The sequence below is a fragment of the Nonomuraea sp. NPDC052116 genome (genome assembly GCF_040680035.1).
Lineage (GTDB): Bacteria > Actinomycetota > Actinomycetes > Streptosporangiales > Streptosporangiaceae > Nonomuraea > Nonomuraea angiospora_A.
Map to the genome: position 1 here is coordinate 508,493 of NZ_JBFAWA010000001.1, position 111,304 is coordinate 619,796.

The 111,304-nt window shown below is 70.3% G+C and carries 107 protein-coding genes and 2 pseudogenes (1 of these 109 only partly in view); 43 read left to right on the top strand and 66 right to left on the bottom strand.

What is annotated here, in order from left to right:
* The 4 genes from AB0L65_RS02350 to AB0L65_RS02365 form a co-directional block, all read right to left on the bottom strand.
* Positions 1–490, bottom strand: partial view of a sugar phosphate isomerase/epimerase gene (locus AB0L65_RS02350; protein WP_364239566.1) — the 5' portion only. The gene continues 284 nt to the left of window position 1, outside the view; only the first 490 of its 774 coding nucleotides appear in the window; the start codon lies at positions 488–490; its stop codon lies beyond the left edge, outside the window.
* Positions 487–1,479: a LacI family DNA-binding transcriptional regulator gene (locus AB0L65_RS02355; protein ID WP_350722770.1), complete on the bottom strand. Its 993-nt coding sequence runs from the start codon at positions 1,477–1,479 to the stop codon at positions 487–489. Before AB0L65_RS02355 ends, AB0L65_RS02350 begins: the two co-directional genes overlap by 4 nt.
* A 67-nt stretch (positions 1,480–1,546) precedes the next feature.
* Complete coding sequence (locus AB0L65_RS02360) at positions 1,547–2,734, bottom strand: hypothetical protein (protein WP_364239568.1); 1,188 nt, start codon at positions 2,732–2,734, stop codon at positions 1,547–1,549.
* 350 nt (positions 2,735–3,084) lie between these two features.
* A complete protein-coding gene (locus AB0L65_RS02365; RefSeq protein ID WP_364239570.1) occupies positions 3,085–4,566 on the bottom strand; it encodes an LCP family protein in 1,482 nt (493 codons plus the stop codon).
* 212 nt (positions 4,567–4,778) lie between these two features.
* Between AB0L65_RS02365 and AB0L65_RS02370 the strand changes: the two genes are divergently transcribed.
* From AB0L65_RS02370 to AB0L65_RS02385, 4 genes are all read left to right on the top strand, one after another.
* A complete protein-coding gene (locus tag AB0L65_RS02370; RefSeq protein WP_364239572.1) occupies positions 4,779–5,507 on the top strand; it encodes a hypothetical protein in 729 nt (242 codons plus the stop codon).
* Positions 5,508–5,543: 36 nt separating this feature from the next.
* Positions 5,544–6,728, top strand: a complete 1,185-nt coding sequence (locus tag AB0L65_RS02375; protein ID WP_364239574.1) for a thiolase family protein — start codon at positions 5,544–5,546, stop codon at positions 6,726–6,728.
* Positions 6,725–8,815, top strand: a complete 2,091-nt coding sequence (locus AB0L65_RS02380) for a 3-hydroxyacyl-CoA dehydrogenase NAD-binding domain-containing protein (protein ID WP_364239575.1) — start codon at positions 6,725–6,727, stop codon at positions 8,813–8,815. The genes AB0L65_RS02375 and AB0L65_RS02380 overlap by 4 nt, the downstream gene beginning before the upstream one ends.
* A gap of 94 nt (positions 8,816–8,909) precedes the next feature.
* Entirely contained in the window at positions 8,910–9,293 is a 384-nt protein-coding gene (locus AB0L65_RS02385; protein WP_364239577.1) for an SSI family serine proteinase inhibitor, read from the top strand.
* Between the two features lie 30 nt (positions 9,294–9,323).
* On the opposite strand, the gene AB0L65_RS02390 is transcribed toward AB0L65_RS02385, so the two are convergent.
* Positions 9,324–10,796, bottom strand: a complete 1,473-nt coding sequence (locus AB0L65_RS02390) for an amino acid permease (RefSeq protein ID WP_364239578.1) — start codon at positions 10,794–10,796, stop codon at positions 9,324–9,326.
* Positions 10,797–10,922: 126 nt separating this feature from the next.
* Positions 10,923–12,803: a 1-deoxy-D-xylulose-5-phosphate synthase gene (dxs, locus tag AB0L65_RS02395; protein ID WP_364239724.1), complete on the bottom strand. Its 1,881-nt coding sequence runs from the start codon at positions 12,801–12,803 to the stop codon at positions 10,923–10,925.
* A 132-nt stretch (positions 12,804–12,935) separates the two neighbouring features.
* Between dxs and AB0L65_RS02400 the strand changes: the two genes are divergently transcribed.
* From AB0L65_RS02400 to AB0L65_RS02410, 3 genes are all read left to right on the top strand, one after another.
* On the top strand, positions 12,936–13,826 hold the full coding sequence (locus AB0L65_RS02400; RefSeq protein WP_364239580.1) for a neutral zinc metallopeptidase: 891 nt from the start codon (positions 12,936–12,938) through the stop codon (positions 13,824–13,826).
* A 79-nt stretch (positions 13,827–13,905) separates the two neighbouring features.
* Positions 13,906–14,682 (top strand): neutral zinc metallopeptidase, encoded by a 777-nt coding sequence (locus AB0L65_RS02405; protein ID WP_364239582.1) that lies wholly within the window; start codon positions 13,906–13,908, stop codon positions 14,680–14,682.
* Positions 14,683–14,704: 22 nt separating this feature from the next.
* Entirely contained in the window at positions 14,705–15,460 is a 756-nt protein-coding gene (locus tag AB0L65_RS02410; protein ID WP_364239584.1) for a neutral zinc metallopeptidase, read from the top strand.
* Positions 15,461–15,466: 6 nt separating this feature from the next.
* On the opposite strand, the gene AB0L65_RS02415 is transcribed toward AB0L65_RS02410, so the two are convergent.
* From AB0L65_RS02415 to AB0L65_RS02440, 6 genes are all read right to left on the bottom strand, one after another.
* Complete coding sequence (locus tag AB0L65_RS02415) at positions 15,467–16,672, bottom strand: ROK family transcriptional regulator (protein WP_364239586.1); 1,206 nt, start codon at positions 16,670–16,672, stop codon at positions 15,467–15,469.
* Between the two features lie 35 nt (positions 16,673–16,707).
* Positions 16,708–17,970: an ABC transporter permease gene (locus tag AB0L65_RS02420; protein WP_364239588.1), complete on the bottom strand. Its 1,263-nt coding sequence runs from the start codon at positions 17,968–17,970 to the stop codon at positions 16,708–16,710.
* Positions 17,967–18,731, bottom strand: coding sequence for an ATP-binding cassette domain-containing protein (locus AB0L65_RS02425; protein ID WP_364239589.1), 765 nt, complete (start codon positions 18,729–18,731; stop codon positions 17,967–17,969). The genes AB0L65_RS02420 and AB0L65_RS02425 overlap by 4 nt, the downstream gene beginning before the upstream one ends.
* A 50-nt stretch (positions 18,732–18,781) precedes the next feature.
* A complete protein-coding gene (locus tag AB0L65_RS02430; RefSeq protein ID WP_364239590.1) occupies positions 18,782–19,903 on the bottom strand; it encodes a substrate-binding domain-containing protein in 1,122 nt (373 codons plus the stop codon).
* A 260-nt stretch (positions 19,904–20,163) separates the two neighbouring features.
* Positions 20,164–20,370 (bottom strand): 4-oxalocrotonate tautomerase family protein, encoded by a 207-nt coding sequence (locus AB0L65_RS02435; protein ID WP_364239591.1) that lies wholly within the window; start codon positions 20,368–20,370, stop codon positions 20,164–20,166.
* Between the two features lie 71 nt (positions 20,371–20,441).
* Entirely contained in the window at positions 20,442–21,176 is a 735-nt protein-coding gene (locus AB0L65_RS02440) for an SDR family oxidoreductase (protein ID WP_364239593.1), read from the bottom strand.
* Between the two features lie 102 nt (positions 21,177–21,278).
* Between AB0L65_RS02440 and AB0L65_RS02445 the strand changes: the two genes are divergently transcribed.
* Complete coding sequence (locus tag AB0L65_RS02445) at positions 21,279–21,977, top strand: TetR/AcrR family transcriptional regulator (protein WP_364239594.1); 699 nt, start codon at positions 21,279–21,281, stop codon at positions 21,975–21,977.
* A 30-nt stretch (positions 21,978–22,007) separates the two neighbouring features.
* Here AB0L65_RS02445 and AB0L65_RS02450 read toward each other — a convergent pair whose 3' ends face one another.
* The 3 genes and pseudogenes from AB0L65_RS02450 to AB0L65_RS02460 form a co-directional block, all read right to left on the bottom strand.
* Positions 22,008–22,415 (bottom strand): hypothetical protein, encoded by a 408-nt coding sequence (locus tag AB0L65_RS02450; RefSeq protein WP_364239596.1) that lies wholly within the window; start codon positions 22,413–22,415, stop codon positions 22,008–22,010.
* A gap of 54 nt (positions 22,416–22,469) precedes the next feature.
* A pseudogene (locus AB0L65_RS02455) lies at positions 22,470–22,616 on the bottom strand (TetR family transcriptional regulator); the annotation flags it as partial.
* 8 nt (positions 22,617–22,624) lie between these two features.
* Positions 22,625–23,287: a sulfite exporter TauE/SafE family protein gene (locus AB0L65_RS02460; RefSeq protein ID WP_364239598.1), complete on the bottom strand. Its 663-nt coding sequence runs from the start codon at positions 23,285–23,287 to the stop codon at positions 22,625–22,627.
* A gap of 269 nt (positions 23,288–23,556) precedes the next feature.
* On the opposite strand from AB0L65_RS02460, the gene AB0L65_RS02465 reads away from it, so the two are divergent.
* The 3 genes from AB0L65_RS02465 to AB0L65_RS02475 are packed head-to-tail and all read left to right on the top strand — an operon-like array spanning position 23,557 to position 24,927.
* A complete protein-coding gene (locus AB0L65_RS02465; protein WP_364239600.1) occupies positions 23,557–23,787 on the top strand; it encodes a hypothetical protein in 231 nt (76 codons plus the stop codon).
* A complete protein-coding gene (locus AB0L65_RS02470) occupies positions 23,768–24,103 on the top strand; it encodes a type II toxin-antitoxin system PemK/MazF family toxin (protein ID WP_364239602.1) in 336 nt (111 codons plus the stop codon). The genes AB0L65_RS02465 and AB0L65_RS02470 overlap by 20 nt, the downstream gene beginning before the upstream one ends.
* 59 nt (positions 24,104–24,162) lie before the next feature.
* Positions 24,163–24,927: a neutral zinc metallopeptidase gene (locus AB0L65_RS02475; RefSeq protein ID WP_364239603.1), complete on the top strand. Its 765-nt coding sequence runs from the start codon at positions 24,163–24,165 to the stop codon at positions 24,925–24,927.
* On the opposite strand, the gene AB0L65_RS02480 is transcribed toward AB0L65_RS02475, so the two are convergent.
* Positions 24,864–25,544 (bottom strand): TetR/AcrR family transcriptional regulator C-terminal domain-containing protein, encoded by a 681-nt coding sequence (locus tag AB0L65_RS02480; RefSeq protein ID WP_364239605.1) that lies wholly within the window; start codon positions 25,542–25,544, stop codon positions 24,864–24,866. The two genes, AB0L65_RS02475 and AB0L65_RS02480, sit on opposite strands and share 64 nt — an antisense overlap.
* A gap of 70 nt (positions 25,545–25,614) precedes the next feature.
* On the opposite strand from AB0L65_RS02480, the gene AB0L65_RS02485 reads away from it, so the two are divergent.
* The gene (locus AB0L65_RS02485; protein WP_364239606.1) at positions 25,615–26,532 is read left to right on the top strand and encodes an ATP-binding cassette domain-containing protein; all 918 of its coding nucleotides are present in this window, start codon (positions 25,615–25,617) and stop codon (positions 26,530–26,532) included.
* 15 nt (positions 26,533–26,547) lie between these two features.
* A complete protein-coding gene (locus AB0L65_RS02490; RefSeq protein ID WP_364239608.1) occupies positions 26,548–27,348 on the top strand; it encodes an ABC transporter permease in 801 nt (266 codons plus the stop codon).
* A 164-nt stretch (positions 27,349–27,512) separates the two neighbouring features.
* Here the strand turns inward: AB0L65_RS02490 and acnA are convergent, their stop codons facing one another.
* Positions 27,513–30,242, bottom strand: a complete 2,730-nt coding sequence (gene acnA, locus AB0L65_RS02495; RefSeq protein ID WP_364239610.1) for an aconitate hydratase AcnA — start codon at positions 30,240–30,242, stop codon at positions 27,513–27,515.
* A gap of 146 nt (positions 30,243–30,388) precedes the next feature.
* Positions 30,389–31,117 carry a metal-dependent hydrolase gene (locus tag AB0L65_RS02500; RefSeq protein WP_350722815.1) on the bottom strand — a complete coding sequence of 243 codons (729 nt, stop codon included), beginning with the start codon at positions 31,115–31,117 and terminating at the stop codon, positions 30,389–30,391.
* Between the two features lie 419 nt (positions 31,118–31,536).
* Here AB0L65_RS02500 and AB0L65_RS02505 point away from each other — a divergent pair, with 419 nt between their 5' ends.
* From AB0L65_RS02505 to AB0L65_RS02515, 3 genes are all read left to right on the top strand, one after another.
* A complete protein-coding gene (locus tag AB0L65_RS02505) occupies positions 31,537–32,265 on the top strand; it encodes a PadR family transcriptional regulator (RefSeq protein ID WP_364239612.1) in 729 nt (242 codons plus the stop codon).
* Positions 32,266–32,297: 32 nt separating this feature from the next.
* Positions 32,298–32,852: a DUF1707 domain-containing protein gene (locus tag AB0L65_RS02510; RefSeq protein WP_364239614.1), complete on the top strand. Its 555-nt coding sequence runs from the start codon at positions 32,298–32,300 to the stop codon at positions 32,850–32,852.
* 87 nt (positions 32,853–32,939) lie between these two features.
* Entirely contained in the window at positions 32,940–33,620 is a 681-nt protein-coding gene (locus tag AB0L65_RS02515) for a DUF6879 family protein (RefSeq protein ID WP_350722821.1), read from the top strand.
* A 9-nt stretch (positions 33,621–33,629) separates the two neighbouring features.
* On the opposite strand, the gene AB0L65_RS02520 is transcribed toward AB0L65_RS02515, so the two are convergent.
* The 5 genes from AB0L65_RS02520 to AB0L65_RS02540 form a co-directional block, all read right to left on the bottom strand.
* A complete protein-coding gene (locus AB0L65_RS02520) occupies positions 33,630–34,514 on the bottom strand; it encodes an ATP-binding cassette domain-containing protein (RefSeq protein WP_364239616.1) in 885 nt (294 codons plus the stop codon).
* The gene (locus AB0L65_RS02525) at positions 34,514–35,455 is read right to left on the bottom strand and encodes an ABC transporter ATP-binding protein (protein ID WP_364239618.1); all 942 of its coding nucleotides are present in this window, start codon (positions 35,453–35,455) and stop codon (positions 34,514–34,516) included. Before AB0L65_RS02525 ends, AB0L65_RS02520 begins: the two co-directional genes overlap by 1 nt.
* Entirely contained in the window at positions 35,452–36,336 is an 885-nt protein-coding gene (locus AB0L65_RS02530; RefSeq protein WP_364239619.1) for an ABC transporter permease, read from the bottom strand. Before AB0L65_RS02530 ends, AB0L65_RS02525 begins: the two co-directional genes overlap by 4 nt.
* Positions 36,333–37,328 (bottom strand): ABC transporter permease, encoded by a 996-nt coding sequence (locus AB0L65_RS02535; protein ID WP_355194426.1) that lies wholly within the window; start codon positions 37,326–37,328, stop codon positions 36,333–36,335. Before AB0L65_RS02535 ends, AB0L65_RS02530 begins: the two co-directional genes overlap by 4 nt.
* 64 nt (positions 37,329–37,392) lie before the next feature.
* Complete coding sequence (locus AB0L65_RS02540) at positions 37,393–39,150, bottom strand: ABC transporter substrate-binding protein (protein WP_364239621.1); 1,758 nt, start codon at positions 39,148–39,150, stop codon at positions 37,393–37,395.
* A 327-nt stretch (positions 39,151–39,477) separates the two neighbouring features.
* Between AB0L65_RS02540 and AB0L65_RS02545 the strand changes: the two genes are divergently transcribed.
* The gene (locus AB0L65_RS02545; protein WP_355194422.1) at positions 39,478–40,383 is read left to right on the top strand and encodes an LLM class flavin-dependent oxidoreductase; all 906 of its coding nucleotides are present in this window, start codon (positions 39,478–39,480) and stop codon (positions 40,381–40,383) included.
* A 15-nt stretch (positions 40,384–40,398) separates the two neighbouring features.
* On the opposite strand, the gene AB0L65_RS02550 is transcribed toward AB0L65_RS02545, so the two are convergent.
* The 4 genes from AB0L65_RS02550 to AB0L65_RS02565 are packed head-to-tail and all read right to left on the bottom strand — an operon-like array spanning position 40,399 to position 44,236.
* Positions 40,399–40,998, bottom strand: coding sequence for a response regulator transcription factor (locus AB0L65_RS02550; protein WP_192786541.1), 600 nt, complete (start codon positions 40,996–40,998; stop codon positions 40,399–40,401).
* Positions 40,995–42,086: a histidine kinase gene (locus AB0L65_RS02555; RefSeq protein WP_364239623.1), complete on the bottom strand. Its 1,092-nt coding sequence runs from the start codon at positions 42,084–42,086 to the stop codon at positions 40,995–40,997. Before AB0L65_RS02555 ends, AB0L65_RS02550 begins: the two co-directional genes overlap by 4 nt.
* Entirely contained in the window at positions 42,083–43,201 is a 1,119-nt protein-coding gene (locus AB0L65_RS02560) for a histidine kinase (RefSeq protein ID WP_364239625.1), read from the bottom strand. The genes AB0L65_RS02555 and AB0L65_RS02560 overlap by 4 nt, the downstream gene beginning before the upstream one ends.
* A 51-nt stretch (positions 43,202–43,252) precedes the next feature.
* Positions 43,253–44,236 (bottom strand): hypothetical protein, encoded by a 984-nt coding sequence (locus tag AB0L65_RS02565; protein ID WP_364239627.1) that lies wholly within the window; start codon positions 44,234–44,236, stop codon positions 43,253–43,255.
* A 145-nt stretch (positions 44,237–44,381) separates the two neighbouring features.
* On the opposite strand from AB0L65_RS02565, the gene AB0L65_RS02570 reads away from it, so the two are divergent.
* From AB0L65_RS02570 to mug, 5 genes are read left to right on the top strand one after another with little or no spacing between them, the layout of a single operon-like run.
* Positions 44,382–45,296 carry an LLM class F420-dependent oxidoreductase gene (locus AB0L65_RS02570; RefSeq protein WP_350722841.1) on the top strand — a complete coding sequence of 305 codons (915 nt, stop codon included), beginning with the start codon at positions 44,382–44,384 and terminating at the stop codon, positions 45,294–45,296.
* Positions 45,297–45,340: 44 nt separating this feature from the next.
* Positions 45,341–46,816, top strand: a complete 1,476-nt coding sequence (locus AB0L65_RS02575) for a 3' terminal RNA ribose 2'-O-methyltransferase Hen1 (RefSeq protein WP_364239629.1) — start codon at positions 45,341–45,343, stop codon at positions 46,814–46,816.
* On the top strand, positions 46,755–49,262 hold the full coding sequence (locus AB0L65_RS02580; RefSeq protein WP_364239631.1) for a polynucleotide kinase-phosphatase: 2,508 nt from the start codon (positions 46,755–46,757) through the stop codon (positions 49,260–49,262). The genes AB0L65_RS02575 and AB0L65_RS02580 overlap by 62 nt, the downstream gene beginning before the upstream one ends.
* Positions 49,263–49,311: 49 nt before the next feature.
* Entirely contained in the window at positions 49,312–50,712 is a 1,401-nt protein-coding gene (locus AB0L65_RS02585) for a sugar porter family MFS transporter (RefSeq protein WP_355194410.1), read from the top strand.
* A 10-nt stretch (positions 50,713–50,722) separates the two neighbouring features.
* Complete coding sequence (gene mug / locus AB0L65_RS02590; protein ID WP_364239633.1) at positions 50,723–51,220, top strand: G/U mismatch-specific DNA glycosylase; 498 nt, start codon at positions 50,723–50,725, stop codon at positions 51,218–51,220.
* Positions 51,221–51,297: 77 nt separating this feature from the next.
* Here the strand turns inward: mug and AB0L65_RS02595 are convergent, their stop codons facing one another.
* The 5 genes from AB0L65_RS02595 to AB0L65_RS02615 form a co-directional block, all read right to left on the bottom strand.
* Positions 51,298–52,164, bottom strand: a complete 867-nt coding sequence (locus AB0L65_RS02595) for a CAP domain-containing protein (RefSeq protein WP_364239635.1) — start codon at positions 52,162–52,164, stop codon at positions 51,298–51,300.
* 834 nt (positions 52,165–52,998) lie between these two features.
* Positions 52,999–53,463, bottom strand: coding sequence for an NUDIX domain-containing protein (locus AB0L65_RS02600; protein ID WP_364239637.1), 465 nt, complete (start codon positions 53,461–53,463; stop codon positions 52,999–53,001).
* Between the two features lie 88 nt (positions 53,464–53,551).
* The gene (locus AB0L65_RS02605; RefSeq protein WP_364239639.1) at positions 53,552–54,241 is read right to left on the bottom strand and encodes a deoxynucleoside kinase; all 690 of its coding nucleotides are present in this window, start codon (positions 54,239–54,241) and stop codon (positions 53,552–53,554) included.
* Positions 54,238–54,738 carry a hypothetical protein gene (locus AB0L65_RS02610; protein ID WP_364239641.1) on the bottom strand — a complete coding sequence of 167 codons (501 nt, stop codon included), beginning with the start codon at positions 54,736–54,738 and terminating at the stop codon, positions 54,238–54,240. Before AB0L65_RS02610 ends, AB0L65_RS02605 begins: the two co-directional genes overlap by 4 nt.
* Positions 54,735–55,256 (bottom strand): radical SAM protein, encoded by a 522-nt coding sequence (locus AB0L65_RS02615; RefSeq protein WP_364239642.1) that lies wholly within the window; start codon positions 55,254–55,256, stop codon positions 54,735–54,737. The genes AB0L65_RS02610 and AB0L65_RS02615 overlap by 4 nt, the downstream gene beginning before the upstream one ends.
* A gap of 63 nt (positions 55,257–55,319) precedes the next feature.
* Here AB0L65_RS02615 and AB0L65_RS02620 point away from each other — a divergent pair, with 63 nt between their 5' ends.
* The gene (locus AB0L65_RS02620; protein WP_364239643.1) at positions 55,320–56,069 is read left to right on the top strand and encodes a GntR family transcriptional regulator; all 750 of its coding nucleotides are present in this window, start codon (positions 55,320–55,322) and stop codon (positions 56,067–56,069) included.
* 57 nt (positions 56,070–56,126) lie between these two features.
* On the opposite strand, the gene AB0L65_RS02625 is transcribed toward AB0L65_RS02620, so the two are convergent.
* From AB0L65_RS02625 to AB0L65_RS02635, 3 genes are all read right to left on the bottom strand, one after another.
* Complete coding sequence (locus AB0L65_RS02625) at positions 56,127–56,507, bottom strand: hypothetical protein (RefSeq protein WP_364239644.1); 381 nt, start codon at positions 56,505–56,507, stop codon at positions 56,127–56,129.
* A 327-nt stretch (positions 56,508–56,834) separates the two neighbouring features.
* Positions 56,835–58,085, bottom strand: a complete 1,251-nt coding sequence (locus AB0L65_RS02630; RefSeq protein WP_364239645.1) for a class I SAM-dependent RNA methyltransferase — start codon at positions 58,083–58,085, stop codon at positions 56,835–56,837.
* Between the two features lie 9 nt (positions 58,086–58,094).
* Complete coding sequence (locus AB0L65_RS02635) at positions 58,095–60,137, bottom strand: APC family permease (protein ID WP_350722855.1); 2,043 nt, start codon at positions 60,135–60,137, stop codon at positions 58,095–58,097.
* Positions 60,138–60,239: 102 nt separating this feature from the next.
* Here AB0L65_RS02635 and AB0L65_RS02640 point away from each other — a divergent pair, with 102 nt between their 5' ends.
* Together AB0L65_RS02640 and AB0L65_RS02645 are read left to right on the top strand one after the other, a co-directional pair.
* Positions 60,240–60,905: a TrkA family potassium uptake protein gene (locus AB0L65_RS02640; RefSeq protein ID WP_350722857.1), complete on the top strand. Its 666-nt coding sequence runs from the start codon at positions 60,240–60,242 to the stop codon at positions 60,903–60,905.
* Positions 60,905–61,564 (top strand): TrkA family potassium uptake protein, encoded by a 660-nt coding sequence (locus AB0L65_RS02645; RefSeq protein ID WP_350722859.1) that lies wholly within the window; start codon positions 60,905–60,907, stop codon positions 61,562–61,564. The genes AB0L65_RS02640 and AB0L65_RS02645 overlap by 1 nt, the downstream gene beginning before the upstream one ends.
* 350 nt (positions 61,565–61,914) lie before the next feature.
* Here the strand turns inward: AB0L65_RS02645 and AB0L65_RS02650 are convergent, their stop codons facing one another.
* The 10 genes from AB0L65_RS02650 to AB0L65_RS02695 form a co-directional block, all read right to left on the bottom strand.
* On the bottom strand, positions 61,915–62,205 hold the full coding sequence (locus tag AB0L65_RS02650; protein WP_364239648.1) for a hypothetical protein: 291 nt from the start codon (positions 62,203–62,205) through the stop codon (positions 61,915–61,917).
* A gap of 29 nt (positions 62,206–62,234) precedes the next feature.
* Positions 62,235–62,828: a hypothetical protein gene (locus tag AB0L65_RS02655; protein ID WP_364239650.1), complete on the bottom strand. Its 594-nt coding sequence runs from the start codon at positions 62,826–62,828 to the stop codon at positions 62,235–62,237.
* A gap of 181 nt (positions 62,829–63,009) precedes the next feature.
* A complete protein-coding gene (locus tag AB0L65_RS02660) occupies positions 63,010–63,297 on the bottom strand; it encodes a hypothetical protein (RefSeq protein WP_364239651.1) in 288 nt (95 codons plus the stop codon).
* A gap of 623 nt (positions 63,298–63,920) precedes the next feature.
* Positions 63,921–64,142 carry a hypothetical protein gene (locus AB0L65_RS02665; protein ID WP_364239653.1) on the bottom strand — a complete coding sequence of 74 codons (222 nt, stop codon included), beginning with the start codon at positions 64,140–64,142 and terminating at the stop codon, positions 63,921–63,923.
* 103 nt (positions 64,143–64,245) lie between these two features.
* On the bottom strand, positions 64,246–64,917 hold the full coding sequence (locus AB0L65_RS02670; RefSeq protein WP_318786963.1) for a DUF3159 domain-containing protein: 672 nt from the start codon (positions 64,915–64,917) through the stop codon (positions 64,246–64,248).
* A 3-nt stretch (positions 64,918–64,920) separates the two neighbouring features.
* The gene (locus tag AB0L65_RS02675) at positions 64,921–65,307 is read right to left on the bottom strand and encodes an OB-fold nucleic acid binding domain-containing protein (protein WP_090929309.1); all 387 of its coding nucleotides are present in this window, start codon (positions 65,305–65,307) and stop codon (positions 64,921–64,923) included.
* 39 nt (positions 65,308–65,346) lie between these two features.
* Positions 65,347–65,985 carry a DUF3710 domain-containing protein gene (locus AB0L65_RS02680; protein WP_364239655.1) on the bottom strand — a complete coding sequence of 213 codons (639 nt, stop codon included), beginning with the start codon at positions 65,983–65,985 and terminating at the stop codon, positions 65,347–65,349.
* A gap of 46 nt (positions 65,986–66,031) precedes the next feature.
* On the bottom strand, positions 66,032–66,472 hold the full coding sequence (gene dut / locus AB0L65_RS02685) for a dUTP diphosphatase (protein ID WP_364239656.1): 441 nt from the start codon (positions 66,470–66,472) through the stop codon (positions 66,032–66,034).
* Positions 66,469–66,696 (bottom strand): hypothetical protein, encoded by a 228-nt coding sequence (locus tag AB0L65_RS02690; protein WP_363965934.1) that lies wholly within the window; start codon positions 66,694–66,696, stop codon positions 66,469–66,471. The genes dut and AB0L65_RS02690 overlap by 4 nt, the downstream gene beginning before the upstream one ends.
* Before the next feature lie 11 nt (positions 66,697–66,707).
* The gene (locus tag AB0L65_RS02695; protein WP_364239658.1) at positions 66,708–67,967 is read right to left on the bottom strand and encodes an AI-2E family transporter; all 1,260 of its coding nucleotides are present in this window, start codon (positions 67,965–67,967) and stop codon (positions 66,708–66,710) included.
* Positions 67,968–68,122: 155 nt separating this feature from the next.
* Between AB0L65_RS02695 and AB0L65_RS02700 the strand changes: the two genes are divergently transcribed.
* Positions 68,123–70,276, top strand: coding sequence for a DUF6351 family protein (locus AB0L65_RS02700; RefSeq protein ID WP_364239660.1), 2,154 nt, complete (start codon positions 68,123–68,125; stop codon positions 70,274–70,276).
* Here AB0L65_RS02700 and AB0L65_RS02705 read toward each other — a convergent pair.
* Positions 70,254–71,486, bottom strand: a complete 1,233-nt coding sequence (locus tag AB0L65_RS02705) for an MFS transporter (protein WP_364239662.1) — start codon at positions 71,484–71,486, stop codon at positions 70,254–70,256. The two genes, AB0L65_RS02700 and AB0L65_RS02705, sit on opposite strands and share 23 nt — an antisense overlap.
* A 57-nt stretch (positions 71,487–71,543) precedes the next feature.
* On the opposite strand from AB0L65_RS02705, the gene AB0L65_RS02710 reads away from it, so the two are divergent.
* Positions 71,544–72,062: a winged helix-turn-helix domain-containing protein gene (locus tag AB0L65_RS02710; RefSeq protein WP_364239664.1), complete on the top strand. Its 519-nt coding sequence runs from the start codon at positions 71,544–71,546 to the stop codon at positions 72,060–72,062.
* A gap of 68 nt (positions 72,063–72,130) precedes the next feature.
* Here the strand turns inward: AB0L65_RS02710 and valS are convergent, their stop codons facing one another.
* Complete coding sequence (valS, locus tag AB0L65_RS02715) at positions 72,131–74,620, bottom strand: valine--tRNA ligase (protein WP_364239666.1); 2,490 nt, start codon at positions 74,618–74,620, stop codon at positions 72,131–72,133.
* A 108-nt stretch (positions 74,621–74,728) separates the two neighbouring features.
* On the opposite strand from valS, the gene AB0L65_RS02720 reads away from it, so the two are divergent.
* Positions 74,729–75,013, top strand: coding sequence for a DUF4235 domain-containing protein (locus tag AB0L65_RS02720; protein ID WP_364239668.1), 285 nt, complete (start codon positions 74,729–74,731; stop codon positions 75,011–75,013).
* Here the strand turns inward: AB0L65_RS02720 and AB0L65_RS02725 are convergent.
* The 5 genes from AB0L65_RS02725 to AB0L65_RS02745 form a co-directional block, all read right to left on the bottom strand.
* The gene (locus AB0L65_RS02725) at positions 74,946–76,379 is read right to left on the bottom strand and encodes a trehalose-6-phosphate synthase (RefSeq protein WP_350722881.1); all 1,434 of its coding nucleotides are present in this window, start codon (positions 76,377–76,379) and stop codon (positions 74,946–74,948) included. The genes AB0L65_RS02720 and AB0L65_RS02725 overlap by 68 nt on opposite strands.
* Positions 76,380–76,389: 10 nt before the next feature.
* Entirely contained in the window at positions 76,390–77,925 is a 1,536-nt protein-coding gene (locus AB0L65_RS02730) for an FAD-dependent monooxygenase (protein WP_364239670.1), read from the bottom strand.
* A complete protein-coding gene (locus tag AB0L65_RS02735; RefSeq protein WP_364239671.1) occupies positions 77,922–78,869 on the bottom strand; it encodes an MBL fold metallo-hydrolase in 948 nt (315 codons plus the stop codon). Before AB0L65_RS02735 ends, AB0L65_RS02730 begins: the two co-directional genes overlap by 4 nt.
* A gap of 81 nt (positions 78,870–78,950) precedes the next feature.
* Positions 78,951–79,418, bottom strand: coding sequence for a hypothetical protein (locus tag AB0L65_RS02740; RefSeq protein WP_364239673.1), 468 nt, complete (start codon positions 79,416–79,418; stop codon positions 78,951–78,953).
* Positions 79,415–79,834, bottom strand: a complete 420-nt coding sequence (locus tag AB0L65_RS02745) for a hypothetical protein (protein WP_364239674.1) — start codon at positions 79,832–79,834, stop codon at positions 79,415–79,417. The genes AB0L65_RS02740 and AB0L65_RS02745 overlap by 4 nt, the downstream gene beginning before the upstream one ends.
* 99 nt (positions 79,835–79,933) lie before the next feature.
* On the opposite strand from AB0L65_RS02745, the gene paaI reads away from it, so the two are divergent.
* The 3 genes from paaI to AB0L65_RS02760 are packed head-to-tail and all read left to right on the top strand — an operon-like array spanning position 79,934 to position 82,209.
* The gene (gene paaI / locus AB0L65_RS02750) at positions 79,934–80,314 is read left to right on the top strand and encodes a hydroxyphenylacetyl-CoA thioesterase PaaI (protein ID WP_364239725.1); all 381 of its coding nucleotides are present in this window, start codon (positions 79,934–79,936) and stop codon (positions 80,312–80,314) included.
* The gene (paaK, locus tag AB0L65_RS02755) at positions 80,314–81,609 is read left to right on the top strand and encodes a phenylacetate--CoA ligase PaaK (protein ID WP_364239676.1); all 1,296 of its coding nucleotides are present in this window, start codon (positions 80,314–80,316) and stop codon (positions 81,607–81,609) included. Before paaI ends, paaK begins: the two co-directional genes overlap by 1 nt.
* A gap of 3 nt (positions 81,610–81,612) precedes the next feature.
* Entirely contained in the window at positions 81,613–82,209 is a 597-nt protein-coding gene (locus tag AB0L65_RS02760) for a TetR/AcrR family transcriptional regulator (RefSeq protein ID WP_364239678.1), read from the top strand.
* Here AB0L65_RS02760 and AB0L65_RS02765 read toward each other — a convergent pair.
* From AB0L65_RS02765 to AB0L65_RS02780, 4 genes are all read right to left on the bottom strand, one after another.
* Positions 82,198–83,019 (bottom strand): hypothetical protein, encoded by an 822-nt coding sequence (locus tag AB0L65_RS02765; RefSeq protein ID WP_364239680.1) that lies wholly within the window; start codon positions 83,017–83,019, stop codon positions 82,198–82,200. The two genes, AB0L65_RS02760 and AB0L65_RS02765, sit on opposite strands and share 12 nt — an antisense overlap.
* Positions 83,020–83,098: 79 nt before the next feature.
* On the bottom strand, positions 83,099–83,398 hold the full coding sequence (locus tag AB0L65_RS02770) for a DUF4193 domain-containing protein (protein WP_020542847.1): 300 nt from the start codon (positions 83,396–83,398) through the stop codon (positions 83,099–83,101).
* Between the two features lie 320 nt (positions 83,399–83,718).
* Positions 83,719–85,026, bottom strand: a complete 1,308-nt coding sequence (locus AB0L65_RS02775) for a HAMP domain-containing sensor histidine kinase (protein ID WP_364239726.1) — start codon at positions 85,024–85,026, stop codon at positions 83,719–83,721.
* A 52-nt stretch (positions 85,027–85,078) separates the two neighbouring features.
* On the bottom strand, positions 85,079–85,732 hold the full coding sequence (locus AB0L65_RS02780; protein WP_350722895.1) for a response regulator transcription factor: 654 nt from the start codon (positions 85,730–85,732) through the stop codon (positions 85,079–85,081).
* A gap of 235 nt (positions 85,733–85,967) precedes the next feature.
* Between AB0L65_RS02780 and AB0L65_RS02785 the strand changes: the two genes are divergently transcribed.
* The gene (locus AB0L65_RS02785) at positions 85,968–86,132 is read left to right on the top strand and encodes a hypothetical protein (protein WP_165959788.1); all 165 of its coding nucleotides are present in this window, start codon (positions 85,968–85,970) and stop codon (positions 86,130–86,132) included.
* Between the two features lie 46 nt (positions 86,133–86,178).
* Here AB0L65_RS02785 and AB0L65_RS02790 read toward each other — a convergent pair whose 3' ends face one another.
* Both AB0L65_RS02790 and AB0L65_RS02795 read right to left on the bottom strand, forming a co-directional pair.
* Positions 86,179–86,967, bottom strand: a complete 789-nt coding sequence (locus AB0L65_RS02790) for an inositol monophosphatase family protein (protein ID WP_364239682.1) — start codon at positions 86,965–86,967, stop codon at positions 86,179–86,181.
* A complete protein-coding gene (locus AB0L65_RS02795) occupies positions 86,967–88,943 on the bottom strand; it encodes a S9 family peptidase (RefSeq protein WP_364239683.1) in 1,977 nt (658 codons plus the stop codon). The genes AB0L65_RS02790 and AB0L65_RS02795 overlap by 1 nt, the downstream gene beginning before the upstream one ends.
* 114 nt (positions 88,944–89,057) lie before the next feature.
* Between AB0L65_RS02795 and AB0L65_RS02800 the strand changes: the two genes are divergently transcribed.
* The gene (locus AB0L65_RS02800; RefSeq protein ID WP_364239684.1) at positions 89,058–90,008 is read left to right on the top strand and encodes a ferrochelatase; all 951 of its coding nucleotides are present in this window, start codon (positions 89,058–89,060) and stop codon (positions 90,006–90,008) included.
* Here the strand turns inward: AB0L65_RS02800 and AB0L65_RS02805 are convergent.
* On the bottom strand, positions 89,999–91,168 hold the full coding sequence (locus tag AB0L65_RS02805) for a lytic transglycosylase domain-containing protein (RefSeq protein ID WP_350722903.1): 1,170 nt from the start codon (positions 91,166–91,168) through the stop codon (positions 89,999–90,001). The genes AB0L65_RS02800 and AB0L65_RS02805 overlap by 10 nt on opposite strands.
* Before the next feature lie 93 nt (positions 91,169–91,261).
* On the opposite strand from AB0L65_RS02805, the gene AB0L65_RS02810 reads away from it, so the two are divergent.
* The 5 genes from AB0L65_RS02810 to sepH all read left to right on the top strand — a co-directional run bounded on the left by AB0L65_RS02810 (position 91,262) and on the right by sepH (position 98,596).
* Positions 91,262–92,464: an MFS transporter gene (locus AB0L65_RS02810; RefSeq protein WP_364239686.1), complete on the top strand. Its 1,203-nt coding sequence runs from the start codon at positions 91,262–91,264 to the stop codon at positions 92,462–92,464.
* Positions 92,465–92,518: 54 nt separating this feature from the next.
* A complete protein-coding gene (locus AB0L65_RS02815; RefSeq protein WP_364239688.1) occupies positions 92,519–93,244 on the top strand; it encodes a polysaccharide deacetylase family protein in 726 nt (241 codons plus the stop codon).
* A gap of 43 nt (positions 93,245–93,287) precedes the next feature.
* A complete protein-coding gene (locus AB0L65_RS02820) occupies positions 93,288–94,565 on the top strand; it encodes a D-arabinono-1,4-lactone oxidase (RefSeq protein ID WP_364239689.1) in 1,278 nt (425 codons plus the stop codon).
* A 79-nt stretch (positions 94,566–94,644) separates the two neighbouring features.
* Complete coding sequence (locus tag AB0L65_RS02825) at positions 94,645–95,589, top strand: S8 family serine peptidase (protein ID WP_364239691.1); 945 nt, start codon at positions 94,645–94,647, stop codon at positions 95,587–95,589.
* Between the two features lie 160 nt (positions 95,590–95,749).
* A complete protein-coding gene (gene sepH / locus AB0L65_RS02830; RefSeq protein WP_364239693.1) occupies positions 95,750–98,596 on the top strand; it encodes a septation protein SepH in 2,847 nt (948 codons plus the stop codon).
* Positions 98,597–98,790: 194 nt separating this feature from the next.
* Here the strand turns inward: sepH and AB0L65_RS02835 are convergent, their stop codons facing one another.
* Together AB0L65_RS02835 and AB0L65_RS02840 are read right to left on the bottom strand one after the other, a co-directional pair.
* The gene (locus tag AB0L65_RS02835; protein WP_364239694.1) at positions 98,791–100,257 is read right to left on the bottom strand and encodes a PH domain-containing protein; all 1,467 of its coding nucleotides are present in this window, start codon (positions 100,255–100,257) and stop codon (positions 98,791–98,793) included.
* A gap of 218 nt (positions 100,258–100,475) precedes the next feature.
* Positions 100,476–100,997, bottom strand: coding sequence for a PH domain-containing protein (locus tag AB0L65_RS02840; RefSeq protein ID WP_364239695.1), 522 nt, complete (start codon positions 100,995–100,997; stop codon positions 100,476–100,478).
* Positions 100,998–101,706: 709 nt separating this feature from the next.
* Here AB0L65_RS02840 and AB0L65_RS02845 point away from each other — a divergent pair.
* The 4 genes from AB0L65_RS02845 (at position 101,707) to AB0L65_RS02860 (ending at position 107,909) form a co-directional block, all read left to right on the top strand.
* Positions 101,707–102,276, top strand: a complete 570-nt coding sequence (locus AB0L65_RS02845) for a YbhB/YbcL family Raf kinase inhibitor-like protein (RefSeq protein ID WP_364239697.1) — start codon at positions 101,707–101,709, stop codon at positions 102,274–102,276.
* 183 nt (positions 102,277–102,459) lie between these two features.
* Positions 102,460–103,869: a hypothetical protein gene (locus AB0L65_RS02850; protein WP_364239699.1), complete on the top strand. Its 1,410-nt coding sequence runs from the start codon at positions 102,460–102,462 to the stop codon at positions 103,867–103,869.
* A gap of 78 nt (positions 103,870–103,947) precedes the next feature.
* Positions 103,948–106,158: a bifunctional SulP family inorganic anion transporter/carbonic anhydrase gene (locus tag AB0L65_RS02855; RefSeq protein WP_364239701.1), complete on the top strand. Its 2,211-nt coding sequence runs from the start codon at positions 103,948–103,950 to the stop codon at positions 106,156–106,158.
* Positions 106,159–106,562: 404 nt separating this feature from the next.
* Complete coding sequence (locus AB0L65_RS02860) at positions 106,563–107,909, top strand: alpha/beta hydrolase (RefSeq protein ID WP_364239728.1); 1,347 nt, start codon at positions 106,563–106,565, stop codon at positions 107,907–107,909.
* Positions 107,910–107,913: 4 nt separating this feature from the next.
* Here the strand turns inward: AB0L65_RS02860 and AB0L65_RS02865 are convergent.
* A pseudogene (locus tag AB0L65_RS02865) lies at positions 107,914–108,171 on the bottom strand (WYL domain-containing protein); the annotation flags it as partial.
* A 92-nt stretch (positions 108,172–108,263) separates the two neighbouring features.
* Here AB0L65_RS02865 and AB0L65_RS02870 point away from each other — a divergent pair.
* Positions 108,264–108,665 carry a hypothetical protein gene (locus AB0L65_RS02870; RefSeq protein ID WP_364239703.1) on the top strand — a complete coding sequence of 134 codons (402 nt, stop codon included), beginning with the start codon at positions 108,264–108,266 and terminating at the stop codon, positions 108,663–108,665.
* 86 nt (positions 108,666–108,751) lie between these two features.
* On the opposite strand, the gene AB0L65_RS02875 is transcribed toward AB0L65_RS02870, so the two are convergent.
* The 4 genes from AB0L65_RS02875 to AB0L65_RS02890 form a co-directional block, all read right to left on the bottom strand.
* Positions 108,752–109,144 (bottom strand): MerR family transcriptional regulator, encoded by a 393-nt coding sequence (locus tag AB0L65_RS02875; protein WP_364239705.1) that lies wholly within the window; start codon positions 109,142–109,144, stop codon positions 108,752–108,754.
* Positions 109,145–109,186: 42 nt separating this feature from the next.
* Positions 109,187–110,218, bottom strand: a complete 1,032-nt coding sequence (locus tag AB0L65_RS02880; RefSeq protein ID WP_364239707.1) for an NADP-dependent oxidoreductase — start codon at positions 110,216–110,218, stop codon at positions 109,187–109,189.
* A 35-nt stretch (positions 110,219–110,253) separates the two neighbouring features.
* A complete protein-coding gene (locus tag AB0L65_RS02885; protein ID WP_364239709.1) occupies positions 110,254–110,385 on the bottom strand; it encodes a darcynin family protein in 132 nt (43 codons plus the stop codon).
* A gap of 296 nt (positions 110,386–110,681) precedes the next feature.
* Positions 110,682–111,304, bottom strand: a 623-nt coding sequence (locus AB0L65_RS02890) for a cytochrome P450 (RefSeq protein WP_364239710.1), incomplete at its 5' end; no start/stop codon positions are given.

A 111,304-nucleotide genomic window follows, 5' to 3' on the forward strand; every position in this document is an offset into this window, starting at 1 on the left:
GCAGGTCCCAGATCGCGCCGGTGGTCTCGGGGCAGCCCGCCTCGGCCAGCAGCCCGGCCACGGCGGCGCCGGTGGCCATGTGGTCGTGCGTCTCGACGAGGACGCGGACGCCGAGCGCGGAGGCCGTACCGGAGACCGCCTTGAGCCGGCGGGCGCCGACGGCGGGATCGTCGCCGCCCGGGAACACCCGCACCGCGGGAGCGCCCAGGTCGGCGGCGAGCCGGAGGTCGGCGAGGAGCGCCTCGATGATCGGTTCGTCCGGTTCGGGCGCACAAATCTTGACGTATCCGGCGAGTGCGGCGATCTCCAGGCCCGCCCGCTCGACCCGTTCCCGCACCGAGCGCCGCTCCGCGGCGTCGAGGCCGGCGTGGACTCCGGTGTCCGGATGCAGGCGCAGCTCGAGGCCCTGGCAACCGCCTCCGGCCGCGATCCCGATCGCCCTGTCCAGCCCCTCGCCGGGCATCCCCAGGGTGCTGACGGCCAGCTTCACGCCATCCTCCGTACGCTCTCTCGCAGCACGACCTCGCCCGCGACCTGCTCGACCACGACCTCGTCCGTCTCACCCAGCGCGAGCTCCAGCGCCCGCGCGCCCATGTCCGTCAGGGGCAGCCGCACGGTCGTCAGCGCGGGCACGTGGTCCCGCAGCGTCACGATGTCGTCGAACCCGGCCACCGAGACGTCCTCCGGCACCCGGACCCCGCGCTCCCTGTAGGCCGCCAGCGCCCCGACCGCCATCACGTCGTTGACCGCGAACACGCAGGTCGCGTCCTTGACCTGCTGGGCCGCCGCGTAGCCGCCATCGCGGTCGAACGGCCCGTGGATGACGTGCGGCGCGGGCAGCCCCAGCTCCTCCAGCGCCCCGGCGAACCCGGCGCACCGGTCGGCCGCCGTCACCAGGTGCGGCGGCCCGGCCAGCACCGCGAACCGCGTGTGCCCGAGCCCGGCCAGCGCGCGGGCCAGCTCGGCAGCGCCCGCTCTGTTGGCGGGCGCGACGGTGTCGACGCCGAGGAGGTCCTGGCCCACGCAGGCGGCGCGGCCGCCGCCCGACTGGTAGCGGGCGAGCTCGTCGCGCAGGCGCCCCGTGACGGCGTGGTCGGCGACGCGCGAGCCGACCAGCAGCACCGCCCGCACGCGCTGGGCGTTCAGCGTGGCCACGTAGGCGATCTCCTGCTCGGGGTCGCGATGCGTGGTGCCCACCATGACCAGCAGGCCCTCGGTGGCGGCCGCCCGCATCGCCCCGTCGGCCAGGGCCGCGAAGTAGGGGTCGGTCAGGTCGTGGACGACGATGCCGATGACGTTGCTGGCGCCGCGGGCGAGCGTCTGGGCGGCGATGTTGGCGCGGTAGCCCAGCTCGTCCGCGGCCTGCTCGACACGCGCCCGCAGAGTCGCGCCCACCTGGCGGGTGCTGCCGTTGAGCACCCGCGAGGCTGTCGCGAGCGAGACGCCCGCCTGCTTGGCGACGTCCTCAAGCGTGACCACGAGACCTCCCTGGAAAGCGGTTTCCAAGTCTGCCAGATCAGCACCTGGATCCGCATCCTCGCACGTCTCAGGCCCAGGGGAACAGGATGTCCAGAATTCCCTTGCTCTCCTTGGTGGGCGTGGGCGCGGGCACGGGCGCCTGGGTCTGCGGCGGCGCCTGCGTGGACGGAGCCTGGGTGGACCTCGACTCCGGCGCCTTGGTCGACACCGTGTTGTCCCTGCTGTCCGTGTCGTTCGTGGTGCCCGGGCGGTCGTCGTTGTCGTTCGTCTGGTTCTGCGGGGCGCGGGTGGGCCTGGTGCTCGCCTTCGTCGTCGGCTGGCCGATGCGCGTGTTCGTCGGACGGGCCGAGGGCTCGCGCGTGGGCCGGGCCGCCCGCGTGGGCGCGGTCGTCGTCGGGGTATCGGACTCGGACTCGGTCGGCTCCGGGGTGTCCGTATCCTCGGTCTCGGGAGACTCCTCCTCCGAGGTGGTGTCCTCGGGGGCCGCGCTCTCCGAGGGGCGCGTCACCTCGCCCGCGCTGGCGCACTGACCGCCCTTGCAGGGGTCGTCGGAGGAGTTGCCCGTGAGCATGAAGCCGGCGCCCACGCCGACCAGCACGACCGCGGCCGCGACCACCAGCAGCTTCCTGGTGCGCCGGCGCACCTCGCCGCCGTCGTCGCCGTTGCCGCCGCCGGAACGGCCGCCCGAGCGCCTGTCCTTCGGGCGCTTGTCGTCCGAGTCCTCCGTCCAGCCCGAGCCGAGGAAGCCGCGCTTGGGCTTGTCGTCGTCGTGGTCGTCGTCGATCCCGGCGTCGTAGCTGCGGTCGAGCGGGAGGTACGGGTTGTCGTCGTCGATGCGGTGGGAGCCGCTGGGTCCGCCCAGGTCGCTGTCGTCCAGGACGTGATGGGGACCGCTGGCCCCGCCGTACAGGTCGCGGTGGCTCCCGTCGAGCGGGTCGCCGGCCGCGTACATGTCGCGCTTGCTGCCGTCGAGCGGGTCGCCGGCCACGTACATGTCACGCTGGCCCCCCACGTCGAGCGGGTCGCCGTACACGTCGCGCCGGCCCGCGTCGAGCGGGTCGCTCTGGCCGCCAAGGACATCGTGCGGGCCGCTCTGACCGCCGAGGACATCGTGCGGGCCGTCGTCGAGCAGGTCACGGCCCCCGATGAGCTGGGGCTCGCTCTTGTCGAGGGGGAGGATGTAGGTCTCGTTGCCGACGACCTGGATGGCGGGCTGCTCGTCGGTGTCATCGGTGCTCCACCGTGGGGAAAGCACGTCGCCCGTCAGATCCGGGTTTAACGACCTCCCCTGCCCGTCCTCATAAGGCCTGTCGTTCTCGTCGCGCGCCACGATGAACCTCTCTAGTTCGAATTCGGACCGCGCCCTTCTTAACAGACCCGACCATCACTTGTCCGGAAATTTCACATGTTTCCCTAAAAACACTCTCTGTAACATTCGTCACTCTAAGAGATCACAGGCACGCTGTTGGTGAGCCGATCGGCCCTCCAGAACCCCCTTTGACCACGGAGTTCACCCGCGCGGGCACGCTCCGGCGTCACGGGGCACGGCGGACGAAAGGCCGCCCGGACCGGGTCCGGGCGGCCTGTCAAGAGCACAGTCAGGAGTCACAGGCAGGGGTTGGTGGTGGAGTCGACGACCTTGTCCTTGAGCGAGTCGGGGATCGCCGACACGACACGCACGCCGGGCCAGTCCGCCCCGATGACGACCTGGATGATCGGCCCGCCGGGAACCTCGACACCGGCCTTGGACTTGTACGGCTGCGTGGTGATCGGCTTGACCTTGCCGGCCACGGGCGTCTTCTTCTCCTTCGACAGCCGCGACGCCACCGCGTCCCCGTAGGCGGGCCCGTCGGCGTCCTTCTTGGCGTACCGGAGCGCGGTCTTCGGGGTGGCGGCGACGTTGCCGACCTCCGTGATCACGAAGCCCTGGGCGGCCAGCTCGTCGGCCACCTTGAGCGCCTTGCCCTGCTCCCCCGTGCCGTTGAGCACCTGGACGCGCACCTGCTTGTTCTCGATCTTGGGCCCGGCGGACTTACCTGGCGTGGGAGCCGCGGTGACCTCGACGTCGTTGCGCACGCTCTCGAAGAAGTCGCGCGCGGCCGGCTGGCTGAACTGGACCCGGTTCTTGTCCGCCGGGTAGGGCTCGGTGGGCACCGTAATGCCCTTGAGCTCCTTGGCCGTCAGGCCCTTGACGCTGAGGGCGATGTCCACCATGCGGTCGAGGGTGAGCTGGTCGTCCAGCGTGACGGCCTTGGTGGCGGCCAGCAGGAACGAGTTCAGCTTGACCGGGTCGGTGAGCAGGCCGCCGTCGGTGACCGCCTGCAGCACCTTGGTGAGGAAGACCTGCTGGCGCTGGATCCTGCTCAGGTCGCTGCCGTCGCCCAGCGAGTACCGGGCGCGCACGTACCCCAGCGCCTGCTCGCCGCTGACCACGTGCCGGCCCTCGCTGAGCACCAGCTTCGCCTTGGGGTCGTTGACGGCCTTGGGCAGGCAGATCTCGATGCCGCCGATGGCGTCGATGATGCCCTTGAAGCCGGTGAAGTCGACCTTCACGAAGTGGTCGATCCTGATGTTGGTGAGCGACTCGAGGGTCTTGATCGTGCAGTTGATGCCGCCGTCGTTGAAGGCGGCGTTGATCTGGCGCAGGCCGCCGGGGATCAGGGCGCCGGTACGGCTCTTGCACTCCGGGATCAGGACCATGGAGTCACGCGGGAAGCTGATCATGGTGGCCTTGTCCCGGTTCGGGGAGATGTGCAGCAGCATGATCGTGTCGGTGCGCTCGCCGATCTCCTTGAGGTGGGGGCCGTACCTCTTGTTGTCGCCCTCACGGGAGTCGGAGCCGACGAGCAGGACGTTGAGCGCGCCGGTGTCCGGCGGGCGGCTCTCGCCGACGGCGATGGGCTCGCGGGGGATCTCGCTCTCGATGTGCCGGTAGTACGCGTACGCCCCGACCGAGACGACCACCAGCACCAGCGTCATCCCGATGCCGACCCACCCCAGCACCGAGACCCGCCATCGCGGGCCCCGCTCGCGCCGTCTCCTGCGCCGCGGCGGAGCTTCCCCCACGTGTTCCGGACTCTGCCTCACGCGCCCCCCTTCACCCACCCCACAAGAGAAACGCGTACCGCCAGGTGGCGGCGCGTAGCTCACCGAGTTACCGATGATTCCAGGACTGTCGCGCCTTGCAGATAAAAGTGGCAATCCTCGGGGCTGCCACTGTTGCGTGCCGGGCGAGGAGCTCCATCCAAAGCACGGGAATCCGGGGCGTCACCACGCAGAGTGACGCCATGATGACATTCATGCTGTTGACCGAGATGGCGCCCCCTCCAGGCGCCCAGGAACTGGCCGGGCTGCGGACCAGAGCCAGAACCGCCCGCCGCCGGGCCTTCGTCGCGCTCTCCGCCTCGATCGCGCTGCTGGCCACCGCCCAGCTGCTCGCCGACCGGGCGCAGACGAGGGAGCAGACGCTGCCGCTGGCGGTGTTGTCGCTGGCAGTCTTCGCGGCCGCCGTGCCCGCGCAGGCGATCACCCAGTACGTCTGGGGCACCCACGCCCGGCACGTCCACCGCAAGGAGCGCGAGCTGTACGCCGCCCCCCGCACCGGACGCGTGCGCCCCCTCAGCAGGCTGGCCGTGGCCTGCTGCTGGGCGGTGACGCTGCTGCTCGGCTGGACGGCGCCGCGCCTGTTCCGGGAGGCCGCCCTGTACGGCTTCGCCGACTCCCTGGGCCGGGCCACCGAGGCGCTGGCGCTGATGAGTCTCGCGACGGGGGTGTTGTTCGTCCTCTGGTGGGCAGGCGACGCGTTGGGGACACTGGCGCGCGCCCTGCGGTCGGGCGGGTCACCTGGCGATCCGTGGGACCCCGGCCGAGGCGCGCGCCGGCGAGAGGGCGCGGCGCTCTGGACGGGCGCGGCCGTGGCGGTCGCGGCCCTGGTCGGGGCCCGCGCCCATCTCTGGGAGCCGGCCACGGCGGTCGTTTACACATTGCTGACCGCCGCCCTCGTCTGCGGAGTAGTTACTGACGAGTAGCATAGGCACGGAACCCTATCAACGAGGAGCGAATCCGTGCCTTCCTCTCGTGACGTCGTGTTCGTCGACGGCGTGCGCACGCCTTTCGGCAGGTCAGGACCGAAAGGGCTGTACGCGGAGACCCGCGCCGACGACCTGGTCGTCCGCGTCATCCGCGAGCTCGTCCGGCGCAATCCCAACCTGCCCCCCGAGCGAGTGGACGAGGTCGCCATCGCCGCGACCACGCAGATCGGCGACCAGGGCCTGACCATCGGCCGGGCGGCGGCGGTGCTGGCCGGGCTGCCCAAGAGCGTGCCCGGCTATGCCATCGACCGCATGTGCGCGGGCGCGATGACCGCGGTCACCACGGTCGCGGGCGGCATCGCGTTCGGCGCGTACGACGTGGCCATCGCCGGCGGCGTCGAGCACATGGGCCGCCACCCGATGGGCGAGGGCGTCGATCCCAACCCGCGCTTCCTGTCGGAGAAGCTGGTCGACCCGAGCGCGCTGGTCATGGGCATGACGGCGGAGAACCTGCACGACCGCTACCCGCACATCACCAAGGGCCGCGCGGACGCGTACGCGGTGCTGTCGCAGGAGCGGGCGGCCAAGGCGTACGCCGACGGCCGGATCCAGCCCGACCTGGTGCCGACCGCGATCAGGACGGCCGAGAAGGGCTGGGGCCTGGCGGTCGAGGACGAGGCGCCGCGGCCCGGCACCACGATGGACGGGCTGAGCACGCTCAAGACGCCCTTCCGGCCGCACGGCAACGTCACGGCGGGCAACTCCTCCGGCATCAACGACGGCGCCACCGGGTGCGTCGTGGCCGCCAAGGAGGTCGCGGACGAGCTGGGGCTGGGCGCGAAGATGCGGCTCGTCTCCTACGCGTTCGCGGGCGTGGACCCCGAGGTCATGGGCGTCGGACCGATCCCGTCCACCGAGCGGGCGCTCCGGCTGGCCGGACTTGACATCTCCGACATCGGGCTGTTCGAGATCAACGAGGCGTTCGCCGTCCAGGTGCTGGCGTTCCTCGACCACTTCGGGATCGCCGACGACGATCCCCGCGTGAACCAGTACGGCGGCGCGATCGCCTACGGGCACCCGCTCGCCTCCTCGGGCGTGCGGCTGATGACGCAGCTCGCGCGGCAGTTCGGCGAGCGTCCCGACGTGCGGTACGGCATCACCACCATGTGCGTCGGCATGGGCATGGGCGGCACTGTGATCTGGGAGAACCTCGCATGAGCAATGTCGAGAACTGGCGCGCGCTGCTGGGCGGGCGCAACACCGACGAAGTCGTCACCAAGGCGCTCGTGCGTGACGTCCAGCTCCCCTACGGCGCCGGCACGATGGCACTGATCACGCTGGACAACGGCTTCGACCACACCAAGCCCAACACGTTCGGCCCGAACGGCCTGTTCGCGCTCAACGGCGCGCTGTCGGAGATCGCCGAGCGCACCGACCTGGCCGCGGTGGGCGTGACGGGCAAACCGTTCATCTTCGCCGTCGGCGCCGACCTCAAGGGCGCGGCCGCGCTGTCCACGCGCGAGGAGGCCCTGGCCATCGGCGCGCTGGGCCACCACGTGTTCCGCAGGCTGGGCGAGCTGGCGATCCCGTCGTTCGCGTTCGTGAACGGCGCCGCGATGGGCGGCGGGCTCGAGGTGGCGCTGCACTGCACGTACCGGACCATCTCCTCGGGCGTGCCCGCGGTGGCGCTGCCGGAGTGCTTCCTCGGCCTGGTGCCGGGCTGGGGCGGCACGCAGCTCCTGCCCCGCCTGATCGGCCCGGCGAAGGCGATCAAGCTCGTCATCGAGAACCCGCTCTCGCAGAACCGCATGGTCAAGGGCAAGGAGGCGTACGAGCTGGGCGTCGCGGACGCGATGTTCGAGCCCGCCGACTTCCTGGAGGAGTCGCTGCGCTGGGCCGCCCGCGTGGTCAAGGGCGAGCTGGCCGTGGAGCGTCCCGCACACGACGAGGACTGGGACAAGACGGTCGCCGACGCGCGCTTCCTGGTGGACATGAAGCTGCGCGGCTCCTCGCCCGCCCCCTACCGCGCGCTCGACCTGATCGCCCAGGCCCGCACGGCCTCCCGCGACGAGGGCTTCGCGGCCGAGGACGAGGCGCTGGCCGACCTGCTGATGGGTGACGAGCTGCGGGCCGGGCTCTACTCGTTCGACCTGGTGCAGCGCCGTGCCAAGCGACCCGCGGGCGCGCCCGACCGGTCGCTGGCCCGCAAGGTCACCAAGGTCGGCGTGGTGGGCGCGGGGCTGATGGCCTCGCAGATGGCGCTGCTGTTCGCGCGCCGCCTGGAGGTGCCGGTCGTGCTGACCGACCTCGACCAGGCCCGGCTCGACAAGGGCGTCGGGTACGTGCACGCCGAGGTCGACAAGCTCCTGGGCAAGGGCCGCGTCTCGGCCGACCAGGCCAACCGGCTCAAGGCCCTGGTGACCGGGTCGCTGACGAAGGACGCCTTCGCCGACGCCGACTTCGTGATCGAGGCCGTGTTCGAGGACATGGCGGTCAAGAAGCAGGTGTTCGCCGAGGTGGAGGCCGTGGTCTCGGCCGAGTGCGTGCTGGCCACGAACACCTCCTCGCTCTCCCTGACCGAGATGGGCGCCGGGCTGGCGCACCCCGAGCGGCTGGTCGGGTTCCACTTCTTCAACCCGGTCGCCGTCATGCCGCTGCTGGAGATCATCCGCGGCGCCGCGACGGACGACGCCACGCTGGCCACGGCGTTCGCGGTGGGCAAGTCGCTGAAGAAGTCGTCGGTGCTGGTCAAGGACGCCCCGGCGTTCGTGGTCAACCGGCTGCTGACCTGCTTCATGGGCGAGGTCGTGACGGCCGTGGACGAGGGCACGCCGCTGGAGGTGGCCGAGCACGCGCTGGACGGGCTCGGGCTGCCGATGTCGCCGTTCGCGCTGCTGCAGCTCGTCGGCCCGGCCGTCGGCCTGCACGTCGCCGAGACGCTGCACGAGGCCTTCCCCGACCGCTTCGGCGTCTCGGAGAACATGGCCAAGCTCGTCGCCGCGGGCAAGCCGGGCGTCTACCGGCCCGACTTCACGCTCGACCCGGAGGCGGTCGCCCTCTTCTCGGGCGGCACGTCACCGTCCACCGCCGAGCAGGTGCGCGAGCGCGTCCTGGCGGCGCTGGCCAGGGAGGTCCGCATCATGCTGGACGAGGGCGTGGTCGCCGCGCCGCAGGACATCGACCTGTGCATGATCCTCGGGGCCGGCTGGCCGTTCCATCTGGGCGGGATCACCCCGTACCTGGACAGGACGGGCATCGCCCGGCCGCGGTTCCTGTCGCCCGGCGTGGCCTCGCTGCCCGCCTGAATCCTTTGAAGGAGGCCCGCCTCGGCGGGCCTCCTTTTATCCTCACCGGCCTCCGTCGTAGCGTTGAGCACCGTTCCACGAACGGAGAGTAGTCATGATGAGAGCATTCGGTGCCATCGCGCTCTGCGGAGCCTTCATGGTGGGCGCGTCGTCGCCCGCGGTGGCCGCACCCCACCCGAAGGCGCAGCTCAAGATCGTCGATGCCGTCAAGGACGGCGTGACGAAGACGGTCTGGCTCAACTGCGGGCCCGCGGGAGGGGCCCATCCCAACGCGCGCGCGGCCTGCCGGCTGCTGGAGAAGGTCGACGGGCACCCCGAGCGGCTCAACGTCACACCGGACGCCATCTGCACGAAGGAGCTGCAGCCGCACGTCGTCGTGGTGGCCGGCCAGTGGCAGGGCGCGACGGTGCAGTGGGCCAAGGTCTTCGGCAACGGCTGCACGATGAAGGCCGCGCTGGGAGCCGTCGTCTCGTTCTGACCGGCCACGAGGGGGCGGGCGCCCGCCCCCTCAGCCGCCGCTCTTGACGCGGACCTTGACCGTCCTGCTGTGGCGGTAGCCGTAGACGAAGTAGATGACGACGCCGACGATCATCCAGATCAGAAACCTCAGCCACGTCTGCACCGGCAGGTTGAGCATGAGGTAGAGGCAGGCCAGCACCGACAGGACCGGCAGCACCGGGACGAACGGCGCGCGGAACGCCCTCGGCAGGTCGGGCCGGGTGCGCCGGAGAATGACCACCCCGATCGAGACCACCACGAACGCGAAGAGCGTGCCGATGTTCACCAGCTCGGCCAGCTCGCCGAACGACACGAACCCGGCCAGCCCCATCGTCACCACGCCGATGATGATCGTGAGCCGGGCCGGCGTGCCGAACTGGGGGTGGACCTTGGCCAGCGGGCGCGGCAGCAGCCCGTCGCGGCACATCGCGAAGAGCACCCGGGTCTGGCCGAGCAATAGCACGAGCACCACGGTCGTCAGGCCGGCGATGGCGCCGACGCTGATGATCGTGGCCAGCCAGCCGTAGCCGACCGAGGTGAACGCGTCCGACAGCGGCGCCGAGGTGCTGAGCCGGTCGTAGCGCTGCATGCCGACCACGACGAGCGAGACGGCCACGTACAGGGCCGTGCAGATGGCCAGCGAGCCGAGGATGCCGCGCGGCACGTCGCGCTGCGGGTGGATGGTCTCCTCGGCGGCGGTGGCCACGATGTCGAAGCCGATGAACGCGAAGAACACGATCGCCGCGGCGGAGAAGACGCCCAGCACGCCGAAGGCGACCGGCGTGACGCCGAACAGCACCTGGATCAGCGGCGCCTTCAGCCCTTCCACCCGCGGCGTGGACACGGCCTCGGGGATGAACGGCGTGTAGTTGGCCCCCTTGACGAAGAACAGCCCGGCCACGATCACCAGCAGCACGACCGTGATCTTCGTGATCACCAGGATGAGGTTGACCCGCGAGGAGACCTTGATCCCGATCACCAGGATCACGGTGAGGAGGACGACGATGAGGATGGCGGGGACGTTCACCACGGGGTTCTCGCCCGCGATCGAGGCGGGCAGATGGATGCCGACGGACGCCAGCATCGAGGCGAAGTAGCCCGACCAGCCGACCGCCACCACGGCCGCGGCCAGCGCCAGCTCCAGGGTCAGGTCCCAGCCGATCACCCAGGCGGGGAACTCGCCCAGGGTGGCGAAGGCGAAGGTGTAGGCCGAGCCGGCGACCGGGATCGTGGAGGCGAACTCTGCGTAGCACAGGGCCGCCAGGCCGCAGACGATGCCCGAGACGACGAACGAGAGCGCCACCGCCGGGCCCGCCACCTCCTTGGCGACCTGTCCCGTGAGCACGAAGATCCCGGTGCCGACGATCACCCCGATGCCGAAGACCGTCAGGTCGGTGGCCGTCAGGCGTTTGCGCAGCTGATGTTCCGGATCCTCGGTGTCACGGATCGACTGCTCGACACTCTTCGTGCGAAAGATGTCCACGCCCGGTGATCCTTCCCACGCCCTGAGTGATCATGCATGGTCGGGATCCAGTCTCACCTCAGGGATAGGAACGCGACACGGCGGTGATCGCCGCGCTGGGGATCACCGCCGTGGTGCGCCGGGTGCTCAGTGGCGGGCGGGCACCTCGTGGGAGGTCCGCTTCGCGACCGCCTCGGTGACCTGCCGGGCGAGGTCCTGCGCGGTCAGGCCGATCTTGGCGAGGATCGCGGCCCGCTTGGCGTGGTCGAGGAACTCCTGCGGGATGCCGAACGTGCGCACCGGCACGTCGACGTCGGCGTCGCGCAGCAGGCGGGCCACGGCGTCGCCCACGGCGCCCACGCGGCCGTTGTCCTCGACGACGGCCACCAGCTTGTGGGCGCTCGCGGCCAGCACGAGCGCCTCGTCGAGCGGCTTGACCCAGCGGGGGTCGACCACGGTGGCCCCGATCCCCTGGGCGTCGAGCAGGACCGCGGCGTCCATGCAGAGCTGCGCCATCGGGCCCACGCCGACCAGCAGCACATCGGGGTCGCCCTTGGGGGCGCGCAGCAGGTCCATCTCGCCCAGCTTGCCCACCGGCTCGACCGGCTCGGCGACCGGGCCCTTGGGGAAGCGCAGCACGGTCGGGCCGTCGGTGACCTCGACGGCCTCGCGCAGCAGCTCGGTCAGCCGGTCGCCGTCGCGCGGCACCGCGACCCGCAGCCCGGGGACGACCTGGAGGATCGACAGGTCCCACATGCCGTTGTGGCTGGCGCCGTCGTCGCCCGTGACGCCCGCGCGGTCGAGCACCACCGTGACGGGCAGCCGGTGCAGCGCGACGTCCATGAGGAGCTGGTCGAAGGCCCGGTTGAGGAACGTGGCGTAGACGGCCACGACCGGGTGCATGCCGCCGAGGGCGAGACCGGCGGCGCTGGTCAGCGCGTGCTGCTCGGCGATGCCGACGTCGTAGATGCGCTCGGGGTAGGCGTCGGCGAAGGCATTGAGACCCGTCGGGTGGAGCATGGCCGCGGTGATCGCGACGAGGTCCTCGCGCTCCTTGCCGAGCCGGACGAGCTCCTCGCTGAAGACGTTGGTCCAGATGCGCGGCTTGGGCTTCTCCGCGCCGGTGGCCCGGTCGAAGGCGCCGGGCGAGTGGAACTGGTCCTCGTCGTGATTCTCCGCGGGCGTGTAGCCGCGGCCCTTCTGGGTGAGGGCGTGGACGATGACGGGGCCGCGGAAGTCGCGCGCCTTGCGCAGCGCCGCCTCCATGGCCTGCTCGTCGTGGCCGTCGATGGGGCCGACGTATTTGAGCCCGAGGTCCTCGAACATCACCTGCGGGGCCAGGACGTCCTTGACGCCCTTCTTGAAGCCGTGCAGGGCGTCGTAGAGCACGGGAACGTTCCCCAACTTGTCCTTGACGTAGTCGAGGAAGTCCTCATACCTGCGGTTGACCCGCAGGTTGGACAGGTGGGAGGCCAGGCCGCCGATCGTGGGCGAGTAGGAGCGGCCGTTGTCGTTGACCACGATCACGAGCCGGAGGTCCTTGCCGGCGGCGATGTTGTTGAGCGCCTCCCAGGCCATGCCGCCGGTCAGCGCGCCGTCGCCGATCACCGCCACGACCGTGCGGTCCTGCTCGCCGCGCAGCTTGAACGCCTTGGCCAGGCCGTCGGCGTAGGACAGCGCGGTCGAGGCGTGGGAGTTTTCCACGAAGTCGTGCTCCGACTCGGCCTGGCTCGGATAGCCCGACAGACCGCCCTCCTGCTTGAGCGCCTCGAAGCCGGAGGCCCGTCCGGTGAGGACCTTATGCACGTACGACTGGTGGCCGGTGTCCCAGACGACGGGGTCGTTCGGGGAGTCGAAGACCCGGTGGATGGCGATGGTGAGCTCGACCACCCCCAGGTTGGGGCCCAGATGGCCGCCGAACCTGGCGCACGAGTCGACCAGCAGGTCGCGGATCTCCCCCGCAAGCCGCGGCAGCTCCTCGACAGTGAGCCGTTTGACGTCGTGCGGTCCCTCTATCGAGCCCAGCAACCCGCTCACGGATCCGACTCCCCTCTGCTCTTGTGCGCCGTTGACCCGAGTCTAGTTCGCTCCCGCCTCACTGACTCCATCGAGTCAAATCCACCCACATATGTCTGATCTTGGGATAGTTTTTCGGAACATATGAACTCTGCCCCCAAAAGCAAACTCGCGGCGCTGGCGGTCGCCATGGTGGCGCTTGCCCTGGCAGCGGCCGGTTTGGTGCTCGTGCTGGCCGGCGTGGCCACCCCCTCGTCGGAATCGCTGAACGGGGCGGCCCAGCAGCTCTCCTCCCCGCCGGCCAAGGGCTCCAGCGAGTCGAAGAAGGGGCCCTCGATCGGCCGGGCGCTGGCGACGGCGAACCCGCTGTACCGGACCGGACGCCTGGCCGACGTCAACTGCGCGCCCGGCGACCTGCCGGCCGGGAGCATGACCGCGTACCGGCGCTTCCTGACCCGCGTGACCAACTGCCTCAACAAGGCGTGGGCCGCCCAGTTCCGCAAGGCCGGGCTGCCCTTCGCCAAGCCGCGGCTGCGCATCATCACCACCAAGGTCAGGACCCCCTGCGGCACGTGGAACACCGGCGCCGACGGCGTCTACTGCTCCACCGACCGCACGATGTACCTGATGATCAGCAGGGACCAGCTGCGCAACCCGTTCCCGCTGGGCATCACCCGCCTGATCGCCCACGAGTACGGGCACCACGTCCAGCAGATCTCCGGCATCTGGAACTACTACTGGACCGCCAGGAATGTCGCGGGCAAGGCGAAGCGGCTGCAACTCTCGCGCAATTCGGAACTGCAGGCGGAGTGCTTCTCGTCGGTGTTCATGAGCACGATGAAGGGAACGGAACTGGTCACCGACGCCGACTGGGCGTACACGGTCGACTGGTTCAGGAAGAACGGCGCCAAGGGCTGGCCCCAGAACGACCACGGCAAGGGCCCGACGCAGGCGGCCTGGATGACGCGGGGCTTCAACCGCGGCGGTCCGGGCGCGTGCAACACCTGGTCCGCCACGGCCCGCAACACGCTTTAATCTTCCTTTACCTGGAACTCCCTATTCAATAGGGTGCCTTCTCATGCGTATCACCCGATTGGCGCTTATGGCAGGCACCATGGCGAGCCTGCTCTTCGCCGGAACGGCCCACGCGGCCACCGCTGCGCCGGCATACAAGCCTGTACTGGCGAAAAGCCCGATCTACAAGACGGGCAAGCTCGGCTTCGACTCGTGCCCGGAGCCGAAGGTGCAGTCCGGCAGCCTGGAGGAGGTCAAGGGCTACCTGGACGTCGTGCTCGACTGCCTCAACGCCGCCTGGGAGCCGAAGGTCAAGAAGGCCGGCTTCACATTCACCAAGCCCACCATGCAGGTGATCACCAAGCCCGGCGCACAGACCGGGTGCGGCAAGTTCCCCGAGGGCGGCGTGCAGGCGCTCTACTGCTCGACCAACAAGAAGATCACCTATTTCGCCAGCTCCAACCTGGTCGAGGAGCAGAACGACCTGATGCTGATGCTGGTCCTGGCCCATGAGTACGGCCACCACATCCAGCAGACGACGGGCATGTTCAAGGCCCTGACGCCGTACAACCGCAAGAACGAGGCCCGGGTGCTCGACGAGAGCCGGCGGCTCGAACTGCAGGCGGAGTGCCTGTCCGGCGTGTTCACCGGCAGCGTCTGGCACTCGCTGGGCCGCCAGCAGTCCGAGTTCGACTACTGGGTCAGGAACGGCGGCACCGGCCTCGACCTGTCCGCCCTCGGCGTGAAGGTCGACAACTGGGGCGAGAAGACGCACGGCAACGCCAAGAACACCGGCGCCTGGCTCAAGCGCGGCTTCGACACCGAGTCGGCCGGCGGCTGCAACACCTGGAAGGCTCCGAAGTCCCAAGTGTCGTAAAACTCCTCTAAGATCCGCGATCGTGCGCATATCCCTCTTAGCGGGCATGGTCGCGGGTTTACTGCTGTTCTCCGGGCAGTTTTCCGGGCCGGCCCGGGCGGCGTCGCGTTTCGCGCAGGCCGGCCTTCTGGGAGAGATGGGCGGGGACGTGGTCGCGCAGACCTGCGAGGTCCCGGAGATCCGTCCGGGCAGCGTCGCCTCGCTCAGGACGTTCTACCGGGCGATGGCCGGCTGCGCCGACCGCTTCTGGGCCGGGCGGTTCGCGCAGGCCCGGCTACCGTACGCGCCGCCCGAGGTCACGATCACGACGGGGAGCGACTCCGTCTGCGGAGAGATCACCAGCAACGGCGCGCAGTACTGCCCCGAGCAGCGCACGATCGCCATCCGGATCATGAAGCACGACCTGCGCGACCCCTTCAGGATGAACATCGCGCACTCCGTCGCCCACGAGTGGGGACACCACGTGCAGCAGCTCATCGGGGTGCTGGACGCGCAGAACGCGCTGTCCTGGCAGGCGTCCGGCAGCGCGCGGACCCTGCTGAGCCACCGGCTGGAGATGCAGGCCGAGTGCTTCGCCGGCGTCCTGTACAGCGCCACGCTGAAGTCGATCAAGCCGGGGATCGACTGGGACGACTGGATCGACGCGGTGCGCAGGGCCGACGAGAGCGAGATCCACGGCAAGCCCCGCAACCTCGCCTTCTGGCAGGAGCGCGGCTACCGCGGCGGGGCCACGGGCTTCTGCAACACCTGGACGGCCGCCACGTCGAAGGTCGGCTGACGAGGTCTAGGCGGTGGCGCGGGCGAGGACCTCCAGGGGGTCGGCGAGGACGTTGGCGAAGGCCAGCTCGGCCGCGCCCACCAGCGGGGCGGCGTCCCCGAGCGACGCCGTGCGCAGCCGCAGCCGCTCCCGCTGCGGCGCCATCGCGTGCAGCGCGAGCTGGGAACGCACCCGCGCGGCGGACCCCAGGTAGATCTCCCGGAGGATGCCCCCGAAGATGACCATCTCGGGGTTGAAGATGTTGACCAGGTTCGCCACGCCGAGGCCGAGCCAGTCGCCGACCTTCTTGAGCGCGTCCTGCGCCTCGATGTCGCCCCGGTCGGCGGCCTCCACCACGGCGCGCACCGCGTCGCGCCCGTGCTGCCCGGGGCCGATGCGGCCCGCGGCCTCCAGCAGCGCCCGCTCCCCCACCTCCGCCTCCAGGCACCCGTGGGACCCGCAGCCGCAGGCGCGCCCGCCGGGGTTGACGACCATGTGGCCGACCTCGCCGCCGTAGCCGTCGTGACCGCCGAGCAGATGGCCGCCCGCGATGATGCCGCCGCCGATGCCCACGTCGCCGTGCAGGTAGATGAGGTCCCTGACGGCGGCGCCGACGCCCCGGCTGTGCTCGGCGAGGGCGGCCAGGTTGGCGTCGTTGCCCACGCTGACCGGCAGCCCGAGGCCGAGCCGGCGGCCCAGCTCCTCGCCGAACGGGATCTCCTCGGCCAGCAGGTTGGGCGAGAACCGCACCACGCCGTCGGCCTTGCGCACGCCGCCGGACACGGCCGCCGCCGCGCCCACGCAGACGGTGTCGTCCCTGGTCTTGCGCCGCATCTGCCGGGCGAAGCCGGACAGCACCCCGGTCAGCTCGTCCAGCTCGAACTTGCCGCGCTCGCGGGTCGTCTCACGGCGGTCGAGGATCACCCCGCCCAGCCCCACGCGGGCCACCGCCAGCCGGTCGGGGCCCACGTCGAACGCGAACACGTAGACCCGGGCCGACTCCGGCCGCACCACGAGCGAGGGCCGTCCCGCTCGGCCCGTCTCGCGGGGCAGCTCCTCGCGCACCAGCCCGGCCGCGGTGAGATCCGAGGTCAGCGCCATGATCGTGCTGCGGTTGAGCCCCATCCTCGAGGTCAGCTCGGCGCGCGAGATCGGCCCGCCCAGATGGACATGGCGAAGCAGCGCGCCAAGATTGTGGCGCCTGATGTCCTCTTGGGAAGGGCCGGCACGCATCGTCTGGTATTCCTTCGGGGGCTGAGAGTCGCTGATCACCTTAGACCAGCGGCCGACGCCCGTTTGCGGGCCAGGGCGTCGACGCCCGCGGCGAGCAGCAGGACGGACCCCGTGACCAGGTACTTCACACTGGCCCCATACCCCATCAGACCCATGCCGTTCTCGATGACCGCCACCACGGCGCCGCCGAGCACGGCGTCCAGCACCCTGCCCTTGCCGCCGAACAGGCTCGTGCCGCCGATGACCGCCGCGCCGACCGCGTACAGCAGGACGGAGCTGCCGCCCGTGTTCGGGTCGACCGAGCTGGCCCTGGACGCGGCGACGATGCCGCCGATCGCGGCCATCGAGGAGCAGATCACGAACGCGCTGATCCTGATCCGGTCGACCGGGATGCCGGCCCGGCGCGCGGCCTCGGTGTTGCCGCCGACCGCGTAGATGTGACGTCCGAACGCGGTACGGCGCAGCACCATCGTCCACGCGACCAGCAGCACCAGGATGATCGGCACCACGATCGGCACGCCGGTGAGCGAGACCAGCGCCGGGTTGCGGCTGCGCTCCAGGTTGAGCACGTAGACCGCGAGCCCGGCCAGCACCGCCAGCGCGCCCACGCGGGCGGCGATCAGCGACATCGGGTCGGCCACCAGCCCGCGCTTGGTGCGCTTCCTGGCCCGCAGGAGCTGGACGGCGGCGTAGACCGCCACGCCGGCCGCGTAGAGCACCCAGCCCAGCCAGGGCGCCAGGTTCTTGTTGGCGATGGCGACGATCACGCTGTCGCGGATGGAGATGTTCGTACCCTCCTGGACCAGCACCAGGACCAGGCCCTGGAAGGCGAGGAAGGCGGCCAGCGTGACCACGAACGACGGGATCCCGACCTTGGCGACGAGCGTGCCGAGCACCGTGCCGATGATCACGCCGGTGACGATGGCGGCCAGCGCGCACACGTACCAGGGCAGGCCCAGGCTGGTGAGCGTGACGGCGAGCACCGCCGCGCACACGCCGCTGGCGAAGCCGGCGGACAGGTCGATCTCGCCGAGCAGCAGCACGAACACCAGGCCCATCGCGATCAGCGTGATCGCGGCGCCCTGGGTGAAGAGGTTGGCGAAGTTGATCGAGGTGACGAAGGCGGGGCGGGCGACGGCGAAGACCGTGCAGAGCACGACCAGCCCCAGCACGGCGGGCAGCGCGCCCATGTCGCCGCCGCGGACGCGCTCGACGTAGGCGAGGAAGCTGTTGCCGATCGACGGCGACTGCGTCGCGGCGGCGATGGCCTCGCCGGGGAGTTCTTTGACCTTGCTCATGGGGTGACCCCGTTCTTGAGGCCGAGTTCCCCGCTGCGGCCTGAGGTGATCAGTTCGACGACCTGGGCGTGCGTCACGTCGGCGGTCTTGACCTGGGCGGCCATCCTTCCGAGGTAGAGCGCCGCGATCCGGTCGGAGACGGCGAAGACGTCGTTCATGTTGTGCGAGATGAGCACGACGGCCAGGCCGGTGTCGGCCAGCCTGCGCACCAGCTCCAGCACCTGCGCGGTCTGGGCCACGCCCAGCGCCGCGGTCGGCTCGTCGAGGATGACGACCTTGCTGTTCCACAGCACGGCCTTGGCGATGGCCACGGTCTGCCGCTGCCCGCCGGACAGGCTGGAGACCTGCTGCCGGATGGACTTCACCGTGCGTACGGACAGGCCGCTGAGGGTCTTCTCGGCCAGTTCCTCCATGCTGTCCTCGTCGAGCAGGAGCCCGTTCTTGCGCTCCCTGCCGAGGAACATGTTCTGGACGATGTCGAGGTTGTCGCACAGGGCCAGGTCCTGGTACACGATCTCGATCCCGAGCTCGCCCGCGTCGCGGGGGCTGTGGACGTGCACCTGCCTGCCGTCGAACAGGATCTCGCCGGCGTCGATCGGATAGATGCCGCCGACGCACTTGACCAGGGTCGACTTGCCCGCGCCGTTGTCTCCGACCAGGGCCGTCACCTCGCCGGCGTACGCCTCGAGCTCGACCTTGTGCAGCACCTTCACCGGGCCGAAGCTCTTGTCGATCCCGCGCACTTCAAGGAGGGGGGTCATGGGGCTCCCTAAAAGGGGGCACGACCGGTCCGGCCGCGCCCCCTTTGGTCTTATTGAATACCTGCCTCGGTGCACTTCTTGGCGAAGTCACCCGTGCACAGTTCCTCCTTGGTCACGTAACCGTCGGCCACCACGTCCTTGACGTTGTCGAGGTAGATGGCCTGTGGCTCGAGCAGCTCGGAGGGGACGTCCTGACCGCTCTCGGGGTCCTTGACGCTGCCGCTCGCCGTGGGCTTCTCGCCCTTGGCCAGCGCCACCGCGAGCTTGGCCGCCGCGTCGGCCTCCTTCTTGACGGCCTTGTAGACGGTCATGCACTGGTCGCCCGCGAGGATGTTCTGCAGGCCCTGGACGGTGGCGTCCTGGCCGGTGACCGGCACCTTGCCGTTGAGGTTCTGCTTCTTCAGCACGGTGATGGCGGCGTTGCCGAGGCCGTCGTTGGCGGCCAGCACGCCGGCGATCTTCGGCTGCTGGGTGAGCATCTGCTCGAAGATCGTGCCGGCCTGGGTGTTGTCCCAGTCGGGCACGGCCTGGTCGGGGCCCTTGACGTACTCGCCGGAGTCGAACTTGGGCTTGAGCACCCCGTCGTACCCCTGCTTGAACAGGGTGGCGTTGTTGTCCGTCGGCGAGCCGTTCAGGTAGGCCACGATGGGCTTACTGGCCTTCTTGTCGGTCAGGCACTTGCTCAGGCCCTCGCCCTGCAGGGTGCCGACCTTGGTGTTGTCGAAGCTGACGTAGTAGGCGGCGCCGCCGCCGAGCGTCAGCCGGTCGTAGTCGATCGTGGCCACGCCCTGGGACTTGGCCTTGTCGATGACCGCCTTGCCGCTGCCGCTGTCCAGGTTCACGATCATCAGGACGGTGGCGCCGTTGGTGATCATCTGGTCGGCGATGGTCTGGAACGCCGTCTTGTCGTTCTGTGCGTTCTGGATGTCGTACTGGACACCGGCGGCCTTGAACGCCTCTTCGAGGTATTTGCGGTCCGCCGTCTCCCACCGGGCCGAGGACTTGCTGTCCGGCAGGATGACGCCGATCTTCCCGGCCTTCGCCGCTGAGGCCGTGGCCGACGCGGTCGACGAGGTCGACGCCGTGTTCTGACCGCTGTTGCCCCCGCAGGCGGTGAGACCGAGGGCGAGCGTGGCTGCCGCGGCGGTCAGGCTGAGGATCCCCTTGCGCATGGTGCAGGGTCCTTTCTTCCGGAGGCGCCCGGATGAATGTTGTTTGCGGCAACGTATTCCGGGATGGCCTGCTTTGGAAGACCCTGTGGGCCGGGAGTTTGTTGTTTCGGGTAACAATCCAGAAACGCCACCGGAATCTTCGGGGGCTCCGGTCCTGTGACCGAGCGCTTCAGTCGGCCAGTCGGCGGCCGTTGAAGGGGCGGCCCCGCCGGACCTCGGGCCCGGGGCCGGGCCGGGCGTCCGGCCCGGCCCCGGACGGGTCAGTTCCGGCCGAGCATGTCGGCGGTGAGGATATTGCCGCCCAGGCCCCAGCCGCCGTCCGGAACCTCCTCCAGGAGGACCAGGGTGGTGGCGCGGGCTCGTTCTCCGTAGACGTCGGCGTAGGCGTCGGTGACGGCGTCGATGAGCTTCTTCTTGGACTCGGGGGTCAGGGTGTCGGCGGGCACCTTGAGGTTGGCGAACGGCATGTCGGTTTCCTTTCGTATCGGGAATTCGGAGGGTTGGCAGAACTCGGCGCGGAGGCGGTCGGCGGCGATCGTCAGATGATCCCGCCGTTCGCGCGTACGACCTGCCCGTTGACCCAGTGCCCCGCCGGGCTCGCCAGGAAGGCGACGACCTCGGCGATGTCCTCGGGGGTGCCGAGCCGCTCCAGCGGCGGCTGCTTGGCGAGTCGCTCGATGGTGGCCTCGTCCTTGCCGTCGAGGAACAGTTCGGTGGCGGTCGGGCCGGGCGCGACCGCGTTGACCGTGATGTCCCGCCCTCGCAGCTCACGGGCGAGCACGAGCGTCATCGCCTCGACGGCCCCCTTACTGGCGGCGTACGCCCCGTAGTTCGGGAACTGCAGACCGACCACGGAGGTGGAAAGGGTGACGATCGCGCCACCGGCGCGCACGCGACGCGCGGCCTCCCGCGCCATGACGAAGGCGCCGCGAATGTTGGTGCGGTGCAGGGCGTCCAGATCGTCCAGGTCGAGGTCGGCGATCGGGGACAGCGACAGCCGCCCTGCCGAGTTGACGACCACGTCGACCCCGCCGAAGGTCTTCTCCACCGTGTCGAACATCGCCGCGACGGCGTGCTCGTCCGCCACGTCGGCCTGAACCGGGATCGCCCGGCCGCCGGACGCCGTGATCGTCTCGACCACCTGCGCCGCGGCGGAGGCCGACCCTTGGAACCCCACCGCGACCTGGCAGCCCCGCGCCGCCAACGCCATCGCGATCGCCTTGCCTATCCCGCGAGAGCCGCCGGTGACGACGGCAACATGCTGATCACTCACGGAAGCTCCTTATCTTCGATACGTTTTTTCCATATCGATGCTACGGAGCGACCATAGCACAGATCCGTATCACCGCTATCGAATGGCAGTAGCATTGATTCCATGGCAGCGACAGACCCGCTTCGCACGGCGATGATCGAAGCCGCGGTGCGGCAACTGGCGACGTCCGCGAACCACGAGATCGCCACGCGCGCGGTCTGCGAGGCGGTCGGCGTGAGCCAGCCCGTGCTCTACCGGCTGTTCGGCGACAAGCACGGGCTGCTCGACGCCGTCGCCGACCACGGGTACGAGCGGTACGCCGCGATCAAGGCCGCTCAGGAGCAGACGCACGACCCGGTCGCCGATCTGCACGCCGGCTGGGACGGCCACATGGCGTTCGCGAAGGAGAACCCGGCCCTCTACCAGCTCATGTTCGCTCCCCGGCCGTGGTCCCACTCAACGGCGCGAGATCGCGTGATGGACCTGCTGGTGGCGGCGCTCACCCGGTGCGCGGCGGCGGGCGCGTTGACGGTCGCGCCGCGGACCGCCGCTCAGCTCATCCTGGCGGCGAACGTCGGGACCGCCCTGGACCACATCTCCAGACCGGCCCTGTTCGACGACCCCGCGCTGTCCCACCGCATGCGAGACGCCGTGTTTTCGTACGTACTCACCGAAACGACCGCTCACAACGACGCCGACCCCGTGCGCGCCGCCGCACTACGCCTTCACGCGCAACTCGATCTCGTCGGGACCGACGCCCTCGAACCGGCGGAGACCGCCCTGCTGCGGCGATGGCTCGAACGCATCACGCAACCCCAATGACCCATGAGTTCCGCCGGTACGTCCCGTCGCTCAGATCGATTCGGGCGGAGGCTCGTCGGCCGGGAGCGGCAGTGCCACGATGCGGCGGGCCTCCGATTCGGCCATGCCGAACATCCGCAGGACGTCGAGCACGGTCTGGTCGGCGACGTCGTCGACCGAGTCCTTCGGGTCGGTGAAGCAGAGGTGCATCGTGGCGATCAGGCACCCCGCGGTGCAGGCGAGCGCGACCCCGACGTCGTCGATGACGAAGCGGCCGGCGGAGATGGCCGCCTCGATGTCGTTGCGGGCGTGCACCGCGTGGCCGTACGGCGCTTCCAGCAGCGCACCCCTGCTGTTCAGCATCACCTGCGCCAGCCGCGGGCGGGTGCGGACGAGCCGGCCGGTGAGTCGCATCGACGTCGCGAAGACCACAGCCGGGTCGTCGACGTCGGCGAGCAACTGCTCCAGCCAGGCGGCGTGGGTCTCGAGCGCCTCGGCGATCGCCGCGTCGAGCAGTTCGGCCTTGGACGAGAAGTGATTGTAGAACGTACCGAAACCGACGTCGGCGGCATCTGTGATCTGCTGGATGCTGACCTCGAAGTCACCGCGCTCGGCGTAGGTCTCCTGCGCGGCCTCGATCAGCGCCCTTCGGGTGCGCAGTCACGGTCTCAGGCGAGCTGCGCGATCACGTTCTGTACGAGCAGCGCCAAGGCGGAGGCGGCGGCCACCACGAGCACGGCCACCCGCACCTTGCCGCCGTCGAGATACCGCCGCAGCGGCCCCGAGACCAGGAAGCCGAGCACCATCGGCACGATCAGGATCGCCCCGGTCGTCAGCGCCCGGGCCGGGAGCTCGTCCACGACCGCGAGGATGACCAGCGACTGGGCGGCACTCAGGAAGAAGAACATCGCCAGCGTCGCCCTGATCTGCGGCCCCTTGGCGTGCTGGTACACCAGCCCCATGGGCGGCCCGCCGATGCCGGTCGCCGTCCCGGTGATCCCGGAGACGAACCCGGCGGAGGCGAGCGTCACCCCGTTACGCGGCACGCTCAGCGCCCTGGCCGTCAGGGCCACCGCGACGAGCACCATGACCGCGACGAAGACGCCTCTGGAGTATGCGGAAACGTAGACAACGATGACTGCGCCGATGACGCTCCCGGGCAGTCTCCCCAGCACCGCGAACCCGAGCCCGCGCCAGTCCACCGTCCGCCATTCGGCGGCCAGCGTGAACAGCGGGAGCGTCACGTTGACGACCTGGATGGCGCCGGGCATGAGGTCGGGGTCGAGCATGGTGAGCACGGGAGCGGCGACCAGCCCGAGACCGAAACCCACACCACCTTGGACAATCGCCCCAACGAAGACCGCCAAACCGCCAACAATCAGCACCAACGCCACATCAGTCATGGTGCGAGTCAATCACCTTTACCCTCTGTTGCCATTCGTACTGCGAGAGTGACTGAGCGGGTGTACTGTGCTCCTCACGGCGTCGACGTAGTGTCTGGAGTATGCCCATGAGACCCAAAGCCGCTGCGACGTCGATACGCGTCACCATCAAGACCCGAGACCGACTAGCCGCAATCGCCCGGCAGGAGCGCCGAACCATGACCGAGGTGCTTAACGAAGCCATCGCCGACTACGAGCAGAAGCTGTTCTGGCAAACCGTAAACGAGCAGGTCGAGCGGACCCAGCGCGAAGACCCCGAAGGCTGGGCCGACTACCTCGCCGAGCGCGAGGCCTGGTTGGGGCCACGGCCACGCTCCCGCCGGATCGCGCCCGAGTGGGAGGGACTGATCACATTTCCCAAGGAGAAGGATGAAACCAAGCCAAGGTGAGATCTGGTTCACGCAGTTCGATCATCATCCGGTCGGCTGCGAGCAAGGCTTCGATCGCCCGGCCATGATCCTCAGCGGCGACCAGTTCAACCAATCGAAGCTGGGGCTCGTCGTCGCGGTGCCGCTGACCAGCCGCGACCGCGGATATCCCTCACATATCCGCATCGACCGGAAAGGCACCGGGCTGACCAGGACAAGCTGGGCGATGATCGAGCAAGTGCGCGCGATCTCGCCCGACCGGCTCGACTTCTTCATCGGCAGCGTGCCCGACGACGTCGTCGCAGAAGCGATCACCGCGTTCAACCGGATGCTGTGAAGTTCGCCGGGTGGCACCTCCATCGTGCCACACCGCCGCTGATCGTTAAGCTGCCCTCCGTGCAGTCCCTCCCGTTCAAGCGCGCCCTCGCCCTCGTCGCGGTCCTCGCGGCCGTCTGCGTGCCCGCTCAGATCGCCCACGCCGCCCCTGTCACCAGCCCGTTCGCCAAGAAGGCCGGGAAGCTGCGTGACACCGCCTGTCCCGAGACGGCGATCACGTACGGGGGGATTCCGCGGGCCCGGCAGTACCTCACAGCAGTCGTGAAATGTCTGGACACGTCGTGGGGTGCTTACTTCGGGCGGGCCGGATGGGCCTTCGGCAAGCCCGTCGTGCGGTACTACGAGGAGCCCGAGAGCACCGTGTGCGGGGTGCCGTGGCCCGAGCAGGCGGCGGCCTTCTACTGCATGGAACGCGGCACCCTGGTGTTCCCTCTCACCGGCCGGTGGATCGAGGACAGGACCGATCTCTATCCGTTCAAGGTGGCCGCCCACGAGTACGGGCACCACCTGCAGAGCCGGCTCGGCGTCTGGCGGCAGTACAAGGCGAAGATCGCGGCCGACCGCCAGGGCGAGCTGAAGCGGCGCTTCGAACTGCAGGCCGACTGCCTGTCCGGGGTGTTCCTCGGCAGCGTGTGGGGGTCGCTGCGGCGTGGCAAGGACGACTGGGCGGCGCTGCTCGACGCCACCCGGGCCAGCGGCGACGAGGACGGCTACCGCAGCCACGGCAAGGGCGCCACCCGCGTTTACTGGCTCCAGCGCGGCTACCGCGCCGTCTCCCCCTCCGCCTGCGACACCTGGTCCGCGCCCGCCGCCAAGGTGTCCTGAGCCTTCAGGCGCAGCCCCATCCCGTCGAGGATCAGCTGCAGCCCGCCCTCGAACGACCGGTCGCCCTGCGGGTCGCCCAGCTCCGCCAGGCCCGCCATCAGCCGCGGATAGGTCTTCTGGAACTCCTCCATGTCCGGCATGCCGCGCTCCTCGTCCGTACGCGCCCGGTCGGCCTGCTCCTCCAGCACGAAGCCGGCCACGTACCCGCTCACCGTGAACAGCCCCCGCGCCGCGTCCCCGGCGCCGAACCCCGCCGTCTCCAGCCCTGCCAGCGCCCGCTCCACCACGGCGAACAGCTCCGACGACGGCCGCGTGCCCGCCACCAGCTTGGCCCCGTCGCGATAGGAGTTGAGCATCGCGCGGTCGGCATGCGCGTAGCCGGCGACCCACTCCCGCCACTTGCCCGGCTCCGTCAGCGTGGGGCGCGACGTGTGCGCGGACATCATCGCCGCCGCCATCGCGTCCAGCAGTTCCTGCTTGTTCTTGAAGTGCCAGTAGAGGGCCGGGGCCTGCACGCCCAGCTCGCCCGCGAGCCGGCGCAGCGTCAGCCCGTCGAGCCCGACCTCGTCCAGGAGCCGTAGCGCGGTCGCGACGATGGTGCCTTTTTCGAGTGCCACGGTTGACAGCTTAACAACGTTCAATGCACCCTTAACGCTGTTAGATTTAACAGCGTTAAGGAGGATCTTCATGATCCACGCGGAAGGATTACGGAAGCGGTACGCGGCCACCGAAGCGCTCAAGGGCATCGACCTCGACGTCCCGGCCGGCACCGTCTGCGGCCTGCTGGGGCCGAACGGGGCAGGCAAGACCACCGCCGTACGCATCCTCGCCACGCTCCTGCGCCCCGACGCGGGCCACGCCGAGGTCGCCGGGCTGGACGTCGTGCGCGACGCGGCCGCGCTGCGCTTCCGCATCGGCCTGGCCGGGCAGCACGCGGCCGTGGACGAGCTGCTGACCGGGCGGCGCAACCTGGAGCTGTTCGGGCGGCTCTACCACCTGAGCAGGGCCGAGGCGCGGCGCAGGGCGGTCGCGCTGCTGGAGCGGTTCGAGTTGGCCGAGGCGGGACAGCGGCCGGTCAAGGAGTATTCGGGGGGCATGCGGCGCCGGCTCGACCTGGCGGCGAGCCTGATCGTGTCGCCGCCGGTGCTGTTCATGGACGAGCCGACCACCGGGCTCGACCCGCGCAGCCGGATGCAGCTCTGGGACCTGCTGCTCGACCTGGTGAAGGAGGGCACGACGCTGCTGCTGACCACCCAGTACCTGGACGAGGCCGACCGGCTCGCGGACCAGATCGTGGTGCTGAGGGAGGGCGTGGTGGCCGCGGCGGGGTCACCCGCCGAGCTGAAGAGGCAGGTCGGCGGCGACCGGGTCCAGGTCGTCTTCCGGGAGCCGGGGGACGTGGACGCGGGGCTGCGGCTGCTGCGCGGCGCCGGATCCCCGGAGATCGAGAGTGCCGAGGGGCGGCAGGTGACCGTCCCCGCGGCCGACGGAGCGCAGTCGCTCGTCCGCATCGCCGGCGCGCTGGACGCGGCCGGCATCCCCGTGGAGGACCTGGCGCTGCGGCGGCCGACCCTCGACGAGGTCTTCCTCCACCTGACAGCCTGAGAAGGAGCCGGAGAGATGTACGAGACGCTGCGCTGGACCCTGAACGACTCCCTCACCATCGCGGGCCGCACCTATTCGCGGCTGAAGGCCCAGCCGGCCGAGATCGCGGGATTCCTGGTGTTCCCCGTGATCATGACCGTGCTGTTCGGCTATGTCTTCGGCAGCGCGATCACCCTGCCGAGCGGCGGCGACTACCGCGACTACCTCATGCCCGGCATCTTCATGCAGGTCATGGCCATGACGGCCACCTCTGCCGCCACCACCGTGGCCGAGGACATGGCCCGCGGGATCACCGACAGGTTCCGCGCCCAGCCCATCGCCCGCAGCGCCGTGCTGGTCGGGCGGAGCGTGGCCGCCCTGTCGCTGCACCTGCTGTCGCTGTCCGCCATGGTGCTGACCGGACTGCTGCTGGCCGGGTGGCGGGCGCACGGGAGCCTGGGGGCGACGGCGGGGGCGTTCGGGCTGCTGGCGCTGTTCGGGTTCGCGATGATCTGGATGGGCACGTACATCGGCCTGTGGGTCAAGAGCGGCGGGCAGGCGGACGCGGCCACCTTCGGCTGGCTGATGCCGATGACGTTCCTGGCCAACACGTTCGTCCCCACCGAGGGACTGCCGGCCTGGCTCAAGCCCATCACCGACTGGAACCCCATGAGCGCCGTCGTGGCCGCCACCCGCGGCCTGTTCGGCAACCCCACCTCGGTCTCCTCGGCCTGGCCGCTGCAGCACCCGGTGGCCGCGAGCCTGATCTGGTCGGTGGCGATCCTCGCGGTGTTCCTGCCGCTGTCCGTCCACCGCTACCGGACGATGTCCCGATGACGAAGAGCCGCCCGGCGGGGGTTGTCCCGCCGGGCGGCTCTTCTTTGTGTCGGGTGGTTCCCCCGATACGGGCGCGTGAGGATCACGCCCCACCCCCGGCTTCGACGAGCGGCCAAGGGATCCCGGCCCCCGCGCGGCTCATGACCGCGCGCGAGCCCGGGAAGTCACTTCGCGAGCAACGAGCGAAGAACGTACTGCATGATCCCGCCGTGCCGGTAGTAGTCGGCCTCACCCGGCGTGTCGATGCGCACGACCGCGTCGAACTCCACCTCGCCGGCTCTGACGTGCACCGTGCTCGGGATGCCGCCGGAGTTGAGCTCCTCGACACCCGTGATGTCGAAGGTCTCCTCGCCGGTCAGCCCGAGCGACTCCGCCGTGGCGCCCTCGGGGAACTGCAGCGGGAGCACGCCCATGCCGATCAGGTTGGAGCGGTGGATGCGCTCGTACGACTCGGCGATGACCGCGCGCACGCCCAGCAGCGCCGTGCCCTTGGCCGCCCAGTCGCGCGAGGAGCCGGAGCCGTACTCCTTGCCCGCCAGCACCACCAGCGGCGTCTCGGCCGCGGCGTAGTTGACCGAGGCGTCGTAGATGAACGACACCGGCCCGTCGGGCTGGGTGAAGTCGCGGGTGTAGCCGCCCTCGGTGCCCGGCGCGATCTGGTTGCGCAGGCGGATGTTGGCGAACGTGCCCCGGATCATCACCTCGTGGTTGCCGCGCCGCGAGCCGTAGGAGTTGAAGTCCTTCACCTCGACCCCGTTGGCCTGCAGGTATTGCGCGGCCGGGGTGCCGGTCTTGATGGAGCCGGCCGGCGAGATGTGGTCGGTGGTGACCGAGTCGCCGACCTTGACCAGCACGCGGGCGCCGGCGATGTCGGTGACGGGCTCCGGCTTGGACGGCATGCCGTCGAAGTAGGGGGCCTTGCGCACGTAGGTCGAGGACGGGTCCCACTCGAACGTGTCGCCGGTCGGGATCGGCAGCGAGCGCCAGTGGTCGTCACCCTTGAACACGTCGGCGTAGTCGCGCTCGAACATGTCACGGCCGATGGAGGAGTTGACCACCGCGGAGATCTCCTCCGGCGACGGCCAGATGTCCCTCAGGTAGACGGGCTTGCCGTCGTTGCCCAGGCCCAGCGGCTCGGTGTCGAGGTCGACGTCCATGGTCCCGGCCAGCGCGTACGCCACCACGAGCGGCGGCGAGGCCAGGTAGTTCATCTTGACGTCGGGGTTGATGCGGCCCTCGAAGTTGCGGTTGCCCGACAGCACGGCCGTGACCGCGAGGTCGTTGGCCTGCACGGCCTCGGAGATCTCCGGCGGCAGCGGGCCCGAGTTGCCGATGCAGGTGGTGCAGCCGTAGCCGACGAGGTTGAAGCCGATCTTGTCGAGGTACGGCTGGAGCCCCGAGCGCTCGAAGTAGCCGGTCACGACCTGCGAGCCCGGGGCCAGCGAGGTCTTGACCCACGGCTTGCGGGTCAGGCCCTTCTCGACGGCGTTGCGGGCCAGCAGCGCCGCGCCGAGCATGACGTACGGGTTGGAGGTGTTGGTGCACGAGGTGATCGCGGCGATCGAGACGATGCCGTGGTCGATCTCGAACGAGGTGCCGTCGGCCAGCGTGACCGCCACCGGCTTGTGCGGCCGGCCGCCGTTGGCGCGGGCGTTGGAGGCGGGCGCGTCGGAGGCCGGGAAGGTCTCCTGGCCCGCCTCGTCGACGCCGTCCTCGACGTAGTTCTGGACGTCGTGGCGCCAGGTGGCCTTGGCGGCCGACAGCGCGATGCGGTCCTGCGGGCGCTTGGGGCCGGCGATGGACGGCACGACGGTGCCGAGGTCGAGCTCGATGTACTCGGAGAAGACCGGCTCGGGCGCGGACGGGTCGAGCCAGAGGCCCTGGGTCTTGGCGTACGCCTCGACGAGCGCGATCTGCTCCTCGGAGCGGCCGGTCAGGCGCAGGTAGTCGACGGTCTGGCCATCGATCGGGAAGATCGCGCAGGTGGAGCCGAACTCGGGGCTCATGTTGCCGATCGTGGCCCGGTCGGCCAGCGGCACGGACGAGACGCCCTCGCCGTAGAACTCCACGAACTTGCCGACGACGCCGTGCTTGCGCAGGATCTCGGTGATCGTGAGCACCAGGTCGGTGGCGGTGGCCCCGGCGGGCAGCTTGCCGTTGAGCTTGAAGCCGACCACGCGCGGGATGAGCATGGAGATCGGCTGGCCGAGCATCGCGGCCTCGGCCTCGATGCCGCCGACGCCCCAGCCCAGGACGCCGATGCCGTTCTCCATGGTGGTGTGGGAGTCGGTGCCGACGCAGGTGTCGGGGTACGCCTTGCCGTCGCGGATCATCACCACGCGGGCCAGGTGCTCGATGTTGACCTGGTGGACGATGCCGGTGCCGGGCGGGACGACCTTGAACTCGTCGAAGGCCGTCTGGCCCCAGCGCAGGAACTGGTAGCGCTCGCGGTTGCGCTCGTACTCGCGCTCGACGTTGCGCTGGAAGGCGTCGGGGTGGCCGAAGAAGTCGACGATGACCGAGTGGTCGATGACCATCTCGGCCGGCGCGAGCGGGTTGATGCGGGCCGCGTCGCCGCCGAGGTCGCGCACGGCCTCGCGCATGGTGGCCAGGTCGACCACGCAGGGGACGCCGGTGAAGTCCTGCATGATGACGCGCGCGGGCGTGAACTGGATCTCCACGCTCGGCGCCGCCTTCGGGTCCCAGCCACCCAGCGCCCGGATGTGGTCGGCGGTGATGTTCGCGCCGTCCTCGGTGCGGAGGAGGTTTTCCAGCAGGATCTTCAGGCTGTACGGGAGGCGTGCGGCGCCCTCGACGGCGTCCAGCCGGAAAATCTCGTACGACGCGTCGCCGACGCGTAGCGTGTCACGGCTGCCGAAGCTGTTCGCGGACACGGTGATTCGCCTCCTCCATCAGACATTTTCTCAGACCAAATCCTGCCGCACTCTTCGCACGACCAGCACGTTAGGTGACCCTAACTGGCGAGCTCCGCGGCGGATGTCTCGACGTCAAGATATCCCTAGGTTATCTCGACATCAAGTTAACCGGGTGCCAGTCGCCAGAACAGCAGGCCGACGATGGCCACCGACAGGATCGGCGCGAGGATCTTCTGCTCGAACGTCTTGCCGGTCTTGATGCCGATCTTCCACGGCAGCACGAACTTGGCCCCCAGCGGCCACAGCACCGGACAGCCCCGTTCGGTCATGCAGTCGCCCACGACATGGATGAGGCACCCGATCGCCACCGCGAGCCCCAGCCAGGCGTAGCCCACGCCGAGCGAGAGGAAGACGGCGTAAAGCCCGGCGGTCAGCCCGATGTTGATCATCGCGGAACCCGCCTTGTTGCCGGGGATCCCGACGCCGATCGCCCGCAGGGCCAGGCCGATGAGCAGCACGACCATGATGTCGCGCCCGATGGGATAGGTGTTGGCCAGCCAGTGGGCCCCGAATCCGAGCGCCGCCGCGAACACCAGCGAGTGGGTCGCCCCGCGGTGGCCGCCGCTGACCCAGCTCACGGCCTTGCTGAGCGCCCACGTGACCGGCCCGAAGGTCTGCGCGATCGTCGCGCTCGGATGGTCGAGGTCGGGCAGCATCGCGGCGCCCGCGCAGATGAGGGCACCGGCGATCAGCTCCGCCGGGCTGAGCGCGGTGGCCATGATTCCCGTCTCGACGAACCGGGACGACTCGTTCAGCAACGGAAGTGCGGCGAGGGGCGGCGCCAGCCCCAGCCAGGCGATGGCCCCGGTCATCGCGTGCGTGTGCCCCATCATGATCCGGACTGTACGGCAAAGAAGTCCTTTACGCGCCGAGACCCGCCTGGCGGGGCCTTCACGATGACCTGGGGCCGATCCGCGACGCGTTGCTTGGCGAAAACATGGGGGATACGTGATCACGCACGGTCTTCGCGACCGACCCGCTCCCCCGCGCACGCGAGCGGGGAAGGAGTGGGTGCGCGGTCCCGAAAAGTCCCCGCAAACGCAGACGAGGCCGTCTCCGCGGCGACAGCACCCCCCAGCCCTGCCGACGCGGAACGACCTCGTCTGCTCTAGATAACGAGCCTTTCCTCAATCCTGTTCCCGGATTCCGCAACTTTTTCGTGATCTGGCTCACTCCCGCACCGCCCTTGCGAACGACACACTATCGATATATCGTTGACGCATCGAGAACAGATCACGATATAGGGGGAGAAATGGATTCCGCACAGGCAGCAGGCGGGCACTGGCCCGGCGCGCACGAGTACCGGCAGGCGGCCCGTGAGGCCAAGCACGCCGCCCGCGAGGCGTTCAGGGCCGTTTCCGAGGCCTTCGACGACATGGGTGGCCGCGGCCACCACCACGAGCACCGCCAGCGCGGCAGGCGCGGCGGTCCCGGACCGTTCCCGTTCGACTGGGGGCGCGGCCCCTGGGGCGGCCCCGGCGGGCCGTGGGGCGGCCAGCGGGGCTGGGGCGGCCGGGGCCGCAAGGCCAAGCGGGGCGACGTACGCGCCGCGATCCTGGCCCTGCTCTTGGAGGAGCCGCGCAACGGCTACCAGATCATCCAGGAGATCGCCGAGCGCAGCGAGGGCGGCTGGAAGCCCAGCCCCGGCGCCGTCTACCCGGCGCTGCAGCAGCTCACCGACGAGGGCCTGGTGATCTCGGAGGAGAGCGAGGGCCGCAAGACCTTCCGCCTCACCGAGGCGGGGCGCAACTACATCGAGTCGCACGCGGACGAGGTCCGGGCCCCGTGGGACGAGATGCGCCCCGACATCGACGACAACACCGCCGATCTCTGGCACATCGCCCGGCAGTCGGCCTTCGCCATGATGCAGGTTTTGCAGACCGGGAACGACGCACAAATCCGAGAAGCGCGTAAGACTCTTATAGAGACCCGGCGCAAGCTCTACCAGATCCTGGCGGACGACGAACCGGGCGAGGAGTGAGCGCGAGCTTCCGGAAGGATTCGGGATCAGGTATGGACTCGCACGACCTTCGCATCGGCGACGCCGAGCGTGAGCAGACGATGGCCGTCCTGCGCGAGCACTTCGCGCAGGGCCGCCTGACCCACGAGGAGCTCGACGAGCGACTCGACCAGGCGCTGGCCTCGAAGACGGCCCGTGACCTGTCGAAGGTGACGGCCGACCTGCCGGGGCCGCAGCCCGCGCCCGGCTACCGCGAGCCCGCACCCCACTACGACCCCCACCATGACCCCCACCATGACATGGACGGCTGGCGGGAGGCGATGTCGGCGCACCGCCGGCAGATGCAGTCCATGCACCAGTCCCACCATGACATGCGTCACTCCATGCACCAGGCCCGCCGGGAGATGCGCCGCCAGTGGCGCGAGCAGGGCGGCAACCACCCGTGGCGGCGCCATCGCGGGCCGCACCCGTTCATGGGCGTGCTGTTCGTGTTCCTGCTGCTGGGGCTGATCTTCGGCGGGTTCGGGATCTTCAAGGTGCTCTTCGTGGTGTGGCTGGGAGCCATGGTGTTCAGCCTCATCCACCGGCGCTTCCACCACCGGCGCTGACGGTCCGCCCGGATCGTTTTGGGCCTTGACCCTGTCAGGGGCTCATTTCATGATCAGGGCGGATCTTCAGAGTCGAAGGGACGCCGCATGACCCAGCAGGGCGCTCCGGCCCGCCGCACGAACCCGTTCGCCGCCGTCGCCCCGGCCGACGGCCTCGCCCTGGACGTGCCGGAGTACCAAACCGGTTTCGACCGCGACCACGCGATCTGCCCCGAGCCGATGTGGAAGCTGGAGCGCGCCCAGCACTTCTACGAGCCGGACGTGGCGAGCTGGCGGGCCATGATGGACGGCGACTGGGAGCGTTCGCTGGCCCTGACCGCGCACATGGCGGCGACCGTGGCCGACTATTTCCGGCACCGCGTCCCGGTCAAGCGGGTGCGGGTCGTCGAGTTCCCGATCACCTCGTACCTGCAGTGGGAGATGCACATCCTGGCCTTACGCGCCAGGGCCGGCTCCCCGTGCCGGGTGGTGCCGGCCGAGCGGGTGGCGGGGCTCGACCCGATGCCGGAGCTGGTGATCTTCTCTCCGTCCCTGATGTACGAAGTGCTGTACGACCGGTACGGCGGGGGCATGGGCGGGCGGCGGATCACCGATCCCGCGGTCGTGGGGCCGTGCCTGCGGACGGTCCAGGAGCTGTTCGCCGAGGGGGAGAACGTGCTCGACTTCCACGAGCGGGAGATCGTGCCGCTGCCGCCGCCGCAGGTCACCGACGAGATGCGGGCCGCGCTGCCCGCCTACGCGCACCGTACCGAGGAGTTCCGGGTCTGAGCGCCCCCTTCACATTTCTCGGCAGGCCGGGAGCCGGGCGCACGCCACGAGATGGCCGGGTTCGGCCTCCAGCAGCGCTCCCGTGCCGCCGCGCTCGTGGTAGAGGCAGGTTTCCACGGGCGTGGCGTCGTCCCAGGCCTGGTGCAGGCGTGGCACGGCGGACAGCAGCTCGCGGGTGTAGGGGTGCAGCGGATCGCCGAAGACCTTGTCCGTCGGCCCCGTCTCGACCACGCTCCCCTGGCGCAGCACCACCGTGCGCTCGGCGAGGTAGTTGCCGAGCGAGAGGTCGTGCGTGATGTAGAGCACGCCGAGGCCCCGGGTCTTCAGCTCGGCGAGCAGGTTGAGCACGTCGATGCGGGTGGAGGCGTCCAGCATGCTGGTGATCTCGTCGGCCACCAGCAGCTTGATGTCGAGCAGCAGCGCGCGGGCGATGAGCAGGCGCTGGAGCTGGCCGCCGCTGAGCTGGTGCGGATACTTGCCGAGCACCTGGTCGGGGTTGAGCCGCACGTCGCGCAGGCACGCCGCGACCCGTCCTGCCCACTCGGCCGCCGGGACGGACGGGTGGTACGCCTCCTTGACCAGGTCGAACACCCGGTCGGCCTTGAACACCGGGTTGAACGAGCTGAACGGGTCCTGGAAGATGCCCTGGATGTGGCGGTAGTACTCCTTGCCGCCGCGCACGGGCCGCCCGTCGAAGGTGATCGTGCCGCTGGTGACCGGGTTCAGGCCGAGGATCATCCGGCCGATCGTGCTCTTGCCGCTGCCGCTCTCCCCGATGAGGGAGACGACCTCGCCGGGCACGACCTCGAAGCTCACGTTCCGTACGGCCGCGACGCTCTTGCCGCCGAACGCGCCGATCCTGAATTCCTTGGTGACGTCGTCGAGTTTCAGCATCAGGCCTTCCAGCAGGCGACGTGATGGTCGGAGGCGAGCGCGACCACGGGCGGTTCCTCGGCGCACTCGTCCCCCGCGATCGGGCAGCGGTCGCGGAAGCGGCAGCCGGCGGGCGGGTCCAGCAGCGACGGCGGGCTGCCGGCGATGCCCTCCAGCCTGCGGTCGGCGTAGCGGACGCCGACCTCGGGCAGGGAGTCGAGCAGCAGCTTCGTGTACGGATGGCGGGGCGCCTTGACGATCACGTCGGCGGGCGCCTTCTCGGCGAGCCTGCCCGCGTACATGACCATGATCGTGTCGGCGATGTGGTGGGTGAGCGCGATGTCGTGGGTGACGAAGATCATGCTCTTGACGTAGCCGCTCTCGCGGAAGCCGAGCAGCGCGCGGGCGACGGCCTTCTGGGTGGAGACGTCGAGCGCGGAGGTGACCTCGTCGGCGATCAGCAGGGACGGGTCGAGCAGCGTCGAGATGACCATCACCATGCGCTGCTTCATGCCGCCGGACAGCTCGATCGGGTAGCGGTCGAGCACCTCCCGGGGCAGGCCGACCTGGTCCATCCGGCGTTCCAGCTCGGCGGCGTCCACCTCCGCGCCCCTCGACCTGAGCAGCTCGCCGACCATCCTGCGGATCTTGCGGGTGGGGTTGAGCGCGCTCATGGCGTACTGCGGGATGAGGGAGACCTCCTTGAAGCGGAAGTCGTTCATCCCGCGGTCGTCGGCGATGGGCAGCTCCCGGCCGTCGAGCACGACCCGGCCGCCGACGTGGCGCATGCGGCCGTCCATGCGGATGAGGCTCTTGCCCAGCGTGCTCTTGCCGCAGCCGGACTCGCCGACCAGGCCGAGGATCTCGCCGTCCGACAGCTCGAAGGACATGCCGTCGAGGGCGCGGACCTCGCCCCTGAGCGTGCGGTAGTGCACCCTCAGCTCGCTGACCTGCAGGCTCATGTCTCCCTCAGCTTCGGGTTGAAGACCTCGTCGAGGCCGACGTTGGCCACGTACAGGGCGCCCACGATGGCGGTGATGGCCGCGCCCGGCGGCACGAACCACCACCACATGCCGAGCTGGAGCGCGCTCCACTGGTTGGCGTTCTGCAGCATCAGGCCGAGCGAGACCCCCTCGGTCGGGCCGAGGCCGATGAAGTCGAGCGAGGAGGCGATGAGGATCGAGCCGCCGAACAGCAGGATGAAGGTCATGAACAGGTAGGAGCTCATGTTCGGCGCGATCTCCCTGGTGATGATCTTCCAGGTGCTCGCGCCGCTCATCCTGGCCAGGTCCACGAACTCCCTCGTACGCAGCGAGAACGTCTGCGCCCTGATCGCCCGTGCCGCCCACGGCCACTGCGTCAGGCCGATGAACAGGCCCTGCACGGCCACGCTCCTGATCCCCAGGTACGCGTTGATGATCAGCAGCACGGCCAGGGTCGGGATGACGAGGATGACGTTGGTCAGCATGTTGAGCACCTCGTCGACGATGCCGCCGCGGTAGCCGGCCACGAACCCGACGAGCATGCCGATGGCCGCCGCGATGCCGCCGCCGACCACGCCCACGGCGAAGGTGCTGCGCAGGCCGTGCACGAACTGCAGGAAGATGTCCTGGCCGAACGTGGTGGTGCCGAGCCAGTGCCCGGCCGAGGGCGGGCTCATGGGCTGGGGGCCGTACTCGTTGGGCGTGCCGCCGGTCAGCACCGGCCCGATCAGGCCGAGCAGGAGCAGCACCAGCACGAGGCCGAAGCCGAACATCAGTTTCCCGTTGCGCACCGCGAAGTAGAGCGCCTCGCGCCGGACCCCGGCCCGCTCGCGCGGGGCGACTTCCTGGAGTGCCGTCATGCCCGCGCACCCGCCATTCCCGCCCTCGTACGCGGATCGACCACGACGTAGACGATGTCGATGATGAAGTTGGCGATCAGCACGCCGAGCACGATGAACAGGAACGTGCCCTGGAGCAGGAAGAAGTCCTTGTTCTTGATGGCGTTGAGTATCAGGCTGCCCAGGCCCGGATAGGCGAAGACGATCTCGGTGACCAGGGCTCCGGCCACGATCACGCCGAGTTGCAGGGCCAGGCCGGTGATCTGGGGCAGGACGGCGTTGCGGAAGGCGTACCTGCGGATGAGCCTGGCCGGCGCGCCGAGCGCGGCCAGGTAGTTGGAGTAGTCGGACTCCAGCTCATAGATGATCATGTTGCGCATGCCGATGGCCCAGCCGCCCAGCGCCACCAGGAACAGCGACAGGAACGGCAGCGTCCAGTGGTGCAGCAGGTCGAGCAGGAACGCCCACGACCAGTTGGGCCGCATCGAGAAGCTGTAGCCGCCGGCCACCGGGAACAGTCCGGCGATCACGCCGAGCGCCCAGGCCAGGAGCACGGCCAGCCACATGTACGGCATCGCGGTCAGGACGTACCCGACCGGGAGCACGGTGTTGTCGAGCAGCTTGCGCCGGGCCGCGTACGCGCCGAACCAGTTGCCCACCACCCAGCTCAGCAGCACCGACGGGATGATCAGCGCCAGCGTGTACGGCACCGCGCTCATGATCACGGAGCTGACGGGGGAAGGGAACAGCCAGATGCTGATCCCGAAGTCGCCCCTGAACAGCGCGGCCCAGAAGTTGAGGTACTGCGTGATCAACGGCTGGTCGAAGCCGAAGAGGTTGCTGTAGTAGACCCGCATCGCCTCCGCGGCGGCGGGCTGGGTGACGTTGGCCCTGGCCACCATGCTCGCCACCGGGTCGCCGGGCATGAAACGCGGGATCAGCCAGTTGACGGTGACGGCGACGAAGAAGGTCAGCCCGTATATGAGCAGTTTTCTGCCGAAATATCGACGCACGTGATGCTTTCTCCGTGAGAGCCGTGAAAGTCCCCCGCTCCTGCGGGAGCGGGGGACGATGGGGTCAGGAGCCGGAGGGCTGGAGCTGCGTGAGGGTCTCGAAACCACCCAGTTCGAGCCAGTTGTGCCACATCACGGCCGGGGTCTTGGGCGTGCTGCCCGCCGCGGCCGGCCAGTTCTTCCAGACCTGGTTGCTCGACTGCGCCCAGAGGCCGTTGTACCAGAGCGGGATCACCGGCAGGTCGTCCAGGTGGATCTGCTGGAGCTGGGAGATGATCTTCTTCATGCCCTCGACGTCGTCGGTCTTGACCTGGTCGAGCTGCTTGGTCAGGTCCCAGGCCCGCTTGTTCTCGTAGCGGGCGAAGTTGACGGTGTTCTGCTGTTTCTGGATCGGGAGCTGGAAGAGGTACTCGTAGTAGGTGTACGGCGAGTTGGACAGCTGCCGCTCGTTGTTGATCAGCAGGTCGAAGTCGCCCTTGGCGCGCTTCTCCACCAGGGCGTTGAAGTCGGGGAAGTCCGGGGTGATCTGGATCCCGGCGGTCTTGGCGCTGGCGGCGATGGACCTGGCCGACTCCATCCAGTCCGTCCAGCCGGACGGCACGATGATGGTCAGGCTGATCTTGGAGCCGTCCTTGTTCTCGACGTACCCGTCACCGTCGGCGTCCTTGTAACCGGCGTCGGCCAGCGCCTTCTTCGCCTTGGCCGCGTCGAAGGCGAACCCCGACTTGGCCACCACGTTCTGGTCGACGTACTGCTCCCACTGCGGCAGCAGGCCGGTCGGGCTGGCGGCCTTGACGAGGTTGCCGTACACGCCTTCGACGATCTTCTTGACGTCGATCGAGGCGGCGAGCGCCTTGCGGAAGGCGGGGTCGTCCATCGGCTTCTTGGTGGTGTTGGGCACCAGCCACGCGGTGTTGGCCGACAACATGTACGGCGGCTCGCTGTAGTAGGTCGTCAGGCCGAAGTTGCCCTTCACCAGGTTGGCCACGCCGGGCAGGAAGTTGTTGCTCAGGTCCATGCCCTTCTGCAGCAGCAGGCCCATCGCGACCTCGTTGCTCGGGGTGGCGATGTCGACGATGTAGCGGGGCTTGGGCTCCATGTTCAGCGCGGTCTTGCCCCACCAGTCGTCGCGCCGCTGCAGCACGACGCGGTCCTGGTCCTTGGCCATGAACGTGTACGCGCCCGTGCCCACCGGGTTCTCGTTGATCCCGTCGAGCACGTCCTTCTCCGAGCGGCCCTTCCAGATGTGCTCGGGGACGATCGAGCGGCCGTACAGGTTGAAGTCCCACTGCTGGTAGTTGGCCGTGGAGAAGCTGAACTTCACCGTCTGGTCGTCGACCGCCTCGACGCTCTTCAGCCAGGTCCACAGGTTGTGGTACGGGATCGTCTCCATCTTGCCGAGCTCGAAGGAGTACACCACGTCCTTGGCCGTCAGAGGCTGGCCGTCGGCCCACTTGACGCCCTGGCGGAGCTTGATCTGGTACGTCTTGTCGTCGGCCCACGAGCCGCTCTCGGCCAGCCAGGGGGTCAGCTTGCCGGCGGTCGCGTCATAGTGGAACAGCGTCTCGTACACCAGGCCCTTGGTGCCCGTGGCGTGGTCCCATTCCCTGATGGGGTTGAAGTTGACGGGCGGCCCCCACTGGGTGCCGGTCGTGTAGAGCGTCTCGTTGCGCGGCAGCGAGTCGGGGTTGGCGCTGGCCACCGCGCCCTGGCTCTGCGGCTGGGAGGCCGGAGGGGTCGGCGTGGCTCCGCCGCCGGTGCAGGCCGCGGCGAGCAGGCCCGCCGCCACGAGCGGAATCATGATCCGAGCCCGGTTTCGCATCGCTTCTCTCCTTCCTCCGCGCGAGGCGCGAAGGTTCGCACGTCTTCCATCGACCCCCGATGGGCCGGCTTGCTCTCGAACGGGCGGCGGGAGCTCCCACCTGGGAGCGCTCCCAGGAAGAACGCAGAACGCGCTCCCGCCCTGGAGACCGGTGAGCGATTCACTGAGGAGTAGTCACAGGCCGCGAGGGCCTGCTGAACCGGATAAGTACCGCGAACGTAAGTTCACGATGTCCGTGCCGTCAATACCCGTGACGTTTTCGAGACGCGCCCGCAAACGCTCTCACCGGTTGACCTCGACCGCGATTGAGGTTGCACGGTGGAGCGCATGAACAGCTTCACGATCGGCGTCATCCTGCCGGGGGTCGCCGTGCAGCGGCGCGACGGCATCGACCTGCCGGCCGCCGCGCGGCACGCCGAGGACGCCGGGCTGGACGGCGTGTGGCACGGCGACCACCTGGCCATCGGCGGGCCGACCCTGGACGGGCCCATCGCCCTGGCCGCCGCGGCGGCGGGCACCCGGCGGATCAAGGTGGGGATGAGCGTGTTCGTCCCCGCCATCCGGCCCCTCGCGTGGGCCGCCAAGCAGATCGCGACCCTGCAGCACGTCACCGGCGACCGCCTCGTCCTGGGAGTGGGCTCGGGCGGCGGTCCCGGGCAGTGGGCCGCGGCGGGGGCGCCCTACCGCTCGCGCGGCCGGCGTACCGACACGGCCCTGGAACTGCTGCCCCGGCTGCTGGCGGGCGAGGAGACGCGGCTGCGGGACGAGCCCGGAGAGCCGCCCGTACGGCTGGCGCCCGCCGCCACGATGCCGCCGGTGTGGGTGGGCAACGCGTCCGAGGCGGCGATCCGGCGGGCGGCGCTGCTCGGCGACGGGTGGTTCCCGTCCCTGGTCCCGCCCCGGGAGGTGGCCGAGGGCCGGGCCCGGCTCGCGGAGCTCGCCGCGGGCCGGGGCCGTCCCGTACCGGTCGTCGCGATCGGCGGCACGGCGGCCCTGGGGAGCGGCGACGGCGTCCCGTCGCGGGAGGAGATCGCGTCAGGCGTCGCCGCCGCCTACGGCCGCCCCTTGGAAGAGGTCCTGCCGATCCCGCTCACCGGCCCGCCGGAGCGGGCCGCCGAGGCGCTCGCCGCCTACCGCGACGCCGGGGCGGGCCACGCGGTCATCGGCATAGCGGGCGGCGACTGGCGTACCCAGGTGGACCTGCTGGCGAAGGTGCGCGACCTGCTGCGGTGAGGTCCCCGGCCGGGTTCAGAGCCAGCCCATGCGCTGGGCCGTGCGGATGGCCTCCAGCCGGTTCTGGGCGTTGAGCTTGGTCATCGCGCTCGACAGGTAGTTGCGTACGGTGCCCTCGGTCAGGTGCAGCTCGGCCGCGATCCGCGAGATCGTGGCCCCGTCGCCGGCCAGCCGCAGCGCGTCGCGCTCGCGCTCGGTCAGCGGACTGTCGCCGGCGGCCATCGCGGCGGCGGCCAGCTCGGCGTCGAGATAGCGGCCGCCCGCCTGGACCTTCCGGATCGCCATGGCCAGCTCCTCCGCCGAGGCGTCCTTGCCGAGGAAGCCGCTCACCCCCGCCGCCATGGCCCTGCGCAGGTAGCCGGGGCGGCCCAGGCTCGTCAAAATGACGATCTTGCACTGCGCGCTGATCTGCTCGGCCGCGCTGAGGCCGTCCATGCCGGGCATCTCGATGTCGAGCACGGCCACGTCGGGCCGGTGCTCGGCCACGGCGGCCACGACCTCGTCGCCCCTGCCCACCTGGGCGACGACCTCGATGCCCTCCTCCAGGTCCAGCAGGGCCGCGATGGCGCCCCGGATCAGGTGCTCGTCGTCCGCCAGCAACACCCTGGTCGTCATGCCGGCACCGCCGCCCGCAGCAGGTAGCCGCCCTCGTGCGTCGGCGCGGCCTCCAGGGTGCCGCCGACCGCGCGTACGCGCTGGGCCAGCCCCGCCAGGCCGTTCGGCGCGTGCTCGCCCGCCGGTCCGCTCACCCCGTCGTTGGACATCTCCAGCACTCCATCCTCGATCGTGATCGTGCAGCGTCCGGCCGTGCTGTGCTTGAGCACGTTGGTGGTCCCCTCGCGCACGACCGTGGCCAGCAGCGTGCGGGTCTCCGGCGACAGCGAGCCCGTCTCGGCGCGCACGGTGCATCGTACGTCCGCCGCCTCCAGCACGGCCCGCACGCCGGCGAGCATCTCGTCCAGGTCGACGGCCCGGTAGCTCTGCACGACGGAGCGCACCTCGCGCAGCGACCGCCGGGCCAGGTCGCGCACCGCGAACATCTCCTCGGCCGCCGCCGCCGGGTCGACCGGCAGCGTGCGCGACGCGCCCTCCGTGCGGACCGCGATGTCGGTGAGGCTCTGCCCGAGCAGGTCGTTGAGGTCGCGGGCGAAGCGCAGGCGCTCCTCCGAGACCGCCAGCCTGGCCTGCGCCTCCTGCCCCTCGTACGCCTCCTTGGCCACCCGCCAGAGCCACAGGTTCGTCAGCACGCCGACCACGCTCACGGCGGTGAACACCGACTGCACCAGGAGCGTGCCCCAGATGGGCACGCCCTGCACCGCCACGTAGAGGTTGAAGAGCACGACGGACAGGACCGACAGGATCACGATGGTGCGCCTGCGCACGAAGGGCCCCAGCATGCCCAGCCACGTCGGGACGGCCCACATGAAGAAGGCGGCGGACATGACCAGGATGATCACGCCGGTCACCGACAGGATCGCGGTGGGCCGCCTGCCGCCCCTCATGGCCACCCGGTGCGGCCGCGTCGCGAGCACGTTGAAGACCACCAGCAGGGCGACGCCGACCAGGACCACCGGCCACGGGAGTCCGCTGTCCCAGCGGACATAGAGGTCGTAATAGCCGAAGAAGGAGAACAGATTGATGAGGTCGGTCGAGTAGACGATCACCCAGCGGATCTTGTCCAGCTTCGTCGCACGGCGGATCACGCGGGCACCGCCGCTCGCAGCAGGAACTCGCCCGCCGGGGTCGGCCGGGCGGAGAAAGAGCCACCCGCCGTGGCCAGCCGCTCCGACAGGCCCCGCAGGCCGCTGCCGGAGGCGGAGGGGCGCCCGTCCACGCCGTCGTTGATCATTTCGAGCACGCCGCCGTCGATCGTGATCGCGCAGCGGGTGGCCGCGCTGTGCTTGAGCACGTTGGTGGTGCCCTCACGGACCGCCCAGGCCAGCAGCGTCCGGGCGGCCGGCGACAGCCCGTCGGCCCTGGCGTCGATCAGGCAGCGCGCGCCGGCCGCCTCCAACGCCACCTGCGCGCCGGCCAGCTCCTCGTCGAGGTCGAGCGTCTGGTAGCCGTGCACCGCCTGCTGCACCTCGGCCAGCGACTCGCCGGCCAGCCGGTGCACCTGGGCCATCTCGGCGTCCGCCCGCCCGGCGTCCTTGGTCGCCAGCTTGGCGGCCAGCTCGCTCTTCAGCGTGATCACCGACAGGCTGTGCCCGAGCAGGTCGTGCAGGTCACGGGCGAAGCGCAGCCGCTCCTCCGACACCGCCAGCCGGGCCTTGGCCTCCTTGCTGTCGTGGGCGTCCCTGATCGTCCACCAGATCCAGCGCCAGACCAGCATGGCCACCGTCAGCGCGACGGCGCTGAACGTCTCGGGAACGAGCACCCCGTACCACGGCTCGCCGGTCACGGCCATGACATAGCCGCCGGCCAGGCCGACCACGGCCACGCCGAGGCAGAGGGTCACGGCCCACGGCAGGTAGAGGGCGGCGATCGACAGCCACAGGACGCCGATCTCCAGCCAGGTGGGCACGTTCTCCAGCGGCTGGTGCGGCACCAGCGCCACCGCGACCGCCGCGGACAGCCCCGCGACCACCAGCTTCGGCGTCGGCCGCGGCCTGACGTCGTAGGCGTCCCTGAGCAGGGAGGGGAAGAGGCCGAAGCAGACCAGCAGGCAGGTGAGGACGGCCGCGGCGTGGAGCGTGGAGATCCGGCCGTCCGCCAGGTAGATGACGATGACCACCACGAACATGACGCCGAGGAGCATGACCGCGGCGTCCATCCAGTAGAGCAGGATCTTTCGCGCCGTCTCCGGACGCGCCGCCATCACGCCATCCCCCTGCCGCTGGAAACCTCGCCCGTCGCGGAAATCCTATAGTCAGGGAGAGGTCTGCCAAAGAATCCGCGACACGTCCGGCTTCGGGGCGACTCCGCGCAGCGACAGCCAGGCCAGGCCGTGGCGGGCGGCGTAGGCGGCCAGGGTCCGGGCGTCGACCTCGTTCAGATCGCCCTCGCCCACCAGCACCGGGGTGAGCGCGATGTGCGGCCACGCCTCCTCGGGGTCGTCCAGGCCCTGGGCCCGCGCGATCTGGTCCCTGGCCGCCAGCACGGCCTCCGCCACCCGGCGCAGGCGGCCGTCAGGGGCGCCGCGCGGCTCGATGTCGGCCAGCAGGTTGACGGTGCCGATCTCGGCGCCCGCCTGGCGGGTGGCCCGCAGCATCGCCACGTCGCCGGAGCCCAGCCCGTCCGACTTCAGCGGCAGCGTGAAGCTGACCTGGAGCGGCCGCTCGCGCTGCATGGCGTAGATGGCCCGCGCCCGGCGCAGCACGGCGGCCTCGTCCCGGCTGTCGCTGACCTCGAAGTCGATGGTGTCGGCGTCGAACGCCCCGACCACCCTGCGGTAGGCGGCCGCGAGCCCGCCCGGCCTGGTGCAGGTGTCGGCCAGCTCCCGCCCCTCCGGGCCGCCGAACACGGGCGCGGCGTCGCCGCCCAGCGCCCTGAGCCGGCCGATCCGGTTGGCCACGGGGTTGTTGCCGGGATCGAGCGGGTCGGACTGGGACGGGCCATTCCATTTGGGCGCGCAGCCGTCGTCGCCCGAGACGAGGTGGCCGAGCGCGAACCGGCGCACACCGGTGCGCCGGGTCTCCTTGGGCAGGTCGAACTCGGGCTCCCGAGCGGTGTCGACGAACTCCACGAACGCCGCCTGCGGCTCCACCGCCACCGGGGGCGAGACGGCAGGGGTGTGCCTCACCACCGGCGGCCTCGGCGCGAGCGTGGCACCCGCGGGAAGCATGCGCACGATCGCTCCGGTGGCGCCGGTGAGAGCGAGGGCCCCGAGGATCGCGAGCGGGCGCGGGAGCACGCCCGGCTCCCTCTTGTGCCGCGGCATAGGCCACCCCACGTGGTCATTCGGCTACTTTCCGGCGCTGACTCGAACGGTAGCAAGCGCGCGAGCCGCTGTGCGGTCCTTTTCCGGCACGCGTCCGTTGTGTGCGGATAATGTCGTCATGAAGCTGCGGATCTTCACCGAGCCCCAGCAGGGCGCGACATATGACGACCTGCTCACCGTCGCCCAGGCCACCGAACGACTGGGTTTTGACGCTTTCTTCCGTTCCGACCACTACATGCGCATCGGCCCCGGCGACCCGGGGGTCGGCTCGACCGACGCGTGGATCACGCTGGCCGGCCTGGCCAGGGAGACCTCGAGGATCCGGCTGGGCACCCTGGTGACGCCGGCCACGTTCCGGCTGCCCGGGCCGCTGGCGATCAGCGTCGCGCAGATCGACCAGATGAGCGGCGGCCGGGTCGAGCTCGGCTTCGGCACGGGCTGGTTCGACACCGAGCACGCGGCGTACGGCATCCCATTCCCGCCGCAGAACGAGCGGTTCGGGCGGTTCGAGGAGCAGCTCGAGATCATCACGGGCCTGTGGACCGCGGAGAAGAGCTTCTCGTTCGAGGGCAGCTACTACCGGGTGGCCGACTCGCCGGCGCTGCCCAAGCCGGTCCAGCGGCCCAGGCCGCCGATCATCATCGGCGGGTTCGGCGCCAAGCGCACGCCGAGGCTGGCGGCTGCGTACGCCGACGAGTACAACCTCCCGTTCCACACCCTGGCCGACACGGAGCAGGCGTTCGCGCGGGTGCGCGCGGCCTGCGAGACGACCGGGCGCGACCTGACGTACTCGGTGGCGCAGACGACCGTCGTGGGCGCGGATCGGGCGGAGGTCGAGCGGCGCGCGGCCGCCATCGGCGAGAACCCCGAGACCCTGCCCGTGGGCGGACTGTGCGGCACCCCGGCCGAGATCGTGGAGAAGATCGGCAAGTTCGCCGAGCTGGGCGCCGAGACGGTCTACCTGCAGATCATGGACCTGAACGACCTCGAGCACCTGGAGCTGATCGCCGCTGAGGTGCTGCCGCACGTGTAAGTAATCATTGGCGGCGCTTCGTGGCGGTACGGCAGACTTGGGGCGTGCTGCTGACGATCACGACCACCGCGAGGCCCGCCACTGACCTGGGTTTCCTCCTGCACAAGCATCCCGGGCGCGTGCAGGAGTTCGGCCGGTCGTTCGGCACGGCGACGGTGTTCTACCCCGAGGCCGAGGAAGAGCGCTGCACGGCGGCGCTCCTGCTCGAAGTCGATCCGATCGCGCTGGTCAGGTCGCGCGGCAAGAGCTCGCCCGACTTCAGCCTTTCGCAGTACGTCAACGACCGCCCCTACGCGGCCTCCTCGCTGCTGGCCGTGGCGCTGGCCGATGTGTTCCGCACCGCGCGGGCGGGCCGGTGCGCGGCCAGGCCCGAGCTGGCGGGCACGCCGCTGCCGCTGGAGCTGCGGCTGCCCGCGCTGCCCTGCCGGGGCGGCCCCGAGCTGGCCACCAGGCTGTTCGAGCCGCTCGGGTGGGAGGTGGACGCGCAGGCCCTGCCGCTCGACGAAGGCTTCCCCGAGTGGGGTGATTCGCGCTATGTCCGGCTCACCCTGCGCGGCACGGCGCGCCTCGCCGACGCGCTCAACCACCTGTACGTGCTGCTGCCGGTGCTCGACGACGGCAAGCACTACTGGATCGCGCCCGACGAGGTCGACAAGCTGATCAGGGCGGGCGAGGGCTGGCTGGCCGGGCACCCGGAGCGCGGCCTGATCACCCGGCGCTACCTGGGACGGCGCTGGGCGCTGGCCCGCACCGCGCTGGCGCGCCTGGCCGAGCTGGGCGACGAGACCGAGGAGGAGCTGGAGCCCGCGGTCGAGGAGGACGCGCCCGCTGGGCAGACCGCCGCCGACGAGGCGGCCGCCGCGGAGGCCGAGGCCCAGGGGGACGCCCCCCAGGAGGAGGCGGCGCCCAAGGCGAAGCCGCTGAACCTCCGGCGGCGCGAGGCGGTGCTGGCCAAGCTGGAGGAGCTCGGCGCGGTCAGCGTGATCGACCTGGGCTGCGGCCAGGGCGAGCTGGTCGGCGCGCTGCTGGCCAGGCCCAGGTTCGCCAGGGTCGGCGGCATGGACGTCTCGTCGATGGCGCTCACCATCGCCGCCCGCAAGCTGCGGCTGGACCGCATGCCCGACAGCAAGCGCGCCCGGCTCACCCTGTTCCAGGGCGCGCTCACGTACACCGACAAGCGGCTGTCCGGCTACGACGCCGCGGTGCTCATGGAGGTGATCGAGCACGTCGACCCGCCGCGCCTGACCGCGCTCGAACGCGTCGTGTTCGGCCGCGCCCGGCCCCAGCACGTGCTCGTCACCACCCCCAACGTCGAGCACAACGTCCGCTACGAGTTCCTGACCGGCCTGCGCCACCCCGACCACCGCTTCGAGTGGACCCGTGCCGAGTTCGCCGCCTGGGCCACCAGGGTCGCCGGCGAGTACGGCTACCAGGTCGCTTTCGCGCCGGTCGGCGACGATGACCCCGAGGTCGGCCCGCCGACCCAGATGGGAGTGTTCACCCGTGATCAGCGTTCCTGAGCTCTCGCTGGTGGTGCTCGTCGGCGTCTCGGGCAGCGGCAAGTCGACGTTCGCCAGGAAGCACTTCAAGCCCACGCAGGTCATCTCCTCCGACTTCTGCCGCGGCCTCGTCTCCGACGACGAGAACGACCAGTCGGCCACGCCCGCGGCGTTCGACCTGCTGCACCACATCGTCGGCGTGCGGCTGGCCAGGGGCCTGTTCACCGTGGTCGACGCCACCAACGTCCAGTACGCGGCCCGCAGGAGCCTCCTCGACCTGGCCAGGAAGTACGACGTGCTGTGCGACGCGATCGTGCTCGACGCGCCCGAGGAGGTGGCCATCGAGCGCAACGCCGCCCGGCCCGACCGCGACTTCGGCCCCGGCGTGGTCATCCGCCAGCGCAAGGATCTGCGGCGCTCGCTGAGCAAGATCTCCAACGACGGGTTCCGGCGGGTCCACGTGCTGCGCGGCCTCGACGAGATCGACGACGCGGAGATCACGTACGAGAGGGCCTGGTCGGACAGGACCGAGCTGACCGGCCCCTTCGACATCATCGGCGACATCCACGGCTGCCGCTCGGAGCTGGAGACGCTGCTGCGCAGGCTCGGCTGGGAGGGGCTCACGCACCCGGAGGGGCGCACGGCCGTGTTCGTCGGTGACCTGGTCGACCGCGGGCCCGACACCCCCGGCGTGCTGCGCCTGGTGATGGACATGGTCGAGGCCGGCACCGCGATCTGCGTGGCCGGCAACCACGAGCAGAAGCTGGTGCGCGCGCTCAACGGCCGCAAGGTCACGGTCGCGCACGGCCTGCAGGAGTCGCTCGACCAGCTCGCGGCGCAGGAGCCGGAGTTCGTGGAGCGGGCCAGGACGTTCATGGACGGCCTGCTCAGCCACTACCGCCTCGACGGCGGCCGGCTCGTGGTCGCGCACGCGGGGCTGAAGGAGGCCTACCACGGCCGCGCCTCGGGCCGGGTGCGCGCGTTCGCCCTGTACGGCGACACGACCGGCGAGACCGACGAGTACGGCCTGCCCGTCCGTTACCCGTGGGCCGACGAGTACCGCGGCCGGGCGATGGTCGTCTACGGCCACACCCCCACGGTCCGCCCCGAGTGGGTGAACAACACGATCTGCCTCGACACCGGCTGCGTCTTCGGCGGCCACCTGACCGCGCTGCGCTACCCGGAGCGGCAGATCGTCCAGATCCCGGCAGAGAAGGTCTGGTACGAGCCGGCCAAGCCCCTCGGCACCGGCTCGGCCCGCGATCCCGGCATGCTGGACATCAACGACGTGACCGGCACCCGGCACGTCGAGACCAGGTTCGGCACCAGGGTCAAGGTCCTGGAGGAGAACGCGGCCGCGGCCCTGGAGGTCATGAGCCGGTTCGCGGTGGACCCGCGCTGGCTGGTCTACCTGCCGCCCACCATGGCGCCGCCGGAGACGTCCCGGCTGGACGGCTACCTCGAGCACCCGCACGAGGCGTTCGAGGAGTTCGCCGCCGCCGGGGTGCGCGAGGTCGTGTGCGAGGAGAAGCACATGGGCTCGCGGGCCGTCGCCGTGCTGGCCAGGACGCCGGAGGCGGCGGCGGCCAGGTTCGGCGTGACGGACGGCAGCACGGGCGCCGTCTACACGCGTACCGGGCGGCCGTTCTTCGACGACACGGCGCCGCTGGTCGCGCGGCTGCACGAGGCGTGCGAGCCGCTCTGGGCGGAGCTGGACTCCGACTGGGTGGTGCTCGACTGCGAGCTGCTGCCCTGGTCGGCGAAGGCCGGCGCGCTGATCCGCTCGCAGTACGCCTCCGTCGGCGCCGCCGCCCGCGCCGCGCTGCCCGAGGCGGTCGCGGCCCTTGAGGCGGCGGCCGGGCGGGGAATGGACGTGGGCGGACTGCTGACCCGCACCCGGCGCCGCTCCGACAACGCTGCCCTGTTCCGCGACGCTTATGCACGCTACTGCTGGCCGGTCGACGGCCTGGAGGGCATCCGGGTGGCGCCGTTCCAGATCCTCGCCTGCGAGGGGCGGGCCACGGCGCTGGAGCCGCACGCCTGGCACCTGTCCACGCTGGCGCTGCTCGATTCGCCGCTGATCGCCCCCACCCGGCACGTCTCCGTCACGCTCGACTCGCCCGGGTCGAGGGCTTCGGCGACCGAGTGGTGGGAGTCCCTGACGGCGGCGGGCGGCGAGGGCATGGTGGTCAAGCCCGCCGCGTACGCTCCCGGGCGGGTGCAGCCCGGGGTGAAGGTGCGCGGGCGCGAATACCTGCGCATCATCTACGGCCCCGACTACACCGAGTCGCTCGACGTGCTGCGCCGGCGCTTCCTGGGCAAGAAGCGCTCGATGGCGCTGCGCGAGTACGCGCTGGGACTGGAGGCGCTGTCGCGGCTGGCGGACGGCGAGGCGGCCTGGCGGGTGCACGAGCCGGTCTTCGCGGTGCTGGCCCTGGAGTCGGAGCCCGTGGATCCCCGGCTCTGACTAACGCCATGACCTGCGGGTATGTCCCCCACCACGGGGAAGGACCTGCATGGCAACGAAGTTCGCGCACCACGAGCACCTCGGCCACGTCATCTTCATCACGGCGGCCGCGGCCATCGGGGGGTTCTTGTTCGGCTACGACAGCGCCGTGATCAACGGCGCCGTCGTCGGCATCCAGAAGTACTTCCACGTGGGGCCGGTCGAGATCGGGTTCGTGGTGGCCATCGCGCTGCTCGGGTCCGCCGTGGGGGCGTGGGCGGGCGGCGGGCTGGCCGACCGGCTGGGGCGCACCAGGACGATGCAGGTGGCGGCGCTGCTGTTCGCGGTCAGCTCGATCGGTCAGATGCTGCCGTTCGCCATCTGGGACCTCGCGTTCTGGCGCGTGATCGCGGGCTTCGCCATCGGCATGGCGTCGGTGATCGGGCCCGCGTACATCGCCGAGGTGGCCCCGCCCGCCTACCGGGGACGGCTGGGCTCGTTCCAGCAGCTGGCGATCGTGCTCGGCATCGCGGTCTCGCAGCTCGTCGACTACGTGATCGTCCAGCTGGCCGGCGGCAACGTGAACAACCCCCTCTGGGGCCTGCAGGCGTGGCAGTGGATGCTGGGCGCCTGCGTCGTGCCCGCCCTGTTCTACCTGACGTTCGCGCTGATCATCCCCGAGTCGCCGCGCTACCTGATCATGTCGGGGCGTACCAGGCGGGCCCGCGAGGTGCTGTCCGAGATCGAGCCCGAGGACGTGGACATCGAGGCCCACATCGCGGCGATCCAGCACGTGCTGCGCACCCAGCGGGTGCCGGGGCTGAAGGACCTGCGCGGGCCCGCGCTCGGGCTGCTGCCGATCGTCTGGATCGGGATCGGCCTGTCGGTCTTCCAGCAGTTCGTCGGCATCAACGTGATCTTCTACTACTCGTCCGTGCTGTGGCAGTCGGTCGGCATCAACCAGAGCGCCTCGCTGCTGATCAGCTTCTCCAGCTCGATGATCAACATCGTGGGCACGTTCATCGCGATCTCGCTGGTGGACCGGATCGGGCGCAAGCCGCTGCTCCTGATCGGCTCCGCGGGCATGGCGGTCTCGCTGGCCACCGCGGCGTGGGCGTTCAGCGCGGCCAGGGAGGTGGGCAAGACGGTCACGCTGCCCGACCCGCAGGGGTTGATCGCGCTCGTGGCGGCCAACGTGTTCGTGCTGTTCTTCGCCCTGTCCTGGGGCGTCGTGGTCTGGGTGCTGCTGGGGGAGATGTTCCCGAACCGCATCCGCGCCGCCGCCCTGGGCGTCTCCGCCGGGGCCCAGTGGATCGCGAACTGGGCGGTCACGGTGACGTTCCCGGCGATGGCGGCCTGGAACCTGCCGCTCACCTACGCCATGTACGCGTTCTTCGCGGTGCTGTCGTTCCTGTTCGTCGTCAGGTGGGTGCGCGAGACCAAGGGCCGCAAACTCGAAGAGATGGGCTAATCTCCGGCACGTGATCGACGACGTCCTGGCCCCCGAGCTCGACGTGCTGTTCTGCGGCATCAATCCCGGCCTCCTGTCCGAGGCCACCGGCCACCACTTCGCCCGGCCCGGCAACCGCTTCTGGCCCGCGCTGCACCTGTCCGGCTTCACCCCGCGCCTGCTGGCCCCGGCCGAGCAGCACCTCCTCCCCTCGTACGGCCTCGGCATCACGAACATCGTCGCCCGCCCGAGCGCCAAGGCGTCGGAGCTGACCCGGGAGGAGCTGGTGGCGGGCGGCCTGGCCCTGACCGCGAAGGTGGCGGCCGCGGCGCCGGCGGTCCTCGCGGTGCTGGGGATCTCGGCGTACCGCATGGCCTTCGCCCGCCCCAAGGCCCGCATCGGCCCTCAGGAGGAGCTCGTCGGTGGGGCCAGGGTGTGGGTGCTGCCCAACCCGAGCGGGTTGAACGCCCACTGGACCCTGGCCACCATCGCCGACGAGATGGGACGGCTGCGCGGCCACTTGGCCTGATCGGCCTGCCTGGGCCGCCTGGGCCGCCTGGGCTGCCTGGGCTGCCTGGGCTGCCTGGGCTGCTTGGCCTACTTGACCTACTTGGCCGCGAAGTCCTGGGTCCAGTAGATCCGGCCCTGGGAGTTCTTGGCCACGCCGACGCCGATCAGGTTGTACCGGCAGTTCATGATGTTGGCCCGGTGGCCCTCGCTGTTCATCCAGCCCTGGACCACGGAGGCCGGGGAGGGCTGGCCGAAGGCGATGTTCTCGGCGAAGGCCGTGCCTCCGCTGAAGCCGGCCCCCCGGATGCGGTCCATGAAGCTGCGGCCGTCCTTGGAGGTGTGGTCGAAGTAGCCCTGCTTCGCCATGTCGTCGGAGTGGCCGAACGCGGCGGTGCGGAGCTGCGGGTCGTGCTTGAGCGGCTGGCAGCCGCCCTTGGCCCGCTCGGCGTTGGTCAGCCTGAGGACCTCGTTCTCCTCGGCCGTGCCGACCGTCCCTCCGGACGACGGGGGCGGCGCGGTGGGCGTCGGGGTCGACGTGCCGCTGGGGCTGGGAGTGGTGGGAGTGGGCGTCGGCGTGCTGTCAGGGGTGCAGGTCAGCCGGACGGCCCGGGACTTGGCGGTGCCGCCGCGATAGTCGGTCGCGACCGCGTAGTAGGTGCCCGGTTTGCAGGCGAGTGTCAAGGTGATGCGGCCGTCCTTGGAGGCCCCGCTCTTGACGACGGGGTCGGGACCCGGGACGGCGCGCTTGATGCGGATACGCAGGAGTGCGGAGTCGTCGCAGTTGCGACGGGTGGCGAACGACTTGATCTTCAATGCGTTGGTCAGGCTGGGCTTGGCCACGTTCACGCGGCACGAGGCCTGCGCCTCGACCGAGCTCTGCGCCGCGGCCTCGGCCGCACCGATCGGCGCGCAGAGCGCCGCCAGGCCGATGAGCCCGGCAAATACCCCAATGGGTCTACGCATAGGGGATTCCCTCCAGTTGCCATAGACGCTGGATGGCAAGGCATTCTGTCGGGAACGAGACCGACTTGTCACTAAATTGCGACATAAATCTCGCAACTCGGGTAAACCAGAGTGCCACCTGAGGCGTCCGTCCCCCCGCTGCCACAGGCCCGAAACTCCTGTCCCACCGGGCTTTGCACGCCCCATGGCCCCCATGGGAGCCACCTAGAGGTACGCGGAGGATCGCTTGAGGGTTCACGAAGAAACCTGCGGCGCATCTTGCGCCGCGGGCCGAGGAGGACCCGGCTCACCCGCGAGGCGGGCCGGGACGACGGATCACCGCTTGGCCAGCAGGGCAGTCCTCCACCGCATCAGGAGGAGCGGGAGTCCAATGGCGAGGAGGAGGATCAGGCCGACGTTGCTGCGGCGCGGCGGAGGCGGCGGGCTCGTGGGCGGCTGGTGCCCGTACCCGTGCGTCGCCTGAGGTCCGCTGTGGGACGTTCCAAGAATTCCCTCGGTTGACGTAGATCACATGTCCGCATCCGGACGCGTTGTCGTGCCGCCCGCCGTGTCGAGGGTGCCGGCGGGCGGCACCCCTCAAGCCGCGACAGCCGCCCCTGGAGGTAGCCGCGTCGGTCCCCGCTGACAAGCCTGAGCTGGCGTAGCTCCTGCCTCATCTGGCTCGCAGTGGGCATCCTCTGCCTCGGACAGGCGTGGACCATCCACGATCGGCTCGCCTACACCGTCGCCGCATTGACGATCCTCTGGGCCCTGCTGCGCCTCTTCGTGAGGCGGGGCGGGGCTTTCGTCGTGTCTACGCCTCCGGAAGTGCTCCAAAGCGGACGCCGCGGGGCGTCAGGCTATGTGCTGTGCCTGCCAGCCGTCGAGGCTGAATGCCCGGTCATGGCGGTACGCGTCGATGCCAGTACGGATGTAGGTGACGACGTCGTCGGGAAGGTCGTCGAGCGCGAACCAGTCGATCTTGTCGCACTTGGCGGGTTCGGCGTTGGTGGGCTCGCCTGCCCAGCGGGTGGCCGCGAAGAACACGCCGATGCGGGCCTGGCCGTCTGGATCGGCGTGATGGCACATGCCCGCGAATGCGAGATCTGCGGGGTCGATGACGATGCCGAGCTCTTCGCGGGCCTCACGCGCTGCGCCCTCAGGCAGGGTTTCGCCGGCGTCGAGGCAGCCGCCGGGTACCGACCAGGAGCCGTCGGCGAAGCCGGTGTTGGCTCGCAGCAACAGCAGGACCTTGCCTGCCGCGATGAGGATCAGGTGGACGCCGACGTGGGGCCGGAACGGTTCGGATGGTGTGGCCATGGCCGTGCTCCCGCAGTGGGCGATGCGTCGTGGGTGTCACGCTACGCGGCCGCACGGGGAGCACGGGTCTGTTTGCCAGGACGAACTTCTAGGCGTCGGTGCGAGGCTGCTGGACGCCGGTCATCGCGTGGACCATGTCGGCAAGGTGGACGGCGAGTTGCTCCGGGGTGCGGCCGTCGGTGTGCAGGTGGTACGCGGTGGGGTCGCTGCCGGCGATCTGGTCGTAGTGCTCCTGCAGCCGTCGCAGCAGGGCGCGGTCGGCGATCAGGTCGCGGTCGGAAGCGGTCTGATCGGGCTTGGCGGTCATCCGCGCGGTCAGCTCGTCCAGGTCGGTGTGCAGGTAGACCGTCAGGTCCGGCTGGGCCAGGTAGCCCACGAAGGATGCGATGGTCGCCTCGACGGTGGCGTTGTCCAGGCCGTGCACGGCGGAGTGGTTGGCGATGACGGAGTTGACGTACCGGTCGGCCACCACGTGCCCGCTCTGGAGCGCCTGGCGGGCCAGGTCAGAGGCGTGCAACGCCCCGGCGAGGTAGAAGGCCAGCTGCGGCAGCGCCTGGGCGCGGGCGTTGATGTACGGCTGCAGGTCCGACACCGGGGCGGGCACCGTGTGGAAGAAGCGGCAGTCCAAGCGCTCGGCCAGGTTCCGGGCGAGCGTGGACTTGCCTGATCCGCTGATCCCTTCCAGGACCACGAAGACGCCCGATCGTGGCGTCTCGGCCGGCTGGTAGGCGGCGGGCAGCTGGTTGCCGATGCCGGGGCGGGGGGCGGCGATGGTCATTGCAGCGTCCCTTCGGTGAAGGCGTCCAGGTGGGCGGAGACGGCCGCCAGCAGGCCGGCCGGGTCTTGCGCGTACGGGGTGACGTCCAGGCGGAGATCGGGGCGGAGCAGGCACGGGCTGAGCTCGCCGGCCGAGTCCAGGCGCAGCGCCCAGAACCCCTCGATGCACTGCGCCCGCTTGGGGCAGGTGGCGCACTGGCCGATGTGGTGGCGGCCGAGGGAGGCGTCGATGACCTCGATGGTCATCTCCCCGCGCCGACCGGGGACGGTGAAGACGCGGCGGCCCTGCCCGGTGCCGGAGGTGACCACCCTCTCGGCGGTGGCGATGGAGCGCAGGTAGGCGCTGATGTCACCGGAAGCAACCTTGACGCCGCCAAGGTCGGCGTTGTGGTCGGTGCCGACCAGTTCGATGATCTGCAGGCCCGTTCCGAGTTCGCGGGTGTAGGCGATGATGTCCATCACCTCGTGGGCGTTCTGCTCTTGCAGCAGCAGGTTCAACTCGACGATCGGGATGGCGTCGGTGGCGGCCTCGATCCCGGCCTTGATCTTGGCGATGTCGCCGGGTTTGCCCTCAAGGCGATGGTGGCGACGGAGGTGTCGGAGAAGTAGTGCAGCGAGACCTTGATCCGGTCCAGTGCGGTGGCCGCCAGCCAGTCGAGGTCCTTGGTGAGCGTGAGCCCGTTGGTGATCAGCGTGGTGGTGTAGTCGCTCATCTGGTGCCGGGGCAGGCCCTGAAGGATCGGGCGGGCGAGCGGGGACAGCAGCGGTTCACCGCCTGTGAAGAAGACACGGCTGATCCCGGCGGCGGTCATCGCGTTGATCGCGGACAGGAAGTCGTTGGCGTCCAGTGCCCGGCGGCGGGGCTGAATGGTGCGGTCGTGGTGGGTGATTCTGGGTGGGATTTCGCCTTCGTTGTGGCAAAACCAGCAGCCCAACTGGCAGCGCGGGGTGAGCGAGACGCGCAGCTGGCCGCCGCGGCGAGCGAAGTCGGCGCCGCCGCCGGCGAATCGAGGCATGGGTGGATCGGTAGGCACGTCGTCCTCCGACAGGGGTTGAGGGCCGCCCGGGCTGGGGCGGCTGTGGCGGCTCGTACCTCCGAGCCGTTCCGCCAGGCCATCCATGAGGGCGTCTACCCCCGCGGCTCTTTGCTCCCCAACGAAGATCAGCTTGCCGAAGAGCTCCACGTGAACAGGGCCACCGTGAACAAGGCCTTGCGAATCTTGAAAGGCGAAGGACTGGTCTACGTGCACATGGGCGTGGGGACCTACGTCCATAAGCTGCCGCCCCTGCTGCGCGACGCCGCCGTACGGCACAGCCGCGCCCACCGCGAACGCGGGGGCGTTCGAGGCTCCCTGGCCAGCGAACTCGCCCAGTTCGGCTACGAGTTGAACTCCGCCAACACGGTCGGCCCCGGCCATCCTCCACCGGATGTGGCCGACGTCCTGGGCGTCGACGCCGACACCGACAGTGTCATCATCCGCGCGCGACGGATGAAGGCCGAAGACGTCCCCATCCAGATCGCCATCAGCTACATCCCGCGCTCCATCGCCGATGGGACACCGATAGCCGAACTCGACCCGGGAGTCGGCGGGATCAGCAGCCGCCTGGCCGAACTCGGGTACGCGCAGGTCGAGCTCGAGGAGAACATCAGTATCCGGCCGCCCACGCCTGACGAAGCTCGCTTCCTTCGCATGATCCCAGATCAGTGGGTGTACGAGATCTTCCATATCGGATGGACCGCGAGCGACCAGGCCGTCAAGGTCACCACCTACGTCATGCCGACGTACCAGTGGAATCTGCGCTACCGCTACCCCGCGGACCCTTCGTGACCCGCGGCCCCGCCCTGGACGCAGAACGCCCCCGTCTCCTCCAAGCGGAGACACTGCTTACGAGGGAATCCGCTCACCCTCCGGGCCGGCATCGGACCTCACCTCGGCTGCGACGCCACGGCTCCTCAGCCGGGTGCGCAGAAACTCCATCTCCGCCAGCGTCCCGACCAAGCCGGCGTGAGTGAGTTCGTCGGCGAGTTCACGAGCCTGGGGAAGTGGCACCTCCCAGATCTCCCGCAGAACCTTCAAGACCGAGCCCAGGTTCGGCACCGGACCGACCACACGCAGTCGGCTTGGGCCATGCGCCGCCAGGAGGGCACTGCGGACATCTTCCGGCGGCTTGCCTGAATCTGGATACTCGCACCAGCCATCACCGCAGGACGTGCAGGAGGCCTCGGCATCCCACCACAGCTGCCCGCAGTCGATGAACTGGTTCACCTGGCGGATCAGGGTGCCCCGCACCATCACAACGCGATTCGATCTTTGCCGTCTGCCCCGTCATCCCAACACCGACGCTCCCCACGCCGCCACGAACTGACGGGCCCGGTAGCCACATACTCATTCACGTCACACCGTACAGATCGCTAACTGAGGCCAGGCGATCAGGATCCGTGAGGAGCTGGGAGCGCTGTTCGCGGATGAGGACTTGGCCGAGGATTGATCGCGCGCCCTCGACGAACACGCCCCGTCACCGCTTTCGGTGGCGGGGCGATTCGTGATCGTGCGTCATGATCTTGCGAATCCGCTGCGGGTCAGAGCCATGATCTACGCCTTGGCCAGCAGGGCCACGCACTCCACGTGGTGGGTCATCGGGAAGGCGTCGAAGGCCCGCAGGTCGGAGAGCGGGTAACCGAGCTCCGCCAGCCAGGCCAGGTCCCGCGCCAGCGTGGCCGGGTCGCAGGAGACGTACACGATCCGCTGCGCGTCCAGCGCCGCGATCCGCTCCACCACCTCGCGCCCCAGCCCGGAACGGGGCGGGTCGACGACCACGAGGTCGGCGCGTTCGATCTGGAAGCGGTCCAGCGCCTCCTCGACCCGTCCCCGCTCCACCCGGGCCTGCGGCAGATCGCGGAGGTTGGCGCGGGCGTCGCGGACGGCGGCCGCCTCCGACTCCAGCCCGAACACCGCCCCCTCGGCCCCCACGGCCTCCGCCAGACCGGCGGCGAACAGCCCCACCCCGCAGTAGAGGTCGAGCGCCCACTCCCCCGGCTCCGGCGCCGCGTAGGCCAGCACCGCGTCCAGCAGCGTCTCGGCGGCGCCCGGGTGGACCTGCCAGAAGCCGCTGCCCGCGACCCGGAAGCCGCGGTCGCCGACCTGCTCGTGCAGCACTCCCGAGCCGCGGCGCGGCACCGTACGGCCCTTGCCCTGGTCGAGGAGGATCGAGGCGGGCGCTTCGAGCTCGGGCACGGTGACACTGCGGCGCGGCCTGGGCGAGACGACCACGGCCCGGTCGCCGGACGAGGACGCGATGACCTCGACTCCGGCCGCGCCCGGCCAGGAGTGCTGCTCCGCCCCGACCGCCTCCACCTCCGGGTGCGCGATCAGGCAGGCGTCCACGACCTCGATGTCGTGCGAACGGTGCCGGCGGAAGCCCAGCTCACCGCCGGGCCGGGCGGCGAACTGGACGCGGGTGCGCCAGCCGAGCCCGTCCTTGGCGCCCGGCACCTCCTCCACCACGACCTCGCGCGACAGGCCCGCGAGCCGCTTGAGCTGCTCGGCCACGACCTCCGCCTTGAGCCGCCGCTGCGCCTCCAGCGTGGCGTGCTGCCAGTCGCACCCGCCGCACCGCCCAGGGCCGGCGTACGGGCAGGGCGGGACGACGCGGTCGGGCGAGGGCTCCAGGATCTCCACGGCGTCGGCACGCAGGAACCTGGTGGTCTCCTCGGTGACGTCGGCGATCACCCGCTCGCCTGGCAAGGCGTGGCGTACGAACACCACGCGCCCTTCGTGGCGCGCCACACACCAGCCGCCGTGCGCGACCGGACCTACCGTCAGCTCGAGAGATGCCTGTTCCACAGGGACACCCTATGCCCGAGCCTGCTCTCCATCCTTTGCGGTCTGGTCCCAGGGACGTCGCACCGCGCCCGGCGCGAACGGCTCCGGCCTGCCCTTGAGGCGGTCGGAGGAGTGTAGCTGCCAGGGCACGCTCGTCACCATGACCCCCGGCTTGAACAGCAGCCGTGCCTTCAGCCTGAGCGCGCTCTGGTTGTGCAGCGCGTGCTCCCACCAGTGGCCGACCACGTACTCGGGGATGAACACGGTCACCACGTCGCGCGGCGAGCGCCGCCGCAGGGTCTTGACGTAGTCGAGGATGGGCTGCGTGATCTCGCGGTACGGCGAGTCGAGCATCTTGAGCTGCACCGGGATGCCCCGCCGCTCCCACTCCTCCTGCAGCTTGCGCGCGTCCTCGCCCTCGACGCCCACCGTGATGGCCTCCAGCGTGGACGGCCTGGTGGCGCGGGCGTAGGCCAGCGCGCGCATGGTCGGCTTGTGCAGCTTGGAGACGAGCACGATCGCGTGGTTGCGCGCGGGCAGCATGGTCGGCTCGTACTCCTCGCTGATCTCCAGCTCGGCCGCCACGTTGTCGTAGTGACGCCTGATGCCCTTCATCATGAGGAACAGGATGGGCATCGCGATGCACACGATCCAGGCCCCGACCAGGAACTTCGTCAGCAGCACGACCACCAGCACGAGCCCCGTCATGATCCCGCCGAAGAAGTTGATCACGCGGGAGCGGTGCATCTGGTGGCGCACCTTGGGGTCGGTCTCGGTCTTCAGGTGGCGGGTCCAGTGGATGACCATGCCGATCTGGCTGAGCGTGAACGAGACGAAGACGCCGACGATGTAGAGGTTCAGCAGGCGGCTGACGTCGGCCTGGAAGCCCCACAGCAGCAGGCACGCGCCGAGCGCGAGGATGATGATGCCGTTGGAGAAGGCCAGCCGGTCGCCGCGGGTGTGGAGCTGGCGCGGCAGGTAACGGTCCTGCGCCAGGATGGAGCCGAGCACCGGGAAGCCGTTGAAGGCCGTGTTGGCGGCCAGGAAGAGGATCAGCGCGGTCACCGCCGAGATCACCACGAACGGCAGCGACCCCCCGCCGAACACCGCGTCGGCCACCTGGGAGATGATCGGCTGCTGGTAGTAGCCGGGGCCGACGGGGTTGCCGTTGGGCAGGTGCAGGTCGGTGGCGACCACGGACGGCTCGGCGATCTTCACACCCGACGCGAGGCCGAGCGCGATGATGCCGCCGAACATGGTGATCGCGACCAGGCCCATCATCAGCAGCGTGGTGGCGGCGTTCTTGCTCTTGGGCTTTCTGAAGGCGGGCACGCCGTTGCTGATGGCCTCGACACCCGTCAGGGCGGCGCAACCGGAGGAGAACGCGCGCAGGATCAGGAACGCGGCGGCGAAGGCGGTCAGGTTGGTCTGCTCGGCCTCGATGGTGAAGTGGGCGCTCGGCGCCTGGAGCTGCTCGCCCAGCACCAGCAGCCGGAACCCGCCCCAGGCGATCAGGGCCAGAACGGCGATCATGAACGCGTACGTGGGAACGGCGAAGGCGGCGCCGGACTCGCGGATGCCGCGCAGGTTGATCACCGTGAGGAGGATCACGATGGCGATGGCGATGGCGGGCTTGTGCTGGCCCACGAACGGAATTGTGGCGCCGACGTAATCGACGCCGTTGGCGACGGACACCGCGACCGTGAGCACGTAGTCGACCATGAGCGCGCTGGCGACGGTGAGCCCGGCGTTCTTGCCGAGGTTGGTGGTCGCCACCTCGTAGTCCCCGCCGCCGCTCGGATAGGCGTGCACGTTCTGCCGGTACGACGCCACGACGGTGAGCATCACGACCACGACGGCGATCGCGACCCAGGGACTGTAGGTGTAGAAGGAGACTCCGGCCAACGACAGGATGACCAGAATCTCTTGGGGCGCATACGCCACAGAAGAGAGCGCGTCACTCGCGAAAACCGGCAGTGCTATCCGTTTTGGGAGGAGTTGCTCGTGAAGCTGCCCGCTACGCAGGGCGCGCCCCACGAGCAAGCGTTTGACAAGATCCGTTACCTTCGCCACGTAACGAGATGCTAGCCCCATGCCGAGGCCTTAAACGAGCCGCTCCCCCTTCGGGCCATACTGGTGTCCAGCAATGGGCCGACCGCGAAAGTGCGGGGGGAAATGCATATAGTGATCATGGGGTGTGGCCGGGTCGGTTCGACTCTCGCTCATATCCTCGAGGACAGCGGCCATTCCGTCGCCATCATCGACCGCGACCCGCAGGCGTTCCGGCGGCTTCGCGCCGGGTTCCGAGGGCGGCGGGTGACGGGCGTGGGCTTCGATCGCGACGTGCTCACCGAGGCCGGCATCGAGTCCGCCGCCGCGTACGTCGCGGTCTCCAGCGGCGACAACTCCAACATCATCTCCGCTCGCGTGGCCCGCGAGACGTTCGGCGTGGACAACGTGGTGGCCCGCATCTACGACCCCCGCCGCGCCGAGGTCTACCAGCGGCTCGGCATCCCCACGGTGGCGACCGTACGGTGGACGGCCGACCAGATCCTGCGCCGCATCCTCCCCGAGGGCGCCGAGCCACTCTGGCGCGACCCCACGGGCACGATCATCCTGGCGGAGGTCACCGCCAACCCCGAGTGGATCGGCACCCGCGTCGTCGACCTCGAGCACCGCGTCAAGACGCGCGTGGCCTTCATCAACCGCATGGGCGAGGCCCTGACCATCACGGAGGACACCGTGGTGCAGGAGGGCGACGTGCTCCACGTCATCGCCGCGGAGAACGACATGGACCGGATCAACAAGGTGCTCGCCGCGGCACCGGAAGAGGACGAGTGATGCGCGTCGCCATCGCCGGAGCGGGCGCCGTGGGCCGCTCCATCGCGGCCGAGCTCCTGGAGAACGGCCACGAGGTCCTGCTCATCGACGTGGACCCCCGGGCCATCAAGATCGACAGCGTGCCGCGCGCCGAATGGCTCCTCGCCGACGCCTGCGAGATCGCCTCCCTCGACGAGGCCGGGCTCAACAACTGCCACGTCGTGGTCGCCTCCTCCGGCGACGACAAGGTCAACCTGGTGGTCTCCCTGCTGGCCAAGACCGAGTACGGCGTACCTCGCGTGGTGGCCCGCATCAACCACCCCAACAACGAGTGGCTCTTCAACGAGTCCTGGGGCGTCGACGTGGCCGTCTCGACCCCGCGCCTGCTGAGCGCCCTGGTGGAGGAGGCGGTCAGCGTCGGCGACCTCGTACGCCTGATGACCTTCCGCCAGGGCCAGGCCAACCTGGTGGAGCTCACGCTGGCCGAGGACGCCCCGGTCGTGGGCCAGCGGGCCGGCTCGGTGCCGTGGCCGGTGGACTCCGCCCTGGTCGCGATCCTCAGGGAGGGCCGGGTCCTGGTGCCGACGGCGGACGATCCGCTGGAGGCGGGGGACGAGCTGCTGTTCGTCGCGAACCAGGAGGTGGAGCAGGAGCTCGCCCACCTCCTCTCCCAGCACTAGCCGGTACGAACCCGGGCCCCTTGGAGGCTCCGGGGCCGAAAGGCAAGGTCCTCGCACCGGGAGGCGCTTCGCGCCATGCAAGCACTCGAGCCCCGCCTCCCAGGGGCTCCGCCCCTTCGACCCCGCAACGGCGCGGTCCTCGCTTGAAGGCGCGCTGCGCGCGACGAGAGCTCGGGCAGCGCCCTGTGGGGGCAGGCCCCCACACCCCCAGGCGGGGACCTGCCGGCCCCCGCGCCCCCGGACGCGACCCCGATTACTCACGCATCAACGGCATGCGCCAGGGCGCAAGGTTGTTTCGACAGACATGCAGCACCGCAACAGGCACGACGACACTGTCAGAGGCTCCCGCCTCACGCCCCATCGAATACCATGCGATGCCCGTTGACGGTGTCCATGTACTCGCGCACCCTATGGATCAGCCCGCCTCGCAGTGCGAAGACGAACCAGTAGTCGTTGCGATAGTCGTGGGCGTTGGCCAGCGTAGCCCGCATGGTCTCCTCCACCACGACCAGATCGCTGTTCGGCGTAAACCCGCGGAAATCAAGCGCCACATCGGCGACGAGCATGCGCGGGAAGTCCACGGTGAGACAGTGGACGATGGCGTCCCTGCCCACCACGTGATTCGTCCCGCCGAGCGCCACGGCGGCAGCGTTGCCGGGCGGAGCCGGCCCTACTCCTCGTCAAGGAGAAGGGCCGCCGCTTTGGGATCCATCAGGTTGGACCACACTTGCTCAGCAGGCAGCAGGTCACGTTCAGGTAGAGCTACCTCTGGAAACCATGCTTCAGGGGGACAGCCAGGCATCCGGCTCAGGATTAGCGTGACCAGGTCGCGCGGAACGGAACCGGTGATACGGATCGCGACATAAGTTTCGTGCCCGTCCTCGGCCCTGACCAAGATGCCCAGCCTGAAGCCTGAGAAGTCGGCCGCGTGCTCATGTCCGTCACGCAGCGAGCCGCAGACCAGCTCACGAACAGTGCGATTAAGGCGCAATGCGAACCGTGTCGCACTTTCCAGGCGATACCGGTCATGATCATCGGGGCCGGGCAGCAGGTGAGCACTATAGGCGTCAGTGATCAGTGGCTTGTCGTGCTCCGCGTTGTAGCGGGCACGGGCGGCTCGGGTTTCGGCAGTGAGGGCGGAATAGAAGTCGTCCCCGGAACCCTCCTCACGCATTCCCCCAGCCACTAGCCATGCCTCGACGTCCGCAGAAGGCTCATCCCTCCACACCGCTCCTCGCCATCGCTGCACCTTGACCTTGAACATAACCGTGTCGTCTATCGCACGTATCCGCTCATGAGCGATGTCAGGGTCAGCGAACTGGCGCGAGGCTTTGTCCAAGAGCGGATGCTCAACGCTCTCCAGCGGCAGGCTTGCTGGCGGAATGGGGATCCCCAGGTCATGGCGAAGGACCCGGATCGTAGGTCCGACGTGTGCCATTGTGAGGCTATTCCTCCCAGCCTCCGACGCCGCCCAGTTCCTCGATCCTCTCGGCGGAAAGCCCCGTGAGCAAGGACACGCCAGAGGCAAGAGAGCCATCGAGGACCTTCATGGACTCGATCATGCCTCGACGGATCTCCTCGCGCTGCCGATCGAGATAGGCACGGACCGCGACATCCACAAGATCCTTTTTGGTCATCCCGAGGAAGTGTGCACCTTGCGTGATGAGTTTGTCTGTTGCCAGATCGACCTTCAACGGCGCTTGCCGCTTGCCACCCGGGTTAGGCATAGCCATGGGAATCACCTGTCCCTCTGCACCAGAGTACCTCAGTACCTCAGTACCTCGACACGGCATTCGGCCATCCCATCGGCCCAACTGATCAGCCAGATCGTGTCCGGCGAGGTCGCGGCTTGCCGACTCGCGTCAGGTCCAGGCGGCACTCCAGGAATCCAGCGAGGACGAAGGGGAGCTCGGCTAGGCGGCGCTGTTCGCCGTAGAGGGGCGGCGGGGGTGGTCCCATGTCATGCGCCGGCAGCGACAGGACCCCGGCGACCCGCTGACCGTTTCCATCTGGCTTAACTCCCTACCGGCGCCCACCGCCGAGCGGCACGACGACGGCAAAGCCGCCCCTGGCGAGCGCCGGACCGGCATCCGGGTCGATTGCACGTGACCAGCGCGGCGCCACCCCTCGCGGTCCCATCCGACTCCTCGTCACAGCGCCGAAGCGGTGGCCCCCTGCCCGGTCCCAAGAGCCCGGGCAGGAAGCGCGTCGTGACAGAAAACCTCAGCCTCAGTAACGGCCCTCGATGGCCCACACCTCAGGGCTGTGTTCTCCCGTCAACCCAGGGTTTCCAGCCCTCTTGGCGAATCCTTCGGTGTCATCACCATGGCGGTGCCCGACAACCAGGAACCGGCGCTCAGTCGAAGGTCACGCTGAAGCGCCTGGCGTCATCCGCGTCCATGCAGTTGAAGACGACATTCATGGGCAGCACGACGGAGCCCCTGTCCAGGCTCTCGAGGAACCGTTCGCACAGAGTGTCATCCGGCCCCCTCCAGTCGTCGTCGGCGACGGCCGGCCCCGCTGCCAGGAGCAGGGCGGCGGCGGTCGTGGCCAGGGCGGTGACGGCACGTGCGTACATTGGGGCCCCCGATTGGCTCGAAGTGATCCTTCGCCAGCCTTCGTACCCGCGCAAGTGGATCAGCTCTTCTAGGAAATGATCCGGAGATCTTTACCAGGGGTCGTCAGGCGGGGGCCACCGGGGGTTTGATCGGGGTGCGGCCGCGGCCCAGGACCCAGAGCATGGCGCCGAGGGCGGCCACCTGGAGCGGCCAGCCCATGGCGATCTTGGCGACGCCGAGGGCGGCGACCGCCTCGTTGCCGCCTCCGAACCAGTAGACCGGCCCCTGCACGGCCACCCGGACCGCGCACGGCAGCAGGAGCAGCCAGGTCAGCCGCGTGCACAGCTTCACGATGCCCGGGTCCTTGTGCCAGGCGGTCGGGTCGCCCGTGACCGAGCCGATCAGGAAGCCCACCACCGGCCACCGGGTGACGATGGACAGCAGCATCGCCACCATGTAGCCGGCGTTCCACAGGATGCCGGGCAGGAAGTAGTCCTTCGCGTCGCCGGTGCGGCTGGCGAAGAACGCGCCGATCGCGATGCCGATCAGGCTGTTGATCACGAACTGCGGCGTGGACCGCTGCACGATCCTGACCAGCAGCAGCACCACCGCGATCGAGACGCTCACGATGAGCGACAGCTTCAGCTCCTCGGTGGTGACCCAGCACACCGTGAACGCGATCGTCGGGATCGCCGCCTCGATGATGCCGCGCACCCCGCCGAAGGCCTTGGCGAGCTGGGCTCGCACCGCCGCCTCAACGGTGTCGTGGGCGACCTCTTCCGCCTCAGCACTCACGTGTCAACTCCCTGGGCGCAGCTCGTAACGCGGATTGAACATCACCTTGCGTCCGTCCTGCATGCTGACCAGGCCCTCGGCCTTGACCGTGCGGCCGGGCTCGATGCCCGCGATCTTGCGGCGGCCGAGCCAGACCAGGTCGATCACGTCGGACCCGTCGTAGAGCTCGGCCTCGAGGGCGGGGGCGCCGCCCCTCGGACGGAGTGTCACCGTACGTAGCGTACCTGCCACGCAGAAGCGCCGACGGCCGCCACACGAGACGATGGGGGTCGCGCCGACCTCGTCGGCGTCTTCTCGCAGTTCCTGGGCCTCGATCTCGGACTGGGGTGAGGCCAGCCGACTGAAGAACCCGCGCAATCCCCCGCGTTTCGGAGGCTCTGCCGTACTCATGATGAATCAGCCTATGTGATGTCGGCGCGATGTCAGCCCTCAGCGAATCTCGCTGATTTCGGGTCCCCGTTTGAACGGATTGAACCCGGGCCGATCGTCGGCCGTCTCGCCTGCTTGGTCGTTGGGCCGGCGCAGCGGGATGGGCTCCTCGCGGGCCATCGGGTCGCCGCCCCGGACCACCACGACGTCCTTGACGAAGTCGATGTACGCCGCCGCCACGGCCTCGTCCAGCGCCGCCTTGCCGGAGATCACGGCGAGCAGGAACCAGCGGGGCCCGTCGATGCCGAGATATCGGGCGGGGCGGGAGCCGTCCTCGACCTTCATCTCGCCCCTCAGCTCGCTGCCGAACGGGCCCTCCCGCTCCTCCAGATGCTGCGCCTGGGCCAGGATCTTGGTCTTGACCTCGTCCCACAGACCCGAGCTGCGCGGTGCGGCCAGGGCCTGGAGCTGCAGCGAGCTCTCCTCGTAGAGCACGACGACACCGACGTGCTGGTCTCCGACGGAGGCCAGCCGCACGTCGAAGTCGGGATTGTGCGGCAACCGCAGGCCGCCCAGGTCGATCCTGTCGGTCTCCGGGTGGGGCTCGTCGGCGTCCCACGGGCCGGAATCTCGCGCAAGGGCGGCAGGATCCTGCTCGACGACCTGCTCCGGCTGCTCACGACGACGACGTCGGAACACGTTCCTCACTCTCCTCGCTCGCCGGGCCGTCAGCGCGGCCCGATGCTCATCGTCCTGTAGATCCGAACCCGTTGGCGCCGCGCACCGAACCCGGCAGGCTCTCCACCTCGTAGAAGGCCGCGCGCTCCACCCGCTGGACCACGAGCTGGGCCACCCGGTCGCCCCGCTGGAGGCGGAACGGCTCCTTGGCGTCGGTGTTGATCAGCGTCACCCTGATCTCGCCGCGGTAGCCCGCGTCAACGGTGCCCGGCGCGTTGACCAGCGTGACGCCGTGCTTGGCGGCCAGCCCGGACCTCGGGTGGACGAACGCGGCGTAGCCGTCGGGCAGGGCGATCGCGACACCCGTCCCGACGACGGCCCGCTCGCCGGGCAGCAACTCGACGTCCTCGGCCGCGTAGAGGTCGGCGCCCGCGTCTCCCGCGTGGGCGTAGGACGGCATCGGCAGCCCGGCGTCGAGCCGCTGGATGAGGACCTCTGCGTTGCTCAAGGGTTCACCTCGTAGTCCTGGGTGTTCTGTACGGTGGCGTGCTTGGCGAAGTGTCCCATGCTCACCTCGACGAACAGCGCCGCCGCGCGGACGGGCGGACGGACCGTCGGAGGGCTGTTTCGCCCCTCAGCCTCAAGGTACGCCTTCCCGCCCGCATTGCCGTCGCACCCGGCACGCAAGTGGAGTGTCGTGCCCACGGGAGCGGAGAGGAGACAGGGAGTCACGGCTGACGAGGTTACTCGGTGTCCACCCGCCGGCCGTTCTCGCCCTGGCTTCCGGGCTCGGCGCCTCTGCCCCCGGGCTCCGCGCCGCGCGATCCGGATACGTCGTCGCGGGGAGTGGCCCCCTCGCCGCGCGGACGGGGAACCTCGCCGGGCCCTCCCCCGGCGTCCCCTCTGGGCCCCTTGTCCTCGCCGGGACCATGGCCGGGCGGTGGCAGGGCGGGTGGTTGATGCATGAGCTCGGGCAGCGCGCGGTAGATCACCGCGGCCACCGGCACGGCGACGGCGGCCCCCGCGATGCCGGCCAGGATGCCGCCGATGGCCAGCACCAGGATGATCGCCAGCGGATGGAAGTTGAGCGCCCGGCCCACGATCAGCGGCTGGAGCACGTGATTTTCCAGCTGCTGCTCGACGATGAGGATGCCCAGGAAGATCAGCGCGTAGACGAGGCCCTTGGCGCCCAGCGTGACGAGGGTGGCGACCGTGCCGGCGAAGAAGATGCCGACGATGGGGATGAAGCTGGCGAAGAAGATCAGCACGGCCAGCGGCGCCCACAGCGGCACGCCCATGCCCGCCAGCACGATGCCCATGATCAGCCCGTGCACGGCGGCCACGGCCACGGTGCCCTGCACGTAGTGGGAGAGCGTGGCCCAGGCGGCCCGCCCGGCCCGGTCCACGCGCGGCGCGACGTTGCCGAACCCCCGCAGGACCCACGACCAGATGCGCTCGCCGTCCTTGAGCAGGAAGAACGTCACGAACAGCAGCAGCACGATGGACGCGAGCACCTCGAAGGCGACCGCCCCGGCCGTCAGCACGGTGCCGGTGATGGCCGTGCGCTGCGTGTTGACCATGGTGGCGATCTCGTCGACGTAGCTCGTGATCTGCGCCTCTTTGAGGTGCAGGGGGCCGGTGATCAGCCAGTCCTGCACCGATCGGGCCGTCACCTGCACCTGCTGGACGAGGTTGGGGAACTCGTCGCTGGCCCGCGCCCCGACCAGCCACCCGGTGCCGGCGAGCACGGCCAGGGCCACCAGCATGGTGATCCAGGTGGCGTAGATGGGCCGCATGCCCGTCTGGCGCAGGCTGTTGGTCAGCGGGAACAGCAGCGCGGTCAGCAGCAGCGCGATCGCCACGGGCAGCGCCACGAACGTGAGCCGGGCGATGACGAGGGCGAAGAAGTAGACGACCACGCCGACGAGGATCAGGCACGCGCACCACGCGGCCATCTTGGCCAGCACGGGCGGCACGAGCTTGGTTGGGCGGTCGGGCAACACGTGTTCAAGACTGGCACGTCCGCGGCCCGGATGCGCGCCCATAAATCATGGGGCGGCTGACAACAGGGCGACACGAAGGCCGCGCGACCAGCACAAGCCCACCTCACCAAGGTCGGGCCTGTGCAAGGGATGGACGGCGTGTCACCGTCATGGTCATGAAGGCTGTGGTGGTCCTCGCCGTGCTCGCGTCGCTCTTGCCCGCCCCCGCGTACGCCTCCCGCGCCGATCTGGCGCTGGACGTGCTCTCCAGCCGCCCCGACCAGGTGACCGGCGGTGACGCCCTGCTCAGGGTCCGCCACCGCGAGGGCACGCGGCTCCGGGTCACGCGCGACGGCGAGGACGTCACGGCGGCCTTCAAGCAGACCGGGGACGGCCTCACGGCCCTGGTCACCGGCCTGCGGACGGGCGCGAACACGATCGTCGCCACGGCGGGCGGGGAGCGGCGGACGCTGACGTTGCGCAACCATCCCATCGAGGGCCCGGTCTTCTCGGGTCCGCACCAGTACCCGTTCCTGTGCAAGACCGAGCGCAGCGGGCTGGGCCCGCCCGCGGCGGACAACCAGGACGGCCAGGGCATGCGCGTCGCGGGCGGCTGGAGCAGGGACTGCTTCGCGCCGGCCGTCACCGACCGCCTCTACCGGTCCACGGACGGCACGTTCAAGCCCATGCCGGCGAGCGGATCCACTGGGCGGCCCGCCGACATGTCCACGACCACGCTGCCGGACGGCCGCACGGTCGACTTCGTGGTACGCAGGGAGCGCGGCGTGATCAACCGCTTCCTCTACTCCATCGCCATGGTCGAGGACGGCTGGACCGGCCGGGCGATCTACCGGTTCGACGGCGGCGTGGGGATCGGCCACGACCAGGGCACGCTCGGCGGCAACGCCCTCGACCCGTACGGGCTGGGCCAGGGCTACGCGATCATGTACTCGTCGGGCACCCGCACCTCCACCCACTACAACCTGATCCTGGGCGGCGAGACGGCCCTCATGGTCAAGGAGCGCTTCATCGAGCAGTACGGCGTCCCGCTCTACACGGTGGGCGTGGGCGGCTCGGGCGGGGCCATCCAGCAGTACATCTACGGCCAGAACCTGGGCGACCGGCTGATCGACGCCGCGATCCCGCAGTACTCCTATCCGGACATGGTCACCCAGACCATCCACGTGGGCGACTGCGAGCTGCTCGAACGCTACATGGACCACAATCCGCGCTGGGCCCGGTGGGACGACAGGACGGCCCTCATCGGCATGAACGCCAGCGACACGGTCGCGAACCCCTACACCGGCAAACAGGGCTCCGACGAGTGCGTCAACGGCTGGCGCGGCCTGACCCCGCTGACCATGAACCCGCGGTGGACCTCGAACAACGACCCCGAGTGGCAGCGCATGGACCCGCCGGGCGTCAAGGACACCGTGCAGTGGACGCACTGGGACGACGCGCGCAACGTCTACGGCGTGGACGAGCACGGGTACGCCCGCTCGACCTGGGACAACGTGGGCGTCCAGTACGGGCTGAAGGCGCTGGCCGACGGCGTGATCACCCCGGCCGAGTTCCTGGACGTCAACGCGAAGGCGGGCTCGTGGAAGGAGGCGGCGGACATGGTCCAGGAGGGCTGCCCGTTCGTGCCGTCCGCCTGCCCGGCCGACTTCGACCCCTGGAGCGCCCGCAACGTCAACCTGGGCGACCCGGCGCCCAGACGCGCGGGAGACCCGATCGCGATCAGGAACGTGCGGCGCAGCGGCCTGGTGTTCAGGGGCGACATCGACATCCCGATCATCGACTGGCGGCACTACCTGGAGGACCGGCTCGACATGCACGACTCGCACCAGTCGTTCGCCTCCAGGCAGCGGATGCTCGACCACGACGGCCGGGCGGGCAACCAGGTCATCTGGTTCACGGACGCGCGGCCCGACGGGCCGAAGTCCGACCAGACTCCGCAGGCGCTGCAGGTGATGGACGCTTGGATGGCCAACATCCGGAAATATCCGGCGCGCGGCGTGGTCGGCAACAGGCCGCCCGAAGCGGTGGACCGCTGCTTCGCCACGGACGGCACGCAGATCGCGGCCGGCCCGCACGTCTGGGACGGCATCCTCGACCGCCGCTCCCCCGGCGCCTGCACGCAGCGCTTCCCGCTCTACTCGACGAGCCGCGTGGTGGCGGGCGGCCCGCTGGCGGGCGGCGTCTACCAGTGCCGCCTCCAGCCGGTCGATCGGGCCGTCGCGAGGGGCCTGTACGGCTCCTGGCACCCGACCGAGGAGGAGCGGGCCAGGCTGAAGCAGATCTTCCCTACCGGAGTGTGCGACTACTGACCGGCAACTCGCGCATCGAGCGCAGGGGCGAGGTGACCAGCGGCAGGAACGCCAGGCAGGCCCCGGCCGCCGCGACCAGGAGCGTGTTCCGCACCCCGATCGCCCCGCCCAGAGCGCCGCCGATCAGCCCGCCCAGCGGCAGCGTGCCCCACACGAGGAAACGCATGGTGGCGTTCACCCGCCCGAGCAGCGGCTCGGGCGTGATGGCCTGGCGGAAGCTGAGCTGCGTGACGTTGTAGATCACCACTCCCGCCCCGACGCAGAACTCGTAGGCCACGAGCAGCCCCAGCCGCCAGTCGGCCGCCATCCACGGCAGCACGAACGTCAGCGGCGCGGGCACGGCGATGCCCAGCCACATCGCCGGCCCCTGTCCGAGCCGCCTGACGACCCGGGCGTTGACCAGCGCGCCGACGATCCCGCCCAGGCCGCCCGAGGCCGTGAGCAGCCCGATGGTGCCCGCGTCCAGGCCGAGCTCCCTGGCCAGGAGCAGCAGGAGCATGGGCTGGGCCACGGAGACGAAGAAGTTCGCGGTGGCGGTGCAGCCGGCGATGCGGCGCAGCAGCCGGTGCCCGAGCACGAATCGCACGCCTTCGGCGATCTCCTGGCCGAGGTTGGCCCGGCCGGGCTCCTGGCGGGGCTCGTGCCTGCAGATCGTCCCCAGGCACAGCGCCGACCAGGCGAACCCGGCCACCGTGGCGACCAGCGCGAACGGCGCGGTGAGGAGGTGGATCAGGTAGCCGCCCCCGCTCGGCCCGCCGACCTGCGCCACCGTGCGGACGATCTCCAGCGTGGAGTTGCCCTCGACGAGCCGCTCGCGTTCGACCAGGCAGGGCAGGTAGCTCTGGTACGCGACGTCGAAGAACACGGTGAACACGCCCAGCACCAGCGCCACCGCGTACAGCTGGTGGATCGTCAGCACGTCCAGCCACCACGCGACCGGCACGGACGCGAGCGCCAGCGCCCTCGCCCAATCGCTGACCACCATGACCACGCGCTTGCGCAGCCGGTCGACGAGGGCGCCGGCGGGGAGCCCGATCACCACGAACGCCAGCGTCTGGCACGCCGCCAGCAGGCCCACCTCGAACGCAGAGGCCCGCAGCGCCGACACGGCCACCAGCGGCAGCGCCAGCACCAGGAGCTGGCTGCCCGCCTGGCTGGCGACGTCGGCGAGGAACAACCGGCGGAAGTCGTGATCGCGTAACAAGCTCACCCGTCAGAGCATCCCTGACCGATTGAGAAAAATCAACCGGTTATAGGGTGGCGGTCCATGGGCACCCGACGCCGCCCCGCCACCGAGGACGAGGCCCGCGCGCTGGCCTCGGCCGTACGGCTGCGCATCCTGCGGCTCTGTCTCGACCAGGCGCTCACCAACAAAGAGATCGCCGGCCGACTCGACGCCAACCCCGCCACCACCCTCCACCACGTGCGCAAGCTCGTGGAGACGGGTTTCCTGGCCGCCGAGCCCAGCCGGCCGGGGCCGCGCGGCTCCACGGAGATCCCCTACCGGGCCACCGGCAAGTCGTGGGAGATGGACGTCCGCGAGAGCGGCGTGAGCGGGGGCAGTGCGGCGATGCTCGACGCGTTCCTGCAGGAGAGCAAGCTCATCGACATCGAGCGGGCCGACCTCGTCAGGCTGGGGCTCCGGCTCACCCCCGACGGGCACGCGGAGCTGCGCAGGCGGCTGGAGGAGCTGTTCGAGGAGTTTCGCGGGCGGCAGGCGCCGCCGGACGGGCAGGCGTACTCGATCTTCCTGGCCATGCACCGCGACGTCACCCGGGACCCCTGAGGACCCCTGAACGCACGGACGCCGGGCGCCCCGCAGAGGGGGGCGCCCGGCGTCCTGCCATCCGGACGTCAGCCCAGGTGGACCTCGACTTTCAGCTCGTCACCATACTCCAAGACGAACTCCTCCACAGTGCCTGCGGCACAAAGGTCGTCCTGAGCTTGGCGGACAAGCCCGACTTCGGGCGCCCAAACGGTCAGCCTGGAGACCTCGGCCCGCATCGACTGCTTGGCTTCGGACTTGGCCTTGCGCACCTGACCGAGCACCTCGGACGCCACAGCCAGCACGGCCGGGTCGCCGGCCCCGCGCGAGGGAGCGGGCCACGGGGCCCGGTGCACCGACCCCTCGCGCCACCACGACCACACCTCTTCGGTCACGAAGGGCAGGAACGGCGCGAACAGCCGCAGCAGCACGTCGAGCGCCTGCCGCAGCGCCGCGTGGGCGGAGGCGGCGGCCGGACCGGACTCGTAGGCCCTGGCCTTGACCAGCTCCAGGTAGTCGTCGCAGAACGCCCAGAAGAAGCGCTCCACGGCCTCCAGCGCCCTGGTGTGGTCGTAGGCCTCGAACGCCTGGCCGGCCTCGCGCACGGCGTCGGACAGGCCCGCGAGCATCGACAGGTCGAGCGGCTCGGTGACCGTGTTTGATCCTGGCCCGTCGTTCATAGCCAGGCCGAGGACGAACTTGGACGCGTTGAGGATCTTGATCGCGAGCCGCCGCCCGATCTTGAGCTGCCCGGCGTCGAACGCGGTGTCCACGCCGTAGCGGCCGTTGGCCGCCCAGTAGCGCACCGCGTCGGAGCCGTGCTGCTTCAGCAGGTCGAGCGGGGTGACCACGTTGCCCTTGGACTTGGACATCTTCTTGCGGTCGGGGTCGAGGATCCAGCCCGAGATCGCGACGTCGCTCCACGGCAGCCGGCCGAACTCGTAGTGCGACCTGGCCACGGTCGAGAACAGCCAGGTGCGGATGATCTCGTGCGCCTGCGGCCGCAGGTCGGCCGGGTAGACCCGCTTGAACAGGTCGTCGTCGGTCTCCCAGCGGCCCGCGATCTGCGGCGTCAGCGACGAGGTGGCCCAGGTGTCCATCACGTCGGGGTCGGCCATGAACCCGCCGGGCACGCCGCGCTGGTCCTCGGTGTAGCCGCGCGGCACGTCGGAGGACGGGTCGACCGGCAGCATGTCCTCCGTGGGCACGATCGGCGCGTCGTGGACGGGCTCCCCCGACTCGTCGATCGGATACCACACCGGGAACGGCACGCCGAAGAAGCGCTGGCGCGAGATCAGCCAGTCGCTGGTGAGCCCCTCGACCCAGTTGTCGTAGCGCACGCGCATGTGCGGCGGGTGCCACGTCAGCTCGCGCCCGCGCCCCAGCAGCCGCTCGCGCAGCTCCTCGTCGCGCCCGCCGTTGCGGATGTACCACTGGCGGGTGGTGACGATCTCGAGCGGCCGGTCGCCCTTCTCGTAGAACTTGACCGTGCGCGAGACGGGCCTCGGCTCACCCTCGAGGTCGCCGGACTCCCGCAGCAGCTCCACGATCCGCTCGCGGGCGCTGTGCACGGTCTTGCCGGCCAGCTCCTTGTACGGCTCCGCCTCCACGCCCTCCGGCGGCTCGGCCAGCAGCCGCCCGTCCCAGCCGATGATCGGCCGGGTCTGCAGGTGCAGCTCCCGCCACCAGGTGACGTCGGTGATGTCGCCGAACGTGCAGATCATGGCGATGCCGGTGCCCTTGTCGGGCTCGGCCAGCCGGTGGGCCAGCACCGGCACCTCCACCCCGAACAGCGGCGTCAGCACCGACGTGCCGAACAGCGGCTGGTAACGCTCGTCGTCGGGGTGGGCGACCAGCGCCACACACGCCGGGATCAGCTCGGGCCTGGTCGTCTCGATGAAGACCGGGCCCTTCTCGCCGTAGAACGAGATCTTGTGGAACGCGCCCGGCCACTCCCGGTCCTCCAGCTCGGCCTGGGCGACGGCGGTGCGGAAGGTGACGTCCCACAGCGTCGGCGCCTCGGCGAGGTAGGCCTCGCCGCGCAGCAGGTTGCGCAGGAAGGCGCGCTGCGAGACCGCCTGCGCCTCGTCGCTGATCGTGGTGTAGAGCAGCGACCAGTCGACCGACAGGCCGACCCGCCGCCAGACCTCCTCGAACGCCAGCTCGTCGATGGCGGTCAGCTTGTGGCACAGCTCCACGAAGTTGCGCCGCGAGATGGCGATCTCACGTTTGCCGGGCTTGTCCGGTGGCACGAAGTCAGGGTCGTAGGGCAGCGACGGGTCGCAGCGCACGCCGTAGACGTTCTGCACTCGGCGCTCGGTGGGCAGGCCGTTGTCGTCCCAGCCGATCGGGTAGAACACCGACTTGCCGATCATCCGCTGGTAGCGGGCCATGATGTCGGTGTGGGTGAAGGAGAAGACATGACCGACGTGCAGCGAGCCGGACACGGTCGGCGGCGGCGTGTCGATGGCGTAAACCTGCTCGCGCGACGCGGACCGGTCGAAACGGTAGGTGCCCTCGTCCTCCCAGCGAGCTACCCATACCTGCTCCAAGCCGTCGAGGGTCGGCTTTTCCGGCATGGATGCATGGCGTAGTCGCTGTTGAGTCATGCCTCCATATGGTACGGCTTCGCAGGCCCGGCAAGCGGTGCAGACTAGTGTTCGTTACAGAGGGGAAGGGAGATCGACATGGCGGAGGACAAGCCCGATGTCGCCTGGCGTGTGATCGGCGGCCTGGTCGGTCTGGCCACCGGCTGGGCGGCGAGGAAGGTCCTCGGGTTCGTCTGGGTGAAGGCGACCGGGAAGGAGCCGCCGGTCGACACAGACTCGCCCGAGGTCAGCATGGGGGAGGCGATCGGCTACGCCGTGCTCATGGGCGTGGGCATGTCGGTGGCGCAGATCGTGGTCAACCGGACCGCCAAGAAGCGTTACGACGCGTGGAAGTCTGTGAAGCAGGTGACTCAAGGGCAGTGAGAAACTCGTTGGCCCAGCGGTCCACGTCGTAGGTGGCTACCCGGCGGCGCATCGTGCGCATCCGCCGGGCCAGCTCGTGCGGCGTGGCCCGCATCGCGGCCACCATCTGCCGCTTGACGTCCTCCACGTCGTACGGGTTGACCAGGTAGGCCTGGCGCAGCTCGTCGGCCGCCCCGGCGAACTCGCTGAGCACCAGCGCGCCGTGCAGGTCGTGGTGGCAGGAGACGTACTCCTTGGCGACCAGGTTCATCCCGTCGCGCAGCGGGGTCACGACCATGACGTCGGCGGCCAGGTAGAGGGCGGCCAGCTCGGCGTGGTCGTACGACTGGTGGAAATACTGGACCGGCTGGTAGCCGAGCTGCGCGTGCTCGCCGTTGATCCGCCCGACCTGCAGCTCGATGTCGTCGCGCAGCCGCTTGTACTCCTCCACCCGCTCCCTGCTGGGCGTGGCGATCTGCACGAACACGGCCTCGTTCGCCTTCAGCCGCCCGTCCTTGAGCAGCTCGCCGAACGCCTCCAGCCGCTGCCCGATGCCCTTGGTGTAGTCGAGCCGGTCGACGCCGAGCAGCACGTGCTCGGGATCGCCCAGCTCCGCCCTGACCTCCTTGGCCCGCGCCATGATCTGCGGGTCGCGCACCAGCGAGTCGAGCTGCCCGAAGTCCACCGAGATGGGGAACGCCTGCGTGGTCACCACGCGGTCGTCGAGGAAGATCTCGTTCCCCTTGTACGGCAGCCCGAGCAGCCTGCGGCACAGCCGCCGGAAGTTGGAGGCCCCGCCGGGCAGCTGGAAGCCCACCAGGTCGGCCCCGAGCAGCCCTTCGACGAGGTCCTTGCGCCACGGCAGCCGCCAGAACAGCTCGGTCGGCGGGAACGGGATGTGCAGGAAGAACCCGATCCGCAGGTCCGGCCTGAGCCTGCGCAGCATGGCCGGGACGAGCTGGAGCTGGTAGTCCTGCACCCAGACCACCGCGCCCTTCTCGGCGGCGTCGGCGGCGGCGTTGGCGAAGCGCTCGTTGACGGCGCGGTAGGTGTCCCACATCGCCCGGTCGAACACCGGCGGCGCCACCACGTCGTGGTAGAGCGGCCAGAGGGTGGCGTTGGAGAAGCCCTCGTAGTACAGCTCCACCTCGCCGGCCGACAGGGGGATCGGGATGAGGTTCATGCCGTCCTGCTCGAACGGCTCCAGCTTCTCGTCGGGGGCTCCGTGCCAGCCGAGCCAGGCTCCGTGGCGGCGCTTCATCACCGGTGCGATCGCGGTCACGAGCCCGCCAGGGCTTCTGCGCCACGAGGCCGTTCCGTCAGGCTCGAGCATCCGATCCACCGGCAACCGGTTCGCGACGATCAGAAACGAGCTACGGCCAGTCACGCAGTTCCTCCTATTGTTCACCGAGCACGCGGCGGACAGCGTCCACCATCGAGTCCGGACCCGCATGGGGGATGATCGCGGCGATGTGGGAATCGGGCCTGATGAGCCATGCCTCATCCGGTCCGGCGCCGAGCCTTTCAGCGAGCGAGCCGGTCCCATCCATCTCCGCGAGCCCGCGCACGGCGAGCGGCGCCGTAATGACCTTGCCCAAGACCTGCGCAAACAAACGCGAATCGCACATATCACCCAACAACACGAGAAAACCGTCACGACAGAACTCCCGCAACCTGCCGCCCGAAAGTCCCACGTCCGGAAGGATCACGCCGGGCGCCGGAACGCACAGCGCGCCCTTGGGCGGCCTGCCCCCGAACGGCCGCGTCGGCTCGGGGGTGGTCAGCGGCGAGTCCACGTACCAGAACGGCTCCGCGAACCGGCCCGAGTCCACCTCCGCCACCAGCCCGCCCTCCAGCACGGCCCGCCTGCGCATGCGCTCCGCCACGGTCCTGGGGGCGAGGAAGCGCATCGTGGCGGCGGTGATCTCGAGGTTCTCCCGCGCCGCCGCGTGCCGCTCGGCGTGGTACGACTCCAGCAGCCCCTCCCCCGCCCAGCCGTTGAGCACGAAGGCCAGCTTCCAGGCCGCGTTCTCGGCGTCGGGCACGCCGGAGTTGAGCCCTCTGGCGCCGAACGGGGCCACCAGGTGGGCGCTGTCGCCGGCCAGCAGGACCCGGCCGACGCGCATGCGGGAGGCGATGCGGGAGTGGAAGCGGTACGTGCTGTGCCAGAGCAGGTCATAGGGCCGGCCGCCGATGATCTGCCCAATTTTTCCGGAAATATCGGCTTTTGTTGGGATGAAGTCGGGCGCGATCTGCCAGTCGATCCGGAACGTGCCGCCCGGGCAGGGATGGATCAGGACCTGGCGGCCCGGGTTCCACAGCGGGTCGAAGTAGAAGCGGCGCTCGTTCTCCCAGCCGGGCAGGTCGGCCCTGATGTCGCAGATGAGGAACTGGTCGTCGAACGTCTCCCCGTCGAACGAGACGCCGAGCGCCTGGCGTACCTGCTGGGCCCTGGCACCCGCGCAGACCAGCGCGTAGGACGCGCGCAGCGACCGCTGACCGCAGCGGACCGTCACCCCCGAGGGGTCCTGGTCGAGGCCGGTGACCTCGTGGTCCCAGCGCACCTCGATGAGCGGCTGCGCCGCGATGGCCTCGTCCAGGATCTGCTCGGTGCGGGTCTGGGAGATGTTCACGCACGCCGGCAGCGGGCCCTCGCGCTCGAACGACCAGGAGAACAGCTCGCGGTCGCGGTAGTACGTGCGGGCGGTGGTCCAGGCCAGCCCCTCCTCGGCGATCTTGCCCGCGCCGGCGGCGGTCCAGATGTCGAGCACGTCGCGCTGCTGGCAGATGGACTTCGACCCGGTGGAGTCGCGCCCGGCCCGCCGGTCGAGCAGCAGCACCTGGATGCCCCAGCGGGCCAGCAGCAGCGCGGCGCTCTGCCCGACCGGCCCCGCCCCGACCACGATGACCTGCGCACTGGCTGGGGCGTTCATGGCTGGAGCTGGTCCCAGACTTCGCGATCGCGCTCGGCGGTCCAGATGCGCGGGCGCTCGACGCCGTGCAGCTCGTCCCAGAGCCTGGAGACGTTGAACGGCAGGCAGTGCTCGAAGATCGGCCAGGACCCGTACCGGGGCGCCAGCGCCCGGTGCGTGCGCTCGAACGCCTCCTTGAGCGAGCCCGCCGCGCCGACCTCGCGCAGCATCACGGTGAGGAAGTCACGCGTCTGCGCGATGGCCGCGTCCACCCCCTGCCGGCCGCGCGCCACCGCTCCCCTGCCCCCGACCAGCGTCTCCGCCCCGAACGACGCGACCTTGTCGAGCGTCGCGGCGGACCAGTCGAGGTGGAAGGCGTCGCCGGTGTAGAGGGCGGCCTGGGACTCGACGAGGTCGCCGGCGAACATGATCCGCCGCTTCGGCAGCCAGGCCACCAGGTCGCCCTCGGTGTGGCCGCGTCCGCAGTGGGCCAGCACCAGGTCGCCCCGGTCGCCGCCCAGGTCGATGGTGAACGTGTCGCTGAACGTCGCCGTCGGCCACGTCAGCCCCGGGATCGACCCGGGCTCCTTGAACAGGCGGGGCATCCTGGCGTACTCGCTGGCCCAGTCCTGCTCGCCGCGCTCGGCGATCAGCTCGCGGGTCTTGTCGTGCGTCACGATCACGTCCGCGCCGAACGCCGACGCGCCCAGCACCCGGACGGCGTGGTAGTGCGACAGCACCAGGTACCTGATCGGCTTGTCGGTGTGCTCCCGCAGCCTGGCCAGCCATGCGCGGGCGGCCACGGGCGTGGCGAGCGCCTCGAAGCAGACGAGGAAGTCCTCGGCCTCGATGGCGCCCACGTTCGGGTCGCCTTCTGCCGTGAGCGCGTACACGCCCTCGGCCAGCACCTCCAGGGACTGCTTCTTCTCGCCGAGATCGGCCGACGAGGCGAACGCTCTGGCCATCACCACTCCTCCCGCGACGCGGTCAGCACCCGCCAGGACCCCTTCCCCCTCCGACGGCCCCTCTCCCAACGCCTCCCCATGTCACGCCGGGCGGCGGGTCTGGACGATGTGGAAGCGGCCCGCCACGTAGCCCGGGTCCGTGAGCGAGGCCGTGGCGGCCGGGTTGGCGCCCGTGCCGTGGTAGTCGCTGAACGCCGCCGACTGGTTGACGAAGACGCCGCCCGTCAGGTTGCACGACAGGTTCACCCCCGCGTCGAGGGCGGCCCGTTCGGCCTGGTCGAGCACCTCGTCGGAGGTGGAGTAGGCGGCGGCCGTGAGCGCCCCGCGGGCCTTGATCGTGCGGCGCAGCACCTCCAGGCTCTCCTGCGTCGACCCCGTCGGGATGACGAACGCGATCGGCCCGAAATGCTCCAGCCCGTAGACGTCGGAGTCGTCCGGCGAGACCTTCACGATCACCGGCGTCCGCACCACCGCGTCCGGGCCCGTGACGAGCGAGGCGAACAGCCCCGGGTACGCGTTCCAGGTCGGGAACGTGTTGCAGCCGATCACCAGCGCGACGCCTGCCCGGTCGTGTGCTGCACCGCATTGGCCAGCTCGAAGCTGCGCCGGTTGATCCGGTCGACGATCTCGACGCAGGCCAGCGCACGGGCCTCGGGCCCGGCGTCGCGCCAGGCGGGCAGCGCCGCCCGGGCCGCGGCGATCAGGTCGTCCACGAGCGGCTCCGGGTAGGTGACGCCGAGGTCGATGCCGTACGGGGAGCGCTCGGCGCCGATCCAGGACCCGGTGTCCGGCTGGTCGAGGGGGAACGGCTTGCCGAGGTAGGACTCGAACGCCTCCTTGCCCCGCTCGGCCGCTCCCTCGCCGTAGACGCGCGGGCTCGGCGACTCGGGATACGCGCTCCAGTAGCCCCGCTCGGCGATGGCCGACAGCGCCTTCTCCAGAGTCTCGCGGTGCTGCTCGAACATGGTGTTCACCCTCTTGACAGGGATGGTCCGGACGGTGAAGTGTTTACCGAACATCCGGTCAGTTGACAAGGGAGACCTGCGTTGGAGAGCGCGCGTCGCATGATGGACGCCGACACCGCCTCCGCCGCCCTGGGCATCGAGCTGACGGAGCTCGGCGAGGGCCGGGCGGTGTGCCGCATGACCGTGACCGACCAGATGATCAACGGGCATGACCTGTGCCACGGCGGCTACGTGTTCCTGCTGGCCGACACCGCGTTCGCGTGCGCCTGCAACAGCCACGGCCCGGTGACGGTGGCGGCGGGCGCGGAGATCACGTTCGTCTCCCCGGCCCACGCGGGCGACGTGCTGGAGGCCGAGGCCGCCGAGCGCACCCGCTACGGCCGCAGCGGCATCTACGACATCACGGTGCGCGGAGCGGCCGGCCGGGTGGTCGCCGAGTTCCGCGGCCGCAGCAGAGAGCTGAGACAGGTGGAGGGCTGATGAGACTTGGCGATCCCCCCGCGCCGGAAGATCTCGATCCCATAGAGCGGGCGTCCCGCGACGAGCTCATGTCGATCCAGCTGGAGCGGCTCCAGCGGACACTCACCCATGCTTACCTAAAAGTCCCGATTTATCGGCAAAAATTCGACCAGGTGGGCGTGCATCCGAGCGACTGCAAAGAGCTCGGCGACCTGGCGAAGTTCCCCTTCACCACCAAGCAGGACCTGCGCGACACCTACCCGTTCGGCATGTTCGCCGTCCCGCGCGAGCAGGTGGCCAGGATCCACGCCTCCAGCGGCACCACGGGCACGCCCACCGTGGTCGGCTACACCCGGCACGACCTGAACGTCTGGGCGGGCGTCATGGCCCGCTCGATCCGCGCCTCCGGCGGCCGGCCGGGCGACATCGTGCACGTGGCCTACGGGTACGGCCTGTTCACCGGCGGGCTGGGCGCCCACTACGGGGCCGAGCGGCTGGGCTGCACGGTGGTGCCGGTCTCCGGCGGCATGACGCCCCGGCAGGTCCGGCTCATCACCGACCTGCGGCCCGACATCGTCATGGTCACGCCGTCGTACATGCTGGCCCTGCTGGACGAGTTCGAGCGGCAGGGCCTGGACCCCCGCGCGTCCTCCCCGCGGATCGGGATCTTCGGCGCCGAGCCCTGGACCGAGCGCATGCGCGCGGAGCTCGAGGACCGCTTCGACCTGCACGCCGTGGACATCTACGGCCTGTCGGAGGTGATCGGCCCCGGCGTCGCGAACGAGTGCGTCGAGACCAAGGACGGCCTGCACGTCTGGGAGGACCACTTCTACCCGGAGACCGTCGATCCCCTCACCGGGGAGCCCGCGCAGGCGGGCGAGCTGGTCTTCACCAGCCTCACCAAGGAGGCCATGCCGGTCATCCGCTACCGCACCGGCGACCTGACCAGGCTGCGGCCGGGCACCGCCAGGCCCGCGTTCCGGCGCATGGAGAAGGTGACGGGCCGCACCGACGACATGATCGTCCTGCGCGGCGTGAACGTGTTCCCGACCCAGATCGAGGAGCTGGTGCTGCGCGTGGAGGGCCTGTCACCGCACTTCCGGCTCCACCTGACCCGCCCGGGGCGGCTCGACGTGATGACGGTCAGGGTCGAGGCCCGGCCGGGCCTCGCTACCCGTGGGGAGGCCGCTGAGGCGCTGCGCCAGGCTGTCAAGGACACCGTCGGCGTGAGCGTGGAGGTCGAGGTGGTGGATCCGGAGACGCTGGAGCGCTCGGTCGGCAAGCTCAAACGAGTCATCGACAAGCGGGATAATTAAGACATGGCCTCTCCGACCCCCACCCGCCAGCGCAAGCGCGGACACGACCCGGAGTCCGTGCTGTCCACCGCCGTCGGCGTCTTCAACGAGCGGGGCTACGACGGGACGAGCATGGAGGACCTGGCCAGGGCGCTCGGCGTGACCAAGTCGGCCATCTACTACCACGTGCCGGGCAAGGAGCAACTGCTCGCGCGGGCGCTGGACCGGGCGCTCGACGGGCTGTTCGCGGTGGTGACCGACGAGCGCGCCGCCTCGGGGCCGGCGATCGACCGCCTGGAGTGGGCCGTACGGCAGAGCGTGCGCATCCTCGTGGACCGGCTGCCGTACGTGACGCTGCTGCTGCGGGTGCGCGGCAACAGCCGCACCGAGCAGGCGGCGCTGGAGCGGCGGCGGGAGTTCGACAGGTTCATCAGCCGCCTGGTCAAGGAGGCGGCGGCGGAGGGCGGCATCCGGCCGGACGTGGACCCGGCGCTGGTGACGCGGCTGCTGTTCGGCGCGGTGAACTCGATCACCGAGTGGTACAGGCCGGCGCGCGGGGCCTCGGCGGACGACCTGGCCGACGCGCTGCTCAAGATGACCTTCACCGGCCTACGGGTCTAACGCGTCCCGCCGCGGGGGATCGACCTGGGGGGTCTCGGCGCCGCGGGGCAGCTTGACGCGCAGGTCGTTGCGTACGGCCTCGCCGAGTTTCTTGGTGGCGATGCGGTTGAGCGCGCCGCCGGCGATGGCTCCCGTGAGGAACGGGCCGAGCGTGGTCAGGTGGCGGCCGAGCGTCCGGAGGAGGCGGTTGCGCAGGGCGGTCTTGGTGGCCGCGCCGAGCGCCAGCGAGACGGACGTGGGCGTGAGGGGGTCGATGCCACGTTGTCTGGCCCATGCGGCCGTGAACGCGACCGCGCGCTGGGTGCCCGAGCCCTCGACACGTACGCCGTAGACCTCGTGCAGCTCGGCCAGGAGCTTGACCTCGATGGCGGCGACGACGATGGTCTCGGCGACGAGTTGCGCGGGGGCGGAGAGCAGAAGGGGCGGTGCGGCGAACTCTGCCGCCGCGAGCGCTCCGCCGATGGCGCCGACCGTCATCGTGGCCTTCTGGGCGGTGCGCACCAGGTCGTCGGCGAGTTGCTCGCCGGTCAGGCCGTGATGGTGCTCGGAAAGGGTGTGCAGGTCCCTGATCGGGATGCGCGGCGCGATGTTGAGAAAGACGTCCGCCAGCCAGCGGCCCCGGCCGGCGCCTGTGGCGCGTGCCTTCTTGGCCCCCTCGGACAGCGCGCGGGCTAGTCGGCCGAGCAGCCTGCGGCGCTCGGCCGGCTCCAGCTCGCCGGGCGCGGTGAGCTTGCCTACGAGCTCGCCGACCTCGCGTTCGGGGCCGGCGACCTCGTTGTCTGGTTGCTTGTCCTGCTCAGGTACGGCCACGCGTTGCCTCCGTCCTCATGGTCGCGATCGCTCAAGGTCGGGCTTCGTCTCCCTACCCCGAGCATTTCGCTCCAGTCGATTAGGCGGCGCACTCCCGGCAGACCTGCTGGCCGTTCTTCTCGGAGGCCAGCTGGCTACGGTGGTGCACCAGGAAGCAGCGCGAGCAGGTGAACTCGTCGGCCTGACGGGGGATCACCCGCAGGGAGAGCTCTTCGTTCGACAGATCCGCACCGGGCAGTTCGAGCGACTCGGCCAGGTCGGTCTCGTCGATGTCGATGCTGCCAGACGACTTGTCGGTGCGCCGCGCCTGCAACTCCTGGAGGCTGTCCTCCCCCAGGTCGTCGTCTGTCTTGCGTGGGCTGTCGTAGTCGGTAGCCATTGTGCTTACTCCATCCCCCTCATCTATATGTCCTCGCGCTCATCGCGCGTCTTCTAACGTCCAGGAAGCCCATCTTGTGCCCGTTCCGCCGGGGAGATTTCCCATGGGTACCCCGCGGGAACGGACGACGAACCTCCCAACACGTCAGGGCCTGCTGCCGTCGGCAATGGTTAGCCAAATATGGCGAAACCCACAGCCTTGGCGCCATGCACCACCGTGTTCGACGGCACATCCAACCACATGTGCGGCGTGAATGAGACGCCCCCCACGCCTCAACACGGGCACCAACACACGGACGAACGTGCCGGAGCAAGACGATCTCAGCGTCTCGGGAGCCGAATGGTCACGACGAGCCCTCCACCATCACGTGGCACCGCGGCCACATTTCCACCGTGAGCCTGAACCACCGCACGAACGATGGACAGCCCCAGCCCCGATCCCTTCGCCGAATCCACGCGGTCCGCGTGGAGCCTCCTGAAGGGCTCGAACAGGCTGTTCACCTCGTACGCCGGGACATGCTGCCCTGTGTTGGCCACCTGAACAACCAAGGCACCGTCCGCCATTCCCGTCTGGATCCATACTTTTCCGTTTTCGGGAATGTTGTACTTGACCGCGTTCTCCAGGAGGTTGCTGACCGACCGCTCCAGGAGCACCGGATCGCCTATGGTAGGCGCGCTGACCAGTTCGGCCGTCACGGTTACCCCGTGCTCCTCGGCGAAGGCCGTCACCTGTTCCACGGCCGTCTGAGCGACTTCGCGGACATCGACCGGTTTGCGTACGGCGAGTTCGCGCTCGCTCCTCGCCAGCAACAGCAGTCCCTCGATGAGCTTCTCGTTACGCGCGTTGACTTCGAGAAGGGTACGGCCGAGCGCTTTGAGATCCTCGGACGCCTCGGGATCGGACAGGGCGATCTCCAGGACGGTCCGGTTAATCGTGAGGGGAGTTCGCAATTCGTGGGAGGCGTTGGCCACGAATCTGCGCTGGGTGTCGAAGGCGACGTTGAGCCGGGTGAGCATGGCGTCGAACGTGTCGGCCAGCTCCTTCAGCTCGTCGTTGGGGCCCTGCAGGTCGATGCGCTGGTGGGCCAGGGTGCTCTCCGACAGCTTGCGCGCCGTCGCCGTCATCTGGGCCACCGGCCGCAGCGCCCGGTCGGCCACGAAGTAGCCGATGATCAGCGCCAGGATGCCGACGCCCATCAGCGCGAGCAGGGAGTTGCCGAACAGCGCGTCCCGCGCACGCTGGATCGCCAGCGCCTGCATGTTGTGCCAGGCGTTCTGGAGCTGCTCGTCCGCGCTGGGAGGCAGTCCCAGATCGATGGTCGGCCAGGCCCAGGTGATCGCCGATCCGACGATCATGTAGACCGACCCCAGCAGCACGGCGGCCGCCGCGAAGACGAGCGCGCCGTACGTGAGCGTCAGCCGCCACCGGATGCTGACCTTGGCGGGCAGCTCCCTCATCCGCTCCATCGGCGTGCGCTGCACCGGCGACTGCCCGGGCGGTGGCGGGCCGTCCCAGGCGGGCGGCCCGCTGGGTGGTGGCGCCTGCTGCACGCGCGTCGCCTTCCTCGCCGAATGCGGGCTGATCATCGGATGCGTCGGCCCCGACTGGAGCTCCTCCGACCTCTCCATCACGGGGCCTCCCCCGCGACGGCCGTGCGGCGTTCAATGGATCGCCGTTTTCTCACAGTTTGTACCCAACCCCGGGCACAGTCTCGATCACCTGAGGCTCGCCCAGCTTCTTCCGCAGCGTCATCATGGTCACGCGGACCACGTTCGTGAAGGGATCGATGTTCTCGTCCCATGCCTTGTCCAGCAGGTCTTCCTGGCTGACCACGGCGCCCTCGGCCCGCATCAGCTCCTCGAGCACCGCGAACTCCTTCTTGGTCAGCACGACCTCCTTGCCGTCGCGCTCCACCAGCCGCTTGCCCGGGTCGAGCCGGATGCCGCCGCGCTCCAGGACGGGCGGCAGGGCGGGCGCGGAGCGGCGGCCGAGCGCGCGCACCCTGGCGACCAGCTCGATGAACACGAACGGCTTGGCCAGGTAGTCGTCGGCCCCCAGACCGAGACCCTCCACCTTGTCGTCCACGTCGCCCGACGCGGTCAGCATCAGGATCCGCGAGGCGCTCCGCTGCTCCACCAGGCGACGGCACACCTCGTCGCCGTGGACCACCGGCAGGTCGCGGTCCAGCACGATCACGTCGTAGTCGATGTAGGAGGTCCGCTCGAGGGCGCCGCCCCCGTCGTAGGCGACGTCGACCGCCATGGCCTCGCGCCGTAGCCCGGTCGCGATCGCGTCGGCGAGCACCCGCTCATCCTCAACCACCAGCACCCGCACGCCTGATGCACCTCTCTCCGATTCTGGTCACTCATTCTGTCCACAGCCCCGATAAGCGCACGGTAAGGCATGTTCAGAGGTGGGTGACCCCCCGGTCAGGGAGAGGAGCACAAAATTCATGTTTCGGGGTGCGACGGGCCGGGGTATGCCTGCGGGACACCCATCGCCCGGACATCACCCGGCAATGGGCGTGCTTCGCCCAAGAGCATGGATCGGACCCCAGAGAGTAGGTGAGATGGGCGAGTTCACGACTACGATCGAACACCGCCTCGACCAGGCTTATAAGGGCCTTCGGGAGGCCCGTAGCGTCGGCGACGAATATCTCGCTGACACGCTCACCGCCGAGATCGAGGACCTGCGCAGGCTGGCCGACGATCACGGCATCCCGTTGCCCCGCTGACCAAGCGCGGACGGCCGGAGCCCGCGGGGGCTCCGGCCGTTCGCGTTCAGGCGTCCCGTTCCGGGTTCTGCGCCGCCAGCAGGTCGTGCAGCTCCTCGAAGAGCCCCGGCGCCGCGCAGAGCGCGTACTCCGGGCTCACCGGCCTGCCGTGCAGGCCTTCGAGCCTGGCCCCCGACTCGGTCGCCACCAGGCCGGCCGCGCCGTAGTCCCACGGGTTGATGCCGCGCTCGTAGTAGGCGTCCACGCGGCCGGCCGCGAGCGAGCACAGGTCGATCGCGCACGAGCCGCCGCGCCTGATGTCCCGCACCCGGGGCAGCACCGCCGCGACCACCTGGCCCTGGACCGCGCGCCTGCTCACCGCGTAGCCGAACCCGGTCGCCACCAGCGCCTGCGCGAGCGGCACGCCCGTGTTGCAGCGCAGCCGCTCCGCGCCGAGCCAGGCGCCCTCGCCGAGCGCCGCGGTGTAGACCTCGCCGCGCGCCGGCAGGTTGACGACCCCGGCCACGACCTGGCCGTTCACCTCGACGGCGATCGACACCGCCCACTCCGGCAGGCCGTACAGGAAGTTGACGGTGCCGTCGATCGGGTCGACGATCCAGCGCACGTCCGAATCGCCGGGCTTCTCCCCGCCCTCCTCGCCGAGGATCCTGTCGCCGGGCCTGGCGGCCAGGATGCGCTCGCGGATGAGCTCCTCCGACGCCTTGTCCAGCGCGGTGACCACGTCGGTGGGGCTGGACTTGGTCTCGATCTCCTCGGACATCGTGGGCCGCTTGGCGAGCAGCATGTCGCCCGCCTCGCGCGCGATGTCCTCGGCCAGTCTCAGGAAATCCGTCATCAGGCCACCGAGTCCGGACGCTTCCACTCCTCGCCGAGCACGTGCTGGGCGAGGAAGGCGAAGACGGTCTCGTACCAGGCGACGATGTTGCCCGGCTTGAGGATCCAGTGGTTCTCGTCGGGGAAGTACAGGAACTTCGACTCGACCTCGCTGCGCCGCAGGTCCCACCAGAGCCGCAGGCCCTCGCCGATCGGCACGCGGTAGTCCTTGTCGCCGTGGATGACGAGGAGCGGGGTGGTGATCTTGTCGAGCGCGTTGTGCGGCGACAGGAGCTGGTACCGCTCGGAGCCGGGCTCGCCGAACTCGCGCTGCCAGTACATGGAGGCGTCGGTGGTGCCGGCGAACTGGTCGAGGTTCCACAGGGACGCGTGGGTGACGATGGCCTTGTAGCGGTCGCTGTGGCCGGCGAGCCAGTTGGCCATGTAGCCGCCGTACGAGCCGCCCATCGCGCCGATGCGCTCGCTGTCGATGTCGTCCCTGGCCAGGGCCACGTCGACGATCGCGTCGAGGTCGGCCTGGGTGCGCGGGCCCCAGTTGCCCCAGCCGCGGTCGATCATCTCCTGCCCGTAGCCGGTGGACAGGCACGGGTCCGGCATGAGCACGGCGTACCCGCGCTGGGTCATGAGCCACACCTGCCAGCGCCACTGCCAGTCGTTCCACGAGGCGACCGGGCCGCCGTGGATCCACAGCACGAACGGCGCCGGCTCGTCGGCCGAGGCGCCTTCGGGCAGCGCGAGCCAGCCGCGGATCGTGGCGCCGTCGTCGGCGGTGGCGGAGATCTCGGTCAGCGTGCCCGGCGCCTCGGGGCGCGGCCCGGGCGAGGGCAGGTCGACGATCTCGCCGCCGGCCACGTCGATCCTGGCCGGGCCGGGGGCGAGGGCGATGCCGCTGCGCAGCGCGTAGACGGAGCCGCCGTCGGAGGAGACGTTGAGCCCGGTGTACGCGGCGTCGTCCAGGGTGAGCCTGGTGCTCTCCCCGTCCAGCGGGACGCGGAAGACCGGGCGGCGGCCCTGGTGGTCGGCCACGATGTAGACGGCAGAGGAGTCCGGCGCCCACGCGATGTCCGCGGGGAACAGGTCGGGCGCGTACGCGCCGCCCTCGCCGGTGGCCACGTCGGCGATCCACAGCTCGCTGCGCGCCGAGACCTCCAGCCCGGTGAACCGGTCGCGGGCGCAGGCCACCTTGGAGCCGTCGGGCGAGATCGCGAGCGGGCCCGTGAAGTCGAAGCCGTCCTCGCTGAGCACCGTGCGCCGCTCGCCCGAGGCCACGTCGATGGCCACCAGGTCGGTACGGCTCTCGCCCTTCGGCAGGTACGTGCGCCAGGTCGTGAACACCGTGGCGCCGTCCGGGCTCAGCTCGAACGAGGCGTCCCGCAGCGCCTCCCCCGCGTCGGGGGTCAGCTCGCGCACGTCCTCCAGGCGGTCGCCGCCGAGCCTGGCGGTGAACAGCCTGGTGCGGCCCGGGCCGAGGTCGTGGTCCCAGAAGCGGATCGGGTAGCCCTCGTGCAGGATGGCGCTGATCCCGGCGTCCTTGCGGGCCTTGCGCCTGTCCTCGTCGGCCGCCTCCTCGCCGTCGAGCACGTCGGCGGAGAACACCACGACGTCGGCGGCCGTACGCACCGCACCGATGCCGCCGGGGCGGGTGGCCACCTGGCGGGCCTCACCGCCCGCGCGGGGCAGCAACCAGAGCGCGGGCACCTCGTCGGAGGAGTCCTTGACGGTGGGGTCGGGGCGGGCGGAGGTGAACAGCACGTCGCCTGCGGCCGTGAAGACAGCGGCCGACTCGCCCTTGGCCGAGCGGGTCAGCCGGTAGGGCTCGCCGTCGACCGGAATCGCCCAGAGCGCGGTGCCGTAAGACTTGCCGTCGGGGTTGAGTGACTGGACTGTGGAGATCAACCTGGAGCCGTCGGGGGAGAGCTTCAGCGAGAGAACCCGGGGGATGGCCACGTAGTCGCGTATGTCATTGAATGCGCTCACTCAATCGAACCTACCTGTTCATGGCCTCACTCCGTGAGGCTGTGCCCGGTCGCTCGGGAGCCGTTGCCTTCCCTCGCTGCAGAGACCTCCCGCACTCCTGAATACTGTGGTCACGTGGGAACATACGACGCGTTGCTGGTTCTGTCGTTCGGCGGGCCCGAGGGGCCCGACGACGTGCTGCCGTTCCTGGAGAACGTGGTGCGCGGCAGGGGGGTGCCGCGCGAGCGGCTGCTCGAGGTGGCCGAGCACTACCAGGGCTTCGGCGGGGTCAGCCCGATCAACCGGCAGAACCGCGACCTGGTCGAGGCGCTGCGCCCGATCGCCGGCGTGCCCGTCTACTGGGGCAACCGCAACTGGCACCCGTTCGGCGAGGACACCGTCCGCCAGATGAAGGCCGACGGGATCAGGAAGGCGGCCGTGTTCGCGACCTCGGCGTTCGCGGGCTACTCGAGCTGCCGCCAGTACTACGAGGACATCGCCAGGATCTCCGTCGAGGACGGCCCCGAGCTGGTCAAGATGCGCCACTTCGGCGACCACCCGGGGTTCGTGGCCGCGATGGCCGACCACACGCGGGCGGCGCTCGGACGGCTCGGCCGCGACGACGCCAGGCTGGTGTTCACCGCCCACAGCATCCCCGTCTCCATGGCCGAGACCGCGGGCCCCTCGGGCGGCCTGTACGAGGCGCAGCTCCGCAGGAGCGCCGAGCTGGTCAGCCAGGCGCTCGGCCGCACGCAGCCGTGGGACCTGGTGTGGCAGTCGCGCAGCGGCCCGCCGCAGGTGCCGTGGCTGGAGCCGGACGTCTGCGACTTCCTGCGCAAGACGGACGCCCGTTCGGTCGTGCTGGTGCCGATCGGGTTCGTCTCCGACCACATGGAGGTCGTCTACGACCTCGACACCGAGGCCAGGCAGGTGGCCGCCGAGCTGGGGCTGCCCATGGAGCGGGCGGCGACCGCCGGCACGCACCCGCGCTTCGTCCAGATGGTGCGCGAGCTGATGGACGAGCCCGAGCCCGTCCCCTGCGCGCTCACGTGCTGCCCCCCACCCCGCAGACGCCCTCAGGCGTAAGTACGGGCATAGGCCTGGGCGATCCCCATGACCTTGTTCACGTAGTCCCACGAGTGGTTGTAGAACCAGATCGCCTTGCGTAGCTTCTCGCCGCCCTGGCCGGCGCCGTTGGCACACAGGTAGTTGGCGGCGCCGGGCACCGCGTCGTACGGGCTCCAGATGTCGGACTTGCCGTCCCCGTCGCCGTCCACGCCGTAGTGCTTCCAGGTGGCGGGCATGAACTGCATGGGCCCGAGCGCGCCCGCGCTGGACGGGCCGTTGTTGCGGCCGTGGCTGCTCTCCACCTGCCCGATCGCCGCCAGCACCGTCCACGACAGCCCCGGGCAGCGGGTGGCCGACGCCTTGTACAGGTCCAGGTAGCTGCCCGGGCGGCCCACGTTCACCGTCGTCTGGGGCTTCTGCTGTTTCGGTGTGCGGTGCGCCGCGTCCAGCATGACGACCTGCGAGCCCTTGCCGAGCACCTTGCGCACCCCCGCCTCGCTGATCTTGCCGGCCTTGCCGTGCAGCAGCACCGCGACCCCCGGCGCGAACCCCAGCGACCTGCCCAGGTCCGCGCTCACCAGCCCGTCCACGCCCATGAGCCCGAGCGTGGCCGAGGCCGCCACGCGCAGCCGGGGACCGCCGTCCACCTGGTACATGCCGCCCAGGATCATCCCGAACTTGCGCATCGCGCCCGCGTCGGCCACCAGCTCGCCCCTGGCCAGCGCGCTCCACACGGCGGGCTGGTCGGCGACGGGCTGCGGCGTCCAGGAGCGGAAGTCGGCGGGATCGACGGCCAGCAGGTTCAGGCCGGTGCCGGCCACCTTGACCGCGCCCGCGTCCACCACGGCCACCTTCTGCACGTACTTCAGCCCGCTGAGCGCGAACCTCGTGCTCTTGGGGACCGTGCCCGCGGCGATGGCCAGCACGCGCGGCGGCGTCGCGGTGACCCCGGCGCCGCCCTGGCCGAAGTCCTTGACCGGCGCGGCCGTGGGCACGAGCTGGTCGAGGCGCGGCGAGGGCTGCTGCGGCCGCTGCGTGGGCTTCCTGCGCACCGGCTCGTTCGCGGTTTTGACCAGGTCGTCGCCCAGGATCACGACGACTCCGCCGGCCGCGGCCGTGACCACGAGCACGGCGGCGACCATGAGGATGACCGCGCGGAACGAGGGAAGACCGGACACTCGGGACACGTTAACCCACTCGGCCGCTAAATCACTTGCCATACGGACATACGGTGCGCCATGGTTACTTGGCTCAAGTAAGGGGGAAACGGCGTGGTCGGGCCTTACCGGGGATTGTTCGACGGGCCCGGCGTCAAGGGATTCGTCCTGGCGGGATTCATCGGCCGGATGCCGATGTCCATGCTCGGCATCGGGGTCGTGCTGCTGGTCTCCGCGCTCACCTCGTCGTACGCCACCGCCGGCGGCGTCGCCGCCATGACCAACCTGGCCTTCGCCGTGGCCGCCCCCATGTCGGGCCGCCTCGTGGACAGGTTCGGGCAGGGCCGGGTGATACCGCCGTTCGCCGTCGTCAACGCGCTCGCGCTGGTCGCCCTGATGCTGTGCGCCGGGTTCGGGCTGCCCGACTGGACGCTGTACGCCTCGGGCCTGCTCGTGGGCGGCACCTCGCTGTCGCTGGGCTCGATGGTGCGGGCCCGCTGGTCGGTCATCCACGGCGGGTCGGGCAAGCTGCACACCGCGTTCGCCTTCGAGTCGGTGGTGGACGAGGTCATCTTCGTCACCGGGCCCGCGCTGGTCACGGTGCTGGCCACCGCCGTGAACCCGTACGCGGGGCTGGTCGTGGCCCTGGTCTGCATGCTCCTCGGCACCTTCGCGCTGGCGGCCCAGCGGCGCACCCAGCCGCCCGTGCAGCCGGTCAGGTCGGCGTCGGGCACGCCCATCCTGATCCCCGGCATCGCCCTGCTGGCGTGCGTCTACCTGGCGCTGGGCGCCGTGTTCGGCTCGGTCGACCTGATCACGGTGGCCTTCGCCGAGGAGCACGGCGTGAAGGGCGCCTCCGGGTTCCTGCTGGCGGCGTTCGCGGGCGGGTCGATGGTGTCGGGGCTGTGGTTCGGGTCGCGGGACTGGAAGATCTCGCTGCGCGGGCGGTTCGTGCGGACGCTCGCGCTGTTCGTGGTGGGGCTCATACCGATCATGTTCATCGGTGACGCGCGGGTCATGGCGCCGGCGCTGTTCCTGGCCGGATTCGCCATCTCGCCGACGCTCATCACGGGCTTCTCGCTCACCGAGCGACTGGTGCCTCCGTCCCTGCTCACCGAGGGCATGGCGTGGATCTCGACGTCGATCGGGTTCGGCGTGGCGGTCGGGGCGTGGGCCGGCGGGCGGCTCACCGAGATGTTCGGCGCGTCCAACGCGTACGCCTTCTCCTGGGGGGCGGCGATCCTGGCCGCGGCCGTGGGCGTCGGAGGTTCGGGTTTGCTGAGACTTCCCGAGGCTCCTTCACCCGCCAAGAGTTGATCCGCTACGGTCGGGACATCCCTCGCAACACCCATCTCATTGGAAGCATTACCTATGTCCCGACAAATCAATTCACTTCTAGCTATCGCGGCTGTCTGCGTCACTCTGGCCCCGGCGCCCGCCTTCGCGCAGGCGCCGAAGAAGGCCGCGCCGGTCGACTGCGAGCAGGTCAAGTGCCTCGCGCTGACGTTCGACGACGGGCCCGGCAAGTACGCGGGAACGCTCCTCGACACGCTGAAGAAGTACGACGCGAAGGCGACGTTCTTCCTCGAAGGCCAGTACGTCAAGAGCCGCCCCGCGTTCGTCAAGCGCATGGTGGCCGAGGGCCACGAGGTCGGCAACCACAGCTACAGCCACCCCGACTTCACCAAGTCCGACGCGGGCACCATCAGGAACGAGATCAAGAAGACCCAGGACGCGGTCAAGAAGGCTTCGGGCGTCGAGCCCAAGCTGCTGCGTCCGCCGTACGGGCTGGCCGACCTGCAGGTCGCCGACGTCGCCACGGAGTTCGGCATGCCGATGGTCCTGTGGACCGCCGGCTCCGAGGACTGGTCCAGCAAGAACGTCGAGGCCATCAAGAAGAAGACCATGGAGGTCGCGCAGCCCAACGGCATCATCCTGATGCACGACTGGGTGAAGCAGACCGTGGACGCGATGCCGGCCCTCGTCAAGTCGCTCCAGAAGAAGGGCTACCACCTCGTGACGGTGTCCGACATCGTCAAGCAGCAGAACCTGCAGCCCGGCGACATCTTCCCGGTTCCCGCCGGCTGGGAGAAGTGAGTATCGTTCGCGTTTAACCGAACGATGCTCTGGAGGGGTGCTCATGACGTTCGCGAATTGGGCGCGTAACCAGTCGGGCACCCCTGCCGAGGTGCGTACGCCGGCCTCGGTCGAGGACGTCGTACGCGCCGTGCGGGACGCCGCCGCCTCCGGGCGGCGGGTCCGCATGGTGGGCACGGGCCACTCCTTCACGGGGGTGGCCCTCATCGACGGCGTCATGCTGCGCCCCGGCGCGCTCACCGGGATCAGGTCATGGGGCGACGACCGCGTGACCGTGCTGGCCGGCACCCCGCTCCGCGTGCTGAACGAGCTGCTCGACGAGCGCGGCCTGGCCCTGGCCAACATGGGCGACATCACCGAGCAGACCGTCGCGGGCGCGATCCAGACCGGCACGCACGGCACCGGCCGCGACAGCGGCGGCCTCGCCGACCAGGTCGCCGAGCTGGAGCTGGTGCTGGCTGACGGCTCGGTGACGACGGCCGGGCCGGGCGAGGACCTGTTCGACGCGGCCAGGGTCGGGCTGGGGGCGCTCGGGGTGCTGACGGCCGTGACGCTCCGGGTGGAGCCCGCGTTCCTGCTGCACAACCGGCGGCGCAAGCTGTCCCTCAGCGAGGTGCTCGGCTCGCTCGACGAGCTGACCTCGGAGAACGAGCACCTCGACTTCTTCTGGCTGCCGCACACCGACGCCTGCCTGGTCAAGACCAACAACCGCAGCCCGGGCCCGGCCCGGCCGCCGGGCGCGTTGCGGCACTGGCTGGACAACGTCTTCCTGGAGAACACCGTCTTCGGCGCGGCCTGCGCGCTCGGGGGCCGCTTCCCCGACCTGATCCCGCGGATCAACGCCGTCAGCGCGGCGGCGCTCGGCGACTCGGAGTCGGTGGACACGTCGTACAAGGTCTTCACGGCGCGGCGGGACGTGCGCTTCCTCGAGATGGAGTACGCGGTGCCGCGCGAACGCCTCGGCCAGGCGCTGCGCGAGACCAGGGACCTGATCGACCGGATGGACTGGAAGATCACGTTCCCGGTGGAGGTGCGGGTCACGCCGCCCAGCGACGCGTGGCTGTCCACCGCGTACGGACGCTCGTCGGCGTACATCGCGTGCCACATCTACCGGCCGACGCCGAACCCCGCGTACTTCGAGGGCGTGGAGGAGATCATGACGCGGCTGGACGGGCGGCCGCACTGGGGCAAGCTGCACACCAGGGACGCTTCCTACCTGAACAAGGTCTATCCCCGCTTCGCGGACTTCACGGCCCTGCGTGACCGGCTCGACCCGGGTCGCCTATTCGGCAATGAGTACCTGGATCTAGTGCTCGGCTAACGCATCGTTAGGTAAAGAGCTTGCTCGAAAACGTGTCCTGGGATCCGCGCGGGCCGCGTGGCGGGCATCCTCGTAACTCGTGCCCCGACGACTCGGCCTGCCCTCCGTGTACCTCGCCGCGGCCGTGGCCACCGCCGCCACGACCGCCGTTCCTCTCGCCATGACGCCCGCGTCAGGACTCGCCCTGCGGCCCGCCCCCACCGAGCCGACCCGGCCCTTCATCGTCACGGCACGCAGCCGCGGCGCCGCCCGCGATCTCGTCGGCGAGGTGCGGTGGCGGGTGCGGCGCTATTACACCGCCGCACTGCCCGGCTTCGCCACCTTCCTCACCGCCGCCGAGCTGGCCGAGCTCCGGTCGGACCCGCGGGTGCTCGCGGTCGAGCCCGACCGCGAGATCCGCCCCATGGCGCTCGGGAGATCCCGCCCGCGCTCCCGCTGGGCCAGCGGCGCCGGCGCCACCGTGTACGTCGTGGACAGCGGCCTGGACGCGGCCCGGGCCGAGCTCGGCGACCGGGCCTGGCGCGCCTTCGACGCCACGGGCGGCACCGGGCACGACTGCGCGGGCCACGGCACCGAGGCCGCCCGGCGCGTCAACGTCATGGCGCCCAAGGCGAGGATCGCCTCGGTGCGGGTGCTCGGCTGCGCCGGCTACGGCACCCTGGCCGACCTGCTCGCCGGGCTGGACTGGATCGGCCGGCACGCTCACGGCCCCTCCGTCGCGAACCTGGCCGTCGACGGGTCCGACTCCCCCGCGCTCGACACCGCCACGCGGTCGCTGGTGCGGTCGGGCGTCTTCGTGGTCGGCGCGGCGTCCTCCGGCGCCTGCCGGACCGTGCCCGGCGCTCAGGCCTTCTCCGCTCACGCCCCGTATCTGGCCGGGGTCGCCGCCCAATACCTGGAGCGCCATCCTGGCGCCGCCCCATCCGTTCTGGCCTCTTGGCTCAAGTGCACGACACCACGCGCCGCGATTCGTCAGAATCCGTCAGGGGCCTCTAACCTCCACTTGCACAACGGCGGGCTCTAGAGGGATGGATTCGACAAATGTGACCGGCGTCACACCGTCCCGGGAGTATCCCAGGAAGGCGATGTTCGGACATGCCGGGTACGGTGCTGGCAGGCAACCGGCACACGCGAGAGACTCAAGGGTCCGGGGGAAGAATGGCGACGCTGACGAAGGGACTCGCATGCAGGAGCTCCGACTCGTCGCGGTGAGTGAGGACGGCACCTATCTCGTGCTGGCTACTGCCGGGCGAGGTACGCGCTTCACGCTTCCCGTGGACGACCGGCTCCGTGCTGCCGTCCGCGGCAACTTCTCCCGTCTCGGCCAGTACGAGATCGAAGTGGAGAGTCCGTTGCGTCCCAAGGAGATCCAGGCTCGCATCCGCGCCGGAGAGACGGCGGAGGAGATAGCCGCGACCGCCGGGATCCCGGTCGAGCGTGTCCGCTGGTTCGAGGGTCCGGTGCTGCAGGAGCGGGAGTACGTCGCCCAGCAGGCGCAACGGGTGGCCGTCCGGATGCCCGGTGAGTCGGCGCCCGGGCCCACCCTGGGCGACCTCGTCGCCGAGCGGCTGACCAGGCGGGGCGTGCCCACCGACGAGATCGACTGGGACTCCGCCAAGCGCGACGACGGGCTGTGGCGTGTCAAGCTCGGCTACGTGTGGAACGGTCACACGCGCCACGCCGAATGGCTGTTCGACCCGCGCAAGCGGCACGTGACGCCCCATGACGACGAGGCCATGCGGCTGTCGTCGGCCGACTTCGACCCGGATCCCGTCGTCGTGGAGGACACGACGGTGACGCCGTTCACGCCGCGGGTGGCCAAGCTGCAGCCGGTGCCGCCGCTCGCCTCCGACCCGCTGCCGTTCCCGTCGGTGGTGCGCCGCGAGCCGGAGGAGCCGGCGGTCGGCTACAACCCGCCGCCCAGGTCGCCGGAGACGGCGTACGGCCGCGCTCCGGAGGCGGCGCCCCCGTTCGAGCGGGGCGCGCCTCCACGTGAGCCTGACACCTCCAGAGAGGTGTCCTACGACACGCCCGACTCCGGCGAGCACCACCGGCCGGAGCCGCCCGCCCGCGAGACCGGCTATGCCCGCCCCGGCGACACCTCGTCCCGCCGCGGCGGGTCTTCGCCGTGGCTGCCCGACTTCGGCTCCGGCCGTCCTGCCGGGCGCGAGGCCGACTCCTCCATCTACGCCCCGGCCGGCACGCCCGCGGACTCCCGCACCTCACCGCCGCCCGCCGTCGAGGAGCCGCCCGCCCAGGAGCGCCCTGTGGCCTGGCGCGAGCAGAGCCCTGCCCCGCAGGCCCCCGCACCGTCCCAGCCCGCCGCGGCCACACCGCCCACGCCCCAGCCCTGGCCCACCACCGAGCCCCACCACCAGCCCACCACCCACGACCGACACACCACTCCGGCCCAGCCCGCTTCCCAGGACCGGCCCACTTTCCAGGACCGGCCAACCGCCGCGGACCAGCCCACCTCCTACGACCGGCCCGCGACCTCAGGCCAGCCTGCCCTCCAGGACCGGCCCGCCCTCGCGGACCAGCCGGTCTCCGGTGAGCACCTCGCCGCTCCGGACCGGCCCGTCTCCGGGGAGCAGTTGGCCGCTCCCGAGCGCCCCGTCTCCCAGGACCCGCCGGCCTCTCAGTCCCAGCCCGCGCCCCAGGCCCAGCCCGCAGCCCAGGCTCAGCCCGCTGCTGAGGCCCAGCCCGGCGCTGACGCCCAGCTCGCTGCTGAGGCCCAGCGTGTCGGCCAGGGCCAGGCGAGCGCCGCCGTGGAGTCGCCCGCGCAGCCCGAGGCCGCAACGCCCGCTGCGGTGGAGCGACCTGCCGCACCGGAGTCGCCCACGGAGCCCGCTCAGGACGCCCACTCCGCCGCGACCAGCCAGCCGAGCACGACCCCGGCCCCGATCGCGACCCCCGAGCCGACCGCAGCCCCTGAGCCGGTCGTGGCCGATGAGGCGACGGCGGCCACGCAGCCCGAGACGTCCGCAGACTCCGTGGCACCCGCGGAGGCCGTAGCGACCACCGAGCCGACGTCGGCCACCCAGCCAGCGACTACTGCAGAGCCGACCACGGTCACCGAGCCCGCAGCATCCGCGGAGCCGGCCCCGGTCGCCGAGCCCACGGCGACCACGGACCCGACCGCAGCCGCCGAGCCTGCGGCAACCTCGGAGCCGACCACGGTCACCGAGCCGGTGGCCGCCTCGGAGTCGGCGGCAGCCACCGAGTCGACGGCATCTGCGGCACCGGTGGCGTCCGCGGAACCGACCACGGTCACCGAGTCGGCACCAGTCACGGAGCCGGTCACTTCTTCGGCGCCTGAGCCGGTCGCGTCCTCGGCCACCGAGTCGGACACGTCGTCGGCCAGCGAGCCGGTCGCGTCGGCCGGCGACGCCGAGCCCACTCCTGAGCCCGCTCCCGCGCCGGTCTCCGAGGCCGTGTCCGCGCCCGCCGACGCGACCGCCGATGGGGACACCACGCAGGCCCAGGCCGCCGACGCCGTGAAGGCCGAGACGTCCAAGCCGGCGGCAGACGCGCCCACCGCCGAGCCGACGGCCGCCATGCCCGAGCAGAAGGCGACCCAGGCCATACCGGACGCCAAGCCGCAGCCCGAGGTGGCCCCTGAGGCCGCCGCAACGGAGGCCGCCGGCACCGCCACGGCGGAGCCCGCCAGTGCCGCCGCGAAGGAAGCCGCAACCACCACTACGACGGAGCCTGCCGACGCCGCCGCGCCGGAGCCCGCGGCTCAGCCCGCTGCGCCGAAGCCCAAGAGCGCGGCCGAGCCCGAGCAGCCCGCTCAGGAGGCCAAGCCGCCGGCACCCGCTCCCAAGCCCAAGCCCACGGAGCCCAAGGCCGCCCCGGCGGTCCCGGCGGCGCGTTCCGGCAAGGACGCGCCCAAGGAGGAGCCGCCCGTGCCGGTGCCGTCTCCCCCGCCCGCTCCGGCGGCCCGCCAGGCGCGCAAGGGTTCGCGGGGCCGCCGTGCCTCGGTCCCGACCTGGGACGAGATCATGTTCGGCGCCCGCCGCCAGGACTGACCCGCTTCAGGCGCGGAGACCGACCTCGGCGGCCCACCGCCCGGCCACGGTGCCACGACTTCAGCGGCACCACACCGACGCGAGGGCCGCGACGAAGGACGGGGCCTCCCGGTCCGCCGCGAGGGAAGGGAGATCAGTGCTTCGGCACTGACCTCCCGGTCCACCATCCAGAAGAGAGGGGGCGGCGCCGGGGGTCAGGGTGCGGGTGGTGTGCTGGGGGACTCGAGGAAGGGGGCGAGCCACTCCGGCGTCACCTCGCCGGGAAACGCCGCCCCCTGGGCCACCGACACGTCGATCGCCGAGTAGCCCCCCTTGCCCGCCCCGACCCCGGCGATCAGCGTGAGCACTCCGGCCCGCCGCTGGAACCACGTCTGCCGCAGCCGCCACCCCACCACGGCCCGGCGTTCGATCACGGCGTGGGAGCGCCGCAGCGACCCCGACCGCACCGCCACGCGTACCCCGTCGTAGCCGTGTCCCAGTGACCGGTACCGGTCGAGCCCGAGCGGGATCCCGGCCCCGGCCAGCAGCAGCGCGAGCACCAGCAGGACCCACCAGAGGACGATCCCCGTCGCCCAGATCCCCACGGCGCTCGCCACCGCCGGCACGGCCCACGGGAAGACGGCGCGGAACAGGCGGCGGTTGCGCGCCACGGGCGGGTGGCGGCGGAGTTCGGCCTGGTGGGGGCCGATGGCCTCCGCGGTCACCTGGTACGCCACGGCCCGGGGCACGTCGGGCAGGAGTTGCCCGCGCGTCTCGGAGTCGCCGAGCCCCGTGACGATGGCCCAGGCCCGTACGACCCCGGCCCAGCGTTCGGCGAGCCCGTCCACGATCTCGTAGCCGCGTACCCGGGCGGACTCCAGCGACACGCTGCGCCGGTTGATCAGCCCTCGTTCGGCGACCAGGTAGCCGTCGCGGTGCTTGAGCTTGAAGTCCCAGTTGAAGACCGCGTACATCAGCCCGCCCACGACCGGCATCGCCAGCACGAGCAGCACCGCCACGGCCACCAGCAGGTAGGGATGGTCCCAGACCCATTCACCGGCGCTCCAGGCGGCGTCCTGGTCGAGGCCCAGGTCGTCGCCCCACTGGAACGCCAGGCCCACGGCGCCGCCCGCGAGGGCGAAGGGGGTGAGCAGGTACGCGCCGGACAGCGGCCCGTACAGCAGCCACTTCCGCGGCACCCCGATGATCACCCGCTCGTGCGGGACCGCCGCCTCGGACACCTGCGCCTCGGGCCGGGGCGCGCGCCGCAGCAGCACCGACTTGAGGCGGTCGGCCTCCTCCGGCGTGACCCCGTCGAGCTCGGCCTCCTCGTCGCCGCCGCTGGCCCCGGTGTCGATCTTGAGCACGGTCAGGCCGAGCAGGCGGTGCAGGGGCGGCGTGGACACGTCGACGCCGCGGATCCGCTCAAGCGGGATGGCACGGACGGAACGGCTGATCAACGACCGCTTGGTCTCCAGCCGATCGCCGACGATCTCGTAGCTGAAGGTGGCCCACCTGATGATCGCGAACACCACGGTGCCCGCCACGCCCAGGGCCGCCCATACGTACGAGTGGGCCGAGAACCCGCCCACGAACAGCACGCCGACGAGGGGCAGGAGGAGGGAGGGCAGCATGCGTACGGGATCGATGAGCAGCACCTTGGGGCTCAATCGCAGCGGCACCCGGACCGGAGGACCCGACGGCCCTCCCATCGGGCCGGGCGGACCGCCCCACGGCTCGGGCGCCTGCCCGCTCCCATCGCCGCCTCCCGGGTGCGCGGCCCAGGGCGAAGCGCCGTCCCGGGGGTACGGCTGCGGAGGACCGGCAAGGGGACGCGGATCGCTCAGAGGCGGAGGATCTGGCTGAGGAGGCGGGTCGCCTTGCGGGTGGTGGGGGTCGGTCATGTCGCGTCGTCCCTGAGCGCCTCGGCGCGGTGCGCGAGCTGCTCGGCGAGCCCGGCCGCCACCGCGTAGTCAAGACCCTTGATCGTCGAGGACCCGGCGTGGGACGCGGTACGGATCTCAAGCGTGGCCAGCCCGAGCAGCCGCTCCATCCACCCTTGCCCCTTGTCGACCGTCTGGATGCGGCTCACAGGCACGAACACCCACTCCCTGGCCAAGAACCCCGACCTGGCGTAGACGACGTCCCCTGAGAGCTCCCAGCGGTGCACGGCGTACCGTACGAACGGCTCGGCCACCAGGAACGGCGCCGTCAGCAGCACGACCGCGGCAGGCAGCAGCCAGGAGTTGTCCGCGAACCAGCCGGGCACCCACGACCAGCCGCTCCCGCCCACCCACCGCGCCACCAGAAGCGAGCCGCCGAGGAAGAACACGAAGGCGACCAGCGATTCGAGCAGCCACAGGCGGACGGCTTTCGGCGAGACGCGGTTCGCCGGATCGCGCAGTGGGCCAGTTGACGTCACAAGGCCAGCTTAGGGCGCGCGGAGGCAAGGCGATCAGCCCGCGAGCCGCCAAAGATCGACCGAGATCCTCGGCGTGTCGGCCGTCGCGCCCCTCCGCCCCGGTGCCATGCTCGGTGGCGGCCGGCCGCAGGCTGTCGAGCTTGGCCACGTCGGCGGCGCCACGTACGTGCCAACCAGGCTCGGCCAGCGCATGACCGCACCACCGCGCAAGCGCCTCACGCAACGTGGCAGCCGCCGTCACCCGCACGAACCACCGCCGGCCGTGACTCCCGCACCCGCCGAGTCACCACCGACCGTCTCGGCCGCGCCCGCCGAACCACCGCCGGCCGTCGCGCCGGCATCCCTCACCCCGCGAACCACCACCGCCCGATTCGGGCCACCAGAGCCGCCCGAATCACCACGAGCTCCTACATCTACGGACCGATCCGGCGCATCTGGTTTTTGCGACATCACCGCGACCGAAAACACTGTCCGTTTTGTCGGATCCGGGCGCATGACCCCACTCCCGTCCCACCGCATCGAACCAGCAGGCCAGGCCGGGTCCCGAGGCGCGACCCGATTCCGGTCCCCCAACAGACACGCAGGCCACTCCTGTGGCCAACCTCACTCCACGGATCCCGCGATTCTGACCCGTTTCGGATCCTTTACCGAGCACCGACCATCGAGAAACGGTCTGCGCACCGCCGAGAGCCGCGTAGCATCGTCCGGCATGGGGCTGTGTAACGCGGCAACACGCATGCGGCGCATCGCCGTCAGTGTGACGGCGGTGACTGCGGCGTTCGCGTTGGCCGGTTGCGGCAGCTTCATCGGCAGATCTCAGGCCAAGGACATCGCGGAGATCAACGTCTCGAGCCCGGAGTTGGGGGAGGGCAAGCCGCTCCCCGCCGAATACTCCTGCCGGGGTGGCGAGGGCAGTCCTCCGCTGCGCTGGTCGAGCCAACCGCAGTCCGAGGCGAAGTCGATCGCGATCGTGGTCGACTCCCACACACCGTCCGATTCAGCCGTCAACTGGGTGCTCTACAACATCCCGGCGACCACGACCGAGCTGGGGCCCAACGCCGCGGCGGACCCGCCCGAGGGGTCCGGCCAGGCGAAGGTCACCGGCGGCAAGGAGGGCTATGAGCCGCCTTGCACAAGCCCGGGCAGCTATCGCTTCACCGTCTACACGTTGAACGGACGGGTCGACCTCAAGCAGGGTGACGAGCTCCCCGACATCCTGAAGGAGATCGCGGACAAGACGATCGCCCGGGGTCGGCTCACAGCGGTCGACATCCAGTGAGAGAGCGATCACAGCAGGTAGTCCGGTGTACCTATTCTTCACGTAGGGTGTGACAACGCTCATAGTGGTCCGACACAATCAGATCCAATCGTTAGGCACTGGTGATCAAAGGGGGCAGGTCGCGTCGATGGCCGCGCGATCTCACCAGCGCCGAAGGGAGGCCATGGCTTTGAGGGTGGTGCAATGATCGCGGTCGTAGTGAGCTTGGTCGCTGTCGTGCTCCTCGTGCTCGTCGTCGTGGCACTGGGCATGCGTTCCATGAGCCGGAGGGAGAGCTCTCTCCCTCCGGAACGGCTGAAGGAGATGGCCGAGAAAGAGGAGATGACGCACGCGCGCTCCACTGACGAGTTCGCGGCGCACGAGCCTCGCATGGCCAATTTCAGCCCTGATTTCAGCCCCATCGGCGAGCGCGAGCCCAAACCGGTGCGTACCGGTCAGCGTGGCAGGCGCGGCGTCGACGAGTGGGGCAACCCGAGCACGGATGACGACGACGAGGAGTTCTGGGCCAACATCCGCAGCGACGCGGAAGAGGGCGGCTTCGGCGCGGGTGGCACCGTGGCGGCCAGGAAGGCCTCCTCCCGTCCGGTCGAGCGTGAGAAGCCCGCCGAGCGCCCCGCGGCCCCCAAGCGCCAGGAGCGCACCGCGAAGCCGCGGCCCGCTGCCGCCGCCGTCGACCCCGACGCGACCACCGTCCAGGCCCCCCTGCCGCAGCGCCAGCCGACCCCCGCCGCGGCCAACCTCGCCGACCTGGTGGAGCCCGCCAAGCGCCCCGCTCCGTCCCAGTCGGAGATGGCCGACCAGCGTACGGTGACGTTCGCGGCCCCGACGGCCGACGTGATGAGCATCCTGGGCGCGGGCGCCAAGCCGGTCCCCTCCCCCCGCCCCGACTCCCTGTCGTCCAACAACTCGCCCAGGAGCGGCACCGGCTCCTTCCCGGCGGCCCCCGCCGCCAACGGCACCTTCCCGGCCAGCCCCGTGAGCCAGCCCGGCGGGAGCGGCGCCTACCCCGCCACCCCCTCCTCGAGCGGCTCCTTCCCCGCCCAGCCGGCCCCCATCCACGGCGCGCCCACGAGCGACCCGTTCCCCGTCTACAACAACGCGGCCGAGACCACCTGGACCAACCCGCCCGCGACGCCCTCCTCGTCCGGCTCCTGGCCCGCGCAGCCCGACATCCTCGACGACCCCACCCCCGCCGCCGGTTACGGCTCGGGCACGTCCTGGCCGGCGTTCGAGCAGCCCGCCGCGCGCTCCTCCTACCCCGCCTCGTACGAGGTGCGCTCCGGTTGGGCCGTGGCCGACGACACCGACCCGCTCACCGGCCCCTCCCCCGCCACCGGCACCCCGACCGTGCCCGGCAGGGCGGTCTCGGCCTACGACGACGTGCTGTCCACGTCGACTCCGGTACCCCCGACACCGCAGGGCGCGCCGTTCGCGTACGAGACGGGCGACATCACCACCGCCCCGGCCGCCGCCTGGCCGGAGCCGCCGTCGAGCGCGACCTCGTGGCCGACGTACGGCTCCCAGAACGGCAACGACGGCGGCAACCACCGTCGCGGGTCCGACCAGGAACACCCGCACGACTACTACCGGTGAACGCACGCGCCCATTAATGGGTAAAACCAGCGTGAGACACCCCTAAAGCAGGGTCGACGGAGCAATAGGGTTTGCTCCATGATCCCCGACACGAAGAGTAGCTGGCTGAGCACCCTCCGGCATGACGTGCCAGCCTCGCTCGTGGTTTTCCTCGTCGCGGTGCCCCTGTCCCTGGGCATCGCGATGGCCTCCGGCGCGCCGCTGGCCGCCGGTCTGATCGCCGCCGTGGTCGGCGGGATCGTGGCGGGCGTCCTGGGCGGCTCCGCCGTTCAGGTCAGCGGACCCGCCGCCGGGTTGTCGCTGGTGGTCGTGGATCTCGTGCAGACGTACGGATGGCGCGCCACCTGCATGATCACCCTGCTGGCGGGTGCCGTACAGCTCCTGCTGGGCGTGTTCAAGGCGGCCAGGGCGGCACTCGCGGTGTCGCCGGCGGTCATCCACGGCATGCTGGCGGCCGTCGGCGTGATCATCGCCCTCGCCCAGCTCCACGTGGTGCTGGGCGGCAGCTCGCAGCGTTCGGCCGTGGCCAACCTGATCGAGCTGCCCGGCCAGATCGCGAACCTGCACGGTCACAAGGTCGCCGTCGGCCTGCTCACGATCACGGTGCTGGCGCTGTGGACGCGGCTGCCCAAGCGGGTCAAGGTCGTGCCCGCGCCGCTGGTGGCGCTGGTCGTGGCGGCGGTGACGGCGTGGGTGTTCGAGTGGGACGTCACGCGCGTGGACCTGTCCCACAGCGTCACCGAGTGGGCCTTCCCGGTCCTGCCGCACGGCGACTGGCACCTGATCGTGGGGGCGGTGCTGCTGGTGGCACTGCTGGCCGGGTGCGAGTCGCTGCTGTGCTGCGTGGCGGTGGACGGGATGCACGGCGGCCGCCGCGCCGACCTCGACCAGGAGCTGACCGGCCAGGGCGTCGCGAACATGGTCACCGGCGCCCTCGGCGGCCTGCCGGTGGCGGGGGTGATCGTGCGCAGCACCGCGAACGTGCAGGCCGGCGCGCACACCCGCTGGTCGGCGATCCTGCACGGGGTGTGGGTGCTGGTGTTCGCGATCGGGTTCGGCTGGACGATCAAGCTGATCCCGCTGGAGGCGCTGGCGGCGTTGCTGGTGTTCATCGGCGTGCAGATGGTGAACCTCGGTCACATCAGGAAGGTGCACGGCCACGGCGAGGTGCCCGTCTACGTGGTGACGATGCTCACCGTGATCGCGCTCGGGCTCGCCGAGGGCGTCGTGGTGGGGCTGATCCTGGCCGCGCTGCTCGCGCTGCGCCGCCTGACCTGGGTCACGGTCCTGAAGCGCGACGGCGGCGACGGGCGGCTGCACGTGACGGTGTCCGGTTCGCTGACGTTCCTGGGGGTGCCCAGGCTCACGCACGAGCTGCGGACGATCGCCCCGGCCACCGCCGTGGACCTCGACCTGAACATCGACTTCATGGACAACGCCGCCTTCGAGGCCATCCACTCCTGGCGGCTGGACCACGAGCGCATGGGCGGCACGGTCGACATCGACGAGCTGCACGACGAGTGGTACACGCTGGCGGCCAGCGGCGCGCGCATGTTCCCGGTGAAGTCGCCGCCCAAGGTGCCGGACCGCTGGTGGCTGCCGTGGTCGCACCGCCGTCATCCCGCCCGTCCCTCGGCTCCCGACTCCACTGAGGCGGAGTGCCTGCTGACGGCGGGGGCGCGCGAGTTCCACCGGCGTACGGCGCCGCTGGTCCGGCCCATCTTCACCGAGCTGGCCCGCAAGCAGCAGCCCTCGCACCTGTTCATCACGTGCGCCGACTCCCGGATCGTGCCCAGCCTCATCACCGCGAGCGGGCCCGGAGACCTGTTCACGGTGCGCAACATCGGCAACCTGGTGCCGCGCCGGGGCTCCGAACCGCACGACGACTCGGTGGTGGCGGCGATCGAGTACGCCACGCAGGTCCTCGGCGTGCACACGATCACGGTGTGCGGGCACTCCGGGTGCGGCGCCATGGCCGGGGTGCTGAGCGGCGGGGTGCAGGCGGGCAGCCTGCCGGGGCTGAGGCGGTGGCTGCGGCACGGAAACCACAGCCTGGCCACGTTCATCGAGACCGAGGGCGACCGGCTGCACAGCGGCGCTCTGGACGTGCTGTGCCGGGTCAACGTGCAGCAGCAGCTGGAGAACCTGCGCACGTACCGGAAGGTCGACGAGCAGGTGCGCGCCGGGAAGCTGGAGCTGGTGGGGCTGTTCTTCGACATCGGCTCGGCCAGGGTGCACATGGTGCCGCCGCTGCGCCCCGCACCGGCCGAGCGGATGATGAGCTTCTGAGTAATCCTGCGCAGACGCGGCGTCTGGAGGCGGATTAGTGTCGCGGGGGCCGGCGAGGTTCTCCATATGCCCATGGCGCTCCTCGCGACGCAGGTCCTGACTCCCAGGGACCGGAGGGGCGGAGGTGTCGATGCCTCCGCCCTTCACTTTGCGTTACACAATAACCGAATGGGTACATAGCCTCACGTAGAGTAATGAATCGCCCGAAACAGGGGGAATGGGCGGTGACGGCACTTCGGAGAGCAGCGGTGGCCGCGGCGACGGGAATGCTCGCGGTCGCGTGCGCCGGCGCGCAGAGCCTGACAATGACGGCGACCGCGCCGCCAACCGGCCTTGAGCCGTTTTATCAGCAGAAATTGTCGTGGTCGGACTGCAGAGAAGGCTTTCAGTGCGCCACGTTGAAGGTGCCACGGGACTACGCCCGTCCCGAGGGTCACCAGCTGAAGATCGCCGTCATCCGGCTGCCCGCGAAAGACAGATCCCGGCGCATCGGCTCACTGGTGACCAACCCTGGAGGGCCCGGCGCGTCCGGCGTGCTCTTCCTCCGCACCTCCGGCCAGGCGTTCGGCGAGGCATTGCGAGATCGCTTCGACCTCGTCGGGTTCGACCCACGCGGCGTGGGGCGGAGCGATCCGGTGCGCTGCCTCGACTACCGGCAGGCCGAGCAGCGCCTCCTCTACGATCCGCCCACCACGCGCGCCCAGGTCAACGCGGAGGTCACGTTCTGGCGGGCGTTCGTGGCGGCCTGCGAGGCCAGGTCCGGGGCCGATCTTCCGTACGTCGGAACGGTCAACGCCGCCCGCGACATGGACGTGCTGCGGGCGGCGCTCGGCGACAGGCGGCTGACCTACCTCGGATTCTCGTACGGCACGTACCTGGGCGCCTTCTACGCCGACCAGTTCCCCCGGAACGTGCGGGCCCTGGTCCTGGACGGCGCGTCCGACCCGAAACTGACGGGCGAGGAGTTCCTCCTCGGTCACGCCGAGGGCTTCGAGACGGCCCTGCGCGCCTTCGCCGCCTACTGCGTCAGCACTGCCGGCTGCCCGCTGGGCATCGGGAGCGTGGACCGGGCCGTCGGCAAGATCTCCGGCCTGCAGGAACGGGCCGCCCGCGAACCCCTGAGGAACCGGGCGGACGGCCGCGTCCCGGTGGACGACGACGGGGTGACTCAGGGGATCTACACGGCCCTCTACAACCGGAGCTACTGGCCCACGCTGCGGCAGGCGCTGATACAGGCGATCGACGACGGTGACGGCACCGGCCTGTTCAAGCTCGGTTACGCGCAGGAGATGATCGCCCCGTTCGGGGCACTGCAGGCGGTCAACTGCGTCGACAAGCCGTTTCCCGCCGATCTCGCGGCCGTACAGGACCTGGCCGACCGGGCCGGGAAGGTCGCGCCGCACTTCGGCTCGTTCGTCGTGTGGCCGTGGCTGGCATGCGCGTACTGGCCGGTCAAGCCCACCCGGCGGCCCAGGGCGGTGACCGCGACCGGAGCGCCGCCGATCCTCGTGATCGGCACCACCCGGGACCCCGCGACCCCGTACAAGTGGGCTCAGAGCCTGGCGGACCAGCTCACGTCCGGCGTCCTGCTCACCTACGACGGCGACGGACACACCGCCTACCTGACCAACACGGAGACGTGCATCCGCGAGCCGGTCGAGCAGTACCTGATCAGCGCTCAGCCCCCGAAGCCCGGCATCACCTGCAAGCAGACGCCGCTGGACCCGGAAGGCAAGGGCTCGCCGAGCTGAGCTCTCAGCCCGCGGGCCGACGGCCGAAGTCCGTGGCGAGCCAGGTCGCGAGGTCCGCGGCCGGCCGGCCGCGCTCGCCGGACCCCGGTTCCCCCGCCTCCGGCTCCCGCACGCGGTCGAGACGGAACACCCGCCAGTCGCCGGCGTCGAGGTCGTGGGCGAGAACGTACCAGCGTCCGCGGGCGTAGAGGCACCGCACCGCCTCCACCCGCCGCCGGCTGAGGGCCCCGTGCCGGTCGCGGTAGCCGAACCGCAGCACGAGGTTCTGATCGGCGCCTCGCCGTCACCCACCTGCGGTGCGGCTACTTCTTCAGCAACCTGCTGTTCGAGCTCGACAACATCCGCTCGGGCAGCGTGGCCGTGCTCCTGCCCACCGGCATGCCGTTCTCCTGGGTCGCTCCGGCCGACATCGCCGCGGTGGCCGCGTCCCTGCTGCTGCGCGCCGACTGGTCGGGCCGCCGGGTGCAGGCCGTGCGCGGACCACGGGACCTGTCCTGGGACGATGCCTTGGCCGTGGTCGGCCACGTCCTGGGCCGCACGGTCACCGCCCACCGTGTCGCCGACGACGACATGCGCGCCACGCTGGCCGGCGCCGGTATGTCCCCGGCGCAGGTCGAGGCCATCATGGGCATGTCGACCGGACTGCGGGAGGGATTCGTCCCCGAGCTGCCGAGGACGCCCCTGACCACGACCGACACGACGCTCGGAGCATGGGCCTGGGCCGAACTCCGTCCCGCCCTCGACCTGACCGGGTGACGCGTGCCCGACCTGTGACGACCACCGGATCGGGCTGTCTTACCCGGCGCGTCGGATGGTGTACTCGCCCTGCCGGCACCTCGTAATCAGGTGGCCCGCCCGTCCGCGGTGTCGCCAGGAGCCGCCACCCAGGGCATGCGGTGGACAAGGCTGTCGCGCAGCCGAGTGAGAGTGGCGATGCGCTTCTCCAGTTCGGCCACCCGCTGCGCGGCGACGGCGTTACCGGCGGCGCACGGTGGCGCGTCGCAGAACATTTCGGGCAGCTCAGCGTCGAGGTGGTCCAGGAACGACTTCACGTCTTCGACGGTGAACCCGCAGGCCAGCAGTTCACGAATGTTGCGGACGCGGAGGGTCGCGCCGGGCTCGTACACGCGATGTCCCGCGGTCGTACGGCCAGGCTCCAGGAGGCCCTGCTCCTCGTAGTAGCGCAGGGCACGGGTCGTGGTTCCGGCCTTCGCGGCCAGTTCACCGATGAGCATCGCAGGCACCTCCGAGTCCGACCGCACGGCTTCACGTACACGTCAAGCTCCTAGCCGGACCACCGTCTTCCCGGTGTACGTGCCCTTCACGAGACCGAGGAGGGCCTGCGGCGCGTTCGCGAGCCCGTCGATCACCGTCTCGTCGTAGACGATCGCGCCTTCGCTCAGCCAGGTACGGAACTGCGTGTCGAACTCCGGAGCACGGTCAGGATGATCGCTCGTGGTGAAGCCGCGCATGGTGAGGCGCTTGCCGATCACGCTGAGCAGGTCGCCCGGCCCGTCGTCAGGACGGCTCTTGCCCTGCCGGTTGAGGGCTCCGCACAGCGCGATGCGGCCATGCGGGTTCATGACCTCGATCGCGGCACGCAACTGTTCGCCGCCCACGTTGTCGAAGTAGACGTCGATGCCTTCGGGGGCGGCCTCGCGCAGCCTGTCCACGATCGGGCCGTCGTGATAGTCGAAGGCCGCGTCGAACCCGAGTTTGCCGGTCAGATGGGCGACCTTCTCGATTGATCCGGCGCTGCCGATCACCCGGGACGCCCCCTTGAGCCGGGCGATCTGACCGGCCATGTTCCCAGTCGCTCCAGCCCCGCTGGAGACGAAGACGGTGTCGCCGGGCCGTAGCTCCGCGGCGTCCATGAGCCCGACGTACGCGACCAGCCCGGAGCCGAGGTAGGTGGAAGGCGTCGAGTAGGCGTTGCGGTCAACGCGGCGGAACAGCCCGGCCCGCGCCACGGCATACTCGCGCCAGCCGAACCGATGCGTCACCAGGTCGCCTGCGCCAAGTGACGGGTCGGCAGAGGCCACCACCTCACCGATGGCGGCTCCGTACATCGCCTCACCGATCTCATAGCGGGGCATCGGCAGACCGGAGGTCCCCGCGATCAACATGAGCATGCCGGGCTCGAGCGACATGAACAGATTGCGGACCAGTACCTGACCCGCCGCGGGATCAGGGACGGCGACCTCGGCGATCTCGAAGTCGCCGGGATCGGGCAGGCCCTCCGGGCGTGCGACAAGCCGGACCTCCAGTCCGGTGCCGGAGAATATTGGGCTTTTCGAAGGTGCGTCCATGCCGACGACGGTAGGGGTTGACCCATACGTGAAGGTCAACCCGTCCGCCTGGTGACCAGCCGGTAGGCGTCGTGGTCGTCCGCCTCCCAGACCCAGATGTCAGTGACCCGCGCCCAGTAGAACTCCGTGTCGTAGAAGCGGGAGCGGCGCGAGGAGGTGGCCCTCAAGAACGGCTGCCTGCCACGGCCGCGCGACGGGGGCCGGTGGACGGTCAACAGCATCGGCCGGGTACGAGACCGCCACGGGCACACGTACCTGATAGCCGTCATCCCCCACCGGCACCGCACGATGGAGGCCGGGGTGAAAGCGGTCGAACACGTCGCCGAACTCGTCACCAGGGCCTCTCCAAGGCTGCGGACCGCAGGTGAGGCCGCCCATTCTCTCCCTCCACCCCGCCCCGGCGGCGAAGGGGCGGCGGGGCGCTGCGGCGTGAGACGGACGAGGGCGCGTTACGTCGCGGCGGTCATGCGTCCCAGGTGACCGGGAGGCTCTTGACGCCGTAGATGTCGGCGGTCTCCGGGCGCAGGGCGACCTCGTCGGCCGGTACGGCCAGGCGCAGCGTGGGGAAGCGGTTGAGCAGCGCGGGGAGCGCGACGCGCAGCTCGACGCGGGCCAGCTGCTGGCCCAGGCACTGGTGGATGCCGTGGCTGAAGGCCAGGTGGCCGCCGTCCTGCCGGCGGATGTCGAGCGCATGGGGGTCGGTGAAGCGCTCGGGGTCACGGTTGGCGGTGGCGTACGACAGGATGACCGTCGAGCCGGCCTTGATGATCTGGCCGCCCAGCTCGACGTCCTCCAGCGCCACTCTCTGGAACTGCTTGGCGACGGTCAGATACCGCAGCAGCTCCTCCACGGCCGGTTCGGCGAGCGCGGGCTCGGCGCGCAACGCCGCCAGCTGCTCCGGGTTCTGCAGCAGCGCGAAGGTGCCCAGCGCCAGCATGTTGGCCGTGGTGTCGAAGCCGGCCGACAGCAGGATCAGGGCCATGCCCTGCAACTCCTCATCGGTCAGGTCGCCGTCCATGAGGTCGCTGAGCACGTCGTCGGTGGGGTTGGCGCGCTTGGCGGCCACGAGCTGCGCGAGGTACTGCT

Coding starts and splice junctions, on each gene's coding strand:
- AB0L65_RS02875 (WP_364239705.1), bottom strand. CDS start 109,144: ATGCTCATCGGTGAACTGGCCGCGAAGGCCGGAACCACGACCCGTGCC.
- AB0L65_RS02855 (WP_364239701.1), top strand. CDS start 103,948: ATGATCCCCGACACGAAGAGTAGCTGGCTGAGCACCCTCCGGCATGAC.
- AB0L65_RS02370 (WP_364239572.1), top strand. CDS start 4,779: ATGCTGTTGACCGAGATGGCGCCCCCTCCAGGCGCCCAGGAACTGGCC.
- AB0L65_RS02790 (WP_364239682.1), bottom strand. CDS start 86,967: ATGACGGATTTCCTGAGACTGGCCGAGGACATCGCGCGCGAGGCGGGC.
- AB0L65_RS02465 (WP_364239600.1), top strand. CDS start 23,557: ATGACCGAGGTGCTTAACGAAGCCATCGCCGACTACGAGCAGAAGCTG.
- AB0L65_RS02605 (WP_364239639.1), bottom strand. CDS start 54,241: ATGACCATCGCCGCCCCCCGCCCCGGCATCGGCAACCAGCTGCCCGCC.
- AB0L65_RS02760 (WP_364239678.1), top strand. CDS start 81,613: ATGGCCTCTCCGACCCCCACCCGCCAGCGCAAGCGCGGACACGACCCG.
- AB0L65_RS02820 (WP_364239689.1), top strand. CDS start 93,288: ATGACGTTCGCGAATTGGGCGCGTAACCAGTCGGGCACCCCTGCCGAG.
- AB0L65_RS02640 (WP_350722857.1), top strand. CDS start 60,240: ATGCATATAGTGATCATGGGGTGTGGCCGGGTCGGTTCGACTCTCGCT.
- AB0L65_RS02405 (WP_364239582.1), top strand. CDS start 13,906: ATGGCGAGCCTGCTCTTCGCCGGAACGGCCCACGCGGCCACCGCTGCG.
- AB0L65_RS02490 (WP_364239608.1), top strand. CDS start 26,548: ATGTACGAGACGCTGCGCTGGACCCTGAACGACTCCCTCACCATCGCG.
- AB0L65_RS02560 (WP_364239625.1), bottom strand. CDS start 43,201: ATGGCGGCGCGTCCGGAGACGGCGCGAAAGATCCTGCTCTACTGGATG.
- AB0L65_RS02645 (WP_350722859.1), top strand. CDS start 60,905: ATGCGCGTCGCCATCGCCGGAGCGGGCGCCGTGGGCCGCTCCATCGCG.
- AB0L65_RS02710 (WP_364239664.1), top strand. CDS start 71,544: ATGGGCACCCGACGCCGCCCCGCCACCGAGGACGAGGCCCGCGCGCTG.
- AB0L65_RS02770 (WP_020542847.1), bottom strand. CDS start 83,398: ATGGCTACCGACTACGACAGCCCACGCAAGACAGACGACGACCTGGGG.
- AB0L65_RS02515 (WP_350722821.1), top strand. CDS start 32,940: ATGACCCAGCAGGGCGCTCCGGCCCGCCGCACGAACCCGTTCGCCGCC.
- AB0L65_RS02500 (WP_350722815.1), bottom strand. CDS start 31,117: ATGATGGGGCACACGCACGCGATGACCGGGGCCATCGCCTGGCTGGGG.
- AB0L65_RS02815 (WP_364239688.1), top strand. CDS start 92,519: ATGTCCCGACAAATCAATTCACTTCTAGCTATCGCGGCTGTCTGCGTC.
- AB0L65_RS02380 (WP_364239575.1), top strand. CDS start 6,725: ATGAGCAATGTCGAGAACTGGCGCGCGCTGCTGGGCGGGCGCAACACC.
- AB0L65_RS02385 (WP_364239577.1), top strand. CDS start 8,910: ATGATGAGAGCATTCGGTGCCATCGCGCTCTGCGGAGCCTTCATGGTG.
- AB0L65_RS02510 (WP_364239614.1), top strand. CDS start 32,298: ATGGACTCGCACGACCTTCGCATCGGCGACGCCGAGCGTGAGCAGACG.
- AB0L65_RS02850 (WP_364239699.1), top strand. CDS start 102,460: ATGATCGCGGTCGTAGTGAGCTTGGTCGCTGTCGTGCTCCTCGTGCTC.
- AB0L65_RS02845 (WP_364239697.1), top strand. CDS start 101,707: ATGGGGCTGTGTAACGCGGCAACACGCATGCGGCGCATCGCCGTCAGT.
- AB0L65_RS02485 (WP_364239606.1), top strand. CDS start 25,615: ATGATCCACGCGGAAGGATTACGGAAGCGGTACGCGGCCACCGAAGCG.
- AB0L65_RS02585 (WP_355194410.1), top strand. CDS start 49,312: ATGGCAACGAAGTTCGCGCACCACGAGCACCTCGGCCACGTCATCTTC.
- AB0L65_RS02700 (WP_364239660.1), top strand. CDS start 68,123: ATGAAGGCTGTGGTGGTCCTCGCCGTGCTCGCGTCGCTCTTGCCCGCC.
- AB0L65_RS02580 (WP_364239631.1), top strand. CDS start 46,755: ATGACCCCGAGGTCGGCCCGCCGACCCAGATGGGAGTGTTCACCCGTG.
- AB0L65_RS02655 (WP_364239650.1), bottom strand. CDS start 62,828: ATGTTCAAGGTCAAGGTGCAGCGATGGCGAGGAGCGGTGTGGAGGGAT.
- AB0L65_RS02880 (WP_364239707.1), bottom strand. CDS start 110,218: ATGGACGCACCTTCGAAAAGCCCAATATTCTCCGGCACCGGACTGGAG.
- AB0L65_RS02660 (WP_364239651.1), bottom strand. CDS start 63,297: ATGGCTATGCCTAACCCGGGTGGCAAGCGGCAAGCGCCGTTGAAGGTC.
- AB0L65_RS02520 (WP_364239616.1), bottom strand. CDS start 34,514: ATGCTGAAACTCGACGACGTCACCAAGGAATTCAGGATCGGCGCGTTC.
- AB0L65_RS02785 (WP_165959788.1), top strand. CDS start 85,968: ATGGGCGAGTTCACGACTACGATCGAACACCGCCTCGACCAGGCTTAT.
- AB0L65_RS02425 (WP_364239589.1), bottom strand. CDS start 18,731: ATGACCCCCCTCCTTGAAGTGCGCGGGATCGACAAGAGCTTCGGCCCG.
- paaK (WP_364239676.1), top strand. CDS start 80,314: ATGAGACTTGGCGATCCCCCCGCGCCGGAAGATCTCGATCCCATAGAG.
- valS (WP_364239666.1), bottom strand. CDS start 74,620: ATGCCGGAAAAGCCGACCCTCGACGGCTTGGAGCAGGTATGGGTAGCT.
- AB0L65_RS02595 (WP_364239635.1), bottom strand. CDS start 52,164: ATGCGTAGACCCATTGGGGTATTTGCCGGGCTCATCGGCCTGGCGGCG.
- AB0L65_RS02665 (WP_364239653.1), bottom strand. CDS start 64,142: ATGTACGCACGTGCCGTCACCGCCCTGGCCACGACCGCCGCCGCCCTG.
- AB0L65_RS02545 (WP_355194422.1), top strand. CDS start 39,478: ATGAACAGCTTCACGATCGGCGTCATCCTGCCGGGGGTCGCCGTGCAG.
- AB0L65_RS02540 (WP_364239621.1), bottom strand. CDS start 39,150: ATGCGAAACCGGGCTCGGATCATGATTCCGCTCGTGGCGGCGGGCCTG.
- AB0L65_RS02745 (WP_364239674.1), bottom strand. CDS start 79,834: ATGTTCGAGCAGCACCGCGAGACTCTGGAGAAGGCGCTGTCGGCCATC.
- AB0L65_RS02550 (WP_192786541.1), bottom strand. CDS start 40,998: ATGACGACCAGGGTGTTGCTGGCGGACGACGAGCACCTGATCCGGGGC.
- AB0L65_RS02415 (WP_364239586.1), bottom strand. CDS start 16,672: ATGCGTGCCGGCCCTTCCCAAGAGGACATCAGGCGCCACAATCTTGGC.
- paaI (WP_364239725.1), top strand. CDS start 79,934: ATGATGGACGCCGACACCGCCTCCGCCGCCCTGGGCATCGAGCTGACG.
- sepH (WP_364239693.1), top strand. CDS start 95,750: ATGCAGGAGCTCCGACTCGTCGCGGTGAGTGAGGACGGCACCTATCTC.
- AB0L65_RS02735 (WP_364239671.1), bottom strand. CDS start 78,869: ATGGCCAGAGCGTTCGCCTCGTCGGCCGATCTCGGCGAGAAGAAGCAG.
- AB0L65_RS02420 (WP_364239588.1), bottom strand. CDS start 17,970: ATGAGCAAGGTCAAAGAACTCCCCGGCGAGGCCATCGCCGCCGCGACG.
- AB0L65_RS02445 (WP_364239594.1), top strand. CDS start 21,279: ATGGCAGCGACAGACCCGCTTCGCACGGCGATGATCGAAGCCGCGGTG.
- AB0L65_RS02730 (WP_364239670.1), bottom strand. CDS start 77,925: ATGAACGCCCCAGCCAGTGCGCAGGTCATCGTGGTCGGGGCGGGGCCG.
- AB0L65_RS02775 (WP_364239726.1), bottom strand. CDS start 85,026: ATGGAGAGGTCGGAGGAGCTCCAGTCGGGGCCGACGCATCCGATGATC.
- AB0L65_RS02470 (WP_364239602.1), top strand. CDS start 23,768: ATGAAACCAAGCCAAGGTGAGATCTGGTTCACGCAGTTCGATCATCAT.
- AB0L65_RS02530 (WP_364239619.1), bottom strand. CDS start 36,336: ATGACGGCACTCCAGGAAGTCGCCCCGCGCGAGCGGGCCGGGGTCCGG.
- AB0L65_RS02615 (WP_364239642.1), bottom strand. CDS start 55,256: ATGCCTCGATTCGCCGGCGGCGGCGCCGACTTCGCTCGCCGCGGCGGC.
- AB0L65_RS02435 (WP_364239591.1), bottom strand. CDS start 20,370: ATGCCGTTCGCCAACCTCAAGGTGCCCGCCGACACCCTGACCCCCGAG.
- AB0L65_RS02675 (WP_090929309.1), bottom strand. CDS start 65,307: ATGAGTACGGCAGAGCCTCCGAAACGCGGGGGATTGCGCGGGTTCTTC.
- AB0L65_RS02505 (WP_364239612.1), top strand. CDS start 31,537: ATGGATTCCGCACAGGCAGCAGGCGGGCACTGGCCCGGCGCGCACGAG.
- AB0L65_RS02720 (WP_364239668.1), top strand. CDS start 74,729: ATGGCGGAGGACAAGCCCGATGTCGCCTGGCGTGTGATCGGCGGCCTG.
- AB0L65_RS02400 (WP_364239580.1), top strand. CDS start 12,936: ATGAACTCTGCCCCCAAAAGCAAACTCGCGGCGCTGGCGGTCGCCATG.
- AB0L65_RS02525 (WP_364239618.1), bottom strand. CDS start 35,455: ATGAGCCTGCAGGTCAGCGAGCTGAGGGTGCACTACCGCACGCTCAGG.
- AB0L65_RS02570 (WP_350722841.1), top strand. CDS start 44,382: ATGAAGCTGCGGATCTTCACCGAGCCCCAGCAGGGCGCGACATATGAC.
- AB0L65_RS02600 (WP_364239637.1), bottom strand. CDS start 53,463: ATGGCCACACCATCCGAACCGTTCCGGCCCCACGTCGGCGTCCACCTG.
- AB0L65_RS02430 (WP_364239590.1), bottom strand. CDS start 19,903: ATGCGCAAGGGGATCCTCAGCCTGACCGCCGCGGCAGCCACGCTCGCC.